General features: G+C 30.3%; 95 protein-coding genes, 1 tRNA gene, 1 other RNA gene, 2 pseudogenes and 1 other annotated feature. Of the genes and pseudogenes, 25 read left to right on the top strand and 74 right to left on the bottom strand.

Going from position 1 to position 103674, the window contains the following annotated elements; translation table 11 throughout:
• Positions 1–222 precede the first annotated feature (222 nt).
• The 6 genes from nadR to sppA all read right to left on the bottom strand — a co-directional run bounded on the left by nadR (position 223) and on the right by sppA (position 8907).
• Complete coding sequence (nadR, locus tag K324_RS0103540; RefSeq protein WP_026747945.1) at positions 223–1281, bottom strand: multifunctional transcriptional regulator/nicotinamide-nucleotide adenylyltransferase/ribosylnicotinamide kinase NadR; 1059 nt, start codon at positions 1279–1281, stop codon at positions 223–225.
• A 158-nt stretch (positions 1282–1439) separates the two neighbouring features.
• The gene (locus K324_RS0103545) at positions 1440–2882 is read right to left on the bottom strand and encodes a DNA recombination protein RmuC (protein WP_026747946.1); all 1443 of its coding nucleotides are present in this window, start codon (positions 2880–2882) and stop codon (positions 1440–1442) included.
• Between the two features lie 19 nt (positions 2883–2901).
• Positions 2902–4470 carry a YihY/virulence factor BrkB family protein gene (locus tag K324_RS0103550; RefSeq protein WP_026747947.1) on the bottom strand — a complete coding sequence of 523 codons (1569 nt, stop codon included), beginning with the start codon at positions 4468–4470 and terminating at the stop codon, positions 2902–2904.
• 37 nt (positions 4471–4507) lie between these two features.
• Positions 4508–5698 (bottom strand): tRNA uracil 4-sulfurtransferase ThiI, encoded by a 1191-nt coding sequence (thiI, locus tag K324_RS0103555; RefSeq protein ID WP_026747948.1) that lies wholly within the window; start codon positions 5696–5698, stop codon positions 4508–4510.
• 32 nt (positions 5699–5730) lie between these two features.
• On the bottom strand, positions 5731–6879 hold the full coding sequence (locus tag K324_RS0103560) for a cysteine desulfurase family protein (protein ID WP_026747949.1): 1149 nt from the start codon (positions 6877–6879) through the stop codon (positions 5731–5733).
• Between the two features lie 243 nt (positions 6880–7122).
• Positions 7123–8907: a signal peptide peptidase SppA gene (gene sppA / locus K324_RS0103565; protein ID WP_026747950.1), complete on the bottom strand. Its 1785-nt coding sequence runs from the start codon at positions 8905–8907 to the stop codon at positions 7123–7125.
• A 193-nt stretch (positions 8908–9100) separates the two neighbouring features.
• Here sppA and K324_RS0103570 point away from each other — a divergent pair, with 193 nt between their 5' ends.
• The 7 genes from K324_RS0103570 to K324_RS0103600 all read left to right on the top strand — a co-directional run bounded on the left by K324_RS0103570 (position 9101) and on the right by K324_RS0103600 (position 15612).
• Positions 9101–9376: an ACT domain-containing protein gene (locus tag K324_RS0103570; protein ID WP_026747951.1), complete on the top strand. Its 276-nt coding sequence runs from the start codon at positions 9101–9103 to the stop codon at positions 9374–9376.
• Positions 9377–9427: 51 nt separating this feature from the next.
• Positions 9428–10792, top strand: a complete 1365-nt coding sequence (locus K324_RS0103575; protein ID WP_026747952.1) for a PFL family protein — start codon at positions 9428–9430, stop codon at positions 10790–10792.
• A gap of 83 nt (positions 10793–10875) precedes the next feature.
• Positions 10876–11445, top strand: coding sequence for a precorrin-6Y C5,15-methyltransferase (decarboxylating) subunit CbiT (gene cbiT / locus K324_RS0103580; RefSeq protein ID WP_026747953.1), 570 nt, complete (start codon positions 10876–10878; stop codon positions 11443–11445).
• A gap of 138 nt (positions 11446–11583) precedes the next feature.
• The gene (locus K324_RS0103585; protein ID WP_026747954.1) at positions 11584–12684 is read left to right on the top strand and encodes a hypothetical protein; all 1101 of its coding nucleotides are present in this window, start codon (positions 11584–11586) and stop codon (positions 12682–12684) included.
• Positions 12685–12777: 93 nt separating this feature from the next.
• A complete protein-coding gene (locus K324_RS0103590) occupies positions 12778–13725 on the top strand; it encodes a helix-turn-helix transcriptional regulator (RefSeq protein WP_026747955.1) in 948 nt (315 codons plus the stop codon).
• A 24-nt stretch (positions 13726–13749) separates the two neighbouring features.
• The gene (locus tag K324_RS0103595) at positions 13750–14457 is read left to right on the top strand and encodes an FtsZ/tubulin family protein (RefSeq protein ID WP_026747956.1); all 708 of its coding nucleotides are present in this window, start codon (positions 13750–13752) and stop codon (positions 14455–14457) included.
• A gap of 33 nt (positions 14458–14490) precedes the next feature.
• Positions 14491–15612, top strand: coding sequence for a hypothetical protein (locus tag K324_RS0103600; RefSeq protein ID WP_026747957.1), 1122 nt, complete (start codon positions 14491–14493; stop codon positions 15610–15612).
• Between the two features lie 100 nt (positions 15613–15712).
• On the opposite strand, the gene K324_RS0103605 is transcribed toward K324_RS0103600, so the two are convergent.
• The 34 genes from K324_RS0103605 to K324_RS0103770 form a co-directional block, all read right to left on the bottom strand.
• Positions 15713–16987, bottom strand: coding sequence for an NRAMP family divalent metal transporter (locus K324_RS0103605; RefSeq protein ID WP_026747958.1), 1275 nt, complete (start codon positions 16985–16987; stop codon positions 15713–15715).
• A 169-nt stretch (positions 16988–17156) separates the two neighbouring features.
• Positions 17157–17969 carry a Nif3-like dinuclear metal center hexameric protein gene (locus K324_RS0103610; RefSeq protein WP_026747959.1) on the bottom strand — a complete coding sequence of 271 codons (813 nt, stop codon included), beginning with the start codon at positions 17967–17969 and terminating at the stop codon, positions 17157–17159.
• Positions 17970–17991: 22 nt separating this feature from the next.
• Positions 17992–18942, bottom strand: coding sequence for a sigma-70 family RNA polymerase sigma factor (locus K324_RS0103615; RefSeq protein WP_026747960.1), 951 nt, complete (start codon positions 18940–18942; stop codon positions 17992–17994).
• Positions 18943–18994: 52 nt separating this feature from the next.
• Positions 18995–20173, bottom strand: a complete 1179-nt coding sequence (gene rpoD / locus K324_RS0103620; RefSeq protein WP_026747961.1) for an RNA polymerase sigma factor RpoD — start codon at positions 20171–20173, stop codon at positions 18995–18997.
• Complete coding sequence (gene dnaG / locus K324_RS0103625; protein ID WP_026747962.1) at positions 20166–21989, bottom strand: DNA primase; 1824 nt, start codon at positions 21987–21989, stop codon at positions 20166–20168. Before dnaG ends, rpoD begins: the two co-directional genes overlap by 8 nt.
• A gap of 101 nt (positions 21990–22090) precedes the next feature.
• Positions 22091–22297 carry a DNA-directed RNA polymerase subunit omega gene (gene rpoZ, locus K324_RS0103630; RefSeq protein WP_026747963.1) on the bottom strand — a complete coding sequence of 69 codons (207 nt, stop codon included), beginning with the start codon at positions 22295–22297 and terminating at the stop codon, positions 22091–22093.
• A gap of 115 nt (positions 22298–22412) precedes the next feature.
• Entirely contained in the window at positions 22413–22958 is a 546-nt protein-coding gene (gmk, locus tag K324_RS0103635) for a guanylate kinase (protein WP_026747964.1), read from the bottom strand.
• Between the two features lie 149 nt (positions 22959–23107).
• Positions 23108–27178: a DNA-directed RNA polymerase subunit beta' gene (rpoC, locus tag K324_RS0103640; protein ID WP_026747965.1), complete on the bottom strand. Its 4071-nt coding sequence runs from the start codon at positions 27176–27178 to the stop codon at positions 23108–23110.
• A gap of 124 nt (positions 27179–27302) precedes the next feature.
• Positions 27303–30749, bottom strand: coding sequence for a DNA-directed RNA polymerase subunit beta (rpoB, locus tag K324_RS0103645; RefSeq protein WP_026747966.1), 3447 nt, complete (start codon positions 30747–30749; stop codon positions 27303–27305).
• A gap of 583 nt (positions 30750–31332) precedes the next feature.
• Positions 31333–31704, bottom strand: coding sequence for a 50S ribosomal protein L7/L12 (gene rplL, locus K324_RS0103650; RefSeq protein WP_026747967.1), 372 nt, complete (start codon positions 31702–31704; stop codon positions 31333–31335).
• Between the two features lie 84 nt (positions 31705–31788).
• A complete protein-coding gene (rplJ, locus tag K324_RS0103655; RefSeq protein WP_026747968.1) occupies positions 31789–32304 on the bottom strand; it encodes a 50S ribosomal protein L10 in 516 nt (171 codons plus the stop codon).
• An 11-nt stretch (positions 32305–32315) separates the two neighbouring features.
• Positions 32316–32482 (bottom strand) — a sequence feature (ribosomal protein L10 leader region).
• A 314-nt stretch (positions 32483–32796) separates the two neighbouring features.
• Positions 32797–33504: a 50S ribosomal protein L1 gene (rplA, locus tag K324_RS0103660; RefSeq protein WP_026747969.1), complete on the bottom strand. Its 708-nt coding sequence runs from the start codon at positions 33502–33504 to the stop codon at positions 32797–32799.
• A 109-nt stretch (positions 33505–33613) separates the two neighbouring features.
• A complete protein-coding gene (gene rplK, locus K324_RS0103665; RefSeq protein ID WP_026747970.1) occupies positions 33614–34039 on the bottom strand; it encodes a 50S ribosomal protein L11 in 426 nt (141 codons plus the stop codon).
• 121 nt (positions 34040–34160) lie between these two features.
• Complete coding sequence (gene nusG, locus K324_RS0103670) at positions 34161–34787, bottom strand: transcription termination/antitermination protein NusG (protein WP_026747971.1); 627 nt, start codon at positions 34785–34787, stop codon at positions 34161–34163.
• Between the two features lie 2 nt (positions 34788–34789).
• Entirely contained in the window at positions 34790–35005 is a 216-nt protein-coding gene (secE, locus tag K324_RS0103675) for a preprotein translocase subunit SecE (protein WP_026747972.1), read from the bottom strand.
• Between the two features lie 177 nt (positions 35006–35182).
• Positions 35183–35258: transfer RNA gene (locus K324_RS0103680), tRNA-Trp, on the bottom strand.
• Positions 35259–35274: 16 nt separating this feature from the next.
• Positions 35275–35424, bottom strand: a complete 150-nt coding sequence (gene rpmG, locus K324_RS0103685) for a 50S ribosomal protein L33 (RefSeq protein ID WP_006807173.1) — start codon at positions 35422–35424, stop codon at positions 35275–35277.
• Positions 35393–35584 carry a hypothetical protein gene (locus K324_RS15960; RefSeq protein ID WP_155283077.1) on the bottom strand — a complete coding sequence of 64 codons (192 nt, stop codon included), beginning with the start codon at positions 35582–35584 and terminating at the stop codon, positions 35393–35395. The genes rpmG and K324_RS15960 overlap by 32 nt, the downstream gene beginning before the upstream one ends.
• Before the next feature lie 540 nt (positions 35585–36124).
• Positions 36125–38389 (bottom strand): glycogen/starch/alpha-glucan family phosphorylase, encoded by a 2265-nt coding sequence (gene glgP, locus K324_RS0103695; protein ID WP_026747974.1) that lies wholly within the window; start codon positions 38387–38389, stop codon positions 36125–36127.
• A 352-nt stretch (positions 38390–38741) separates the two neighbouring features.
• Positions 38742–39029: a hypothetical protein gene (locus K324_RS0103700; protein ID WP_026747975.1), complete on the bottom strand. Its 288-nt coding sequence runs from the start codon at positions 39027–39029 to the stop codon at positions 38742–38744.
• Between the two features lie 61 nt (positions 39030–39090).
• Positions 39091–40206: a hypothetical protein gene (locus K324_RS0103705; protein ID WP_026747976.1), complete on the bottom strand. Its 1116-nt coding sequence runs from the start codon at positions 40204–40206 to the stop codon at positions 39091–39093.
• An 84-nt stretch (positions 40207–40290) separates the two neighbouring features.
• Positions 40291–40716, bottom strand: a complete 426-nt coding sequence (locus tag K324_RS0103710) for a hypothetical protein (protein ID WP_026747977.1) — start codon at positions 40714–40716, stop codon at positions 40291–40293.
• 59 nt (positions 40717–40775) lie between these two features.
• On the bottom strand, positions 40776–41555 hold the full coding sequence (locus tag K324_RS0103715; protein ID WP_026747978.1) for a hypothetical protein: 780 nt from the start codon (positions 41553–41555) through the stop codon (positions 40776–40778).
• Positions 41556–41692: 137 nt separating this feature from the next.
• Positions 41693–42460 carry a hypothetical protein gene (locus K324_RS0103720; RefSeq protein WP_026747979.1) on the bottom strand — a complete coding sequence of 256 codons (768 nt, stop codon included), beginning with the start codon at positions 42458–42460 and terminating at the stop codon, positions 41693–41695.
• Between the two features lie 16 nt (positions 42461–42476).
• Complete coding sequence (locus K324_RS0103725) at positions 42477–43139, bottom strand: DUF6683 family protein (protein WP_026747980.1); 663 nt, start codon at positions 43137–43139, stop codon at positions 42477–42479.
• A 33-nt stretch (positions 43140–43172) separates the two neighbouring features.
• Positions 43173–43907, bottom strand: coding sequence for a tetratricopeptide repeat protein (locus K324_RS0103730; RefSeq protein WP_248615339.1), 735 nt, complete (start codon positions 43905–43907; stop codon positions 43173–43175).
• A gap of 85 nt (positions 43908–43992) precedes the next feature.
• Entirely contained in the window at positions 43993–44805 is an 813-nt protein-coding gene (locus tag K324_RS0103735; RefSeq protein WP_026747982.1) for a TraX family protein, read from the bottom strand.
• Positions 44806–44896: 91 nt separating this feature from the next.
• Positions 44897–45673: a DUF6683 family protein gene (locus K324_RS0103740; protein WP_026747983.1), complete on the bottom strand. Its 777-nt coding sequence runs from the start codon at positions 45671–45673 to the stop codon at positions 44897–44899.
• Positions 45674–45781: 108 nt separating this feature from the next.
• Entirely contained in the window at positions 45782–46558 is a 777-nt protein-coding gene (locus K324_RS0103745; RefSeq protein ID WP_026747984.1) for a DUF6683 family protein, read from the bottom strand.
• A 96-nt stretch (positions 46559–46654) separates the two neighbouring features.
• The gene (locus tag K324_RS0103750) at positions 46655–47485 is read right to left on the bottom strand and encodes a hypothetical protein (protein ID WP_026747985.1); all 831 of its coding nucleotides are present in this window, start codon (positions 47483–47485) and stop codon (positions 46655–46657) included.
• A complete protein-coding gene (locus K324_RS0103755; RefSeq protein WP_026747986.1) occupies positions 47472–47885 on the bottom strand; it encodes a hypothetical protein in 414 nt (137 codons plus the stop codon). The genes K324_RS0103750 and K324_RS0103755 overlap by 14 nt, the downstream gene beginning before the upstream one ends.
• An 83-nt stretch (positions 47886–47968) precedes the next feature.
• The gene (locus tag K324_RS0103760; protein WP_026747987.1) at positions 47969–48247 is read right to left on the bottom strand and encodes a hypothetical protein; all 279 of its coding nucleotides are present in this window, start codon (positions 48245–48247) and stop codon (positions 47969–47971) included.
• A gap of 27 nt (positions 48248–48274) precedes the next feature.
• Entirely contained in the window at positions 48275–48808 is a 534-nt protein-coding gene (locus tag K324_RS0103765; protein ID WP_026747988.1) for a hypothetical protein, read from the bottom strand.
• A 244-nt stretch (positions 48809–49052) separates the two neighbouring features.
• Complete coding sequence (locus K324_RS0103770) at positions 49053–49571, bottom strand: hypothetical protein (RefSeq protein ID WP_026747989.1); 519 nt, start codon at positions 49569–49571, stop codon at positions 49053–49055.
• A gap of 233 nt (positions 49572–49804) precedes the next feature.
• On the opposite strand from K324_RS0103770, the gene K324_RS0103775 reads away from it, so the two are divergent.
• Positions 49805–50401, top strand: a complete 597-nt coding sequence (locus tag K324_RS0103775; protein WP_026747990.1) for a CPBP family intramembrane glutamic endopeptidase — start codon at positions 49805–49807, stop codon at positions 50399–50401.
• Between the two features lie 58 nt (positions 50402–50459).
• Here the strand turns inward: K324_RS0103775 and K324_RS0103780 are convergent, their stop codons facing one another.
• The 7 genes and pseudogenes from K324_RS0103780 to K324_RS14225 all read right to left on the bottom strand — a co-directional run.
• On the bottom strand, positions 50460–51071 hold the full coding sequence (locus tag K324_RS0103780; protein ID WP_026747991.1) for a PepSY domain-containing protein: 612 nt from the start codon (positions 51069–51071) through the stop codon (positions 50460–50462).
• Positions 51068–52432: a sensor histidine kinase gene (locus K324_RS0103785; RefSeq protein ID WP_026747992.1), complete on the bottom strand. Its 1365-nt coding sequence runs from the start codon at positions 52430–52432 to the stop codon at positions 51068–51070. Before K324_RS0103785 ends, K324_RS0103780 begins: the two co-directional genes overlap by 4 nt.
• On the bottom strand, positions 52419–53102 hold the full coding sequence (locus K324_RS0103790; RefSeq protein ID WP_026747993.1) for a response regulator transcription factor: 684 nt from the start codon (positions 53100–53102) through the stop codon (positions 52419–52421). The genes K324_RS0103785 and K324_RS0103790 overlap by 14 nt, the downstream gene beginning before the upstream one ends.
• Positions 53102–53326 (bottom strand): hypothetical protein, encoded by a 225-nt coding sequence (locus tag K324_RS0103795; RefSeq protein ID WP_021769237.1) that lies wholly within the window; start codon positions 53324–53326, stop codon positions 53102–53104. Before K324_RS0103795 ends, K324_RS0103790 begins: the two co-directional genes overlap by 1 nt.
• Positions 53317–54012 (bottom strand): GTPase, encoded by a 696-nt coding sequence (locus tag K324_RS0103800; protein WP_026747994.1) that lies wholly within the window; start codon positions 54010–54012, stop codon positions 53317–53319. Before K324_RS0103800 ends, K324_RS0103795 begins: the two co-directional genes overlap by 10 nt.
• A 163-nt stretch (positions 54013–54175) precedes the next feature.
• Positions 54176–54524: RNase P RNA component class A (gene rnpB / locus K324_RS15150), an RNA gene on the bottom strand.
• Positions 54525–54565: 41 nt separating this feature from the next.
• Positions 54566–54880 (bottom strand): annotated as a pseudogene (locus tag K324_RS14225) (transketolase C-terminal domain-containing protein); the annotation flags it as partial.
• A gap of 183 nt (positions 54881–55063) precedes the next feature.
• Here K324_RS14225 and K324_RS0103810 point away from each other — a divergent pair.
• Entirely contained in the window at positions 55064–55777 is a 714-nt protein-coding gene (locus K324_RS0103810) for an ABC transporter ATP-binding protein (protein ID WP_021769782.1), read from the top strand.
• 414 nt (positions 55778–56191) lie between these two features.
• Here K324_RS0103810 and K324_RS15145 read toward each other — a convergent pair whose 3' ends face one another.
• Genes K324_RS15145 through K324_RS0103825 form a run of 3 tightly spaced genes read right to left on the bottom strand, consistent with a single transcriptional unit; the run spans position 56192 to position 57257 of the window.
• Positions 56192–56629, bottom strand: a complete 438-nt coding sequence (locus K324_RS15145; RefSeq protein ID WP_026747996.1) for a YARHG domain-containing protein — start codon at positions 56627–56629, stop codon at positions 56192–56194.
• Positions 56630–56670: 41 nt separating this feature from the next.
• Positions 56671–56925 carry a hypothetical protein gene (locus K324_RS15965; RefSeq protein ID WP_026747997.1) on the bottom strand — a complete coding sequence of 85 codons (255 nt, stop codon included), beginning with the start codon at positions 56923–56925 and terminating at the stop codon, positions 56671–56673.
• Between the two features lie 2 nt (positions 56926–56927).
• Positions 56928–57257: a hypothetical protein gene (locus tag K324_RS0103825; RefSeq protein WP_026747998.1), complete on the bottom strand. Its 330-nt coding sequence runs from the start codon at positions 57255–57257 to the stop codon at positions 56928–56930.
• 146 nt (positions 57258–57403) lie between these two features.
• Between K324_RS0103825 and K324_RS14235 the strand changes: the two genes are divergently transcribed.
• Together K324_RS14235 and K324_RS0103840 are read left to right on the top strand one after the other, a co-directional pair.
• Positions 57404–58063: a threonine aldolase family protein gene (locus tag K324_RS14235; protein WP_232051214.1), complete on the top strand. Its 660-nt coding sequence runs from the start codon at positions 57404–57406 to the stop codon at positions 58061–58063.
• A gap of 343 nt (positions 58064–58406) precedes the next feature.
• The gene (locus tag K324_RS0103840) at positions 58407–58937 is read left to right on the top strand and encodes an OmpA family protein (protein ID WP_026747999.1); all 531 of its coding nucleotides are present in this window, start codon (positions 58407–58409) and stop codon (positions 58935–58937) included.
• A 49-nt stretch (positions 58938–58986) separates the two neighbouring features.
• On the opposite strand, the gene K324_RS0103845 is transcribed toward K324_RS0103840, so the two are convergent.
• The 15 genes from K324_RS0103845 to K324_RS0103915 form a co-directional block, all read right to left on the bottom strand.
• Complete coding sequence (locus K324_RS0103845; protein WP_026748000.1) at positions 58987–59745, bottom strand: copper homeostasis protein CutC; 759 nt, start codon at positions 59743–59745, stop codon at positions 58987–58989.
• Between the two features lie 108 nt (positions 59746–59853).
• Positions 59854–63540, bottom strand: a complete 3687-nt coding sequence (locus K324_RS0103850) for an LPS-assembly protein LptD (protein ID WP_026748001.1) — start codon at positions 63538–63540, stop codon at positions 59854–59856.
• Positions 63541–63642: 102 nt separating this feature from the next.
• On the bottom strand, positions 63643–64305 hold the full coding sequence (locus K324_RS0103855) for a potassium channel family protein (RefSeq protein ID WP_006805673.1): 663 nt from the start codon (positions 64303–64305) through the stop codon (positions 63643–63645).
• 14 nt (positions 64306–64319) lie between these two features.
• Positions 64320–65657 carry a TrkH family potassium uptake protein gene (locus tag K324_RS0103860; RefSeq protein WP_026748002.1) on the bottom strand — a complete coding sequence of 446 codons (1338 nt, stop codon included), beginning with the start codon at positions 65655–65657 and terminating at the stop codon, positions 64320–64322.
• Between the two features lie 44 nt (positions 65658–65701).
• Positions 65702–66184 carry a MarR family winged helix-turn-helix transcriptional regulator gene (locus K324_RS0103865; RefSeq protein WP_026748003.1) on the bottom strand — a complete coding sequence of 161 codons (483 nt, stop codon included), beginning with the start codon at positions 66182–66184 and terminating at the stop codon, positions 65702–65704.
• A 29-nt stretch (positions 66185–66213) separates the two neighbouring features.
• Positions 66214–67416, bottom strand: a complete 1203-nt coding sequence (locus tag K324_RS0103870; protein WP_026748004.1) for an AI-2E family transporter — start codon at positions 67414–67416, stop codon at positions 66214–66216.
• A 39-nt stretch (positions 67417–67455) separates the two neighbouring features.
• Positions 67456–68781, bottom strand: a complete 1326-nt coding sequence (gene der / locus K324_RS0103875; RefSeq protein WP_026748005.1) for a ribosome biogenesis GTPase Der — start codon at positions 68779–68781, stop codon at positions 67456–67458.
• 355 nt (positions 68782–69136) lie between these two features.
• Positions 69137–69514 carry a DUF1304 domain-containing protein gene (locus K324_RS0103880; RefSeq protein WP_026748006.1) on the bottom strand — a complete coding sequence of 126 codons (378 nt, stop codon included), beginning with the start codon at positions 69512–69514 and terminating at the stop codon, positions 69137–69139.
• A gap of 39 nt (positions 69515–69553) precedes the next feature.
• Positions 69554–70327: a type I methionyl aminopeptidase gene (gene map / locus K324_RS0103885; protein ID WP_026748007.1), complete on the bottom strand. Its 774-nt coding sequence runs from the start codon at positions 70325–70327 to the stop codon at positions 69554–69556.
• Between the two features lie 213 nt (positions 70328–70540).
• The gene (locus K324_RS0103890) at positions 70541–71170 is read right to left on the bottom strand and encodes an adenylate kinase (protein ID WP_026748008.1); all 630 of its coding nucleotides are present in this window, start codon (positions 71168–71170) and stop codon (positions 70541–70543) included.
• Between the two features lie 342 nt (positions 71171–71512).
• Positions 71513–72442 carry a transketolase family protein gene (locus K324_RS0103895; RefSeq protein WP_026748009.1) on the bottom strand — a complete coding sequence of 310 codons (930 nt, stop codon included), beginning with the start codon at positions 72440–72442 and terminating at the stop codon, positions 71513–71515.
• A gap of 178 nt (positions 72443–72620) precedes the next feature.
• Positions 72621–73439: a transketolase gene (locus K324_RS0103900; RefSeq protein WP_026748010.1), complete on the bottom strand. Its 819-nt coding sequence runs from the start codon at positions 73437–73439 to the stop codon at positions 72621–72623.
• A 46-nt stretch (positions 73440–73485) separates the two neighbouring features.
• On the bottom strand, positions 73486–74814 hold the full coding sequence (locus K324_RS0103905; RefSeq protein ID WP_026748011.1) for an MFS transporter: 1329 nt from the start codon (positions 74812–74814) through the stop codon (positions 73486–73488).
• A 98-nt stretch (positions 74815–74912) separates the two neighbouring features.
• Positions 74913–75866, bottom strand: a complete 954-nt coding sequence (locus K324_RS0103910; protein WP_026748012.1) for an alpha/beta hydrolase — start codon at positions 75864–75866, stop codon at positions 74913–74915.
• 187 nt (positions 75867–76053) lie between these two features.
• On the bottom strand, positions 76054–77535 hold the full coding sequence (locus K324_RS0103915; RefSeq protein WP_026748013.1) for a nucleotidyltransferase family protein: 1482 nt from the start codon (positions 77533–77535) through the stop codon (positions 76054–76056).
• Positions 77536–77702: 167 nt separating this feature from the next.
• On the opposite strand from K324_RS0103915, the gene K324_RS0103920 reads away from it, so the two are divergent.
• The 6 genes from K324_RS0103920 (at position 77703) to K324_RS0103945 (ending at position 83497) form a co-directional block, all read left to right on the top strand.
• Positions 77703–79157 (top strand): sucrose-specific PTS transporter subunit IIBC, encoded by a 1455-nt coding sequence (locus K324_RS0103920; RefSeq protein ID WP_026748014.1) that lies wholly within the window; start codon positions 77703–77705, stop codon positions 79155–79157.
• Positions 79144–80613 carry a glycoside hydrolase family 32 protein gene (locus K324_RS0103925; protein WP_026748015.1) on the top strand — a complete coding sequence of 490 codons (1470 nt, stop codon included), beginning with the start codon at positions 79144–79146 and terminating at the stop codon, positions 80611–80613. The genes K324_RS0103920 and K324_RS0103925 overlap by 14 nt, the downstream gene beginning before the upstream one ends.
• An 18-nt stretch (positions 80614–80631) precedes the next feature.
• Positions 80632–81624: a LacI family DNA-binding transcriptional regulator gene (locus K324_RS0103930; RefSeq protein ID WP_026748016.1), complete on the top strand. Its 993-nt coding sequence runs from the start codon at positions 80632–80634 to the stop codon at positions 81622–81624.
• Positions 81625–81680: 56 nt separating this feature from the next.
• A complete protein-coding gene (locus K324_RS0103935) occupies positions 81681–82388 on the top strand; it encodes a type 1 glutamine amidotransferase (protein ID WP_026748017.1) in 708 nt (235 codons plus the stop codon).
• Between the two features lie 121 nt (positions 82389–82509).
• Complete coding sequence (locus K324_RS0103940) at positions 82510–83163, top strand: 2'-5' RNA ligase family protein (protein ID WP_026748018.1); 654 nt, start codon at positions 82510–82512, stop codon at positions 83161–83163.
• Positions 83164–83179: 16 nt separating this feature from the next.
• Positions 83180–83497, top strand: coding sequence for a thioredoxin family protein (locus K324_RS0103945; RefSeq protein WP_026748019.1), 318 nt, complete (start codon positions 83180–83182; stop codon positions 83495–83497).
• A gap of 50 nt (positions 83498–83547) precedes the next feature.
• Here K324_RS0103945 and pflA read toward each other — a convergent pair whose 3' ends face one another.
• Complete coding sequence (pflA, locus tag K324_RS0103950; protein WP_026748020.1) at positions 83548–84276, bottom strand: pyruvate formate-lyase-activating protein; 729 nt, start codon at positions 84274–84276, stop codon at positions 83548–83550.
• Positions 84277–84406: 130 nt separating this feature from the next.
• On the opposite strand from pflA, the pseudogene K324_RS16610 reads away from it, so the two are divergent.
• A pseudogene (locus tag K324_RS16610) lies at positions 84407–84591 on the top strand (hypothetical protein).
• 264 nt (positions 84592–84855) lie between these two features.
• On the opposite strand, the gene pflB reads toward K324_RS16610, so the two are convergent.
• The 5 genes from pflB to K324_RS0103970 form a co-directional block, all read right to left on the bottom strand.
• Complete coding sequence (gene pflB, locus K324_RS0103955; RefSeq protein ID WP_026748021.1) at positions 84856–87087, bottom strand: formate C-acetyltransferase; 2232 nt, start codon at positions 87085–87087, stop codon at positions 84856–84858.
• A gap of 254 nt (positions 87088–87341) precedes the next feature.
• A complete protein-coding gene (locus K324_RS16310) occupies positions 87342–88010 on the bottom strand; it encodes a hypothetical protein (protein ID WP_248615343.1) in 669 nt (222 codons plus the stop codon).
• Positions 88010–88771, bottom strand: coding sequence for a BglG family transcription antiterminator (locus K324_RS16315; RefSeq protein ID WP_248615344.1), 762 nt, complete (start codon positions 88769–88771; stop codon positions 88010–88012). Before K324_RS16315 ends, K324_RS16310 begins: the two co-directional genes overlap by 1 nt.
• 474 nt (positions 88772–89245) lie before the next feature.
• Complete coding sequence (locus K324_RS0103965; RefSeq protein ID WP_026748022.1) at positions 89246–90769, bottom strand: coproporphyrinogen III oxidase; 1524 nt, start codon at positions 90767–90769, stop codon at positions 89246–89248.
• The gene (locus tag K324_RS0103970; RefSeq protein WP_026748023.1) at positions 90770–91594 is read right to left on the bottom strand and encodes an undecaprenyl-diphosphate phosphatase; all 825 of its coding nucleotides are present in this window, start codon (positions 91592–91594) and stop codon (positions 90770–90772) included. It abuts the gene before it with no gap.
• A 161-nt stretch (positions 91595–91755) separates the two neighbouring features.
• Between K324_RS0103970 and sfsA the strand changes: the two genes are divergently transcribed.
• Entirely contained in the window at positions 91756–92493 is a 738-nt protein-coding gene (gene sfsA, locus K324_RS0103975) for a DNA/RNA nuclease SfsA (protein WP_026748024.1), read from the top strand.
• A 101-nt stretch (positions 92494–92594) separates the two neighbouring features.
• Here sfsA and K324_RS14245 read toward each other — a convergent pair whose 3' ends face one another.
• The 3 genes from K324_RS14245 to K324_RS0103990 all read right to left on the bottom strand — a co-directional run bounded on the left by K324_RS14245 (position 92595) and on the right by K324_RS0103990 (position 95979).
• Positions 92595–93212 (bottom strand): hypothetical protein, encoded by a 618-nt coding sequence (locus K324_RS14245; protein ID WP_036095110.1) that lies wholly within the window; start codon positions 93210–93212, stop codon positions 92595–92597.
• A gap of 323 nt (positions 93213–93535) precedes the next feature.
• Entirely contained in the window at positions 93536–94060 is a 525-nt protein-coding gene (locus tag K324_RS0103985; RefSeq protein WP_026748026.1) for an NAD(P)H-dependent oxidoreductase, read from the bottom strand.
• Between the two features lie 89 nt (positions 94061–94149).
• Positions 94150–95979 carry a DUF4153 domain-containing protein gene (locus K324_RS0103990; protein ID WP_026748027.1) on the bottom strand — a complete coding sequence of 610 codons (1830 nt, stop codon included), beginning with the start codon at positions 95977–95979 and terminating at the stop codon, positions 94150–94152.
• A gap of 344 nt (positions 95980–96323) precedes the next feature.
• Here K324_RS0103990 and K324_RS0103995 point away from each other — a divergent pair, with 344 nt between their 5' ends.
• From K324_RS0103995 to K324_RS0104020, 6 genes are all read left to right on the top strand, one after another.
• Positions 96324–96905: a helix-hairpin-helix domain-containing protein gene (locus K324_RS0103995; protein WP_026748028.1), complete on the top strand. Its 582-nt coding sequence runs from the start codon at positions 96324–96326 to the stop codon at positions 96903–96905.
• A gap of 95 nt (positions 96906–97000) precedes the next feature.
• On the top strand, positions 97001–98344 hold the full coding sequence (gene accC, locus K324_RS0104000; RefSeq protein ID WP_026748029.1) for an acetyl-CoA carboxylase biotin carboxylase subunit: 1344 nt from the start codon (positions 97001–97003) through the stop codon (positions 98342–98344).
• 26 nt (positions 98345–98370) lie between these two features.
• Complete coding sequence (locus tag K324_RS0104005) at positions 98371–99144, top strand: LamB/YcsF family protein (RefSeq protein WP_026748030.1); 774 nt, start codon at positions 98371–98373, stop codon at positions 99142–99144.
• 146 nt (positions 99145–99290) lie between these two features.
• Positions 99291–100166, top strand: coding sequence for an alpha/beta hydrolase fold domain-containing protein (locus tag K324_RS0104010; protein ID WP_026748031.1), 876 nt, complete (start codon positions 99291–99293; stop codon positions 100164–100166).
• A 182-nt stretch (positions 100167–100348) separates the two neighbouring features.
• Positions 100349–100996 (top strand): N-glycosylase/DNA lyase, encoded by a 648-nt coding sequence (locus K324_RS0104015; protein WP_026748032.1) that lies wholly within the window; start codon positions 100349–100351, stop codon positions 100994–100996.
• A gap of 156 nt (positions 100997–101152) precedes the next feature.
• The coding region (locus K324_RS0104020) for an autotransporter serine protease (RefSeq protein ID WP_036095106.1) at positions 101153–103674 on the top strand (2522 nt) is incomplete at its 3' end.

Below are 103674 nucleotides of genomic sequence, written 5' to 3' on the forward strand. Positions count from 1 at the left end.
ATTTATCTTTTACACATTGTTGCTTCTTCTATTCTTATCTCAATTGTCCTGCGACACATTTCGTATCGACAGGATATATATTATCATAATTAGATTTCTTTGTCAACTACTTTTTTTCATTTTATTTGGATTTTTTCATATTTTCATTCGCAGTCTGTTTTTTATTTCTTAGAAAGTGCTTATTATTTCTTGATTTTTAAACTATTGTTTCAATAAATTATTTTAGTTTATTTCAAGATATTTATTTAATATTTCGATGCTTTTCATGTAATTTTCTGTAAGACTTTTGTTATTTTTATAAAATAGTTTTATAAATTTTTGATTATTTTTTTCAAGTAAACATTGTAATATGTTATCAAATTCAGATTTTTCATTTTTTGAATTCGATTTTTTTTCAATGTATATTAGAATATCAAAGTTACTATGTTTAATGAAATCTTCTATTACTAGATTTTTTTGATGATTTTGAGTTATTGAAAAAGTTTGCAAGGAGGAAAATTCGGTATCTATAAAAGTTAGTTTATCGGCATTTTTGATAGATTCCAATATTCTTCTATTGTGTTCATAAGCGATATCGCTGTAATCAGAGTATTGGATATTTTCTATGTGATTCTGCAATTCTTCCTTTATATACTCTTTTCTATATTCTTTTACATAAGTTGTGTTGTAGTAATTGGATAATTTATGAGTTAAATTAGTTTTTCCCGAGTGTTCTGAACCGATTATTGCTACTTTTAAGACAAAAAATTCCCTTACATATTTTGGGATAAAAAACCAGTTTTTGTATGGGTTTTTTCTTATTTCAGTTGCACTGATATGAAAATTGTTTCTATTTATGTCTATTAATTGAATTTCTAAATTTTTATTGAAAGTTTTTTCAAAATTTGACAATGTTAAAAAATTATTTTTATAGTTTTCCACATCTTGAGTTTCATTTGTAAAAATTACATCCACTTTAATTTTATTTTTTAAAAGAGTTTCCTGTACCCTCTCACTCCATAATTTCCAGCCATTTGGATAAAATGGGATTCCATCTTCTGCAAGATGTATTATTTTTATGTTTTTCTGATGTTTAAAAGTTTTTTCTACAAATCTGATTCTATCTTTTATGGTTGGCATTTTCTTCATCTTTGATTCTTTAAATAATTTTTTGTCCCTGTCGTCATCGGTACATACAACAACATACAAATTTTCTACATAACCGCTGGCTCTTTGGATAAAATCAACATGTCCAATGTGCAGTGGATAAAATTTTCCAAATATTATTCCATTTTTTTGCATTTTTTATTTTTTCTCCTTTTTGAACTAATACTATTTCCCATTTAATATAGTAGAAATTGGCTAAAACTGTTTTTTTTACAAAATTTAGTGCAAATATATAAAATTTAATTTTAAATGGGATTTAGTATAACTTTTTTGTTAAATTTTATCAGATTCATTTATTCTTCAATTTCTAAAATCTTTAAATTTTCTGCATTATTATTTCCTATTTTTTCTTCAAATTTTGCATTTGAAATCTCTGTAAATCTTTTGCTTATTTTATTTGAAGTTGTGTTAATCTCTTTTACATCTTTGGAAACTTTTTCAATGTCTTTTTGGAGATTGTCCCAACGAGTACGGTATCTTGTAAATTCAGTATTCAATTTTTCCAATTCCTGCTGGATTATATTTGCGTATTTGTCACGTTCCAAGTTTGTCATCATAACTTGAATTACTGTCAATACTGAAATTAATGTTGTTGGTGAGGCTATTCGTACATTTTTTTTGTAGGCATATTCTATTATATCTGTATGGTAAGCATTTATTTCGGCAAAAATTGCTTCAGCAGGGAGAAATAATATTGCCTGTTCACTCGTTTCATTTTTTATTATATATTTTGAGGAAATTGCATCTATATGTTTTTTTAAATCACTTACAAAATCTTTTCTGGCATTTTCCCTTTCAATTTGAGATAATTCATTATTATACATTTTTCTATAATTTTCCAATGGAAATTTTGAATCAACTGTGATATTTCCAAGTGGTTCTGGAGTGAAAATAATGGAATCAACAATTGTTCCATTTGAAAGTTTGTATTGTTTCTGATAAAGTTTGTCGTTTTTTTCTCCAAAAACTGAAGATAATATTTGATAAAGCTGGATTTCCCCAAAAATTCCACGGCTTTTTTTATCAGTTAAAATATCTTGAAGCGAAACAACATTACTTGATAACGCTTCTATTTTTTTCTGTGCCTCGTCAATCTTACTCAAACGCTCTAACACACTTCCAAAGGTTTTTGTCGTTTCCTCAAATCCTTTTGATAAACGTTCTTCCACTTTCATATTCATTACATCAAGCCTGTTTTCAATTTTCTGGCTTAATTTTTCAAAATTTTCATTTATATTTTGAGTAAGTCCATCCTTGAACTCGTTTATATTTTTTGTCAAATTATGATTATTTTCATTCATTACACCTGTTAATGCTGTATTGTTTTCATTTAATCGAACTGACAGTTTTTGAATGTTATTATTCATGCTGGAAGTTAGAAGTTGACTGTTTTCAGTATGATTTTTGGATAATAACTGGTTATTGTCGTTCATTGTGCCACTTAAATTTTGTCCTAATTCGTTAAATCTTAAAAGTAATTTTTCATTGTTTGCAGATAATATGTTTCCTAAATTACTTACTCCTTCTAGCAAATTATTTTTTGTATTAAGACTTATTGTTTTTTCAATTTCATCAAATTTTTTCTTATTTTCCTCAAAATTTTGGCGATTATTTTCATTAATTTGGTTTAACAGCATTTTTTCTTCATTTTCAATATTTTTTTTATTAAGAAAAATAATTGTTCCAACGACTGTAAGGATATTTATTATTGCGATAATTACTATTATTGCTATCATTTTTATTCCTCTTTTCTAATTAAAAGAATTTCCAAGTTCCGTCTTCATATCTCACTTTTTTTTGTGTATTTTCAGAATTTTTATCTTCTGTTTTAGAAGTTTGAGCTTCAGGTTCACGATTGATTTTTTCTTTTCGTATTATTTTTGGAGAATCTTTTACTTGTGAATTTTCATTTTTTTGTTTTGAAATTTGAAAATCTATTGTTAATTCTTTAGATTTTCTTGATTTTATCGGATTTTGAAAATGTTCAGACTGTCCTGATTCTGAATAAGATGCTTCCTCTTTTTCAGGTGTATTGTCACTTTCAAACTCTGGTTCAGGACTTTCTATTTTTTTCATTGCCAACTTTTCTCTTATTTTTTCAAGAAGTTTTTGATCTTCCCCATTCAGATTGTCAAAAATATTTTCATAATATTCGATATTCTTTGTATCAAATTTTCTCATAAATTCTCTAATTGTTATGGACTCTGGGCTATATGCAACTTGATACTGGCTGTCTGAATTTTTATCATAAAAGACTTCATTGATAAATCCCATTTTTTCCAAGTCCGACAGAACTTCTTTTACAAAGAACACTTCCATTCCCAATCTATCCGTTAATTTTTGATATGTAAAAGATTCCTTTTTTTCAACAAAATTTTTAATAATCAAGGATAAAATTAAAATTCCAGCTTCTCTTTTTACTTTTATCGGCATTTCAATTTTTTCGCTGTATAAAAATTCATCAGATGTCTGAATTGAAAAGGCTATTTGTGCACCAAGCAGAATTGTTACCCAGACATACTGTACCCAGATTAAGAAAATAGGGATTAATGCTAAACTTCCATAAATTATATTGTATCTTGTAATTGACGACTGTAATAATAAAAACAGCAATTTCCATCCAAAAGTAAGTAATGTTGTTACAACTCCTGCATAAACAGCTGGCTTTACTTTCACATTTGTATTTGGAATGATGTAAAATAAATAGCTGAACAGGATAATGTACGTCGCAGGCCCGAATAATCCGATGAATAAGTTCATAATTACTACATTTTCAGAAAAATGTTTTGCGATTTCTTCGACTGCTACTGAATTTAAAGCTGATAACAGCACAAAAAATATTGGCCCTAAAAATATAATTGCAATATAGTCAACAACTCTTCTCGTAATTGATCTTTTTTTATTTATTTTCCATATTTTATTAAATGAATTTTCCAATGTTATTAAAACTTTTACTGCCGAATAAATTAAAATAACAATCCCAACCCCAGTTAATATGCTACTTTCCGTAGACAAAAGAAGCCTTTGGGCAACATCCACAATTGCTCTTAAAAAGCTGTTATTTCCTGGCCATAACTCAAAAAACTTCTGTATAAATATTTTATCCAGTCCAAATCCCTTTGTAATTCCTAATACAAGGGCAACTACCGGGAAAATTGCAAGAAGCGAATAATAAGTCAAGGAAATTGCAAGTATCTGCGTTTCTCCATCACGGTAATTTCTGTAAATCAAATAAATCATTCTTTTTATTTCATCTAATTTTTTCTTAAACCTACCTTCTTTTACCTCTTTTTTCTGTTTTTGAAAATCTTTCTTTTCTTTCATAAATTTTTCTCCATTATACTTTTATTTTTGTTTAAATTTATCCAAAATTAAAATATTCCTTTTCTTCAAAAATTTCATCCATAATTTCATCATAATTTTCAATTTTTGCCTCTTCTGCCAGCACATCTTTCAGCTTAGGATTTGTAACTGGATGTTTTGGAGCAAAAATTACACACGAATCCTCATACGGTTCAATGGATTTCTCATAAGTCTCTATTTCCTTTGCAATTTCAATTATTTCCGTCTTGTCCATTCCAATAAGAGGCCTAAATACTGGCAATTTTTCTACAGAAGCATTTGTACACGTAAGTCCTCCCATTGTCTGTGAAGCAACTTGCCCAAGACTTTCTCCTGTAATTAAAGCCTGATACTGCATAGTATTCGACAATCTTTCAGCTAGACGCATCATAGCCCGTCTTGTTAAAATTGTAGCCAAATCTTTTTTTGTCTGAGTATTTATCGCTTCCTGAATTTTTAGTATATTTAACGAGTAAAGTCTCGTTTTTCCAACATAAAGTGATAAAATGTCAGTCAGTTCCTTTACTTTTTCAAGAGCCTGTCGGCTTGTGAACGGAAAGCTGTGAAATGTGATGAAGTTTAATCTCATCCCTCTTTTTGCCATCATGAATGAAGCAACTGGACTATCTATTCCACCCGATAACAGAACAAGCCCCTTTCCTGTTGATCCAAGAGGAAGTCCTCCATAAGTTTTTATTCTATCTGTGTAAATATAAACATTTTTTCTAATGTCTATATTTATCATAACATCTGGATCTTTCATTTTAACTTTTTCAAACGGACTGTTTACAAGTACATGTCCTCCAAGTTCACGTGCATAGTCCATAGATTTTTTCTCAAATCCCTTGTTACTTCGGTTAACCGTTATTTTAAAGGTTCTGGCTCCATTTTCATAAGCATAGTTTGCAAATTCTAATACTTTTTCCTTTATAAATTCATCATTTCTTTCAACTTTTGCCGACTGATTAAGTCCGACTATTCCAAAAACTTTTTTTAACTTATCTGTCACTTCATCTAAATTTTCAGGATTTATTAAGACATATAGTTTTGACAAATCATCAAATAATTGATAATCAAATCCCTTTAGCACCTTATTAATTTTATTTCTTAATTTCTTTTCAAATTGCCCTCTATTTTTCCCCTTTAGCGATAACTCCCCGTATGAAAGCCCTACCGCATTCAATAAATTTTTATCAGTATAATTGTTCATCTCTTTCCTTTCTATTTTCAAATAAAAAAATATTATCTCATTTTCCTTATTCTTTCCACACTTTCCTTCAGTCTTTTCACAACTTCATCAATTTCTTCTTCCGTATTGTCCCGTGAAAAACTGAATCTTATCGCTCCATCCAGCTCTGATTGAGTAAGTCCCATAACTTCAAGTATTCTGCTGTTCCCTTTTTTTGATGAACAGGCCGAGCCTGTGGAAACATAAATCTGGTACATTCCTAAAAAATGTGTCAACACCTCGCCTTTTGTACCGTTAAACGATACATTCAATACTTTTGGACTTGATTTTTGGGGACTAAGCAAGGAATTAAATTTTATATTTGTAATTTTTTCAGAAATTTTATCTGCAAGCATTTCCTTTAATTTTTGCGAATACTCCATTTCCTTTTTTTCTTCCTTTGTCAAAATTTCCACAGCCTTTGCAAACGCCAGAATCAGTTCCGTAGGCATTGTTCTTTTCACAATACCATTTTCAGCATTTGAGCCAAAAATTACATCTGTTATTTTTACACGTTTATTTATATAAACTGCTCCAATTCCTTTTGGCGCATAAATTTTATGCCCGCTTACCGTTATTGCATCCACAGGAATTTTGTCAAATTTTATGTTTGTACATCCTAATCCCTGCACAAAATCAGTATGAAAATATGTATCCTTACTTTTTCTATGAATAATCCCAGAAATTTTCTTCAAGTCCTGAATCGCTCCAGTTTCACTATTTACTGCCCCAATCGAAACTATTGCTGTATCTTCCCTAATCGCATTTTCAAGTTCCTCAAGATTTACGAATCCATCCTTATCCACATTCAGATAATCCACTTCAAAGCCTATATTTTCATAATGTCTAAACACCTCATAAACTGACGGGTGTTCAATTTTTGTTGTAACTAGATGTTTTTTTGTACGTGAATTTGCATTAATAATTCCCTGCAATACAAGGTTGTTACCATCTCCGCCGCCTGCTGTAAAGTAAATTCTGTCAGCTTCCACTTTTAAATAATCAGCTACCGTCTTTTTGGCATTTTTTATCTTTAATAGAATTTTATGGGAAAAATCGTGAATTGCATCAGGATTTGCATAATTTTCCTCCAACGTCTGAACTAACACATCTATAACTTCCTTACGTGGCTTTGTGCTGGCTGAATTATCCAAATAAATCATTTTTCCTCCTTGTTTCAAATTATACTCAAACTTTTAAAATCAGATTACTTCAAATTAGGCAAAACTCTGATTTTAAAGTAATTTTACTGTTCCATATTTTGTGAAAATTAAATTATTATAAATTCTTGTTTTTATTATACTATATTTTATGAAATTTATCAAAAATAAATAAGTGAAAAACGGAGCTTTTTAATAAAAATTGTCCCGTCATACAAACAATTTTCACTTTTACTCCGTTTATTTTTAATACAAATTTAATTTATATGTTAAATAATATAGTGGTTTATTTTGATTTTGTACCGCAAAGTCGTATTCGTTAAATGCTTTTTTGGCTTGTGGAATATTTTTTTGCAGCTGTGTAGACAGACTGAATTTTTCTGTAACCATTTTTGTAAGTGATTTTAATTTTTGAGAAAAATCCTCCTCCAGATAAATATTTTCCACAGCATAATTATTACGTAAATTCAAGTCTTTTGCCATTATTTTTATAACTTCATCAAGACTTGCGATTCCATCAACCAGATTTATGTTTTTGGCTTCATCCCCTAGCCAGATTTTTCCTTGTGCATAGCCTTCAAGAGTATTTTCATCCATTTTACGATTTTTGGAAACACGGGATTTGAATTCCTTATATGTTTCCTGCATTGATTGAATGATTTTGGCACGGGATTCTTCAGATAGTGGCGTAAAACTGTCATAAATGTCAGAATATTTACCTTTTGATACTGAATTTGAATGAACTCCAAATTTATCCTGTGCATTATAAAGTTTTGGAACCATTGAAACTACACCAATTGAACCTGTAATTGTGGCATTGTTGGCAAAAACCTTGTTTCCTGCCATTGAGATGTAATAACCTCCAGAGGCGGTTGTATCAGACATTGATACATAGATTGGAATATTCAGTTTTGTCAGTTCCTGATAAATTATTTCAGAGGCAAGTGCTGAACCTCCACCTGAATTTACACGCAACACAATTCCTCTTAAATTTTTAGTCTGCATAGCTTTTTGTACTTTTTGAAGTATGTTATCCGGGGTTATTACGCCTTCTGTAACATCAGTTGGATCATATAAAATTGAACCTTCGGCATAAATTACAGCTATTGTTCCATTTCTTGAATTTCCTACTTTTTCATCTCTTACTCTTTTTTCATAATAGTCATAAATATCCGCAACATTGTCTTCCCTTATATTCAGACGTTTTGTAAAATCAGAAAAATGCTCAAGTTTATCAACAAAATTTTTATCACGTGCAGCAAATGGTGTCAAGTTCACATCATTTCCATTTACAATATCATTATTTAAAACATTTTTATCAATTTTACGATTCTTGGAAATATCAGTCACAAATTTCCCATATCTATTTTCCAAGATTCTAGTCAATTCGGAACGCAATTCAGGCGTCATTTCATTTCCAGTATAATTTTCCCCATAAGACTTGTAATTTCCAATACGGACAACTTCCATATTTACCCCAAGTTTATCAAATAGTCCCTTATAATAAATATCTGAATAATGGTATCCCGTCAAATCAAGGTTCGCCGATGTGGAAGGCACCATAACCACTTCATTTGCAATAGAAGCTAATTTATAATTGGCATTCGTAATATAAGCTCCAAAAGCATATATTTTTTTATTATTTGCCTTTAATTCTTCAAATTTTTTAGATAATTCCTCTACTTTTGCAGATGATAGATTTATTGTGTCCAAGGCAATAATAACTCCCTTTACCTGTTTATTATTCTTTATATCATCCAGGCTATTTAAAATATCCATATATGACAATTTTTCATCTGACAGAAAGTTTGAACCGACAATTTTATCTTCTGTAACATCAGAAACATTAAAAAGTATGTATTCATAGCTTTTTTTCATTCTTTCGTTCTTATCTTTGGAACTAAAAATTGCAATTGCAGAAATTCCAATAATAAAAATTATAAATATAAATAACGAAAGTTTTAGAAAAAATGAATATATTTCTTTTAATGTAAAAATTAAAGCTCTTTTTAAAAAGTTCCAAAAATTCATTTTTTATTTTCCTCCTCGCATGATTTTATGTAAATCCAAGTTTTTCAAATTATATCACTTTAAACAATAAATATCAACAAATAAGTTTTTTTATAATTTTAAAGGCAAAGTAAAATTTCCTGCTTGCTAAATGCCTAAATTTATGCGATAATTTAACATATTAAGAGTAATAAATCTGCTAGGAGGTATCGGAATGAACGATAGAATTGTTATTACGGTTATTGGAGCCGACAAAACAGGAATTGTCGCAAATGTATCGACAAAATTAAGTGAACTTAGCTTGAATATTATCGACATAACACAAAAGGTATTTGAAAATAATATTTTTGCGATGATTATGCTTGTGGAAGCTCCTAAAAATACAGATATGAAAGCATTACAGGAAAAATTTAAGGATGTTGAGGAAAAAATTGGAGTAAGAGTTTACTTACAGCATGAAAATATTTTCAAGGCAATGCACAGAATATAATTTTTTCAGAATTTTTCAAAAGCAATTATTTAAGAATTTTAGGAGGGAAAAATGAATTTATTACCTGATGAGATACTGGAAACAATAGATATGGTAGAAATGCAACATCTTGATGTGAGAACTGTCACAATGGGAATAAGCCTGCTTGACTGCATTGATACAGATGCCATAAAAACAGCGGAAAATATTTATAACAAAATTACAGAAAATGGAAAAGATCTGGTAAGAATTGCCGATGAGGTGGCAAGCAAATATAATATGCCAATTATTAACAAAAGAGTTTCAGTCACTCCAATTTCAATAATCGGGAATGCGACAAATGCCGAAGATTACACAATTTTCGCAAAGGCATTGGATAAAGCAGCAAAAACAATAGGAATTGACTTTATTGGAGGATTTTCGGCTCTCGTGGACAAAGGGTTTACAAAAAGTGATGTTAAGCTGATAAACAGCATTCCAAAGGCACTCTCTGAAACAGACAGGGTTTGCTCTTCTGTAAATGTAGGCTCTACAAAGTCAGGAATTAACTTGGATGCTGTAAAAATGATGGGAAAAACTGTAAAAGAGTTAGCTGAACTTTCCAAAGAGGCAGACGGACTGGCAGCCGCAAAATTTGTCGTATTTACAAATGCTGTTCCAGATAATCCATTTATGGCGGGTGCATTTCATGGTGTAGAAAATCCAGATGTTGTGCTAAATGTGGGAATCAGCGGGCCAGGAGTTGTAAGACACACGCTTGCTAACATTTCAAAAACTGCAAAAATTGATGAAATAACAGAAGCAATTAAAAAAGTAAGTTTCAAAATCACAAGAATGGGTGAATTAATCGGAAAAGAAGTTGCCGAAAGACTTGGCGTTGAATTTGGAATAATTGACTTATCACTTGCACCAACTCCAGCGGTAGGCGACAGTGTCGGAAATGTACTTGAAGAATTTGGACTAGAAGCAGTTGGAGCTTACGGAACAACACTTGCACTTGCAATTTTAAATGATGCTGTGAAAAAAGGCGGAGCAATGGCTGCAACTCGTGTTGGAGGCTTAACAGGAGCATTTATCCCAGTAAGCGAAGATCAGGGAATGATAGAAGCGACAAGCAAAGGATATTTAACACTTGAAAAACTGGAGGCAATGACTTGCGTATGTTCTGTTGGACTTGATATGATAGCTATTCCAGGTGATACCTCAGAAGCCGTAATTTCTGGAATAATAGCCGATGAAATGGCAATTGGAATGGTAAACAGCAAAACTACCGCAGTCAGAATAATCCCCGTTCCTGGAAAGAAAGCGGGAGATAGAGTAGTATTTGGAGGCCTTCTCGGAGAAGCAGATATTATAAACATAAATAATTTAGATTGTTCTGTGTTAATTAATCGTGGTGGAAAAGTGGCTCCTCCAATTCAGGCATTAAAAAATTAATTCAAAAATAAAATAATAAAAATAGAAAGTTAGGATTTATTCTTGGCTTTCTTTTTAAACTATACTTAAAAAAAGGAGTAAAAATGTATCATATAAAAGATGAGGAATTTTTAAGGGGAAAAGTTCCGATGACAAAAGAGGAAATCCGTTTTGTAAGCATTGGAAAAATGGAGCTGGAGGAGGATGACGTGTGCCTTGACATCGGTGGCGGAACTGGTTCTGTGAGCATAGAAATGGCAAGATTTGCACGAAACGGAAAAGTTTTTGTAATTGAGAGAAATGATGAGGCAGTTGAGCTAATTCATAAGAATATAGAAAAATTTGATTTGAAAAATGTTACTGTAATTAAAGGAATGGCTCCAGATGGACTAAAAGAATTAAATACAAAGTTTAATAAAATTTTTATTGGAGGTTCAGCAGGAAATCTGGTTGAAATTATAAAATATTCTTATGACAATCTTGTGGAAAATGGAATTCTGGTACTAAATTTTATTGTGCTGGAAAATATATCTACGGCTGTTGAGGAACTCAAAAAATATGATTTTAAAGATGTGGATATTTGTCAGTTAATCGTGAGTAAAAATAGAAAGGTTAAGGATTTTAACATGATGATGGCAGAAAATCCGATTTATGTAATTACTGCGAAGAAATAATAAATAAAAATAATAATTTAAATTTGTGTAAAACTCTAAAATTTAGAGAATTACACAATTTTTTTTTAGACAGACAAAATATGTCCTTTATAAAAAGTATAATGTAAAAATATTATGAAGGTAAAGGAGATAATTATTATGAGTAATTTAAAATTAACTGAAAATGATGCTTTTTACAATATGAAATTTGATAATGATATTTTTTTGTATTGGATGTTAAAATGGTTAAAAGTCGATACTACAAATAATAGTAATAAAAAAGCTTTAAAAAATATGGCAAAAAAATTCGTTGAGGAAATTTTAGGACAGAAACTGAATACGAAAGATATTGAAATATGTTATTCTAATTTTTATATTGGGAAGGACTATGAGGATTTTATTAATAGAATTCTAAATGAATATACACTTTTATTTATTGTGAATAAAAAGAAAAAGAGCAATAGAAAATATATTTTTTTCAAATGTTTTGACTACGACGAATTTTCACCATATTTTTTTGAATATAATCAAGAACTAGTTCAATTACTTAAAATATATGAAAATTTAGGAAATAATGAGACAGATAAAATAAAAATCGTATACATTACTCCTGATAAAATTTCTAGATATGAAAAAGAAGAAATAGGAGAAAAAATTATTATGTATGACGAAGAAAAACTTTTAGAATTTTTTAAAACTTTTAAAAAAGACATTGATGACAGTATTTTTGATAGTTATTATAACCAGCTCATGCGAGAAGTAAGTGAAGAAGATTATGACTCTTTTAATGTTTCAGCACTATACAGTATTTTGGAGTGGTATTTTGATAAAAAAAGAAAAAATTATGATGTATATAGAAATGATTACTATATAAAGTGGATAAAAGATGAATTTTTTATAGAATGTATATATAAAAAAAATAAAAATAGAGAATTTGATATACTGTTTGTGTTAAATTGGTTTCATCTTGATGAATTACAAGAAGATATGTTTGAATCAGTTCAATGTGAATTAAAAAATATATTTCCAGATTTTCAAAAAATTTATTTGGAAGAAGTTGACTTAAAAGAGAAAGAAGTTCCATTATTTTATTTAAAAGTAGATAAAGATGCTTCGTTGAGCAAAATAAAGAAAATATTGGATGAAATAACAGAAAAAATAGAAAAATTTAATGAAGCGAGAGGTAGTTCAAATATAAAAGATGAATACAATAAATATATTAAAGATGAAAGGAAAAAAGGTGGTATTTGGTTTTGGTAAAAGATTAGAAAAGAAAATTTTGATTATTTGACAAAATAAGAAATAAAGTTATAATTAAAGCATAGAATAAAAAAATGTACGAAAGGCTTGATTATGGCGGGAAAAAATCAAAATTCTGAAGAAAAGTCAATTAGAATACTAAAAATAATAAAAAGGTTGTATCAGAAGGAAATACTAAATGGAACTGATTTAGCTAACGAATTTAACGTTGATATAAAAACAGTTCAAAGAGATATAGAAACTTTGAGAACCTATTTTTTGGAAGAAAATGGAGCAGAAATAAAGTATTCCAAATCTAAAAAAGGGTATTATCTTGAAGAAAATAGTGAAAATTCTTTTACCAATGAAGAGCTTTTAGCAATAAGTAAAATTATACTTGAAAGCAGGGCATTTAACAAAAATGAAACTCAAACATTAATAAATAAGTTAATTAATCACTCATCAGGAAATGACAGAGAAACAATAAAAGGTCTTATCAATAGCGAAAAATCCAACTATATCCCTTTGCAGCACGGACAAAATCTGCTCACAGTTATCTGGAATTTAGCACAGCATATAAAAAAACAGGAATTAATACATGTAAATTACACTACAAAAGATAAACAAGGTAAAAATTACAATATAAAGCCTTTGTCCATAATGTTTTCAGAATATTATTTTTATTTAATTGCATACATCGAGAACAAAGAAGAGTACCCTGCAATTTTAAGGATTGATCGAATTACTAAAATTGAAAATACTGGCAAGAAATTTAAGATTTTGAATTATTCTAAAAAATTTAAAGATGGTGAATTTAGAAAATATATACATTTTATGCACTCAGGGCCTTTTACAAGAATAGAATTTAAATACAGAGGCTATATCGAGTATGTGCTTGATAAATTTCCAACTGCAGAAATATTGGATGAAAAAATAGTTAAAGAAAATAATCGGGAAACTACAGTTTATACTCTAAAAATCGAAGTTTATGGAAGTTTTGGAGCGGAAATGTGGCTACGAAGTCAGGGAGATTATGTTATTGAATACAAAATTTTAAAATAAATTTCTATAAAAAGGAGAAAATTTATGGAAAAAATATCAAAAATAAAAATTATAAGTTTAGGAGAAACAGCTCTAAGCACTATTGAGAAAGAAATAATTACACATGAAAATATAAGCATTATTACAATTAAAAATGACTACAAAGATTTAAAAATAAATTTTCAAGATACAGATGTAATTTTGATAATTTTAAATACATATTTCGAAAATGATAAAAATTTTGCCTTAGAAATAATCAGAAACACTGAAAAAAACGACATTTTTACTGGCATTTATGATATTGGAAATGGCTATACTGACCTATTTGATTCAAAAACAAACTTTATCATAAAATGCAAATCTACCGAAGATTTAAAAAATGGAATCAACGGAATAACAAAAACTTTAACAGTAAAAGGAATGGTTACTCTTGATTTAGCTGACTTAAAAACTGTATTTCAAAAAACCTCAAAATCTTTCGTAATTTTTGAAAAAGGAAATTTAGAAACTTTTGATGATTTCCTACAAAATCTAAAACTAAAGCTGGAAACTTTTGATAAAAATAAAACCTATAAAATATTTTTGAATATAACAGCAGGAAAAAATATCGAATTGACTCAGATAAAAGATATTGCTAAAATAATGACTAATATTCTTAATGAGCGGGCATTTCTTTGGGCACTGCAAATATATCCAGAAAATGAAAATTTCATAAATATCATTGCTTACATTGTGGAAGATTCAGTTAAATAAATTAATTAATATTATAGAAAGAAGGGATTTAGAATGGAAAGAAACAATATTTTTAATTTTGCAACATCAGAGCTGTCACAGGATGCTTTTATATGTTGGTTATGCAACTGGGTAAATTTTGATGATAATAATTTATCAGAAGATGAGAAAAAATTAAAAGAGCTTGCAACTGACTTTATTGAAAAAATGTCAGATGAAAAACTTGGAGATAGAAAAGTAAATATAAAAAGACAATATCAGAAAATAGATGTATTATTGGAAATTCAGAACAAAACAGAATTTATAACTAAGGAAAATGAGAAAAATCCTGTAGTAGATATATATGTAATAATAGAAGATAAAGTGGGAACAAGTTTACATAGTAATCAGATTGAAAAATATACAAAATTAATATCTAAAAAAAATGAAAAAGAAAATGAAAGTAAAGCTCAAATAAAAACAGTATATTATAAAATATACGATGAAGATAACATGGAAAGATTAGGGAAAAATGGTGTAAATGTAATATTTAAAAGAGAAAAAATTTTAGAATTATTAGGAAAATACACAGATAGCATTAATAATCCTATATTTGAAAATTATTGTAATTATTTGAGTAACATAGAAACAGATGTAAATTCATATAAAAAAAAGAATTTAGAAGATTGGAATTCAAATTGTTATATTGGATTTTTTAAAGAATTAAAAAGAGAAAAAGATTATCTAAAACATGCTTCTGGAAGAGAAAATGACTGTAGTTGGAGTTATGTGAATAACTCGTCAGGAGGATTTATGGGAATGTGGTGGTTTCCATTAAGTGAAAATGAAATTAATAAGTTGACGGAAACTTCTGGTGAAGACATTTATTTACAGATAGAACAATATAATCAGAAAAATATAATTGCGATAAAATATTCAGTTCCTAAAAGAAATATAAATAATAAAGAACTTTCAAAAGAAGACTTTGAAAAGAAAGTAAAAAATGCTTCTGAAAAACGTAAGGAAATTTTCACTAAATTAGAAAACATGGTATCAGATTTTCAAAAAAAATATTTTAGAGCAGGACAATATATGACAGTAGGATATTTAGAATTCGAGAGCACTGAAGATTGTAAAAAGAAAATAAAACTTCTTCAAAAGACTTTACAAACTTACGTTGATAATTTAAACAAATAGTTTATAATCAAATTTCAAAATACAAAAAAGAGGAAACTCCCTCTAATAATATAATTAATAAATCATATTATAGAATGGTTTCCTCTATAAACTAACAATATTATTTCAAAATTCCAGACAAATAAACAAGGAAAAATATCGTAAATCCTGTTAAATATACAATTCCTGCCACTGATAAGAACCACAGCCAGACAGGTAATCTGTTGTTATCCTTAACAAGTGAGAAGTTAAGATATGAGTATACAGGAGCTGAAACAAATGAGAATATCATTGCAAAATTCATCATTTTTGCTACGTTTCCAGTAAAAAAGAATACTATAATCATCGCCACAGCCACTGTTAATGTCATCCATATATTAAAATGTGATGTTTTAACTTCCTCCTGTTTCATAATTAATCTGAGGCATTCTGCATTGGCACGTGAATAACCGTCTACAACTGTGATTGTCGTACCAAAGATACACATAAATGCTATAAATGCAATAAGAAGTCCTGACCAGCTTCCGATAACGCTTGAGTACATTTGAATGAACTGGGCGATGTAAGCTGCACTTGCTCCTTTAATTGCTGTACCTGTCCCATATTGAATCAATGCCCCGAGCGCCAAGAATACAAAGGCTAATATTGTCGTAACAAAATAACCTACGTTAAAGTCAAGCATTGCAATTTTACGTGGTACTTTCATTTCCTGACGCTTTTTAACTGTCCACATCGAATTAATTGCGGAAATTTCAATTGGTGCAGGCATCCATCCCATTAGTGATACTATAAACGGCAGCGCTGTCAGTTTCCAAGGAGATTGGACAACAAAATCAGATGCCATAGGATGTTGTTTAAATAATGCAATAACAACTGCGACAATTGTTGCAACTGTCAATGAAATAACGATAAATTTTGAAGAACTGTCCAACAGTTTATAACCTCCAAATACCAGCATCGCAAGTGAACCTACAAGAACAATTGTAGTAAGCAGATTAATCATTGAGGCCATTGCCGCTGGAGTAAGACTGCTTAAAAATGTCAATTTTAAGATATTTGCCAAAATTGCCGCTGTCAGAATACCAATTGCCGCTACGTTAATAACTGCAGAAAATATATTCATAATAAAGAATACCCAAAGATAGATTTTCCCTTTTTCTTCATATCCTTCAATTAATGAATGTTTACGTTCCAATGTATATTGTGTCCCGAAACGGAAAAATGGATATTTAAAAATATTAACTAAAATAACAATAATTGCCAATTGCCACCCATATAATGCACCCGCTTGCGTAGATGCCACAATATGGGAACCTCCAATAGCTGCCGACGCCATAAGAATACCAGGTCCAAAGGCTTTAAACTTGTGATACCAGTTTGAGTAAGTAGTTGCCATAAAAATACCTTCCTTTTCTCTTAATCTTTCCAAAAATTATAATAAATCATTTGATTATCAAATTTTTGAAATTATAAAGGTATTATAACACTTTGTACTGGATATTCAAAATTTTTTTAGTGTTTTTATTTATATTTTTAATTTTTATTCTATTATTTTTAAAATAATTTTATCCTAATTTAAATACTTCATCTTCAAAATGCCGAATCATTTCCCCATCAAAAAATTTTGACATTTCCTGTTCCATCATATCAACAAACAAATATTCGCTTTCAAAGTGTCCCACATCAACGAGAATCCGTCCATCTTCCAAAGCGTCCAAAGCCTCATGGTATCTCAAATCCCCTGTCAAAAACACGTCAATTTTATCAGCAATATCATACATAAACGAACTTCCACCACCTGTAATAAGTCCAATTTTTCGTACATATGCATCTTTATTCCCAACATACCTTACATAGCTTATTCCGAGCGATTCCTTTATTCTTTCAAGCAAATCTTCGAGTTTCATTTCTTCATTCAATATTTTTATTCTGGCAAATCCGCTATGCACACATTCCATTTTATTTTTTATTGGGTTATAATCATCAAATTCACGTTCATTAAAAATTATTTTTTCTCCATCCAGATTCAATTTATCCATTATAAAGTCATTTAATCCATTAATTGCAAAATCCGAATTTGTATGAATCGAATAAACTGCTATTTTGTTTTCGATTAATTTTAAAATTTTTCTTCCATGGACAGTTTCATTTGTAATTTGTTTCAACCCTGAAAAAATTAACGGATGATGTGAAATTATTAAGTCAACATTTTTATCTATTGCCTTTTGCACAACTTTTTGCGTAACATCCAGACAAAACAATACCTTATTCACTTCCTTCATGTTATCTCCTATCAAAAGCCCCACATTATCCCAGTTTTCTGCAATTTTTGGACTAAAAATCGTCTGTAATTCTCCCATTATTTCCCAAAGTTTCATAATTTTTCCTTTCATAAATTAATTAATTTATTGTATAGTCTACACCTTCACTATTTTCCACAAAATCATTTCTCATCAAGTCAATTGACAGTTTATTAAGTGCCTTTTCCTTTAAGATATTTACGTTGTGGCTTGCAATATTTAAAGATTTTGCTATTTCCTTTTCCGTATAAACTTTGTCATCCAGTCCATAAGTCATAACCAAAATCTGCTCATCCAGATAATTCAATTTTTTTGGAATATTTTCTAAAATGTACATTTGCGTAATCTTATCAGCCTTTTCCAATATCTGCGAATTTCCAATCAGCTCTTCAGGCTCCACCTCGTCAAACAGTTTTTCAAGCTGTTCAATATATTCCATTGAAACATTCATCTGTTTACTTATTTCGTCCATTGAAAATCCCATACTCTTATCAACTTTTACTTTCAAATATAAAATATACGATAATTCAGATGATTTAATATCTTTTAGCAGTTCCTTCTGAAATTCTAAAATATACTTTACAGCAAAATTTTTTACAAAAAATTCAGGCTCCTTTGTAATTTTCATAATTTCATTGTAATATTTCAAGCCCGACATAATTCCAAGTGTAGCTTCCTGAACTGTATCCAAAAACGAAAATCCATATTTTGAATAAAGCAGGCTTTCTTTTACTGCAATTTTTAAGTATTTATCAATTAATTCTTCCTTTTCTTTCTCATTTTCACTTTTTTTCTCAAGTTCCTCATATTTTTCCTTTATATTTTCCAAATATAATTTTATTGTATCTTTTTCTTCAATAAATATATTTTCATCCTCCAGAACTATAAAATCACTTCCGTCAGTTGAAGTCCTAACTTCTGGAATATTTTCCAAATGAACAAATTTTAAAAACTCAAAAAATTCATCATCATTCATCGTATGATTTTCTATAATTTTTTCAAAACTGAAACTTCCTTTTTTTCTAATATCTTCAAAAATATTTTTTAACATTTTTCTTTCTCTCCCCTTAGTCTTAATATCTAAAAGGAGCTAAATAATACCTTTAGCTCCTGTAATCTTCCAATTTTTTTCTTCTGCTCGGATGTCTTAATTTTCTTAACGCTTTTACCTCAATCTGTCTGATACGCTCCCTTGTAACATTGAATATTTTTCCAACTTCCTCCAATGTTTTTTGGGAACCGTCATCTAGCCCATATCTATATCTGAGTACCATTTCTTCACGCTCATTCAATGTTTTTAGAACTTCATCAAGCTGTTCCTTTAACAGAACTCTCGTTGTCGCATCATAAGGATTTGCAAATTTGTCATCTTCCACAAAATCTCCCAATTCACTGTCTTCTTCACTTCCAACTGGCGTTTCAAGCGAAATTGGATCCTGATTCATTTCCAGAATACTTTTTACCTTTTCCACTGGCAATTCCAGCTTTTCGGCTAATTCTTCCGCTGTCGGCTCTTTTCCAGTTTCCTGTAAAATAATTCGACTTTCTTTTTTGATTTTGTTAATTGTTTCAATCATATGAACAGGTATCCTTATCGTTCTTCCCTGATCTGCAATTGCACGTGTTATCGCCTGTCTAATCCACCAAGTTGCATAAGTTGAAAACTTGAAACCTTTTTCATATTCAAATTTTTCCACAGCCTTCATAAGCCCCATATTACCTTCCTGAATTAAATCCAGCATTTTCAAGCCACGATTTGTATGTTTTTTTGCGATACTTACAACGAGCCTTAAATTCGATTCAATTAATTTTTGTTTTGCTTCTTCTTCACCGTTTAAAACCCTTTGAGCATAGTCAATTTCCTCTTCATAGCTAAGTAATGGAATTTGTCCAATTTCACGCAGGTACATTTTTATTGGTTCATCCACATCCATACTTTCCGCCATTTTCAATAGATCTGTCTGTAATAATTTATCCACTTCCGAATCGTCGATTTCATTCTCCACAAATTCGTCATGAGAATCTTCAAAATCTGATATTTCCATTTTTTCAATGTCCGCTAGAGAATCAGGAACTTTCAACAAGCTCTCTTTTTCTTTTTTCGTATTTACAATTTGAACACCGTCATCAGTCAATTTTTTTATTAACTGATCAATTTTCTCAGTTGAAAATCCAATAGATAAAACAGAATTTATTTCTTCGTAACTTACAACTTTTTGCTCACGTGCCTGTTTTATAAAATTTGCGAGACTATTTTTTAAATTTTGTTTTTTATCAGACATAATCGGATCTCCTTATCAATATAAATTCATTATATATTTTTTTTATTTCGTCAATTTTATTAATATTCTTTAGTTTTGATAACAATTTTTTTAACTCAATTTTCTTAATTTTATCATTCTTTTCTTCTGTTTTTTCACGTTCCTCATCTATTTCCCGTTTAAACCATCCAAAATAAATCGCCCTGAAATAAATTTCCTCATCCTTTATATTGTTATCCCCTCGTAACTTCAGCTTTGTAATAATTTCCCTGCTTTCTTCAGAAACATCTATTTTATCAAGTTGCATTATATCAAAATTTACCACTGTTAATTTTTCTATCAGTTCATTAAACGTTGGATAACTAAACTTCTTATTTAATAACTCCTCACACTTTTCTCTTTCAGAATTGTAAAATTCCAGGATATAAGTGAGTGTCTGTTCTTCCAGCTCAATATTTAAGTCTTTTTTCTCCTTTTTATATTGAACTTTCCGATTTTCATAATTTACTCTTTTTTTTTGTCTTGGAGCTTTTTTTGATAAATCCTTCAGCTCTTCTTTTACAATAAATTCGTTAATATTAAAATTGGTTGCCAATTTTTGTAAATAGAGATTCTTAGTAAGATTGTTTGTAACATTGGAAAAAAATGGCTTTAACCTTTCGATAAATTTTCTCTCACCACTTATATCTTCCAGATCCAAATCCTTTGAAGCCTCTCCAGTTAAAAAATCAAACACTTCTTCTGATTTTTTCACAACTTCCACAAACGCCTTTTTTCCATTTTTTCTCAAAAACTCGTCTGGATCCTTTTCAGAACCGTTCATAACAAGGCATTTTACATCAAAATCATATTTTTTCAAAATATAACTTGCCTTTATTATCGCATTTTTACCAGCTTCATCGTTATCATATGAAATCAGGATTTTATCCGTATATTTTTTCAAAAGCTGTGCCTGCTCCTCAGTAAATGCCGTTCCAAGACTTGCCACCGCATTTTCAAAGCCATTCTTCTGTGCCGTCAATACGTCCAGATAACCTTCCATTAACATTGCAAAGCCTTTTTTTCTAATATTTTCCCCTTGATACTTTATTCCAAAAAGTTCATTTCCCTTTCTAAAAATAGGCGAGTCTGGTGAATTTAAATATTTGGGTAAATTGCTATTTTTTTCAATTATACGCCCACCAAATCCTACAATTTGAGAATCAGTATTATAAATAGGAAAAATTACCCTGTTTCTAAAATTATCATAAATTTCACCATTTTCATTTCTTTTGGCAAGTCCAAGCTCTATTATCTTTGTTTCAGAAAATTCCTTTTTTAGTAAATATTGAAATAAATCATCACGATTACTTGAAGCAAATCCAATTCCAAACTTTTTCATATCTTCAACGGAAAAATCCCGCTCTTTCATATATTCCATTGCTTCATCGTATTTTTCAATATTTTCCTTAAAAAACACCAATGCTTCATTCATTATATCGAAATATTCTTTATTTACAGCTTTTCTTCTGTTAATTTCCTGATTAATTGTCCGATATTCCCTTTTTTTTTTGAGTGGAATATTATATTTTTGGGATAATTCTTCCACCGCCTGTACAAAGCTGATGTCATTGATTCTCATATAAAATGAAATTACATTTCCACCAATCTGTGTACTAAAGTCCTTAAAAATATTTTTTACTGGGCTAACTGTGAATGATGGAGTCTTTTCATCCTTAAAAGGAGATAACCCTTTATAATTTGAACCTGCCTTTTTTAAATTTACATATTCTCCAATCACTTGGACAATATCCAAATTATCAATTAATTTTTGTATCTCTTTCTCATCATATATCATTATTTTTTATTCCTCCATCAAAAAACAGCTCCATAAAAAATATTTACACTATTAGTATAATTTGTTTTTCTAAATAGTCAATACTTTTTAAATAAATTTTTTTAAATTTCTTCATTTTCTTCGTTAATTTCACGAAGAACTTCTACTTCATCGTCCATTATATCCTTAAAAACTTCATCCATTATTTCTGATTTCTGTTTTCCTTTAGCAAATTCCTTTTTTGCAATTTTTCCTGAAACAATCGCAAGTTCATATTTATTAGGTATTTTAGTCAATAGTTCATCTATTGTTATTTTTTCTTTTTTCATTTTTATAATTCTCCTCTTATATAGTAAAATCGCTTTAAAACCAATCTTAAGAGTTATAACTATTCTAACTAAGCTCTAAGTTTTTTTGATTTTGTCAATTAGATTTTAAAGGGATTTAGGAATTAATAATATTTATTAACTCTTTACAAGACTGCTCAATATCGTTATTTATTATGGTGTAATCATATTCTGGTTCATATTCCAGCTCTTTTGCCGCATTTTTTAAACGTAGCTGAATAACTTCCTCACTGTCAGTTTTTCTATTACGAAGCCTATTTTCCAATGTTTCCATATCTTTTGTACGGAAAAACACTAAAATAGCGTCCTTTTTCTTTTTCTTTGCAATTAATGCTCCTTGAACATCAATTTCCAGAATTACATTTAACCCTTTATTCAAGTTGCTTTCTACTACTTCTTTCAATGTCCCATAATAATTCCCATGAACATTTGCATATTCATAAAATTCATCGTTTTTTATTTTTTGTTCAAATATTTCCCTAGTTAAAAAAAAGTAGTCTTTTCCGTCGATTTCTCCGACTCTTGGTTGTCGAGTTGTAGCTGATATTGATAATGGGATATTTAGTCTATCTTTTACTAAGTTTGTGACTGTTGATTTTCCTGAGCCTGATGGCCCTGAAACAATGATTAGTTTTCCTTTCATTGAGAAACCACCTTTTATTTTTTTATATGAATAAGGGAAATTCATATTCATAAATCTCCCTATTCACAATATTTATACCAATAATTAATTCTAACTCAGACATTTATCTAATCTGAGTATATTTTTTAGTCAAGTTTAAGTCAACTTGATTACTGTTCCACTGTTTCTTCAACATTTTCTATAACTTCATTTGGGTTCTCCTTCAATGTTTCCAAAGTTTCTGTAACTTCGACTTTTTCTCCGTCCTCTCCAACTTCAGTTTCCATTGCTTCCTCTTCCACAACATCATTTTTTAAAACTGCATCCAGATATTTATAGTCTTTAAATCCAGTTCCTCCTGGTATTTTCTTACCGATAATTACATTTTCCTTCAGTCCTTCAAGTCTGTCTGTTTTCCCTTCAACAGCAGCATTTGCAAGAACTTTTGTTGTTTCCTGGAATGATGATGCTGAAATGAAACTTTCTGTATTTACAGCAGCTTTTGTGATACCTTGAATTACTGGTTCATATGTTGCTGGACGTTTTCCCTTTGAAATTAATATTTCATTTTCACGTTCTACAATTTTCTTATCAATTAATTCATCTTCAAGGAATAGTGAATCTCCAGCTTCCTTAATCTTGATCTTTTGGAACATTTGTTTTACGATTATTTCAATATGTTTGTCATTAACCGCAACTCCTTGTTCCCTATATACTTGTTGCACTGACTCAAGAATAAATTGCTGTGCTTCCACAAGTCCTTTTATTTTTAGAATATCATGTGGCGAAACAGGCCCGTCAGTAATTTTAGCACCTTTTTCAATTAACATTTCGTTAGTTACAACTAGATGTTCTCCCACCGGAACTGTATATTCCTGAATTAATTCCCCGTTTTCAGGATCTTCAATCAGGATTAATCTCATACCTTTTTTCTTTTTGTCTGAGAAAACTACACGCCCTGCAACTTCTGATAAAATAGCTTTTCCTTTAGGATTTCTTGCTTCAAACAATTCTTGCACACGAGGAAGCCCTCCTGTAATATCTTTATTTCCTTCCCCAGTTTTAAGGATTTTTGTAATAATTTGCCCCTTCTTGACTATATCCCCTTCATTTACCATTAAATACGCACCATATGGAACTGCATATTCAACTCTTCTGTTGTCTTTTGTATAAATGATAATTCTAGGATTCACATCGTTACTTTCAACAGGTTTTATCGCAACTTTTTCAGTAACTCCATATTTTACATCAATATTTTCCCTTACGTAAATATCCCTAAATTCCACTTTTCCTTCTTCAGACGTAATAATCGGTATTTGATATGGATCAAATTCTACAAGAACTTGCCCTTTCTTAACTGAATCTCCATCTTTTACGTGCAAAATGGAACCTGATGGAACTTCATATCTATGTTTTCCAATTATTACACGTCCATTTTGTGAAACAACAATTTCTTTTCCTTCAGCATTTACAAGTGTGGAAATATTTCTAAGCTTAATTTTTCCAGAAACATCAGCCTTGTAATCTGACTGAACAGATGCTGCAGTCGCTACCCCTCCAGTATGGAAAGTACGCATTGTAAGCTGTGTACCTGGCTCTCCAATTGATTGTGCCGCAATAACTCCAACTGCTTCTCCTTTAAGAATTTCCTTGTGGTTAGAAAGATCTAATCCATAACATTTTTTACAAACCCCTTTTTCCAATTTACAAGTCAAAGGTGTTCTTATTTCAACTTCACGGATATCCAGTTCTTCAATTTTCTTAATCAAGTCATCAGTTATTAAAGTATTTCTCTCAGCAATAACTTTTCCTTCATGAATCAAGTCTGTTGCCAAGTTTCTTCCATAAATTCTTTCACTCAATTTTTCAATTACTTCCCCGGCATCCATCAAATCTGATACCACAATTCCGTGTTCACATCCACAGTCATCATGATTTACAATAACTTCGTGCGAAATATCAACAAGTCTTCTTGTCAAATATCCTGAATCCGCCGTTCTTAACGCTGTATCGGCAAGTCCTTTTCTTGCTCCATGTGATGACATAAAGAATTCAAGAATGTTAAGCCCTTCCCTGAAGTTAGCTTTAATTGGCATTTCGATAATACGTCCCTGTGTATCTGCCATAAGTCCACGCATTCCACCAAGTTGACGCATTTGTGCAATTGATCCTCTGGCTCCGGAATTTGCCATCATATAAACTGGATTAAATTCATCCAAATTATCCATCATATCCTTAGTTACCTTTGAAACAGCCTCATCCCATATGGCAACTGTTCTTCTATATCTTTCCGCATCGATGATTTCACCAGATTTATACTGCTCTTCAATTTCAGCCACTTCATTTTCAGCTTTTTCCAGAATAGTTTTTTTACTTTCAGGAATTTCCAGATCCTCAATTCCAACTGTAATTCCAGCAAGTGTTCCATAATGGAATCCAAATTCCTTAATTTTATCCAATAATTCCGATGTTTTTTCAAATCCAAATCTTTTGTACAGTTCAGCGATTAATTTTCCTAATTCACCTTTACCAAATGTTTTAGAATAATCTCTCACTTCTTTTGGAAGCATTGTGTTAAACATAAGACGTCCTGGTGTAGTTTTTATTGCTTCCCCGTCAATTCTTACCTTTACAAGTGCATGAACTGCAACCTGTCCATTTTGATAAGCTGTAATTAACTGATTCTTGTTGGAGAACGATTTCATTTCCCCCTTTACACCTTTTCTTTCCTTTGTCATGTAATAACATCCCATTACCATATCCTGTGATGGAACCGCTATCGGCCTACCACTTGATGGTGCAATAATGTTATTTGTTGCAAGCATTAATAATTTTGCTTCCATTTGTGCTTCCTGTGACAATACCAAGTGTACCGCCATTTGATCCCCGTCAAAATCCGCATTAAATGCAGAACATACAAGCGGGTGAAGTCTTATTGCCTTTCCTTCTATCAATATTGGCTCAAATGCCTGAATTGAAAGTCTATGCAATGTTGGGGCACGGTTTAGAAGAACAGGGTGATTTTTAATAATTTCCTCAATCAATTCCCATACGTTTTCATCTTCCTCTTCAACCATTTTCTTAGCAACTTTAATATTTGAAGCTAATTCCCTTTTTACAAGCTCTCTCATCAAAAATGGCTTATACAGCTCAAGTGCCATTTTTTTAGGAAGCCCACATTGATTCATTTTCAGACTTGGCCCAACAACGATAACCGATCTTCCCGAATAGTCCACACGTTTTCCTAGTAGATTTTGTCTAAAACGTCCCTGTTTCCCTTTTAACATATCAGAAAGTGATTTTAATTCCCTGTTATTTTGAGTAACAACAGGTTTTCCACGTCTACCATTGTCAATTAATGCGTCAACTGCTTCCTGCAACATTCTTTTTTCATTTTTTATTACAATTTCAGGAGCTTTTATTGACATTAATTTTTTAAGTCTGATATTTCTGTTGATTACTCTTCTGTACAAATCATTCAAGTCAGAAGTGGCAAATCTTCCACCATCTAACTGAACCATCGGACGTAAATCCGCAGGAATTACAGGCAACACAGTCATTATCATCCATTCTGGCCTATTCCCCGCTTCTATCAAATCTCTTACTACTTTTAATCTTTTTATAACTTTTCTTCTTTTTTGTGTAGAATGTTCTGTATCCATTTCACCTTGCAGTTTTTTCTCCAAATCAAACAAGTCAATTTCCTCAAGCAAGGCTAAAACTCCCTCAGCACCCATTTTTGCTGTAAATTCGTTTTTAAACTGATTTTCATATAGTTTATATTCACGTTCAGTTAAAATTTCACCTTTTTGAAGTCCAGTTTCTCCTGGATCAGTTACAATATATCTTGAAAAATATAGAACTGACTCCAATTCCTTCGTACTGATTCCCAATAAGAGACTCATTTTGTTAGGTGTACCTTTAGAATACCAGATGTGTGCAATTGGTGTCGCAAGTTTAATATGTCCCATTCTTTCACGTCTAACTTTTGAAGTTGTTACTTCAACACCACATTTTTCACACACCATACCTTTGTAACGCATTCTCTTGTACTTCCCGCAGGCACACTCATAATCCTTAGATGGCCCAAATATTCTCTCACAGAATAATCCGTCCATTTCAGGTTTTAAAGTTCTATAATTTATTGTTTCGGCTTTTGTTATTTCACCATACGACCATTCTAATATTTTTTCTGGTGATGCCAATTTTATTTGAATACTGTCAAAATCTCTTATACTCATTCGTTAAGAGCCTCCTCTATTCTTTAATTCCACTTTTTTAAAGAAAGTGGGAAAACTTTTTCATATTTTATTTCTTCAAAGAATTAAATTTATAGAAAATTTCAATTCTCAAAAATAATTTCTACTAAGCATCTACATTCTTATCTAATTCAATTGGTTCCCCATCTTTATCATAAAGAGCCACATCTAGTCCAAGTGACTGGAATTCCTTAATTAATACTCTAAATGATTCTGGAGCGTCTGCTTCTGGCATTGCCTGTCCTTTTACGATAGCTTCATAAGTTTTTGTTCTTCCACTGATGTCATCTGATTTAACTGTAAGCATTTCTTGAAGGATATTTGACGCACCGTAAGCTTCCAATGCCCAAACTTCCATTTCCCCAAGTCTTTGTCCACCAAATTGTGCTTTTCCTCCAAGTGGCTGCTGAGTAACAAGTGAATATGGCCCAATCGCTCTGGCATGCATTTTGTCTTCTACCAAGTGGTGAAGTTTTAACATATACATACGTCCAACTGTTACCGGGTTGTCAAATGGCTGTCCAGTTCTACCGTCAATCAGTTTTACTTTACCAGTTCTGCTATATCCAGCTTCTTCCAAGTAATTTTTAACATCTTCTTCACTTGCTCCATCAAATACTGGTGTTGCAATATATTTGTCAATATCTCCAATTGCAAGTCCCAAATGCACTTCTAATACCTGTCCGATATTCATACGTGATGGCACTCCAAGTGGATTAAGGCAGACATCAATTGGTGTTCCATTTTCTAAATGCGGCATATCTTCGACTGGCAATACTCTTGAAATTACCCCTTTGTTTCCATGACGTCCAGACATTTTATCCCCAACCATTATTTTTCTCTTTTCAGCAATGTAAATTCTGATTAGTTTGTTTACTCCAGCCTTCAAGTCATCTCCATTTTCCTTAGATAACTCAAGCACATCCACAACAGTACCTTTTACTCCATGCGGAAGTCTAAGCGATGTATCTCTTACATCTTTTGCCTTTTCCCCAAAGATTGCACGTAATAATTTTTCTTCTGCTGGTGGTTCAGTTTCTCCTTTAGGAGTTACTTTTCCAACAAGAATATCATCAGGAGTCACATGAGCCCCTATTCTTATAATTCCATTTTCATCAAGGTTTCTCAAGGCTTCCTCAGAAACATTAGGAATTTCCCTTGTAATTTCCTCATCACCTAGTTTTGTAGTTCTCGCCTCAATATCAAATTCCTCAATATGAATTGACGTGAACACATCGTCTTTTCTAAGTCTTTCAGAAATAAGGATTCCATCCTCAAAGTTATACCCTTCCCATGGCATAAACGCCAATAGGATATTTTTACCTAATGCCAGATCTCCACCTGCAGTAGATGGCCCATCTGCAATAATATCACCTTTTTTAACTTTATCTCCCAGATCAGTGATTGGTTTTTGATGTAAGCACATTGACTGGTTAGATTTTTCAAAATTTAACAATCTGTGAGAATATTCTTTTCCTTCATCATCTGTTACAATAATTTTTCTCGCATCTACAAAAGTTACAGTTCCAGTCGCCTTTGAAGTAATAACTGCCCCCGAATCCACGGCAACTTTTCTTTCAAGTCCAGTCCCAACATAAGGCGCTTCTGTTTTTAACAGAGGTACAGCTTGACGCTGCATGTTCGATCCCATTAACGCACGATTGGCATCATCGTGTTCCAGGAATGGAATTAATCCTGCTGAAACAGACACTAGCTGTTTAGGCGATACGTCCAAAATATCAACTTTTGATTTATCAATATGCACAATTTCATCTCCATAACGACAAACTACTTCATCTGTCAAGAAATTTCCATCTTTATCAATAGGAGTATCAGCCTGTGCAATAAACAGCCCTTCCTCCTCATCAGCCGCTAAATATCTAATATCTTTAAAATCAGCTTTTCCATCATTTATTTTTACAAACGGAGTTTCAATAAATCCATATTTATTAACTTTTCCATAAGTTGAAAGTGAGGCAATAAGTCCGATATTTGGCCCTTCTGGAGTTTCTATTGGACAAATTCTTCCATAATGCGAATTATGAACGTCCCGAACCTCAAATCCTGCTCTATCTCTTGAAAGTCCTCCCGGCCCTAACGCTGAAATTCTTCTCTTATGAGTCAATTCTGACAATGGATTAGACTGATCCATAAATTGTGATAACTGTCCACTTCCAAAGAACTCAAGAATTAAAGCATTTAAAGGTTTTGTATTCAATAAACTTTGTGGAGTCAATGTTGTAATGTCTTGAATTGTCATTTTTTCTCTAACCATTTTAGACATTTTAAGCATTCCACCTTTTATTTGGATGGAAAGCAGCTCTCCAACTCCTCTTACACGTCTATTTGACAAGTTGTCAATATCATCTGTAAATCCTTCTCCACTTACAAGATTTTTCACATATTCAATAGTCTGTAGAACATCTTCTTTTGTCAATACGATTACATCTGCTGGCACATCCAGTTTCAATCTTTTGTTAACCTTGTATCTTCCAACATCTGCCAAATCATATCTTTGTGGATTAAAGAACATCTGCTTAACAAGCGATCTGGCACTATCCACAGTTACCAAGTCCCCTGGACGCAATTTTCTAAACACTTCAATAACAGCCTCATCATTATTTTTTGTGCTGTCATGTACTAAGGCATTTGCGATAATTCTATCTTCGGGCTTCACTTCCCAGATATTTAATTTTTCAACTTTAGCATCTATTATCTTCTGAATAACAGGCATATCAATAATTTCCTCAGCCTCTGCCACAAATTCCCCAGTTTCCTCATTCAGAATATCTTCCCTTACAAAACTTCCCTCTAGTCTTGAACGTAAAACTTCTTCAAGCTCAGTATCTCTATATTTTGAATAAAGTTCTGACAACTCCACTTCCTTCTCTTCAAAGAAGTGATTCATAATTTCCGTATTATTTTGGAAAAAATCCACCGCTTTTAAAAATACAGGTAATAAAACTTTCTTTCTTCTATCAATTTTTACATTTAAGATGTCATTTTTATCAGTTTCAAATTCGAGCCATGTTCCTTTATAAGGGATTATCTTCCCAATAAACACATCTTTCCCTGTCTGAATATTCAATTCTTTGTTAAAAGTAATTCCTGGCGATCTGTGTAATTGAGAAATAACGACTCTTTCAGCACCATTTATAATAAATGTGGCTTTATCAGTCATCAGTGGTATATCTCCGAAATGAACTAATGTTTCTTGAATTTCTCCTGTTCTCTTGTTAGTTAATTTTAGTCTAACTTTTAATTGGCCAGAATATGTTTTACCTCTTTTTTTACATTCCAATTCATCGTTTAAAGGTTCGTCATTATCGTGAATTTCATACCATAAATATTCTAATTTCAACAATCCATTACTGGATTCGATTGGAAAAATTTCATTAAAGATTGCTTCAAAACCTTTATTTTCACGTTTTTGAGGTGGCACTTTTGTCTGCAAAAAATCTTCATATGAATTTAATTGAAATTCCAAGAAATGCGGCATTTCCCCTCTATCTACTATTTTTCCGAAACTATATCTTTCAATAAGTTTGTTCATTTAAAAAATTCCTCCCTACAAAGAACATATTCTTTCTTTAATTTAAAAATTAAACTTTCATCAAAAAATGTTCTCATAATTTCGATTTGTTATTACATAATTACTCAAACAATAATCCAATTACCAAAAATTTAATTATCCAATAAGCAATCTAAAAAATACACGATTATTCATATTCAAATTATACTAAAAATTCATTTAAAATTTTTCTGACATAGACATTTTAGTAAAATAGTTGTCAATTTTTTAAACGGCAATGCTGTATAAAAGACTAAAAAATAGACTAAAAATACTGTTCATTTGAAAATTTAAACTTTCATATTTAGTCTTAAAATGAATTATTATACGCTCGAACTTCCTTAAAATAGGCTATAAAATCAAAATTTTTAAAGTATACAAACGTGTAGAAATGTTTTAATTCTATCTCTAATTTAAAGTGTTTTACTATAATTATGAATAATCTTTAATTGACTTTTTATAAAAATTAATACAAAAAAGAAAAAATTCTTTTCTTCCAAGTTTTATAGTGGAAAAAGACACTCTCTATGTTTTAAGAGTGCCTTCACTATTGATTCGTTTTTTACTATTTTAATTCTACAGTTGCCCCTGCACCTTCTAATTGAGCTTTTAATGCTTCAGCTTCGTCTTTGGAAACTCCTTCTTTAACTGCTTTTCCACCAGCTTCAACTAATTCTTTAGCTTCTTTAAGTCCTAATCCAGTAATTCCTCTTACTTCTTTAATTACTGCCAATTTAGCTGCTCCTGCAGATACCAGGATTACATCAAATTCAGATTTTTCTTCTGCTGCTGCACCTCCTGCTGCTGCACCTCCTGCAACTGCTACTGGTTGAGCTGATACTCCAAATGTTTCTTCAATAGCTTCAACTACTTCTTTTAATTCTAATACAGACATAGCTTTTAAGTCTTCTATAAATTGTTCTTTATTAAATGCCATTATTTTATTTCCTCCTATTTTTTTCTTGTTTTTATTTATATTATTATTTTTATAATTTACAAATTATTTCACATTTAAAAATAATTACTCTGCTGCTTCTGCTGGCGCTCCAGTTTCTTTTTGTTCTGCAACATTTGTCAATGCAACAGCCAACATTCTAACTGGCGACAACAATCCGTAAGCAATTTGTCCAAGTAATTCATCTCTCGATGGTAATTTAGCTAGTGCTTCTACAGTTGACACATCAACTCTTTCAGATTCTAGCAATCCACCTTTAATTAATAATTTATCTTTTATTTTTTTTCCAAAATCAAAGATTAATTTAGATGGTGCAACTCCATCTTCATATCCTAATGCAAACGATGTAGTTCCTTCTAATAAATCATCAACATTTGTATCAAATCCTGCTTCTTTTAACGCTATCTTAAACAATCTGTTTTTAGCAACAAAGTACTCTACTCCAGATTCTCTAGCTGTTTTACGAAGTTCAGTATCTTCATTAACGCTAATTCCTTTATAATCAACAAACACTACTGCTTTAGCATCCTTTAATTTTTCAACTAAACCTTTTACTGCTTCTAATTTTGCTTGTGCTGGCAATTCGTTTCACCTCCTCATAATAAAAACCTCTGAAACAAAAACAATAAGCCCAGAGGTATCATATTATATAAAATATCTATTATTTAATTTTAATATCTATTTGTTATAATATTTACCTCGGTAGGGTTTAAAGAATTTTCATTCTACCTACTGTCTTTGGTTATATTCCATATGATTTATATATTCAATAAACCAATATATAGTATTATACTATAATTTTTTCAAAATTGCAAGTATCTTTCAAAATTTTTTTATTGTTCTTAACTTATAAATACGCCTTTATTTATTATTAAAAATCTCCTTAAAACAAAATTTAAAGTTATGGCTTTCTACTCAAATTTTTATTTTATTAGCTTATCGGCTTTATTTTAAGAAATGTCAGATATATTTAATTTTTAGTAATTCGATTTCAAAAAAATATCCAAATTATAGTATAAATTACCGAATAGAAAAAATCTACCCGGTAATAAAAATTACTATTAAGATTGTTTACTATTTAGCTACAAATACTCCAGCCAATAATGGATCAATTTTAATTCCAGGCCCCATAGTTAATGAGATTGCAACTGTTCTTAAATATTGCCCTTTTGAAGCAGCTGGTTTTAATTTGATAATTTGATCTAATGCAACTTTAAAGTTTTCTACGATAGCTTCTTTTGTGAAGTCAACTTTACCAATTGGTAGATGAATTGATCCTAATTTATCAACTTTAAATGCAACTTTTCCTTTTTTAAATTCTTGAACTGTTTGTTCAACATTTGTTGTAACTGTTCCTGATTTAGGGTTAGGCATTAATCCTTTAGTTCCTAAGATTCTTCCTAATCTTCCTAATTTAGGCATCATATCAGGTGTAGCAATTACTAAATCAAAATCTAACCATCCACCTTGAATTTTATTAATGTATTCGTCATCTCCAGCAAAATCTGCTCCTGCAGCTAATGCTTTATCAATGTTTTCTCCACTTGTAATAACTAAAATTCTTACAGTTTTACCCGTACCATTTGGTAATGAAACTGTACCTCTTACCTGTTGATCAGCATGTCTAGGATCTACTCCCAATCTTACTGCTAATTCTACTGTCTCCACAAATTTAGCACTTTTAGTGTCAAAGACTAATTCCAATGCTTCTTCTGGTGTATAAATTTTCATTTTATCTACTTTTTGAGAAATGTCGTTATATCTTTTTCCTCTTTTTGCCATTTATTATTTCCTCCTCTGTGGTAATTGAATTTACTAAATCTCCCACTTATTCTAATAATCATTTAAATTTTATTTTTTAATTTATTTTTTAAAATCCGAACAACTTTAATTATTCAGAAATTTTAATTCCCATACTTCTTGCAGTTCCTGCAATAATATTCATAGCTGCTTCAACTGATCCTGCATTTAAATCTGGCATTTTAGTTTCTGCAATTTCTTGTAATTGGGCTTTAGTTATAGTTCCAGCAACTTCTTTTATAGAATTTCCAGCACCTTTTTGAACTTTAGCCGCTTTTTTCAATAAGTCTGATGCAGGTGGTGTTTTTAAAATGAATGTAAAACTTCTATCTGCATAAACAGTAATTTCCACTGGAATTACAAATCCCATTTTATCTTGTGTTTGTGCGTTAAATGATTTACAGAATTCTGCAATATTTACCCCATGTTGTCCTAACGCAGGCCCTACTGGTGGTGCAGGATTCGCTTTCCCTGCTTCTAATTGTAATTTAATCTTCCCGATTACTTCTTTAGCCATTTTTCCTCCTCTGTGGTAATTGAATTTGTTAAATCTCCCACTTTTCCTTCAAATTAAAATTTCGCTAATTATTATTCTTTAATAATACTTCTTGTTTGTTTTTTTGTTACTTTTTAGACTATTAATAGTCTATTTTTGCTATTTCGGTATATTCAACTTCCACTGGAGTCAAACGTCCCAAAACTTCAAGCATTACTTTTACTTTACCATGTTCATAGTCAATTTCTGCAATTTCACCTTGCTGTCCATCAAAGGATCCGCCTTTTACTTCAACAACTTCACCAATTCTAAAATCTATATCAAGTCTAGGAGCACTTCCTTCCCCATCAACATCAATTCCAACTTTAGCCAGTAAATTTGAAGCCTCTTCATCAGATAAAGGTATTGGATCACTTCCAATTCCGACAAATCCAGTTACTCCGTTTGTATTTCTAATTACATACCAGGCATCACTATCAACACGGTATCCTAATCCCAGTTCATTTTCTTCCTTAATGGAAAGCATTTCTATCATTACATAACTTGGAAAAAGTTTTCTTGAAACTTTTACTTGTTTTCCACGTTTTTCTTCCAGAACTTCTTCTTCTGGAACTAAAATTCTAAAAACTCTGTCTTTTAAGTCCAATGACTCGATTCTTTTCTCAAGATCCGCCGCCACTTTTTTTTCATAACCGGAATAAGTGTGAATTATATACCATTTTTTTTCGTATACAACTTCCTCTTCAACTTTTTCATTTGCTTCAGTCACTTTTACGCGCCTCCTATAAGATTTCTCAATACTTCACTTATTTTTGCCAACACAAAGTTAAATGCTGTATCAAAAAGAAGTGTATATATAGCAATAAACGCTGTCATCAAAATCACAATTACAGTAACATGATAAACTTCGATTTTATCAGGCCAATATATTTTTTTATATTCTTCACGCAAATTTCCAAAAGCCTCTTTTAAATTAAATTTACTCATGATTTTCTCCTAGAATCCTTTAAGATTTTTTCTCAATTTATTATTTATCTTACCTAATTTTCTTCAAAATCTCAAACTTCTATTTATTTTTTAACTGCATAATCACAAAAAATTTATTTGTCTACTTTAAATTCAACAAAATTAAATTTTTTAAAAAAAAATTCCCATAAAATAAAATGGCAGGCCAGGCAGGAATCGAACCCGCAACTTTCGGTTTTGGAGACCGACGCTCTACCAATTGAACTACTGACCTATCTATTTTTATGAGATTATTTAACTTCTCTATAAAGAGAATGTCTTTTAAGCACTGGATTATATTTTCTCATCTCTAATCTTTCGGGATGAGTTTTTTTGTTTTTAGTTGTAACATAATGTCTCAACTTAGTTTCAGTGCATTCTAAAATAACTTGTACTCTCATCGTTTTCTATCCCTCCCAATAAAATATTGGTATTACCAGAATAAACTAGCTTATTTATAATATCATATTCCTCTTTTTTTGTCAATACTATTTTCTTTACTTTTTTTAAAGTTTTTTTTGTATATTGTATAATCAAGTGCAACACCCAAAGAACCATCATTTTTTCTTCTAGATTCTATTATTTTGACAAATCAAACTTTTTTTTGGCATTAATGATATTGATAAATTATTGTAAAAAAATGTAAATATACTTTCCTTATGGATAAAAAAAGAAAAGGAGATGATTTAATACTAAACCCCATTTAAATAACGAATTTATTACAAACTTTTTCAACAAAAGATAAAAATCTAGTATTTCAAAATAATTAAAATATAATTTTTTTATTTTAATAAACCGACGGAGCTTTTATTTGTTCAACTACGACTGTTTGACGACTATAAGGAGGAGTTTCGGAGTTGGGCAAATAAAAGTCGTAGTCTAGCCATAGGTATTGCGTAGCAATCTTGCTACAATTTTAATTATCAGGATAAACCTTTACTGCAAGATAAGGATTTGCGGCAATGAGCAATCCTGCAAAAAAAGAAAAGCTAATAAAAATAGTAAAAATCGATATTAAATAAAATAATCTAATACTAAATCCCATTTAACTTATCTTTTAAAATATAAAAACGAGGATATTAAATCCCCGTATTATAAAATTTATTTAGTTTTCCAGATTTCATCTTCGTATTGTGCGATTGTTCTGTCTGATGAGAAGAATCCTGCTTTTGCTATGTTATTTATTACTTGTTTGTACCACAAGTCTTTGTTTTCATAGTCTTTAAACATTCTTTCTTTTGTGTTGTAGTAGTCTTCAAAGTCAATTAATGTCATGAACCAATCTTTGTTTATTAGTTCATTTTGAAGTCTTTCCAATCTTTCCTTGTTTCCTACTTTGATTAATTTGTCTGAAGTTATGAAGTCAACGACTTCTTTTATTCCAACTTGATTGTAATAATCTTTTGAAACGTAACCTGATGTTTCGTATAATTTAATTATATCATCACTGTTTTTTCCAAAAATGTAGATATTGTCATCGCCTACAAGCTCACTAATTTCCACATTTGCTCCATCCATTGTTCCAAGAGTTAATGCTCCGTTTAGCATGAATTTCATATTTCCAGTTCCGCTGGCTTCTTTTGAGGCAAGCGAGATTTGCTCAGAAATATCTGTTGCTGGAATAATTTTTTCAGCTAATCCTACATTGTAGTTTTCAACTAGGTAAACATTTAAGTATTTATTTACTTCTGGATCATTGTTTATTATTTCTGATAGACAAAGTATTAAGTGGATTATGTCTTGAGCAATGATGTAGGCTGGAGCAGCTTTTCCACCGAATAATACTGTTATCTTTCTTTCTGGTAATTTTCCATTTTTAATATCTAAGTATTTTTTGATTACATACAAGGCATTCATTTGTTGACGTTTATATTCGTGGAATCTCTTAATTTGAGTATCAATGATACTGTTTTCATCAATAACGATTCCTTGTGTATGTTGTAAATATTTTTTCAATTTAATTTTGTTTTCGTGTTTAATTTGTGATAATTTTTCATAAACATTTTTATCATCAACATATTTCAAAAGTTCTTTTAAATTTTCGGCATCTGTCAAGTAACCTGTACCAATTAATTCTTTCAAGTAATCTGCCAAGTCTTCGTTACAGCTTTCAAGCCATCTTCTGAATGTAATACCATTTGTTTTGTTGTTAAATTTATTCGGATAAATTTCATAAAATTCTTTAAGTTCACTATTTTTCAAGATTTCAGTATGCAGATAAGCAACTCCATTTACACTTGAAGAAAAGTGAATATCCATATTTGCCATATGAACTCTGTTTTGTCCGTCGATAATTTGAACTTTTTCATCTGAATATTTAGCTTTTATAACTTTATCCAGTTTTTTTATAATTTCAACAATATTTGGCACAACTTCTTCTAAGTAGTCTAAAGGCCATTTTTCCAACGCTTCTGCCAAAATTGTATGATTTGTGTATCCTGTCATTTTTGTTACAATTTCTGTTGCTTCTTCAAAAGAAATACCGTGTTCTTCTGTCATAATACGGATTAATTCAGGAATTACCATACTTGGGTGTGTATCGTTGATTTGAACGAAGGCATAATCTGCTAAATCGTGAATGTTGCTTCCTTTTTCAGTTGCTTCAGCAATAATCAATCTTGCCGCATTTGATACCATGAAATATTGTTGGTAGATACGTAACAATTCCCCTTTTTTTGTACTGTCGTCAGGATATAGGAATAATGTTAGATTTTTTTCAACATTTTCTTCATCAAATGATATTCCATTTTCTATTAAATTGTAGTCAACACTTTCAATATCGAATAAATTTAAGTAATTTTTTGTATCTTTTTCATACCCTAAAATATCAATTCTTTTTAATTTTGAATGTAAGCTGAAATTTTTAAATTTAACTTCGTATCCAATATTTGTATCTCTTAGCCAGCTTTGATCTTCTATCCAATAGTTTGCCTCAGCTTTTTGCTCATTGTTCTTGAAAACCTGCTTAAACAGTCCGCAGTGATAGTTAAGTCCGACTCCTTCTCCATTGATTCCTAAAGTTGACATTGAATCAATAAAGCACGAAGCAAGTCTTCCAAGTCCACCGTTTCCTAATGAAGGTTCTGTTTCCACTTCTTCAACGTGGCTCAAGTTTTTCCCTGCTGCCTTCAATTCTTCCCTTATTTCTTTATAAATTCCTAAGTTGATCAAATTATTTGATAATAATTTTCCAATTAAGAATTCTGCAGAAATATAATATATTTTCTTTTTAGATTTGTTTGGCGTTTTTTCATCTGCTCTCTCTTTGATGTATTCAAGTAATTTGTAATAAATTTCCTGATTTGTCATTTCACTTATTTGTTTTTCGTTTCTTTTTTGTAAAAAATCTGTAAAATTATAACTCACTGTTTTGATTATTTCCTTTCAAATTTTGTTTTTATTTTATGATATTTTTTATGTAATTAAACTACTTCAAAATTGGAAAACTAAAATCATTGGACTTATAGCTTGAGTATATAATCATAATTTTTGTATCCAATTTTAAAGTCGTTTTACTATGTGGGCATATTATATAACTATTTTTTTAATTTGTCAAGACATTTACGTAAATGTCGGAAGTCTGAGATGCAAAAAAACTTAAAGAAATAAATAATTAAACAAAAAATATACCTTCAATTCCATATTTGAGATTGAAGGCATAATGATATTTTTTAATTTATCAATTTAAAATGTAAAAAAACTTATGTTTATAAATCAATTACTGAATGTAGTCAAAAGTTTCCAAAGTCAAATTTCTATTCCCACTTCCATAAAAATATACTTTAAATATTGTTCCTTTTGAAAATTTATAATAAGTCTGTTCAACAAGTCCTGTAAAATTAAATGTTTTTCCTGATTGAAGGCTAACGCAATTTGCGAATCTTTTACCATCTTTTGTCATACCTCTTGAAGTCACACGACATTTTTCTACTGTCCGTAAAGTTTTTTGTGCTGCAAAATTGTAAGCACTTCCTAATATTAAGAATGCAAAAATAATTTTTTTCATAATAAATCAACTCCTATTATTGTTGTTGTAATTTTTAGTTATTTGTGAAAATTTATAAATTCTACCATTTTACTCCCAGCCTTTTTGCAAGTTGTACATAATTTGCAGGAGGCATCCAGTATTTAATAATTTTTTTGTTTTTATTGAATACATCCAGTGCTTTTTCTTTTTCGCCTTTTTTCAGATAAACATCTATCATAATTGTGAACAGTTCATTCATTGGATGATTTCTGCTATTTTCATAAACAAATTCCGGATATTTTTTTGTATCGACATTTTTATATGCTTCAATTCCTTTTTGTGCATAATTCAATATCTCTGAATATTTATCAGGATAATTATGATAAATAAAATCTGTCATAATGAGATATCCTTCTGGATAATCAGGGAAATTTTCTATTAATTTTTGCGATATTCTTTTAAAATTGATGTTATCAGGATTTTTTACCGGTGAGTAAAGTATTAGAAGCAGTTTATAATCATCAATTTTTGCTGTTTTATTTTTTATTTTTTCCTCTTTTTCACTAATTAAAAGTTTTCTATCCTTATCATCTGATGGTGTTCTTGTAATTTCTCCTATTGTTTTATCCATCCCCTTTATTTTATAATTGTCAAGCGAAAGAATATTTATAAATTCCTTGTTGCCGTCTTCAGGAATTAGCCATCTTCTGTTTCCATAGAAATATTGAAATTTTACAATCATTTCTTTTTCGATATATTTTGTGTCATTTTTCTTTAATTCATTTTTCAAAAAAGAAGAGATTTCCTGTTCTATTATTTCTAGCTGTGTAGATCTGCTTTTTCCTCTTACCAACGAATTAAAGTCTTTGTTTTTATAAAATTTAGACATTGTATAGTTTAAATCGGGATATTTTAGTGACACATTTACATAAGCCAGTTTTATGTCCCTTCCGTTTCCATTTTTCTGCTTCGTTAGTTCAATTTTATTTATTTTATATGTAAGATATTTATAGCTTTCCTGTGAAGTACGCCAGACATTCCTCCATATTAAATGATATTCATTAACTTTTTTTGTATCTTCATTTTTTGCTGCGTTGATATAATCTTCAAAAGCCGATGCTACTGCCTTTTTATCATCATTTTCAGAACCTTCACTAATTCCGCAACTTGTTATAAACATAATTGCCAGCAAAACAAATGATATAAATCTTTTCATGATTCCTCCTGATTTTTCTAATAATAAATTTTCCTGGTTACACTAAAAATGCTATATTTTTTAACTTTTTAATCAAAAAGTAAACTATTTTTTCATATTTTCTGGAGTAGATGTCACATTTTTGGAAAATGTCATTGAAATTCCTGTATCCTGATTATACTGCACTTTTCCATTTTTTACAATAATTTCATCTGATTCCTTGCCATTTCCTACAAGAATGTATCTCCCATTGCCCTTACTTTGCATGTCATAAGTTCCTGCCTTTGTTATACAGTTCCCGTTAACTACATTGTTAAGGCTTATATAGGCAATATTTCCTTTGATTTCAAAATATGAATTTTCAAAACATTCCTGACCTGCCACCTTTACAGTCTGCCCTTTTGTAGTCAGCGTTTCCACATTATATTTTCCTGAAATACTGCTTTGGGAAGCTTTCCCCTTTGCTTCACATCCCATACTCATTAAAATCATTCCTGCCATCATAGCTAGATTTATTTTTTTATTTTTCATTTTTTCACCTCTGTCTGTATTTAACTATTCAAAATTCCATCAGCTATTTTCTTATCCTATTAAAATAAATGTATATGTGCTTTACTTCCATATAGTAAAACGAATGTCATAATTGGCATAAAAGGTATAAAAAGAAGCATACTCTGCATTATCTTCATTTTAAAAAGCCTAAATTTTACTTTTGGAATCTGCTTTTTCTGAATTATGTCTATCATGTTGTCCACAATTTCTGAGATTCTGCTATTTTCTATCATTATATCTGTTTGCGAAGATCCTCCTTTTAAGTTTTTCTCAGGCACAAAACAGATTTCCTTTTTTCCATCAAGAAGATAGATGTGAGATTTAGATCTGATTATTCGAGTGCCAAATAGAGGAAATAACTCAGTACCCCAGTTATAGCCTTTAATATTCAGTAATTTTCCATTTAAATAAAAATCTTCATTTATTATTTCAAGTGTATTTTCTGTTTTTTCTTTTGGATAATAGTATTTGTTCCCGTATGTTATACTTATTACAGCACAGCTAAGTAAAAGCAGTATTCCAATTTTTATCCCGAAAAATATTAATATTTCTGTTATGGTAAAGCAGATAATATTCAAAACAACTGCTTTTTTCAGATTTTTAGGAACTTCATAAAATACCGTTCCTGTTTCTGTTCTTTCACGGTAAACTGTATCAGCTGCTAAAATTCCAAGTTTTATTTTCTCTTTAGCTTCATCTTCATGCCTTTGAATAATCTTACGTAAATTTTTTTTGATTTTTCTATTTTTCATATCAAAAATAATTATTATACTCAAAACTGCAAAATATATTAATGCAAAAACTAAACTATATAGCATTTTAAACTCCCTGAATTAATAAGATATTCCTTGCAATGTTATATGAATTCTGTCAGCATCCACTTTTAAAATTGTTTTCAGTACCTGTTTTTATAAAGATAATATTGTTATACACCATATATGCTACCATTATTTTACTAAAATAAATACATATATGCTTTGCTTTTATACAAAGAAACAAGTATCACAATTGATATAAAAAGTAAAAAAAGAAGTATGCTCTGCATTTTTTTCATTTTAAAAAGTCTGAATTTTACTTTTGGAATCTGTCTTTTCTGGATTACATCAATAATATCATCTATAATTTTAGAAATTCTGTCATCTTCTATTATTATATCTACTTGAGATCTTTTTAACTGTCTTTCAGGTACAAAACAGATTTCCTTTTTGCCATCAAGAAGATAAATATGAGATTTAGAGTATATTATTTGAGTTCCAAATATGGGAAACAATTCAGTTCCCCAGTTATAGCCCTTAATATCCAATAATTTTCCATTTAAGTAAAAGTCTTCATTTATTATTTCAAATGTATTTTTTGTTTTTTCTTTTGAATAATAATATTTATATCCATATATCATACTTATTACAGCACAGACTATTAAAAGCAATATTCCAAGTTTTATTCCCAGAAATATTAATATTAGCATTATGGCAAAGCAAATAAGATTTAAAACAACTGCTTTTTTCAAATCCTCCGGCACTTCATAAAATACTCTTCCTGTTTCTGTTCTTTCACGGTAAACTGTATCAGCTGATAAAATTCCAAGTTTTATTTTCTCTTTAACCTCATCTTCCTGTTTTTGATTAATTTTACGAAGATTTTTTCTGTTTTTTATTTGTTTCACACCAAAAACGATTAATATAACAGCAACTGAAAGATATACTAATGCAATAATTGAATTCATTTCAGTCCCCTCCGTATTAATAAGATATTCCTTGAGCTGTTATACGGACTCTATCAGCATCCACTTTTAAAATGGCTTCAAGTATTTGTTTTCCTGCCTCCCTTAATTGAGCTGTAGTCTGTGAATTAGGATTGCTCTGATTTAAGGACTGTCCCACAGCCAAAGTCATTCCAACCATAACCATCTGGTCGTACATACTTTTTTTCTCCCTGTTGCTCATTCCGTCAAAAAATCCGCTGTTTTCAAGATGAGCCTTGAACTGATCTGCCATAGGTTTCACATAGTCATCATTAAGACTTATATTGTTATATGCCATGTATGCTCCTGCTATTACAGCCGCTACTGCTGAAGACAAATCATTTGTCGGTATTCCTACAGAATGGGCTACCTGTGGGAAAGAATCATACAGCTGTTTTAATGATGCCCTTATTTCCTTTTGCTGGCTTTTTGGATAAGTTGCAACCAATGTTTCCAGTCCATCGGTACTTCCGTCCTGTGTGAAAGTAAGTGATGATTTTCCGTAAGATTTACCTTGTGAAGATGAAGTTGTATTTAAAAGTTCCTGCATTATTTCATTTTTAAACATATCGCCATAATCAGCATGAGCTTGTCCTGAAATTCCAAGTCCCAGTGCTAAAATACTTAAAAGAAATATTTTTTTCATAAATTTTGCTTTCATAACTGTTCCTCCTGTAATTTTTTTATTTTACTGTTAATTTAAATTAGATAATTTTTTCTTGTTTTCCTCATATTTTTTACTATTAGTAGATTTTAACATTTCATTATCCTTTTTGACATTTTCTAAAGCTATGTTATACAAAAGGGGATTATAGTTTTCTTTTAGAAATTTTTGATTAATTATAAAAGTTTCTACTGCTTTTTCATTATTTCCTGACAATCTGTAAGCCTGTATCAAATTTTTTTCAATTATTTCTGAAAGTACATTATTTAATACTTTAATATCCTTATATTCAGCATAACTCTGTTTGCCATGTTTTAAAATACCTATTGCTTTTTCATAATATTCAGCACTTTCCTTATATTTTTTTTCATAAAAGAGAATATCTGCCATCACTCTGTAACCATAGGAATAATCAGGAGCATTTTTTAAAAATATTTCTGTAATTTCCTTTGTTCTTTTAAATTCACGGTTTTGATAAAATGCCACAGTTACATAATTACGGTATTTCTCAAGATTTTTGCTGTCCTTTAAAAATTCCTCTTCCGCTTTTTTTATAACTTCTTCTGATGAAACTTCTTTCTGCTTTTCTATTTCAGAGCTGTCTTTTTCTGAATTTTTTTTATTTTCTTCAGTTTTGTTTTTATCGCTCTGGCTTGTATCAATATTATTACCTTTTTTTGTTTTATTTTGTTCCTGTTTCTTATTGCAGCTAAAAACAGCAAAAACTATCATAGCTATTATTAAAATTTTTTTCAATTTTATCACTTCCCCAATGAATACAGAATTTTTTATGTTTTTTATTTTCTTAACAGTCCTTCTTAAACTTTTGCTTTGTAAATATTGGCTTCACTTAATTTCCATAATTCTTACCTATCAAAGAAATCAGATATATCATAAAAGAAACATAAATCGCCACTATCGTTAAAAGATGCAATGGATAAAAGAAATAAAACATATATTTTGTAAATTTGTTATGAATACCCTGCTTTCCGTTGTAAAGCCATATTATCGGCAGTGAAAATATCGCAAATATCTGTGTTTTTATAAATATTTCATTTCCAAAAAAGTTAAACGGAAATTCAAGTCCAGGCATAACAAATACGTTTAGAAACACCATTAATACAGCTTGAAATATTATGTTTTTGTAATTTTTCCCCCTGAAAAAATAGAATATCAGAATAATTGCAATCCCATATCCTAAATAATCACTTCTTGCAAAATGTGCAATTATGATGGTTAAAATACTTATGGCAGCTTTTACAAAAAATTTTATTATTTTATTCATATTTTCTGATTTTTCCGTCTTTTCCAGTAAATTCATTCCACATAAGGCAATTCCGAAAGTCCATAATACATTGTTATATGGATAAAATACCATTATTTCTCCTCTTAATGCCAGACTTGCAAAAAGATTGAACGGAATTTCCGAAATAGCTGCAAAAATAAAAATACGTATTAAATATTTTTTTCTGTTTTTAGTCCTGTAAAATCCTTCCGTAAGCATAAAGGCAAAAATTGGAAAGGCAAGTCTTCCAAGCACATTTAACCATATCTGATTAGGAAAAAATATATTCCATAAATGATCTGCCACCATAAATGCCATTGCCAGAATATGTAGTGTAAAAGAATTTATCCCTCTAGAAAATATAACTTTTTTATTCATTTTTTGCTCCTAATTTTTCTTTTCTGTTAATAAGGGGTAAATGAGCTGAACCCCTTATTGTATTTTGCGAATATAAAACTATTCTTTTTATTTAATAAACAAGCCCTGATGATGTTATTTTCACTTTGCTTGCATTTACTTTAAGAACACCTTCAAGTACTTCTTTTCCCGCTCTTCTTAATTGAGCGGTAACTTTTGCATTTGGATTTTGCTGATTTTGGGACTGATTTACAGCCAAAGTCATTCCTATTATTACCATTTGGTCATAAATATACTTTTTATCACTGTCACTCATTTTATCAAACTCAGTTACACTTTCTAGAGCTTCCTTAAACTGTTTTGCCATAGGTTTCATATAACTGTCATTTAAACTGACATTGTTATAAGCCATATATGCTCCAGCCAATATAGCAACCATTCCTGAAGACAGGTCATTTGTAGGTATTCCTACAGAACGTGCTACTTGAGGGAATGAATCATACATTTTTTTTAGATAAATTTTTGCTTCCGCTCTCTGTTTTGACGGATAGTTATTCACAAGATAATCAAGCCCTCTTGTACTTCCATCCGATTTAAAAGTTATTTTGGCTTTTTTTGCCGGTTTTGGTTTAGACGATGTTTGCGATGATGATGATGATGATTTACTTTTACTGCTTCCTGTACTCTTAGAGCTTGAACTCTTTTCAAGAATATCGTTGGTACCAGTAACTTGATTGTAATAATCAAATGTTCTTTTTAATGTATCATTTTGTATATGAAAAAGGTTATAGTCAAAATCATATCCTGCAAATGCGTGTGCAGGTCGCGATACAAATAATCCTGCTCCAATAACTGTTGTAACAAATAGTTTTTTTAAATTTATTTTCATAATTTTTCCTCCTAAATTGAATTATATATTTTCATTTTTTTGTTTTTTGTTTTTTTTCATTATTACTACATACTGTTATAAAACTTCTTATTTTTATAATTATTTATTTTAAAAAGAAAGTCCTGATGCCGTTATTCTTACTTTACTTGCACTTACTCCAAGAAGTCCTTCAAGCACCTGTTTACCTGCATTTCTTAACTGAGCGGTAACTTTTGCATTTGGTTTTTGCTGATTTTGGTACTGATTTATGGTTAAAGTCATTCCTATTATTACCATTTGGTCATATATATATTTTTTATCACTGTCACTCATTTTATCAAAGTCATCTACACCTTGAAGCACTGTTTTTAACTGATTTTGCATAGGTTTCATATAATCATCATTCAGACTTACATTGTTATATGCCATATATGCTCCTGCTATTGCAGCTGCCAGTCCTGAAGACAGGTCATTTGTAGGTATTCCTACTGAACGTGCTACCTGCGGGAAAGAATCCTGCATCTGTTTCAGGTATGTTCTTGCTTCTCCTCTCTGTTTTGACGGATAGTTATTAACAAAATAATCAAGTCCTCTTGTATTTCCGTCCGATTTAAAAGTAATATTTGCTTTTGTTGTTTTTGGGGCTGTAGTTGAAGTTGCTGAACTTCCCGTTGTTTTTGTAGTTGTTTTTTTAGAATTTGATTTTTTCTTTGAAGAATAATCTCCTTTTTTAATGTGGCTTATTACTTCACTACCAAGTAAATAATTTCTTGTACTATTTATCACATTGTTTGTATAGTTAAAACTGTCTGACATATCATAATAAAATGCCTGTGCAGGCTGCGATACAAATACTCCCATTCCAATAACTGCTGTAACAAATAGCTTTTTTAAATTTATTTCCATAATTATTCCTCCTAAAAATTTTATTTTTTATGATTTCTATTATTTGATTATACTGTATATTTTTTAGATTAAAAGAACATTAGAGCTTTTTCCTTTCTATTTATTTTTTGATGTTTTTTTAAATATGAGATTACTCTCAGGAACTCCGATATAGAGAGTCTGCTCGTTATCCATAAGCGTTATTACATCGGCATTGCTTAAATCATATAAAAAATCTTTATCACTGTCGCTCAGTTCACTTTCTTTTTTCAGCAGAATGTTCAAATTATCTATTTCAAAAGAAATCCTGTGATTTTTCAGGGAATATTTTCCCAAATATTTTTTCCCATTTTTTCCTGTTATAAAAACATTTCCTTTATCAAGTTTTATTGAAATTTTACTGTTTTTAAGTTCAAGCCCTGCAATATTTACAAGAGCCCATTCATTAGCCATTATTTTTTTCTCAAAATCTTCAATATTACTAAAAAATGAAAATCTTTCTTTATATTTTTCTTTAGAATATTTTTCCATATTATTTAACATAAAGCTATCCCCTTTTTCAAAGCTGTTTTTCAAAAAATCGGGAGTATCCTTTCTGTATATGAGATATACAGTTTCATAATTTTTGTTATCCACATAGACAGGATAATAGCCGTAATCAGAATTTCCTAACGACAGCATAGGTGAAAGGATTGCTTTAACTGTTCCATTTTTGAGATTCTGCACCATGATATCACTGTCCTTATATTCAGTCGCTTTGAAAATAGTATAAGCGGGAGAATGCTCCATTTTTCCGGCAAATTCCCTGTCAATCTCATTGGATACACCTACTTCTAATATATATCCCTTGTCTATTATGTCTTTTTTTGAAGGTTTTCCACAGGAAATAAATATTATTCCAAAAAGTAGAAAAATCATAAATCCTGTCAATTTTTTAATTTTTATCATGCTGTTTTCTCCTTCCTATCAATAAATTTACACCAAGCCCCACAAGAAATATTACATCCAATAAACCTATGGCAAAATAAGCATAATAAGTTGGTAAAAATTCTTCATCTCCTGCTGATGAAACTAAATATTTATACGATATTAAAAATATTAGTATTTTTAATATTACACCAATTATTGTTAAAATTATCAAAGCCTTTTTTCCTATTCCTGCTTTTGCATAAAAATATGATAAAAATATATTAAGCAAAATTAATATAAGATTTTCCGAGTATATACCTCTAATCATTTTCAAATTACTTAAAACTGATACTTCTAATACAGCCAGAAAAAATAGTACCAGAATATTAAAACAGAGCAGATGAATAAAATACAGGCTTCCAAAAAATATTTTTTTCATTTTTCCTCCTTATTCAAACACTAATTAATCAGTCATTTTTCAATTTTATGATATGTAATATAGATTAAAATAAAATGAGAATTCTACTTTTCTTTTTTCTTTCCATAGATATAAAACCAGGCTGCAAGAAATATAATTGATGGCAGTAATGATATATTGATGTTTGTTTTATTACTATTATTAAAAACTTTGTTGTGGTTATCAAAAGTTTGCTGTAAAAGATTTTCCCTTAACATATCGCTTGGCAAATTTGTAGGATCCATATAATAATCATACCCCATAAATGCGTGTAACTGTTGTGATATAAAAATCCCTGCTCCAATAATTGTTATAACAAATAATTTTTTAAAATTTAATTTCATAGTTCTTTCCTCCTAAAATTTGGTTTTCTACATTTTCTGTCTTTTAATAAAACTTATTACAAAAAAAACTATTCCTACAGCTAAAAGAGGAGTATTTTTTATTAAAATTCCAATAGCCAGAGCGTATGTTCCTCCCCATGCAAATTTTTTAACAAAACCATGTTCCTCTATCTTTTTATTAATTTTCGCTTCCATTTCTTTTAGCGTCAAAACCATATTATCAACCTTTTCTGCCATTTCCTTTTTATTTTCCCAAAGTCTCTCGTCATCTTTTGTCGTAAATCTCCAGCCACTTTTCAAAAGCATATTAATATAAATTTTATTATATAAAAAACTAAATACCGCCAATATCAGAAACATTAGTAAAGGCGACATCATATGAGATATAGCCATTATTGCCAAAAGTATCCAGCCGGTCTTCCAATCTTTCCTATAAAATGGAACAAGAAAACCGAAAAAAAAAGTTACCCAGGAAAATCCAATTTTCACTATCTTTATCTCTTCTTCTTTACCCAATGTTATTTCTTTTTTGAAGTAGCCATTTCCACTATTCATTTCCATATCCAAAATCCTCCCATCATTTATTTAAAAATTTTATTTCACTTTAACAATATGCTTTTTAGATTAAAAGAATATTAGAGGAAAAAATCATTTTTATTTTTTTGGATAATTAAACTTGTAATTTGCTGAATATGAAATGTAGCAAAAAAATATTTAACAAGATTATACAAAAGAAATGAGAAAATTAAATACAGGGATTTACGAAAATGAATAATCCCTGCAAAAATGAAAAAATTGAGAAAATTTAGTAAACTACTTTCAATCCTTCCTCTTCCAGTTCCTGCTGTCTTATTTCCAGAAACTGAACATTTATCATATAGAGAATTTGAAAAAGTTCATCATTTGTGCTAATTGAGTTATCTATAAAATCTCCAATAAATAACATATCCTGAAAAGCGAGTGCCTTATTTGTCGGAAGTTCCAGTAAATAATAGTCTCCTTCTTCTTTATTTATTGTCTGTTTTGTAAGATATTCAACTGCATAGTCTGAAGCTGTTATATAACGGTACATATCACCATCATATTTACACCTCATTTGAAATACGACAAGCCTTCTTTCCTTTAATGCTTTAACAATTTTAGGATTTGCCACTTCAGGCGGTATTTCCTCATTTTTATATTTTTCTGTATCTTCATAAATTAATCTCGCTTTACTGTTTGTTTTTAGTTCTTTAGGAATATAGCACATAATTTTTTCAATCTGTTCCGCAGAGAGACTTGAACTAGAAAATATAAGTGCTAGTACAATAATTATTTTTTTCATTTTATTTCCTTTCATATGTGCAACATAAAGTAAAAATTAGATTTTAAAGTTGTTTAAATACATTATATAACAGAAAAAGGTTTTTCTCAAATAAAATCTTTAAAAATAGCTGAAAGTTACTTTACTACAAAATAAAATAAATAGAAATAGAATAAAATATCTCTCATTTTATTTTAATATTCTAATGGTAGATTATTTTACAAGAACAATTCATGAAAGGAAGAACAATCAAAATGGAAAAAAATATTAATAAATCTAAAATGGAAGAATTGGGACTACTGATATTAAATACAGCCTGCTACTCAGCATTAATTATAACATCTGTAATAATTTTACTTACCGTTTTAAGTTCTTTGTTATCAAAAAAGATAATTCTTGCCGATTATTCAAAACAGTCTTTTGAAGTTAATGAACTGCTTAAATTTCTAGTATTTTACCCTATTGGGGAAGAGCTCTTATTGAGAGGACTAATACTTCAATTTTTAAAGAAAAAGACAAAATATGCCAATTTAATTCAGGCTATAATTTTTGGAATACTTCACCTGAATCCAATTAAATTTATATACACAACAATATCAGGTATCTTTTTCGGAAATGTACGGCTAAGACCCAATCCCATCTGGTGGATAATTTTATTACATTCGACATTCAATCTTGTTTCGATATTTCTATATAAGCCTTTTATGATTATAGTTGAAAGAATATTTCATCTTCAAAATATTCCAATAATAACATTAATTATCGTATTTATTCCACCTTTATTCATATTTGATTATACTCTTAAACAACTTAAAAATAAATTTAATTATGAAAAACTTTACAAAGCATAATTTTTTAACAAAAAATACCCTCTTCAGTATATCAAACTTTAGAGGATATTTTACTTTACTAATTTTCATTTACTTCCCATTTTATTACTTCACCTGTTATAGCATCAATGTCGAACTTGTATTCTGTATTTTTATATACTATTCTTCCTTCATAAATCATTTTTCCTTTTTCATTATCCAGTTGAATATTTGTAACATTAATTTTTTTCGCACCAGTAATCCGTGCGACTGCTATTTCTTTTGCTTTTTCAATTCCAATATATTTTGGTGTTTTTCTTATTTCTGTATCACTGCCATTTGTATTAATGATTTTACCATCATCTCTTATTGTTGTTGAAGCCGATACTCGGTCTTTTTGGCTGTAACTCAGAACTTTTCCTGTATTCGCATCAATGTTATATTTATATTTTTTCCGTTCTGTATAAAATTCTATTTCATATATAAATTTCTTATTTTCCTTATCCAGACGAATTTTAGTCATTTTTGCAGTATTTTTTGCCACTTTTGAATGGTCTAACGCAAGCTGCTTTGCCTGTGCAATCGAAATTTTTACATCAACATTCAGAACTCTTACTGTTTTAGTCTCTTTAGCTGAATTTCCATTTGCAGGAACTCCCATTACTGTAATAAAAAATACTATAAGTAATTTTTTCAAAAAATTATTTTTCATTTTCCCTCCTTTTTCAACTTAAATACAAACGAACTTCCTTTTCCAATTTCACTTTCCACATAAATCTCTCCGTTATGTGCCTCTATAATCCATTTTACCATTGATAATCCAAGCCCTATATTTTCTGTTGTTCTAGAACTTTCCACCTGATAAAATCGCCCCCATATTTTAGGTATATCTTCTTTTTCTATACCGATTCCATCATCAATAATTTTACATATTGCAAAATTTTTATCCTGTGACAGTTTTATCCATATGTTTCCATTTTCATAACCATAGTTAACTGCATTTGAAATTAAATTTACAAAAATTCTCATAATCATGGTCTCATCGCCAACAATAAAAATATCTTCCTCTATTTCAGAATGAATTTTTATATTTTTACTGTCTGCATTATGTTGCTGACTGTCAGCAATAAGATGTGCCATTTCACTTATATTTATTTTATCAAAATTAAGTTTCTGATTTCCTCTGTCCATTCTCGATAAAGTCAGAAGCTGTGAAATTAATTTTGACATCTTTTTAGTTTCATCAAGCACAGAAGAAATTGTATTTCTGGCATTTTCTATTGAAGTGAGATTTTCAAGACCGTATTCACATTCGGAAATTATAATTGATACAGGTGTCCGCAGCTCGTGTGAAACATCTGATGTAAACTGTGCTTCTCTTTCAAAGGAACTTTGCAGTCTGTCAAACATTGTATCAAATGTATTTGCCAAAGTATAAATTTCATCATTTCCTTCTCCAATATTAATTCTTTGTGTCAAATCATTTCCCTCATTTATTTTCTCCACAGCTCCCCTTATTTTTTCTATTGGTTTAAATGCTTTTTTTGTTATAAAGTATCCACTTATTGCTGAAAATAACAAGAAAAATGGTAATACAATCAGAGAAATTAAAACAATTGTTTCAATAATATTTTCCACTTCTGTTGCAGGAGCAATTCCACGAATATGAATAATGCCATAGCCTGAAAAATTCTTTTTGCTGTCAAAAATATACCATTTTTTATTTTTATGTTTTATAATTCTTACATCATTTTTATCGGAAAAAGTTTCATCATATTCAAAATCCAATGGAATATCCCCATAAATAAATCCTGTTTCATCATCATAAACCGACAAATGAACATTATTATTAAAAATAATAAAATCATTGTCAATAGTAAGTTCACCATCATAAACTTCAATTTCGTCGAATGCCGAAACTACAGAACTTTTCAAATTTTTATAAGCGTTTGCCCGTACAAGATTTTCACTAATATAAATTATTGTTATAAGAAATATGACTATAAGACTTATCATAAGACCGATATACCAGAAAGTTATTTTGGACTTTATAGAAAGTTTATTCATTTTCATTATCGACCCTCAGGACATAACCCAATCCACGAATGGTATGAATAAGTTTCGGAGTATAGTTGTCATCAATCTTTTTCCTCAAATATCTGATGTAAACATCTATAACATTGGTTCCACCTTCATAGTCATAATTCCATATGTGATCTTCTATTCTTTCTCTTGATAAAATTTTTCCTTTATTTCGTATTAAGTATTCCAAAACAGAATATTCCCTAGCTGAGAGTTTTATAAGTATGTCATCCCTGAAAACTGTTTTAGCATCAAGGTCAACCTTAAGATTAGCTATTGTAACTACATTATCGGCATTTCCGGAATTACGTCTTAAAAGCACACGGATACGGGCCATAAGTTCTTCAAAGATAAAAGGTTTTACAAGATAGTCGTCTGCTCCATAATCTAGCCCTTTCACTTTATCATCTATATTGTCTCTTGCAGTTAAAAGCAGTATTGGAACTTTATTTTTCTTTGCCCTTATTCTTTTAATCACTTCAAATCCATCAAGTTTTGGAAGCATAATATCTAGAATTATTGCATCATATTCAGTTCCTTCCACGTATCTGATTGCTTCCTCTCCGTCAAAACAGCTGTCAACTCCATAATATTCCTTTTTAAGCTTTTTTGTAATAAGTTCGTTCAACTTCTTTTCATCTTCTACAACTAGTAATCTCATTATCTTTCACTCTCTTCCATCTCCAGCAGGACACACCGATTCTCTTCACAAAATAATTTTAATTGCTCCATTTTTTCTTTTTTTTCACATTTTTTCTCACTTTCTGTGAACGGTTCATTTTTATTATACCTCATAAATGCTGTTAAAAACAGAGAAAGAATAAAAAGTTTTTTTATTGTGTTTCTATAATTTCCAGATTTAATTAAATATTTTCTTATTTCCATTTTATTTTATCCTTATTTTTTACAGCTAAAAATGCTCCTCCACCTGTCAGTCCAGCTCCTAAAAGAATTAAAACAATATTTGCCGTAAAAACACCTAGAACAAGCGAAACAAGTCCACCACCGATTAATCTTGCCACAAATTTCTGAATTGTACGGTTTTTATAATTCGTTTCAGGATTACTTGGATTATTATAAGAATTGCTAGTATTTACATTGTCAATACTATTGTTATTCATATCACGAAAATTACTATTATTCTTAGTTTCCTTAAATTCGATAGCTTCAGTTTTTCCTGATTGTTGTGTTTCACAATTTTCAGCTTCTTTCATCACTCTTCCTCCATTACTTCTAAAAGAATTATTTGTATCATTAAATAAAATTCCATTCATTTTCAAAACCTGTGCATCTTCTTCTGAAAATGGATACCATCCTTGTTTAATAAGTTTTTTGACATACATTTCATTATATTTAAGTCCAAATATAGCTGATAAAATAAATATCAATGGGAAAAATATCAGCCCAGCCGTACCAATTACGACAAAAGCAATTACGGCAGTCATATAATCCCCTTTAATTAAAGGATATATAAATCCCAAAAAAAATGCTGCCTTTGAAAATCCAAACTTTACTTCTTTTCTTAAAATCCCATTTTCCAAAATTGCTCTTTTTCCATTTATCTGTTTCATAAGTAATCATCTCCTTTTATTTATCGTTATATATTTATATTTTCAAAAATATGATATTATCAAAACATTAAAGTAAAATGAGAGCTTTTATATTTTTTAAATTTGTAGCAATATATTATACAATCTATAATAAAAAAAGAAAAACCCAGAAAATTTTCTGAGTTTGATAGGCTTTGGTATAAGCCGGATTCTGTATTTGTTAATCATTTATCTAAATCAATAATTACTTACGGATTTTAGCGAGCTACCAATCAAGCCAAGACGGGCCGCCTCTTAGATAGCTTTCTGCTTGCCCTTGCTTTGAGAGGGGTTTACCTAGCTAATTTAATTCCTTAAATTACTGGTAGTCTCTTACACTACCTTTTCACCCTTACCTGAAAGAACAGGCGGTTTATTTTCTGTGGCACTTTCCTTAAGATTTCTCCCAGCAGCCGTTAGCTGCCTCCCTTGCCCTGCAAAGTCCAGACTTTCCTCTTAAAAATAAATTTTCAAGCGATTAACTCCAAAACCTGAATTTATAGTATCATTTTTCCTCTCTTTTTGTCAATTTAATTTATCTATTTTTCAAAACAATCTCCACAATATCCTTCGCTCTAAGCCCATAATTTGTAAGCATAGTTTCCCCATCCGCACTTTGCCCAAAAATATCCTGTATTCCATGTTTTATCACTTTTGTCGGATGAACTTCTGATAAGTATTCTGAAACTGCACTTCCAAGTCCACCAATCACAGAATGTTCCTCACTTGTTACAATAAATTTACACTCTTTTGCAGCTTTTAGAACTGTTTCCATATCTAGCGGTTTTATTGTGGAAACATTGACTACTCTCGCTTTTATACCTTTTTCTTCTAGTAATTTAGAAGCCTCATCTGAAAAAAGGCGGTATCTAACTAATTAACAATTTAACAAAGAGACTGTGGCTAGAGCCTTTTTAAAACCATCAAGTGGTAGGAGGAGATTAACTAGTCCACAGTATCTTAATAATAGTATATTACAAAATCCTTGAAGAGGGATGTAAAAAACTACAAATATATTATACGAGGAGGAAAAGTGAATATTTTAAATGTAAATGATTTAAATGTATATTATGGCGGAATTCATGCTATAAAAAACATTTCATTTCAGATAAAAAAAGGTGAAATCGTTTCTCTAATTGGTGCAAATGGTGCTGGAAAAACCTCCACACTTCACGCTATTTCAGGGCTTGTACCAATAAAATCAGGAGAAATTTCGCTAAGCGGAGAAAATGTAACTAATATTGATGCATACAAACTTGTCAGCCGTGGAATGGCACACGTGCCAGAAGGACGTAGAATCTTTACAGAACTGACTGTACTGGAAAACTTGGAAATGGGAGCATTCACGAGAAACGACACAGATCAAATAAAAAAAGATATGGAACATATGTTTTCATTATTCCCAAGACTTGCTGAACGTAAAAAACAATTGGCAGGAACAATGAGTGGAGGAGAACAGCAAATGTTGGCAATGGCAAGAGCCTTAATGTCAAATCCTTCACTACTATTGTTAGATGAGCCGTCAATGGGGCTAGCACCATTATTAGTGCAGGAAATTTTCAACATAATTGTAAGAATTAATAAAGAAGAAAACGTAACTGTGCTGTTAGTAGAACAAAATGCCAATATGGCACTATCAATTGCAGACAGAGGCTACGTTCTGGAAACTGGGAAAATAATTCTGGAAGGAACAGGGAAGGAACTGCTTACAAATCCTGAAATTAAGAAGGCTTATCTGGGAGGATAGGAAAAATTGGAATATTTGTTTTTGAAAAACTGTCTTGAAAAGTTTTTTAGCTTTTGGGGATGGTTTTTCGATTTGTAGGGAATTTTAAAAAAGAAAAAACTGAAATAGAAAATAATTTTTAAAGAAAAAAACTGGGGAAAATCCCAGTTTATATTTTCCATTTTTATAGTAGATTTATTACACTATTTATTGTTATTAAAAAATAAAATTTTTTTATAGAGTTTAATATTCCAGAATATCATAAGAATGTCCATAATCTCTTATTGCAATTTGAACAGCTTCTTTTCTGCTGTCAGCAACAATTTGAAAAACTATTTGCTTTATTGGTTGTTCGATTTATAGCTCTAATTGCATATTTTATTGCCATTGTTATTTATCTCCTCTCTTTTAATTTGTACAAATTTACTAAAATTATTACTTTATATTTTCATATTTTTGAATTTTTTCTATTAATTCTTTTTCTTTAACCGTTAGTTTTATATCATTTTCATTTTCAATAGAGGGGTTATACCAACTTTTATTTGAAAAATATTCTTTATATTTACCTCTTTTATAAATATATCCTTTTCTTGCAAATATTATATTTCGTAAAAGCCCTAATTCATCTTTTGAAAAGGCATCTAAAAATTCATATTTATTATTTTGGATTACTATATCTTCAATAAGTTTTAAAACTTGTAAATCATTTAAATAATATCTATCATTTTTATTATCGTACATCATGTTTTGTTTAATCCATTTTTCTCCTATACGTGATTTTACTAATTCATCTGTATTTATTCTTATTTCTGAAATATCTTTTTCTATAAAAGCAGTCCCCTTTTCAGAATTTGAAGTACTAATATTTTGCATAAACCATACTCCAAAAATAAATAATATCAAAATAAAACCAATTAAAATTTTATATCTATAAATATAAATTTTTCGTAACCATTTATATCTGGTATATCCTTTTTTGTCGTTTTAGCTATTTTGTTTATTAAAATTATACTTTGGATAATTTCATCAGCTATTGGAATATTATCTGGCAGTATAAAATTTATTCTCATTAGCAGTATAAAATTTATTCTCATTAATAGTAATTGAAACCAAAGTGGAGAAAAAAATTGTATAATAAAAACTATTAAATATATTAAAACTATTAACATCTTCAATTCTTCTCCTGTTTATTTGTTATATATTCTTCTAGAAATTCCTCTAAATCTTTCCCTAAAATATACGTTGAATTTTTCTGAAATTCATATAAATTTATATATTCTTCTACTTTACTGTAATATTCTTGATCTGTATAAAAGTATTTAATATATTTTAGATATAATTCATTTGCTTTAGCAAATATAGATTCTGGTGTTTCATCATAATAGTTATCATAATTATATTTAAAATCATCATAAAATACATTTCTATTTTTTGTATCATCATAATTTTTTCCTATAAAATTTGAAAGTTTTCTATTAAAGTCTTTTAATTGATACATCATTTTTTTATCTTCATTTGTAAAATTTGATTCCCATTTTCGAAATAATGGATGATATAAGTCTTTTCCGTTAATGTTATAATTTTGTCCATAATTTCCCCAATATATATCATCCTCATTAAAATTTTCAAAGGACTAATTTTGAAAATTTGACAGGATATGGAGCTGATAAATACTGTGAAAGTGCGAAAGTAAAAATCAGGAAAGCTTGTGAATCGGAAAATGCAGATGTTTATTTTTTAGTTGGTGGAACACAGACTAACGCACTTGTGATAAATTCGATGCTGCAGTCTTATGAAGGTGTAATTGCGGCTGAAACGGGGCATATTAGTGTGCATGAAGCTGGAGCAATTGAACTTACAGGGCATAAAGTTTTGACTTTGTCACATCATAATGGAAAAATCGATGTTAATGAAGTGAAGGGATATTTACAGACATTTTATGCGGATAAAAATCACGAACATATGGTTTTTCCTGGAATGGTTTATATTTCACACCCAACAGAATATGGCACTTTGTATACAAAAAATGAATTAACAGAAATTTCAGAAATTTGTAAAAAATATAAGATTCCGTTATTTTTGGATGGAGCAAGGCTGGCATACGGGCTTATGGCAAAGGATACGGATGTTATACTTCCAGATATTGCACGGCTTTGTGATGTTTTTTATTTTGGAGGAACAAAAGTTGGAGCATTGCTTGGAGAAGCAGTTGTTTTTACCAAAAATAACACACCAAAGAATTTTGTAACAAGAATAAACAGCATAGGTATTGTTTGCAAAGGGAAGACTGCTTGGACTGCAGTTTGACACACATATAATCCGTACAAGAAATTGGGAAATATGAATAGAACTGGCTAAAAAATTAAAAAAGGTACTGCACAAAAAAAATTACAGATTTTATATTGAATCTTTGCTAAAAAATAATCAAAATAATTATAAATAAAAAATTAGGAAAAATTCTGATAAAACAGTTTATTTCACATTTTTCTTTATTAATTTTATTATTTTACTTCAAGAACGTTTAAAATTTATTTATAAAATTTTAAAAAACACTATGAAAATTAAAAAAAATATGTTACAATTAATAAAGGAAAGTATAATTCAAATATAATGGTAAAAAAAATAAATAAAAAAGGAAAGAGGTTAAAATATGGAGAAAAAATCGAAAATTACAGCAATGTTATCTGTATTATTAGTTTCTGCTCCGACTACAGCTAAAAAAATTACAACATCAAATTTACGTGATAACGCAATGAGAACGACTGCAGTCGAAGTTGATGGAACAGAGATAGAACAATTAGACATCGCTAAGGAAGAGAAAAATACTAATAATACTGATATTATAGTATTGGATGCAAATAAATTAAAATTTGACTTTAACAGTGCTACAATAAAGGAAGAGTACACTCCGATATTAGAAAAATTAAAAAACTATATAGAAGCTAAAAATGAAAAAATCTCAATTATTGGGTATACTGATTCTAAAGGTACTAAAGAATACAATAAGGAATTATCTTTACGAAGAGCAGAAAGTCTGGAAGAAAAACTGATAGAATTAGGACTTTCGCCTGAAAAAATTATTGAAACAAAAGGAAATGGAGATAATAGCCCAATCGCTTCAAATGACACAGAAGAAGGAAGAGCAATAAATAGACGTATTGAGGTTCAATTTATTCGGTAATAAAATAAAATTAGAAAGCCAGATATATTAAATTTGGCTTTTTTGTTATCTATAAATTTCGTAAATAATCAGTCATTTCCTTCACTAACTTTTCATCTGTTTCCAGAATTTCAAACTCATTAAACTCTTTTAGTCCCATATTTACATCTTGTTTTTTGTATTCCATTTTACTTTGCTTTATTGTTTTGGCAGAAAAGTGAAAATTGGTTGCCCCTGTAGAATTTGCTATTTCACCAATATTTTCCATATTTAATCCTGCCCCGACAAGTATTTCAGTTTTACTTTTGTTATTTTTATTTGAAAGTCCAACTAATTCCTTCAATAATTTTTTACCTTTTAAACAATTTTGTGCTTGCCCAGATGTTAATATATTCTGAATTCCCAGTTCATGTAACTGATAAAATGCCTCTATCGGATTTTTACACACATCAAAGGCCCTATGAAATGTTATTGGCGTTCCGTGAGCTTCATCTATAAATTTTTTCATATTATATAAATCAATTTCTCCATTTTTAGTCAAAATTCCTACAACTATGCCATCTGCTCCCAATTCTTTAAACATTTTTATTTCATTTCTTATAATATTTACCTCATAATCTGAATACAAAAAATCTCCAAATCGGGGACGTATTAATATGTTTATTGGTATATTCACATTTTTCCTTACTTCTTCAAATAGACTTTTTGTAGGTGTAGTTCCTCCAATTATTAAGTTACTGCAAAGCTCCAGCCTTGTAGCTCCACCTCTTTGGGCATTTATTGCTGATTCCACGCTATCTACACATATTTCAAGAGTATATTTTCTCATTTTTCTCATCTCCTATGATAATTTGATTTTAGAATATTTGAATACGAAAAAACATTAGAAAATATCAGTTTCCTAATATCCCTAATGCTAATTTCATTATTATATATTTTATAATCCTGCTCCAAATTCAAATCCTTTTCCAGAATATTTAAACTGTGCATTTTTTTCCGGGAATGGTGTTACTCCGAATTTTAATGAAACTACTGGATAATAACCTAACTTTTTTTTGTTTGGCTTATCCCATTTCATTCCTGCTCCAATTTCCCATTCCACATTTTCAAATCTATGAGTCAAAGTTGCCATTCCTAAAGTTAGTTTATTAACTTTTCTTGCATACCATGAACTTTCATAAATTTCTGGATCAGAGGATTTTGGTGCTCCATTTTGTACATACTGGATTTTACCTCCAATCCACCATGGCTTATCAGGATCATTTGAAAACATGTATTTTCCTTCAAATTCGTGTTTCCTAAAGTCATACGTACTGTTACGTGTGGCATTTTTTCTATAGATTCTATCAGGGCGTTCCATTATAAAAGCATATCTGACAAACATCTTTTCCAAATATCCGGCTTCAACCTTGAAGGTTAAATCATTAATTCTGGCAAATCCTTTCATTCCACTTGGATTAGCTGCATCAGAGCCATCTAGTTGCATATCCATTCCAATTTGGAAGTATTTTTTATGACTTCTTAAATTTTGAAGTTTTGCATTAAAGTCATTTAGACTGAATTTATTTTGACGATAATTTTCTTCTTCCACATAACTCTTATATGCCTCTTCTTCCTCACTGCTCAAAAATAATCTATCGTCACTATTTACCAGAATTTTATCAATTGAAGATTTATTGGCATTATTGATAGAAAATTCCTGAGTGTTTGAATTTCTTACCATGCTTGTATTTTTTATTTGATTTTCAGTTATATCAATTTCAGTTTCTCGAGCCTTCTCTTTTTCTTTTTTATCTAAATCAGCTGCGTATCTAGGTTTGGAATTATTTTCATATTTATATAAAAATCCTATTGTTGTATAGTCGTTTCCACGGATATATCTGTCATCTGAAGTAACAATCGGAGTGTTATTCAGATCCCTGTATATCTTTTTACCAAATCCAAAATTTATTCTGAAATAGTGATCTGATTCAAATTTTTTATTTTTCATTTTTGATGTATCGTAAACAAATCCTAGTTTATGATAGTTAGTTTTTAACTTTAAGGCAGGTAATCCGAAAGTTGCCACATTTCCATAAATATCATTTGTCTTATTTATTGAATTAGTGTATTCAAATCCCCACTCATTAAAGTTCACTCCGAAAGTTCTTTCCTTTAAAGATTCCTTATAAATTTTCTGATTCCATCCAAGACTTGTATTATATGGGAATAACTGCTTATTCTTTTCATTGAATCTGTATAAGAAGTTATCTCCGGCGTCAGACAGGTAACCATATTGAATTTCCCTATTAAAATCCCTTTCAGATTTGAAATTTTCAAATTCATATTGCTCATTATTAGAAAAATCAAAACTTACAAATCTTTTATTGGCAATGTCAGCCTTGAAATAGTTTCTAATGTATCTGTTTTTTAACCAGTCATCTTGAAAATGTCTGTCATCTCTCATAGTTAAATTGTAGTTGAACGTTATATTTCCAATTTGATACCTGAAGTCATCCCTAAGCCCCAGTGCATTTGTTGGAATTTCTACAATGTCAAAGCCGTTATACATTGCACTTCCCGCTGTTGTCTTCTGGAAAGTGACAGTTGCATCATTTGTAACTTTTACATCATATTTATTATTTTTTTTCGATGTGTTGTCGAAAAATGTCGTGAATAATCTTGTATCAAGGGTGAAAATTCTCATTGATGGACTTTGCCGTATTATTTCTCCGCTTGCGTCCCTTGCCACCTTGTAGCCTGTTTCTGAAGACAAGTCTTCCACTTTTCTTCCATTTCTAAATTCAGGCACTCCTAAACTACTGTAATCACGATTTTCAAAAGCCAGGTTATACCCAATAAATGAATTTTTTATAGGGATATCAATTCTGTCATTTCCTATGTTAAATCTTTGTGATCTATATTTTTCATAAATAATCTTTTTAGGACGACGAATTATTTCATTATCTTGAAATACTTTATAAATTCGACTTTCATCAGCAGTTGCTGAATTTAAAAATAATGAATTGTAATTTTCATTATCTCTTGTGTAATCATATTCGTATTCTTTTTTTTGTACATCAACTTGCTTTACCTGTGCACCGAAATAAAGAGTATTTGTTAAATTTTGATATGCAGTTTTAGGCTTATATCCAAAGAAATCACTTTCTCTGAACGGATAATAATTTCCAAAAGTCAGTCCCAATTCTTTTCTCTTATCATATGCTACGTTCTGTACCCAGTGAATTGTCTTGTCATCGCCACGATCACGCATTCCAAACAGTTCTCCATATTCATCCTTGTCAGAATTCAAATAATCAAACTTTATTTTCGGGCCTCTAAAATCAATTCCATAACTTCTTTTTTTCCTGTAGGAATTCAAGTCTCCGACATATCCTGGATTAATATCACGAAAATCTTCGTTATCAACTGTTATTGCAACATTTGTATTTCCATTTGTATATTTTATACTTTTGTATAAGTCAACATCGGTTCTACGTGGATCTAAATCATCATCTTCTACAATTTTATCATTTATTTCAGTCAAGGCTTTAAGAGCATGCTTATCTTGCGTCCAGTAATATTTTGCATTAAATTCGCCATTTTGCCCAAGTTCCTGATTAATATTAAAATCCCAGAATCCAATATGGCTATATTTGTCCACAAAATCTGTATAGTCATCCTTTAATTCGTTTCCATTGATGGCATACATTAGATTTGTTGTAATGTTTTGATAATTCAGGTTCCAGATTCCATAGCCGGCATCATAAAACTTTCTATCTTCTTTAGCTTTTTTAGGAGTATTTGTAACTTTGTGATTCCATTTGAAATCCCATTCTTTCCTATGGTTTCCAATTGGAACGACAACTCTGTTTACAAATATATTTCCTGAATTATTTCCCCAGAAGGAATAATCATTTGAAAATTTTAATGCCAGTTTTTTCTTTGTGCTCAGCTCAAAATCCACGAATCCCTGTGCAAGAGGCCCTAAATCATAGTCAAACCCCGTAATTCCAAAGAGTCCCCTGTCGCTGTCCATCCCAATGTATGGAAAGAGCGTTGCCCTCTGTGATGCAGGTTTTAGTGAAGTTACGTAATATGGTAATTTAAACCAGGTTTTCCCACCTGCAAAAAGTCCTATGTTTCTTGCAATGGCTTTTCTGTTTGGATAAATTTCCAGCTCGTCTGCATTTATTTTATAGCTTGGATTTTCATAGGGACTGGTTGTAAACCATCCATTTTTTATAAAAATTAATTTATTTCCTTCAGCCAGTGTTTCCTCTCCACCATAACGCAGTTTCACATTAGCATCATAACTTTCTGAATTAAATATCTTTGCTAATTTTGTATCCATGTCAAAAATAAGGTTATCAGCTTTTATAATTTGAGAACCTTGAATAAATTCAACATTTCCAGAGCCTGAAAGGATGTTTTTGTTGGCAATTTTTCTTAATTTGTCTGCATTTATTGTAAAATCGCCATATTTTACAGTAACATTACCTTCAGTATTTATTTCTTCTGTTTCCAGATTGATTGTAGATTTTTCTGTTTCCAGTTCTATAACTTGTCCAGCAGCATTCATCTTGCCAAAAAGTATAATATAAAACAGTAAAATAAACAATACTTTGTATCTAATTCTTTTCATTTTTTCAACCTTTTATTTTATTAGAGTTTTGCTAAATTATACCATACTTTTATACTTATAACAATTTATTTTATATTTGAAAGGCTTTAATTAAGTTTTTTACTACAAAACGTATTTTTTCCCAAATAACATCATTTTTTCTATATTTGCGATAACTAATAGTACATTATTTTCTCTTATTATAGTATTTGGAAGTGGCATAATATTTAGTTCTTTTTCATCTTTTATCCCGATAATATTCATTTCATATTTATTTCTCAAATTTAATTCTATAAGATTTTTTCCATCAAAATCCTTTGGTGCTTTTATTTCAAACACTCTATATTTTTCTGAAAATTTAAAATGTTCCGTTATATTGGGCCTTATTACCCCAAGTGCTGTTTCCTTGGCCATCGTTTCTTCTGGATAAACAACGGAAGTTGCACCAATCTTTTTTAAAATTTTCCCCTGTAATTCATTTTTTGCCTTACAAATGATAGTTTTTATTCCCATTTCCTTTAAAATTACCGTAACAAATACACTGGACTGAGTATTGTCTCCAATGCAGACAAAAGCAGTGTCAAAGTCATCATTTATTACTTTCCTGATTGAATTTTCGTCTGTCACATCCAATGTAATTGCATCACTTGCGATTTCATCATCAATTACCTTTTGTACACGATCCTCCCTTTGATCTATTGCCAGTACCATTTTACCATTTTCATATAATGTCTGAGTTACACTTCTACCAAATGTTCCAAGCCCAATTACTAAATATCCTGCCATTTTTCACCTCTTCCTTATCCTATCAAAATGTCTTCCTTTGGATAAACATATCTTCCTTTTGGATTTTTCATTCTGGACAAGGCCAATGTTATTGTTAGTGGCCCAACTCGTCCAACAAACATCGTAATCATAATTAACAGTTTAGAAATGCTCGATAATTGCGGCGTTAAATCCCGTGATAATCCCACCGTTCCAAAAGCAGATACCAGTTCAAATCCTAATTCTATAACTCTTATATCCTCCAGCCAAATTAATAAAAATAATACTACAGCAACATACATAATTGATATAAAAACAATAACCATAGCTTTATTATATATTTTCCAGCTGATTCTTCTCTTGTTGTATTCCAGATGTTCCTTATTTTTTATAGTTGTAACTATCCCAAAAAGTATCAATCCGGCTGTAGTAGTTTTTATTCCACCACCTGTTGAGCCAGGTGAGGCTCCGATAAACATTAATACTACAAACAGAAAAACTGTAGGTTCCCGCAGTTCAGCTATGGAAATTGTATTAAATCCAGCCGTTCTTGTTGTTACACTTTGAAAAAAGGCGGCTCCTATCTTTTCAAAAAATGGCAATGTTCCTAATGTTTTATTGTTTGAATATTCTAGGATAAATGTTATAATTGTCCCAAATATTATTAGAAAAATTGACATTTTTATAGCTATTCTTGTAGTAGTAGTAAGCCTTTTATCTTTTTTTAGAAAATATTGATAAATATTAAGAATTGCTGCAAAACCTATTCCGCCTAAAAAAATTAAGACAGGAATTACAGTGTTTATTATTATACTGTTTTTAAAATCACTTAAATTATTTGAAAATAATGCAAACCCGGCATTACAAAATGCGGAAATAGAATGAAATATAGCATAATAAGCCGCTGTCTTATAATCAAATATTTTTATAAATTTTAAAAATAATATTGCAGCCCCGATAATTTCTATTATAAAAACCGTAGTCAAAACTTTTTTTACAAATTTTTGTATTTCAAATGTTGTATTTGTGTTTATATCTTCCTGTATCAATTTTTTAGTAAAATATCCAACTTTTTTTGAAATCATTGTTACAACTATTGTTGAGAATGTGATAATTCCAATTCCACCAAGCTGAATTAATACCATAATAACTGTTTTTCCAAATAAATTATAGACTTTGCTCACATCATTTACTGTAAGTCCCGTTACACAAACAGCCGACGTTGCCGTAAACATACCCTCAAGTAAATTTGTCCTTTGTCCATTTTCTATTGCAATTGGCAAAGAAAGCAAAAAGCCGCCTATTAATATAATTATTACGAATGATACTAAAATTACGGTGTAAGGGGAAATTTCTTTTTGTTTTCCTAACATCAGAATCTCCTAACTTTCTGTTTATATAAAATTATTTTTAATTTTTAAATGATCCAAAAGTCAAAATCTTCACAAATCTGATCATATTGCTTATCTTTCCCTATTATGTCTGCAAACTCTTTAAAATCTTTACTTGTTTTTCTCAAATATTCATCATTTCCCACAACTTCTTCAATTTTTTCTGAAATTCCGTGCCATGCCTTGTAAATATCAGGTATAATTTTCAACCCTTCCTCAGTTATTTTTGTAAAGGAATTTTTTCCAGCTTTTTCCCTTTTTACATATCCTTTTGAAATTAATTTATCAACAAATCTTGTAACAGTTGAAGGAGCTATTGCCAGTGTTTCTGATATTTGGTTTACTGTAAGCCCCTTTTCCTCTTCCTTCAATATAATCATAAGAAAACCGTGTGTTGGATAAATATCCATTTTTTCAAATGATTCTTCTGCTATTTTATTAACCATTCTAAACATTTTTGAAATTGTAAAGTACATACATTTTTGAATTTCCATTTTTCCTTTATTCATATTTTTCACTTCCTTACTTTTTTCATTTGTTATTTATTTTTTATCATATATTTTTCCCAGCAAAATAGCCACGTAAGTTTAATAATAATGTACGCAGGAATAGCGACAAAGGCACCTCCAATCCCAAATAACGCCCCTCCAACGAGAACTGCCAGAAGAGTCGTAATCGGGTGCATTTCTACAGATTTTCCTGTAAGCCATGGTTTTACAATATTTGCTTCTATTGTCTGTACAATGGTAATTAGAACTACTATTAAAATCACGAGCTTAAACGACTTTGTAAAGGCATACAGTATCGCTGGAATCAGTCCAATAAAGGGCCCTATAAACGGAATCACATTTCCAAATCCTACAATCACTGAAAAAAGCAGACTGTAATCCATTTTCAAAAAATAAAAAATTACAAACGATACAACTCCAACTATCATACTGTCCAGAGCTGTTACAAGAATATATTTTCCAATAGTTTCATCCATATGCTTTATAAGGACAATCAAGTCCTCCCTGTCCATATTCCGCAAAATCCGTTTAACTCCATTTTCAATGTTGTCATAACTGAAAATCAGCATTATTGTAAAAATAGGTGTCATAAACAATAAACTGAATGTACTGCTTATTAATGAAAAACTTGAACCTAGCACTTTTATTACATTTTTTACAATTATGTCTTTAGAGCTGATTATGGAACTTCTTAAATCAATGTTGTTGCTTTCAAGGAAACCAAAAAAGTTATTTTGCAGCTTTTCCTGATTTTTTAGTAAAAAGTCAATAAGGCTCGACACTTGCTTTGTAAAAATAGGCACAATTGTCAAGACTATATAAAGAAAAATCACAAAAAATACCGATAGTACAAGCAAAATTGCAAATGTACGATTTAACTGAAATCTTTTTTTCTTATTTTTATGTAAAATTTCATTAAATAACTCTAGTTTTTTTCTTCGTTCTGAATTACTTATGTTCATTTTTTCCACTTTTTCCAGTTCATCAAGTTTACTGCTTTTTATAAAGCTGCTATTTCTGTCCTTCTCACTTATCATATCTATAAAAGGCATAAGACAATACACAATTATAAATGACAGAATAAACGGGAAAATAGTGCTTGTAACAAGCCTTATAGGTTTTGCAAAGTTGTCATAAACCCTAAAAAACAACAAAATTGTCAAAAGCATCAGTACTGCTACAATTAAAATATTTCTTAATTTTAACAGTTTTTCCTCATCATAAAATTTCATTTGATAAATCTCCCTTTTTATATCTATCCCTTTTCTGCTCTATCCAAAGAACTTGTCACTTTTCTTATTAAACACAATGTCAATTGGACATCCTTCAAATCCAAAATATTCCCTTAATTTATTCTCGATATATCTCTGGTAAGAAAAATGTATTAATTCTGGATTGTTGGCAAAAAATACGAATTTTGGCGGTGCCTGACTTACCTGTGTTGCATAATTTATTTTTACTGCCCGCCCTTTTCTTGTAGGCACTGGATTCTGTGCTATCATTTCTGCCAAAATCTGATTCAATAGTCCAGTTGCTATCTTTTTATGATATTCCTCATTGATAAATTTAGCCTGTTCCAGTATATTTAGCGTTCTTTTCCCAGTTAATGCCGAAATTGTAACAATTGGAGCATAGTCCAGAAATGCCAAGTCCGCCTTTACTAAAGCTGTAAATTCCTTTACGCTGTTGTTATTCTTTTCAATTAAATCCCATTTGTTCACCGCAATAATAATCGGCTTTCTTTCCTCATAAATCATTCCTGCAATTCTCTTATCCTGATCTGTCAAAAGTTCTGTCGCATCTAGCATCAGTACACATACATCTGCTCTTTTTATCGCCTTTATTGCCCGCAGTACACTGTAATACTCGACATCGTCATCCACTTTTGATTTTCTACGGATTCCCGCTGTATCAATTAATGTATAAGTTTCCCCGTTATATTTCAGGCTAGAATCAATTGTATCTCTCGTTGTCCCCGCAATATCACTTACGATTGAACGCTCTTCATTCAGAAGTTTATTTACAAGCGAAGATTTCCCTGCATTTGGCCTTCCAAGAATTGCAATGTTAAGTCCATTTTCAATTTGTTTTATTTTCTTGTCCTCGAATTTATTAATTACCGCATCCAGCAAATCCCCCAGATTTGTCTTATGTTCCCCGGAGATTCCAATAACTTCTTCAAATCCCAGTCCATAAAACTCAAAAATATTTTCCTGATCACGTACATAATTGTCAATCTTGTTTACAGCCACAACAACCTTCTTATCCTGTCTTCTAAGAACTGTTGCCACATCCTCGTCAAGTCCGGTAATTCCAGCTTTTCCATCCACCAGAAATATAATTACATCCGCCTCGTCAATTGCAACCTGTGCCTGCTGCTTAATTTTCCCCATCATAAAGTCCTCGGTTCGTGGCTCAAGCCCACCAGTATCCACCAGGATGAACTCTTTTCCGCTCCACTCCATCTCACGATAAAGTCTGTCTCTTGTAACTCCTGGCTCATCCTTCACGATAGACAGCCTGTCCCCCACCAGCTTATTAAATAACGTTGATTTTCCTACATTAGGCCTACCAACAATCGCTACTGTATGTTTCATATCTTCCTCCATTTTTCTATTTATTTTTTCCCTTTAAATTATCAATCCAATTTTTTTACAATTTACAAAAAATCCCTGAAACCAAATTTTCACTTAATTTTTCTAACTTTCATCATTTCTATTTTGAAAAATTTCAAATAATTTCAAAAGAATTTGAATATACAATATATTTTATCATATTTTTTGTATTTTTATTAGTCTTTTTTAATGATATTACAGAAAAAGTGCAAATAAAATAAAGACTAGAGCATTATCTCCAGTCTTTTTAAATAAATATTTTTTAAATTTTATATACATAAAAACACCCAAACTCAAATTTTCCAGTTCAGGTGTCTCTTTAAAAATCTAATCAAAATTATGAAACTATTAATGGCAACAATACTGTAATAATAGCCATTAAAGCAGGTATTCCCTGCAATAAAAATATTTTTTTAGAAACTGTGACAGAACCGTAAATAGCTGCACAGATAATACAAATCAGGAAGAAAACTGCAATTTGAAATTGAAATTCTCCGCTTTCGATTAAACTCCACACTAATCCTGTGGCAAGGAAGCTATTGTATAATCCTTGATTTGCCATCATTTTTTTTACACGTTCATCCTTTAAGAATTTTGAATCCAGTCCAAAATTTCTTTGTACAGTTTCACTTTCATTGAAATACATTTCAAGAATTAATATATAATAATGCTCGATTGCCACGAATAATATTAATATGAATGCCAGTATACTCAATATAATTCTCTCCCTTCTTTATATTTTTTTATTTCAAGATTAATCTCTTACACTTAGGATAACAGGCTTTCCATCAATAATGGCAAGGCTATGTTCATATTGTGCTGAACGTTTTCCATCTTTAGTAACCGCAGTCCACATATCAGATAAGATTTTAACTTTATAAGTTCCGACATTTACCATCGGCTCAACCGTGATTACCATTCCATCTTCGATTTTAGCCCCTGTTCCAGCTTTTCCATAATTTGGAATAATTGGATCTTCGTGCATTTCCTTTCCTACTCCGTGTCCTGCAAAATCTCTTACAAGCGAGAATCCAAAACTTTCCACATATTCTTGGATAGCGTGTCCAATATCTCCAATTCTGTTTCCGGCATGTGCCGCCTCAATTCCAATATCTCTTGCCTTTTTAGTAACTTCCATCAATTTTTTAGAAGTTTCATCAATTTCCCCCACAGCATAAGTGATTGCAGCATCACCAAAATAGCCGTCAAGCACTGTAACTGTATCGACTGTCAAAATATCCCCTTCTTTTAGTATTTGCTTTTTACTTGGAATGCCGTGTACTACGACTTCATTTACAGAAATACAGGTTGCAGCTGGGTAAGGAGGATACGGACGTCCTACATCGTAACCTTTTGTACCAGGGATGGCACCTTGGCTTCTAATGTAATCTTCTGCGATTTGATCCAATTCGTGTGTACTTACTCCCACTTTTACATATTTTGGCAATACATCTTCAAAAAGTCTTGCGATTATTTCATTAGCTTTTTTAATTTTTTTTATTTCATCCAACGTTTTATAAATTATCATTTTTTATACTTCTTCTTTCTAAATTTCTTATTTTTTATTTTTTAATAGATATATTTGATAGCTCAATACTTTTTTACAAAAGAGCTTGTACCTTTGCAAATAAAAGTTATTTAATTATAGAATAAGTTTAGCAATATTACTTTAAGATTGAATTCAAATTCTAAATTTGTTTTATTTTACCAACTCAATTTTAGGTAATTTTGAAAATATTTACTATTTTTCTAAAATATCAATTATATCTTTTGTAATTTCTTCCAGTTTTTTTGCCCCATCTACGCTGTAAACCTTATTTTGCTTTTTGTAAAAATCCAATACTGGTGCTGTCTGCTCGTTATAAACTGCCAGTCTTTTTTTCACTGTTTCTTCATTATCGTCTGCCCTTTGTTCCAAATCTTCTGGATTTTCATCTACTGGCGGATTGTATTTTATGTGATAAATTTTACCAGTTTTTTTAGACACTCTTCTTCCTGTGATTCTTTCAATAATTTCTTCATCACTTACTTCAAGTGCAACAACTTTTTCAATTTTTCTGTTTGATTTTGCCAAAATTTTGTCAAGTTCTTCGGCTTGAGCCACAGTTCTTGGAAATCCATCCAGAATAAATCCTTTTTTACAGTCATCTTCCTGCAATCTTGCTTCCACTAATCCATTTACGATGTCATCTGAAACCAATTTTCCTTCATCCATCAATTTTTTTGCTTCCAGTCCTAACGGAGTCTTATTTGCAATTGCAGCTCTCAAAATATCCCCTGTTGAAATTTGAGGAATTTCATATTTTTGAATTAATTCCTTTGCCTGAGTTCCTTTCCCTGCTCCCGGTGCTCCAAATAACACTATATTCATAATTATTTATCCGATATTTAAAATTAAATATCGCTCCTTTCCAAATTTATTTTTTCATATCTAATTTTAACATTTTAATAACTATTTTTCAAACTTCTTTTTCAAATTTTTTATAAACAAAAAAACTGAATTTAATCCAGTTTTTTTTGCTAAAGAATCTTAGCTAATTTTAGTTAGAGTGGGTAATAAACCCATATATATTTTACCACATTTATAAATTTTATCAATACCTTTTTGAAATTTTTTATTTTTTTCGTAAAAATCGTGGTGTATGAAAAAGCCATATTTATTCTCGTTATTCTGAAAATTAGTATGGCTTTTCTATCATTGCCTGCTTATTTATTATTTTAAATTATTTAAAACAATCTCCACAATATCCTTCGCTCTAAGCCCATAATTTGTAAGCATAGTTTCCCCATCCGCACTTTGCCCAAAAATATCCTGTATTCCATGTTTTATCACTTTTGTCGGATGAACTTCTGATAAGTATTCTGAAACTGCACTTCCAAGTCCACCAATCACAGAATGTTCCTCACTTGTTACAATAAATTTACACTCTTTTGCAGCTTTTAGAACTGTTTCCATATCTAACGGTTTTATTGTGGAAACATTGACTACTCTCGCTTTTATACCTTTTTCTTCTAGTAATTTAGAAGCCTCAAGTGCTTCTGAAACCATAAGTCCTGTCGCTAAAATTGCTACATCATTCCCTTCTGTCAAAGTTGCAGCTTTTCCTATTTCAAATTTATAATTTTCATCAAATAATACTGGAATATTAAGTCTTCCAAGTCTTACGTAAACAGGCCCCTTATAATCTGCCACAGCAAAAATCATTTTTTCTGTTTCAACCGCATCTGCTGGTGATAAAACCACCATTCCTGGAATTGCACGCATTAAAGCCATATCTTCGACAGATTGGTGTGAACCTCCATCCTCTCCTAACGAAACTCCTGCGTGAGTCGGACAAATCTTAACATTCAATTGTGGATATGCCACCGAATTTCTAATCTGATCAAAGGCACGCCCTGCCGCAAAATGTGCAAATGTTGAAGCAAACGGTATTTTGCCAGTCGTTGCGATCCCTGCTGCAGTTGCAATCATATCAGCTTCCGCAATTCCCACATTTATATGTCTTTCTGGAAATTCTTTTTTAAAATATGCAGTCATTGTCGATTTTGACAAGTCCGCTTCCAGAACTACCACATCTTTATTTACTTTTCCCAATTTGACTAACGCTTCTCCATAAGCCACTCTAGTTGATTTTTTTTCCATTCTCATATTCTCCTATTTTTTATTTCATTATTTTTAAAAACTTTCTAATACTATTCCACAAGCCAGGGTTAGTGCGTAGCACTTTCGCCATTCTCTTTAATATTCCATTAGTTAAATATGTTAAAATAACTATTATTGCGAAATGAAGGGAAATGGCGATTGATTTCCCTTGCTATTATTAACTCAATTCTTCCATTGCCTTCTTGTATTCTTCATCATTTGGAGCAGCCCCGTGGAATCCAGCGTTATTTTCCATAAACGAAACTCCTTTTCCTTTTACAGTGTTTGCAACTATTACTGTCGGCTGTCCTTTCACAGTTTTTGCTGTGTCAAGAGCATTTATGATTTCTTCATAATTATGTCCGTCAATCTCTATTACATTCCATTTGAATGCCTTGAATTTTTCCCCAACTGGAGCGACATCCATTACATCCGAAACTTTTCCATCAATCTGCAAGTTATTATAATCAACTATTGCAACTAAATTATCAAGTTTGTAATGTGCAGCCGTCATAACCGCTTCCCAGACTTGTCCTTCCTGCAATTCTCCATCTCCTAAGATTGTATAGACTCTGAAATCATTATTGTAAATTTTTGCACTCAAAGCCATTCCATTTGCTGCTGAAAGTCCTTGCCCAAGTGAACCTGTTGACATTTCAACTCCAGCCAGCTTTTTCATATCAGGATGCCCCTGAAGCGGAGAATGCCATTTTCTAAGTGTTGGAATAAGATTCTTCCCTTCATCTCCTAAAAATCCTTTTTCTATCAAAGCCGCATACAGTGCAGGAGCAGCATGCCCTTTACTAAGCACTAATCTATCTCTATTTTCCATTTTTGGATTTTTTGGATCAACATTCATTTCCTTCCAGTAAAGCACAGCCAGAATATCAGCAATTGAAAGCGAACCCCCTGGATGTCCTGATTTTGCCCTGTAAATCATTTCAATAATGTCTTTTCTCAATGTTTTTGCTTTTTTTTGCAAATCTTTTATTTCCATAAAAACCTCCATTTTTTTATTTATAAATATTAATAATTAACTAAAATTAATCCTCTTTTTTCAAATTATAGAAAAACAGCGAAACGCCAAACAGCACTAACGCCACGACAAGTGTCACTTTCACTCCGATTTCAGTTGCACCTTTCACGCCATTCTGAACATTCTGATTCCCCACAACAAGTAAAGTTGACTGAACAACTTGCTGCACTAGAAATGCCAATTTTAAAAACATTCCCTGTATTCCAAACATAAAGCCTTCCAAACTTACTTTTTTTGTTTCTGACAGTTTCGCAGAAATTTCACTAAGCATTGCTTGCGGGAAAATAAATGCTGCACCACTTAATCCTGTTCCACAAATTACAAAAAGTAAATATGCAAAAATTGAATTATTTTTATTAATGAACAGCAGTCCAAAGGTACCAATTATTAAAAGCAGCATATCCACAATCAATATTTTCTTATACGAATATTTTTTCCCAAACTTGTTTGTAATTGGAAAGAATAGTCCCGCCATTCCAAACAGCACAACTGATATTACAGTCAGATATTTAATATCCTTCTGCATTACAGCGCTCAAATAATATGTCAAATCTCCACGAAGTATGTTAAATCCGCAAAAGAAAAAGAAATATCCTAAAAAATATAAAATAATTTCCTTATCCTTCAAATGTGAAATTGATTTCATAAATCCTAACGATTCTGTTTTCGGACGATTCTGTGTAAGCTGCTTCTCCTTTAGAAAAAATATACACGCATAAATTCCCAGAACTGATAATATTGTAATCAAAATTACTGTTTTACGTATTCCAACTTCTGTATTCAGCACTCCATTTACCATTCCCAATTTTGAAATCAAAACACCTGGCAGAACCATCGCAACCCCAGTAAATATAAGCCTAAAAGTTGACTGCATTGTAGACAGGTTAAGCCTTTCTTCCTTATTTGAAGCCAAATCTGGAATTAGAGCGTTATACGGTGCTGCAACTAAAGTATATGCCGTAAAATACAGTCCTCCAACGATTGATAAATAAATGAGCGTTGCCATCTGCGAACTTTTAATCGGATAAAAATACATAATCGTAAGAAGCCCAAGTGGCAATCCTCCAACTAGCATAAATATTGATCTTTTTCCAAAACGTGATTTCGAATTGTCAGATAAAAATCCTACAACAGGATCTGATACTGCGTCAATAATCCTCGCAAAAATAAATGCTAGAACTAAATACTGCGGCTTTAACAGCGGAACTAAATTTTTCTCCGTTTCAGGTGGCAAATAATAATATGACAACCATTGATTATAAATCTGGTCAATCATAAAATATGAAACCCCAAGCCCGTAAATTATGTAACTTTTTTTCGTTAATCTTGAACTCATTAAATTTTCTACCTTTCTGTTTTTTATATTGCTTAAAACCAAACTCAAAAGTTATAACTCATCTCTTCAAACTTTATATTTATTCAGTTTTTATCACTTTAATTTGTTAAAAACTCTTTTACTGCCTCAGCATATTCATCTTTACATTCAGGATCAGCATAAATTCTTGTGTGTGAACCTTTTTCAAAAACTTTTAGCTTGATATTTTCATTCTGTGCAAGTTCGTTATACTCTTCCATAAGCATTCCGTAAGTTGTAGCCTTATCATTTTTAGACTGAATTATCAATGTAGGTATTCTTTTTAGCAAATACGATAATCTCAGTTTATCAAGATGGCTTCCAACTCTTAAATTAAAAATTCTTACAATAACACTTACAATAAATTTTGGAACACGGCGTTTTCTTGCATCTTCCTTAATTCTCTTTCTTATATTTGAAATTGAGCTGTCCAGTATAAGCTTATCAATGATTATCCCTTTTTTTCGGAGCGTTTTTACATACATTTTAGACGCAATGGCAGATCCTATTCCTCCTTGCGAAAACCCGTACAGCGTAAAATTATTCTTCCCAAACTTTTCATTCAGCATTTCCATCGTATGAAAAATATCTTGCCCAAAACAGTATCCCATCTTAGTTCTGGCTATGTCAGACTTCCCAGAATTTCTCAAATCTGGAATAAAAAAACTATACTCCTTGTCAATCCCAATATCCTTAAACATTCCTAGATATTGTAACGACGACAATCTATTCACACCACGTCCATGTGAGATAATCATAGTTTTGGTAGCTTCCTTGTTCTCGATAAGCCATCCATAAAGCTGGATTTTTCCTGACTTATATTCAACTTCCTTAAAATTATACCCGTAATCATAAGGATTTGCCTTGTTATCCTCAATATTATATTTTTGTCTTAATTTTTTGCTGTTGTATACTTCCTCAAATGTAATTCTCGGATATTTCTCAATCTGATTAATAAAATACCGTATCGACATATACGCTATCACAAAGAAAAATATCATAAACAGCACATTAATTATTATTAACAATCCCATTTCTATAATCCCTTCCTATTCTTTTTATTTTTTATTTATAAAATTCATTAATATAATATTTTTAAACTTTCATTTTTGTCTTATTTCTGACAAGCTGTATTTACTCTTCGCTGTATAAAAACTGTTGTTATTCACTTTTATAACTTTTCACTTTTCCAATTTCTTATATTTTATTTATTAAAATAATTCAATCCAAACAAACTATGGGATTTAATTTCTCTTTTTTCCCTAAAATTAATTCCTTTACCAAAAATCCATTTTTCTCAACTTTTATTTTTTCCAAAAGATTTTCTTGAATTTCTGAATTTTCATTATTTTTATCAGAATTTCCAAATTTTTCAATATCCTTCCAATTTACAAAAATATTCTTTTTATGAAAATTATTTTCCACATTAAAACTCTCAATTTTATTATTTTCACGAATTTCTTTCAAATACTCCTGCCCCTTTTTATTAAAGCCCAAAACTCTGACATAATTTATTTCAAAGTCCATCATTTCAGCCTTTATATTCAGCAAAATATTCAAAATAATCCGCTCAACCCGTTTATTTGATAAATTTCTGGATTTTGTATTTTTCAAGAATTCCAAATAATTTTGTGAAATCGACATTGTCCTAAATATTCTAGCATAAATTTCTTCAGTTATATCATATATTTCCATTATTTTTTCTTTTTTTTCTGTCAAAATCTTATATTTCACAATTTTAAAGATTTCTTCCTTTATTTTATTCCCACTAATTCCGTTATTTCCCTTCCATTCCAAATTTTTAAAAATAATCTCAAATGATTTTTCTGGTACAAATTTCTGAATTTCTTCTAGTTTCCAAAAGATTTTTTCTTCTGCTTTTACATTTTTCAAACTTTCTAAACTTATTTTTTCTCCAATGCTTTGCTTTTTCTCAAAATTATAATTTTTTTTAGCAATTTCTTTTGAATTTTCTACTCCTCTATTTTTTAAAAAACTACATTTTTTTTCAGCAATAGAATTTTTTATTTTTTCAAAATCAAATTTTTCCTTAGAAAATTTATTCAAAATCTTCTCCAATTCATTTCTCAAAAACGAAGCACTAGCAAACTCTTCCCTATCCTCAGAAACTTTCTCTTCATTATATTCTGAAATTTCTCTTTTTATAATATACGGTTTTATTTTAAGATTGCTATTTTCTATCTCACGCATATATTCTAGAGCCAAAATATTATTTGACTTCACAATTTCATCTAGATTATATTCCTTTAATGCCAGTCTTTGAGAAGTGCTGTAACTGTTGCCTTTTTTCATATATTCCATAAGCTTGTCCTTATAATCCTGCCTTTTCTGCAGTTCAAGCACCTTTTGCAAAACCTCAATATTTTCCTCTTCCGCTCCAAAAACCTGAATATCTATACCCAAATAATCCAAAATTTTTGTTGCCATCCTTGAAAAAATTTCCGCATTCTGAATTGAATAATAAAGTGGCAACTCCACAACTAAGTCAACTCCGCATCCTAAGCTAACATGTGTTTTCTCCCACTTATCCAAAAACGAAATTTCTCCCCGCTGAACAAAATCTCCGCTTATCACTACCACAATCAAGACATCTTCACCAAATATCTCTTTAATTTCCCTGATTTGATACAAATGTCCATTGTGAAATGGATTATATTCAGCTACAATTCCTATTTTCAACAATTTTCTCTCCTAAAAACTTTTCTTACGTTATATATATTATACCATATAATAATCTGATTTTTGTAAAAATGTATTGACTTTTTAAAAAAATATGCTATACTATAAAAAATGAAACGTTTCATTTTTTGTGAAATGAAAGTTAAAATAAATTTTTAGGAGGATTTGCTATGGCGGATAAGAATTATGAAAAAACTGCAAAAGAAATATTAGATGCGATTGGTGGAAAAGAAAATGTTGTAAGCGGTGCACATTGTGCGACAAGACTTAGACTTGTATTGAAAGATGATTCAAAAATAAGTAAGGATAAACTTGATAATATTGAACTGGTAAAAGGTTCTTTTAATAATGCGGGACAATTTCAGATAATACTTGGAACTGGAATTGTAAACGAAGTATTTAAATTTTTTAGTCAAGCTGCTGAATTATCTGAAGTTGGAAAAGAAGAACTTAAAGAAATTGCGGCTAAAAAAGGGAATGTATTTCAACGTATGTTAAAATCCCTTGCTGATGTATTTGTTCCGATTTTGCCAGCTCTAGTTGCTTCAGGGCTATTAATGGGAATCAATAACGTATTGACTTCTAAAGGACTTTTTGTTGCTGGAAAAACATTGATAGAAGTATTTCCTCAATTTACAGATTTAGCAAATATGATTAATTTGTTTTCAAATGCAGCTTTTGTTTTCTTACCTGTATTAATAGGATTTCATGCAGCTAAAAATTTTGGTGGTACACCTGTATTAGGTGCTATAATAGGAGCTATAATGATTCACCCTGATTTGTTAAATGGTTATGGCTATGGTGAAGCTCTTGCAAAACATACAATTCCTTATTGGAATATTTTTGGATTAAATATTGCACAAGTTGGATATCAGGGAACAGTTTTACCGATAATAGCTTCTTCGTTTATTTTAGCAAAAATTGAAACTTTCACAAGAAAATATGTTCCAGCAATACTTGATATGATAATAACTCCTTTAGTGTCAGTTCTTTTAACTTCATTTATCACTTTTACTGTAATTGGACCAATTATGAGAGTAATCGGGGATGGAATGACTAATGGAGTATTATGGCTGTTTTTTGACTTAGGTCCTCTTGGAGGTGCAATTTACGGAGTAGTCTATCCATTGCTTGTAATAACAGGAATGCATCACAGTATGGCTGCTGCTGAAATGCAGATACTTGCTAATATTTCAAAACTTGGAGGTTCACCTACATTTGCAGTTGTATCAGCTTCCAATGTTGCACAAGGTGCTGCCGCTCTAGCCTGTTTCTTCTTTATGAAAAAAGATAAAAAAATCCAAAGTGTTGCTTCAGCTGCTGGAATATCTGCACTTCTCGGTATTACAGAGCCTGCTGTATTTGGGGTAAATTTAAATCTTAAATTTCCATTTTTATCAGCATTAATCGGTTCAGCTGTAGGCTCAGGATATGCAGTATGGATGAAAGTTCTTTCAGTTTCTCAAGGTCCTGCCGGAATTCCCGGAGTAATCGTTATGCGTCCTCAGTCAATGATACAATTTTTAGTATCAATTACAATTTCATTTGTTGTAACATTTATTGTAACCTATTTATTCGTAAAAATTTTTAATGGAAAAGGAGGAAAAAACAATGGAGTGGCCTAGAGAAAAAAGATACCAACGGTTAGAAAATTTCCCAAAAGAAAAATATGATAAATTAAAAGAAAAAGTAAAAAATTCACCATACAGACAAAAATTTCATATCCAGCCCAATACTGGATTATTAAATGATCCAAATGGATTTAGTTATTTCAATGGAAAATATCATATATTTTATCAATGGTTTCCATTAGGTCCAGTACATGGTGTCAAATACTGGTATCATCTTTCGTCAACAGATTTAGTGACATTTACAGATGAAGGAATTGCAATGAAACCAGATACTATTTATGATAGCCATGGTGTTTTTTCTGGTACAGGGCTTCCATTGAAATATAAACTGTTTTTATTCTACACAGGAAATACAAGAGATGAGAACTGGATCAGAAATCCTTATCAATGTATTGCAACAATGGATAAGGAAGGAAAAATCACAAAAAATGATAAACCATTTATAAATAAAGTTCCAGATGGATATACAGACAACTTCAGGGATCCAAAAGTTTTTATAAAAAATGGAAAATATTATTGCTTAGTAGGAGCTGAAACAGATGACAATAAGGGAGCTATAGTTTATTACAGTTCAAATGATTTGAAGGAATGGGAGTTTCGTGGAAATTTAAAGACTGATTTCAGTGAAAATAGTGGATTTATGTGGGAATGTCCTGATTATTTTGAATTTGAAGATAAAGCTGTTTTAATGTTTTCTCCACAAGGAATGGAAGCTGAAGGAGAAAAATATAATAATATTTTTCAGTCAGGATATTTAATTGGAGAAAAAATTGATTTTGAAAAAGGTGAATTTAAACATCAGAAATTTAAAGAATTTGACAGAGGATTTGAATTTTATGCTCCTCAAACGATGGAAGATAATAAAGGCAGAAGAATATTAATTGGCTGGTTTGGTCTTCCGGGAACTGACAGTGTAACTGATAAATATGACTGGGCTCACTGTCTGACAATTCCTAGAGTACTTGAACTGAAAAATAATATTTTATATCAGAAACCTTTGCCAGAACTTGTTAAACTTAGAAAATCAGAAGAAAAATTCTCTTTTAAACTGAATAATAATTCTGTCAATTTAAAAAATGAAAAAAGAACTTATGAGCTGGATGTAAATTTTGAAAATATAAAAGCTGAGAAAGTTGGAATAAAATTTAGAGTTGGAAATAACGAAGAAACTATCTTTTTCTATGATTTAAAAAATAATGAACTTGTATTTGATAGAACTCATTCCGATGAATTAACAGAAAATTTTGAAGGCGGAGACATCAGAAAATGTAAATTTAAAGAAAAAAAACTAAAATTACATTTATTCTTAGATGAATCCTCTACTGAAATTTTTGTAAACGATGGGCTTGAAGTTTTTAGTTCAAGATTATATAATAGAATAGAAAATAATGAAATTTCATTTTTTACAGACGGAGAAACCGAAATCAAAGGTAAATTATGGGAAATTTAGTGATTTAGAGGTGAAAAAATGCCTACTATGAAAGATGTAGCAAAATTAGCAAAAGTTTCTGTTGGAAGTGTATCAAAATATTTCAATGGTATTGCTTTAAAGGAGAAAACTAAACTTGCAATTGAAAAAGCAGTAAAGGAATTAAATTATGAACCAAACATATATGCAAAAGGACTGAAAATTAACAGAACTAATACTGTTGTTATTATAATTCCAAGTATCTGGAATCCCTTTTTTAGTGAACTGACTTTTCATATTGAAAAAGAACTACGAAAACATGAAATAAAACTGATTTTATATAATTCTGAAAATAACATTGAAAAAGAAATCCAGTTCATAACAATGTCAAGGCAGAACAAAGTAGATGGAATAATAGCAGTGACATATAGTAATATAGACGAATATATATCGGAAAGTCTTCCATTTGTAAGTATAGACAGATTTTTTTCACATAAAACTAATTTCGTAAGCAGTGATAATTATTCAGGTGGAAGATTAGCTACAGAAATGTTAATAAAACATGGGAGTAAAAATTTAGCCTATATTGGTCATGGCTCAAAATATTCAAATGACACTATTTCAAGATTAAACGGTTTCAAGGACTATTGCAGTGAACATAATATTTTCAATCAAATATGCTACAATACTGGAACAAGAGAAGAATTTGAAATGGAAGTAGATAATTTTATAAAAAAATTTATTATAACCCAAAAAATTGATGGTATTTTTTCTTCAACAGATGCACATGCTTTCTACATTTTAGAAAAACTGGAAGATTTAAATATTTCTGTACCTGAAGATGTCCAAATAATAGGCTTTGATGGGGCAAAGTCTTCAAAAAGAGAAAAAAATTATTTATCTACAATTAGACAGGACATTGAAGAAATTGCTGTACAATCTGTTAAAATACTAATTGATACAATAGAAAATAAAGGAAATATTGAAAATAAAACAAATGTAAAAATTCCTGTAACATTTTTATCTGGGAAAACAACTAAACCTATATTATAATTTCTACGTTTAATTTTAAATTTTACTATAAATCCAAAAACTAAAGGAGAACACCAATGAAAATACACTTTATATTACACGAAGCATTTGAAGCACCAGGAGCTTATCTTGCTTGGGCAGCACTTTCTGGATACGATATTTCCACAACAAAAATATATCAATATGAAAAGTTACCTGAAAACGCAGATTCATTTGATTTTTTAATTGTGATGGGCGGACCGCAGAGTCCTATTGGAGATAACAGCAAATTTCCCTATTTTGATGCAAAAGCTGAAATTGAATTAATTAGAAAGGCTGTAAAGGCAAATAAATTTGTAGTTGGAGTATGTCTTGGAGCTCAATTGCTGGGAGAAGCATTTGGTGGAAAAACAGAAAAAAGCCCTTTCCGTGAAATAGGAAATTTTCCAATTGAACTGACAAAAGATGGGCTGGAAGATGACAACATAAAACATTTGGGAAAACAAGCTACTGTAGGGCATTGGCATAGTGATATGCCAGGATTAACAGATACTGCAAAAGTTTTGGCAACAAGTAAAGGGTGTCCACGCCAGATTATAAAATACAGCGAAAAACATTATGGCTTTCAATGCCATCTCGAATTTACCAAAGCACTAACTGAGTTATTAATATATTCAGATAAAACTCTTGAGCAGGATAGCCAAACTTTACCTTTTGTTCAATCTCCTCAAACAATACGTAGCAACAGCTATGATGAAATGAATAATCTTCTTTATGAATTTTTAGACAAACTTACAAAAAAATAAAATAAATGTATTGAAATCAGTCAAATTTAGACTAAAATATTTTTTAAATCTTGTTTTTAAAATATTTTAAGGTATAATTGTAGTAAAAGTAATCTAAAATAAAAAATTTAGGAGGTTTATTATGAAAAAATTATTTTTTTCAATTTTTTTAATGTTTTGTCTAAACATTTTTTCCAATGTAAATTACAATGTTTTTGTAATTATGGATAATAACGCAACTAGAAATGTGGAAAATATTTCAAAAGGGCTTAAAGAGGCAGGAATCGAAAGCCTTTATTCCAAAGGATATGCAGTTCATCTAACTCTTTACCTTACAGAATATAAGCCTGAAGCACTAAAAACAATAAAAGATACTGTCAATAAGATTGCAAATCAGACAAAATCCTTTGATATAGAATTTTACAGATTAAGAAAAACTGGCGGAAACTGGTTTATGCTTGATGCTCAAAACAATGAAACTATACAACAGCTTGCAGACGAAATAACAGTCAGCTTAAACAAATCTCGTGCAAAGGACGCACAAGTTCCTGACTGGGCAAAATCTATTCCTGAAAAAGTAAAATCCTTTAATTTGTACGGCTCTCCAAATGTATTTACAAATTTTGATCCGCACATAACTTTACTTACTCCAGAAGATTCAGCAAAAATAGATATATTTACTTCAAAGTATGATTTTAAACCTTTCAAATCTAAAGTTATTGGTATCGGAATCGCTCAAGTTGACGATTTAGGGCAAGCAAAAAATATAATTTATTCGGTAAAATTTAAAAAATAAAAAAGGAAAAAATTATATGAAAAAACTTGAAAATTATGAACAAATACTTAATAAAATAAAAGAAGAAAAATATTTTTTATTATACGTTTCAATGAATAATTGCAGCGTCTGTCACTCTGATATGCCAAAAGTTGAGAAAATTGTTAATGAGAAAAATTTTACCGCTTATCATATCGAAGCATCTGAAATTCCTGAAGCTGTTGGGCAATTAAGTCTATTTTCAGTCCCAGTAGTTATTCTATTTTATGAAGGCAGAGAGATACACAGACAAGCTAAAATTATTGATTTTGACGAATTAAATTATAGAATTGAACAAATAAGTGAAAATAAATAAATACCAAAAGGGAACCAATTCTAATAAAACTAGAACTAATTCCCTTAATTTTATTTATCTAATATTTTTAAACCATAAGATCTAAAAATTCCTTCTGCCTTATCAATCAATTCTCGTGTCGGAGTTGGTGTATCCTTTAATTTGTATTCTTTCCCAACTTTTTCCCATTTATACTGCCCCATCTGATGAAATGGTAAAACATCCACTCTTTCCACGTTCTTTAACTGCGAAGTAAATTTTGCCCACTCATGTAAATCATTTTCATCATCAGAATATCCTGGAACTAACACATATCTTAGCCAAGTCGGCTTATTAATTTCATTCAAGTATTTTGCGAATTTTAACGTATTGTCAAGCTCCACTGAAGTTAATATTTTATATTTTTCAGGATTTATGTGCTTAATATCAAGCAGAACCATATCAACAAGCTCAAGCACCTGTTTTGCCTTATCAGAAAAAATATAGCCAGATGTATCAAGTGCTGTCTGAATCCCATTTTCACGACAAAGTTTAAACAGCTCCATCAAAAATTCAGGCTGCATCAAAGGCTCTCCCCCAGAAACCGTAACTCCTCCAGTTTTTATAAACCCCTTTACCTTCAAAATTTCCTTCATAACTTCCTGTGCAGTCATCACCATTTTTTTGTCTTTAATCTCCCACGTGTCAACATTATGGCAATACAGACATCTGAGCGGACATCCCTGTAAAAACAGTACAAATCTAATTCCTGGCCCATCCTTAGTTCCAAATGATTCAAATGAATGTATATATCCTTTCACTTCCATATTAATTTTCTCTCTTTCTTTTTTATTCATAAATTATTTGATAACTTAAATTTTATTTAATACTATATTATTTTCATTTTTTAAACATAGTCTAGTATAAACTAATCTGTCGGAGCATTTTTCTGTGCTGGCAAAACTGTTTGAGCATAGCGAGTTTTTTGTCAGTACAGAGAAATGTCGTAGACTAGCCATAGGTTATTGCGTAGCAATCTTGCCACAATTTTAATTATTAGGACAAACCTTTACTGCAAGATAAGGATTTGCGGCAATGAGCAATCCTACGAAAATAAAAATGAAAAAACACAGTAATATGAAAAAATATTTATTAATCAAAATATCTAAAAAATAATAAAAAATAATTTAGTTGAATGCTTATGAATTAACTATCAAACAACCCTATTATAAAAATTTATTTCCATTTTTAAACAGGGTTTAGTATAAATTATCATACAATAGAAAAGAATGCCGCATAACTCATATTTTTATGAAACTATGCGACATTTTTCATATTTCTAGCAAATTCTTAAAAATTTACTCCAGATTTTATAATTAAATTTCTAAATTTTTCAAATATTACATTTTATTTGAAATTGTTCTGTTAATTACATCTAACTGTTGTTCTTTAGTCAATTTAACGAAGTTCACTGCATATCCAGAAACTCTGATTGTTAATTGAGGATAATTTTCAGGATGTTCCATCGCATCTTCCAATAATTCTCTTCCGAATACGTTTACATTTAAGTGATGCCCTGTTTGATTGAAATATCCATCCATTAATCCAACTAGGTTAGTTTGTTTTTCGTTTGCATTTTTACCTAATGTTTCCGGTGTAATTGCGAATGTATAAGAAATTCCATCGTTTGCATCTTCAAACGGGATTTTAGCTACTGAGGCAAGTGAAGCAACAGCTCCTCTTGTATCTCTTCCGTGCATAGGGTTCGCTCCTGGCCCAAATGGTGCTCCGGCTCTTCTTCCATCAGGAGTATTTCCTGTTTTCTTACCATACACAACGTTTGAAGTAATTGTCAATACAGATTGTGTAGGAGTTGCATCTCTGTACATTTTGTGAGTTCTTAATTTGTTCATAAATCTTCTTGTAATGTCTACTGCAAACTGATCTGTCGCATCGTCATTATTTCCGAATGGAACATAGTCTTTTTCGTTGATATAGTCAACTGCATCTCCGTCTTCATCTCTTACAACTTTTACTTTACCATATTTGATAGCTGCCAATGAATCTGCAATAATTGACAATCCTGCGATTCCAAATGCCTCTGTTCTTCTGATATTAACATCGTGTAATGCCATTTCCAATGCTTCATAAGAATATTTGTCGTGCATATAGTGAATGATATTCAATGCCTTAACATAAGTTGAAGCCAACCAATCTAACACTTTGTCTAATTTTTCCCATACTTCGTCAAATTCCAAGTATTCACCTTTAATTGGTTCAAATTGCCCTTCCGGAGTAACTTGAATTTTTGATTTTTCGTCCTTTCCACCGTTAATTGCATATAGTAATGCTTTTGGTAAGTTTACTCTTGCTCCGAAGAATTGCATTTGATGCCCAATTGTCATTGGAGATACGCAACAAGCGATTCCATAGTCATTACCAAACTGTGGACGCATAATGTCATCATTTTCATATTGTACTGATGATGTATCAATTGATACTTTTGCACAGAATTTTTTCCAAGTTTCAGGTAATTGTTCACTCCATAAAACTGTCAAGTTTGGTTCAGGTGAAGTTCCCATGTTGTACAATGTATGTAAAATTCTGAATGAGTTTTTAGTAACTAATGATCTTCCATCTTCTCCAATCCCACCGATTGATTCAGTTACCCAAACTGGGTCTCCTGAGAATAATGCATCATATTCAGGTGTTCTTAGGAATCTGATTATTCTTAATTTCATAACAAAGTGATCCATTATTTCTTGAGCTTCTTTTTCAGTCAAAGTTCCTTCCTGCAAATCTCTTTCCAAGAAAATATCTAGGAATGTAGAAGTTCTTCCTATACTCATTGCAGCTCCATTTTGATCTTTTGTAGCGGCCAAGTATGCAAAGTATAACCATTGCACAGCTTCCCTACCATTAGTTGCAGGTTGTGAAATGTCAAATCCATAAGCTTCAGCCATTCTTTTCAATGCTTTTAATGCTTTGATTTGTTCAAAAATTTCTTCTCTAAGTCTAATAACATCTTCTGTCATTTCAGTCGGATCTAAATTTTTGAATTGTGCTTCCCTATCAGCTATTAATCTGTCTACTCCATAAAGTACAACTCTTCTATAATCCCCAATAATTCTTCCACGTCCATAAGCATCTGGAAGTCCTGTTATAATTCCAGTATGTCTTGCTTTTTTAATTTGTTCAGTGTATGCTGAAAAAACTCCATCATTATGAGTTTTTCTATATTTAGAAAAAATTTCTTCAGTCTGAGGATCCAATTTGTACCCAAATGCTTCCAAACTGTTTTTTACCATTCTCAATCCACCATTTGGGAAAATTGCTCTTTTTAAAGGGGCATCAGTTTGTAATCCTACAATTTTTTCTAAGTCCTTATTAATATATCCCGCTCCATAAGCATCAATTTGTGAAGGTATTTTAGTTTCTGCATCATAAATACCCTTTTCTCTTTCTACTTTAAATTTTTCTGAAAGACTTTTCCACAATTCAGTAGTAGCTTCTGTCGGCCCTTCCAAAAAGCTGTCATCTCCTAAGTATTCAGTGTAATTCAATCTGATAAATTCTGTAACATCAATGTTGTTTGTCCAATTTCCTTCTTTAAATCCTCTCCATGCATTCATTATTTAACAACACATCCTTTCAAATTATTTTTATTTACTTTATTTGTAATCATTATAATATTGTTTTTACTCTATCTTCATTATACCCCAAAAATTTCACAAAAGCAAACATATTTTAGAAAAAAATTTATTTTTTTTTGACAGTAAAAATCTACACAACTGCCGATAAATAGTGAAAAAATTAACTTGTTGTATTTAAAGGGTTTTGGTGGTGCTGTTTTTATTTTTTATACTTAATTTTGTTATCAAAATTTTTATTTTCTAAAAAATCTTCTTCTATTTGTTTTAAATTCCAAATACTGTAACATCATTGTCCTTAAATATATCATCTGTTTTAGGAAATTAACCCGATTTTTTAAAGCTCCCTTTTCTTTTTCAATTTCAAAACGATAAATTGGTGTATATGAAAAATTTTTTATCACATTTGAAAATTTTGAACTTGAAATCAATAATACTTGTTCAAAATCATTATTATTTTTAGAAATTATCTTCTTAAATTCTGTCAAATGCTCTACTTTTATTATGTTTATAAAATTAAAAATTTTCTTTATTTTATTATAATTTTTCAAAATTTCTTTTCCTTCCAAGTCTATCAGGACTAATGTTGGAATCTTAGGAACTTTATCTTGCTGAACATACTGCTTTACTATTTGTTTATTTAACAAATTTTCATTTTCAAAATTTACAGATGATTCAGCGATACTATAAACTTGTATCTTATTCTGACTGTTTATTTTCTGAACATTTTTCATTTCTAAATCCACAGCTTTTACATTTTTAGAATCATTTAATATTAGTCCATTATTAATTTCATTTATTATTTTTTTGTAACTTTCCCGCTTTTTATGCAACTTTTTATAAAACATTGTTATAAATTTTAAATTTATTTCCAATCTTTCTTTTTTAAAAATTTTCTCCATCATTAAAAAATATTCTTCATTTTCAGTATTTTTTTAACATTGAACCTACTTTTTATATCGCTATTTTTTATATTTGAAATTAAATATGTCAGCATAGCGTATTTTTCATCTAACGAAATTATATTAGTAAACTCTTCAATATATGAAAAAAGTATCTTTTTTATGTACTTAATATTTTTCATCTCCAGAATTTTATGTAGCAATTTAAAATAAAAATTTTCCTGATATGTTGTTCTTCCAATATAAATCTTTTCCAATCTTTTGGACAGCACTTCCTTCAGATACTCTTCGCCTATTTCCTTTAAATTATAATTTCTTTCTCTAAACAGTTTTTCAATACTTCCACACTTCATATATTCTGAATATCTTATATTAAAATTTTTTAATATCTGCTTTACATCATTTTGAATATTTCTTGTATTTTCCTGAGTTCTATTTATTTGTTTATTAAATTGGTAAATGTTTAATTTTTCTTTTTTAAATAGTAAAATAAGTGAAATAAGCTCTCTTCTAAACGACATTTTCATATTTATGCTTCTATCTTCTGTTTTGAATACCTTTTCGTTATACCTTCCAAAATAATATAAATAATTTTTACTTTTATGTATTATTTCGTTATTATTTTCCCGTAAAAAGTTATTTACATTTTCAATTGTATAATCCAATTTTTTAAATCCATATTTCTCTTCCAGATATTTTCTGCTAATAATTTTAAAATTTAAAACTTCTTTTAACAAATCCCTTTCATTAAAATCAATTTCCACTGCCTACTTCACCCCATAATTATTATCTATGTAGCAATATACTTGCAAACATTTTCATAATAACAATTATGAGTTTATTTTTTTAGACGATATTTTTTACTTTCTCATTTTCTCAATTTTCTCCATAAACACTGACTTTTTTCAACTTCACATTAATTAATTTAAAATTAAATCAAACAATATTATATTCCACAATATCATTCAATTCATTTGATTTTATATATGAGATAAACACTAATGTTTTTCAAATTTTTTGATTATTTTATGCAAAAAATATTTTAAAATTGATTTTATGAATTTATTTATGTCGATATGAACTGATAAAGTTAAATAATTTCAAGATTTGAATGGAATAGTTATGTGATTTTATAATATTTCCCATTTAAATAGTGAATGTTTAATAAATTTTGAATTATATACTATTTAGTAAGGAATTTAAGGAGAAAACTATTACAGCCCTCTCCTTAATAAAATCTATTTTTCAAATAATTTCCAAATTTCAGATTTTTTCTGCTCCAACCGATCTTCCAGCTCATTCATCCACACCAGCGGATCTTTCGGATTTACAAGCCTTTTTATATTATCCCGATTTTTTTCTTTGTCAAACCAGATAAGTTTCGTAATCGCTCCAGCTCCAATTCCAATGATTGTCTTATTTTCCTCAATCATTTCGATATTGTAAATCGATTCACTTCCGTTTAAGGAATATCCAAGATTTTCTCCCCATTGAAAGCTGTTTTTCTGACGATACATATAATATGGAAAAAGCTCTTTATTTTTAGTCACATTTTCGATTTTTTCATAAATTTTTTCATAATCCAATATGTCTTCGTGAGCATAATTTTCTTTGTTAAGACGGCTTGCATTTTTTATTGCCAAATTGTGAATTGTCAGATTTTCCATATCATATTTGGAAATCTCGTCCATTGTGTACAAAATATCGTCCGTAGTTTCACGTGGTAATCCTAAAATTAAGTCCATATTTATTTCCAATCCCAGATTTTTAGCAAGCCTATAAACATTGTCAAACTGCTTCCTGTCGTGATAACGATTTACAAGTTTTAGAGTCTTTTCATTAAAAGATTGCGGATTTATGCTGATTTTATTTATTCCATAGCTTTTAATAATAGCCAATTTTTCCTCATCTAACGTATCAATTCTTCCTGCCTCAAATGTAAATTCCTTTAGATAATCTAAATTATAATTTTCTTTTACTGTTTTTAGCAATTTATCAATTTCTTCTGCCGTTAAGATTGAAGGTGTTCCTCCACCTATATAAATTGTGTTGATTTTTAAATCTAATTCCTGTGTTAGTTGTCCGATTTCACGGACTTCGTGGTAAATTGACTCTATGTATTCGTTATATCGCTCTGCATATTTTCCACGTAGCAGATAGGCTGGAAATGAGCAGTACGAACATTTTGTGGGACAAAAGGCGATTCCGATATAAATTCCGATTGTTTCCTTGTCTAGATATGGCTCCTGACGTTTTACAATATCTAGCAGAAGTTTTCTCTTTTCATCGCTTACAAAATATATTTTTTCCAATATTTCATCAATTTCATCGTAAGTTAGTCCCATTTTTAAAAATCGCCCTACAATCTTTGTAGGACGCACACCTATTAAAATCCCCCATTTATACTCATTTTTTTTATTAAACAGCTCCATTAGCGAACTTTTTGCCATAACTTCTGCCTGATCAAAATATTCTTCATTTACTTTCTTATGTGAAAATGTTACTTCTTTCAAGATTTTTTCATTTTTACTATCAATTAACACTGTATTCACAATGATTGTTTCTATATTTTTACTTTCTAAATCTTTCAGTTTTCCACATTTTTTGTCAAAGTTTTCCACACTCTGATTTTTTTCAGAATTCACACTAATTTCCACATCATTTTCACTATTTTCAGAAATAATATCATAATTTTCTGGTAGCAGCACACGTACAAATTCCTCAAGTTTATTCTGATTAATATCAATATTCGCTCTTATCATCTATTTTATAACTCCCACAAAGTATAGCACCAGTACAATTATTCCAAGGACAATCCGATAATATCCAAACACCTTGAAATCATGCTTTTTAATGTAATCCATAAAGACTTTTATCACAGCATACGCAAACACAAACGACAAAACGAACCCTAAAGCAATCAAAAACCATTCATATCCGCTTAAAGCCGTACCAAGTTTTACCAACTTCAAAAGTGTCGCCCCAAGCATTGTCGGAATCGCAAGAAAAAATGAAAATTCCGTTGCTAAAACTCTGTTTAACCCAAGTAAAACTCCACCAATAATCGTAGCAGCTGATCTCGAAGTTCCCGGAATCATCGCAAGACATTGAAACAGCCCTACTCCAATCGCAGTTTTTACTGACATTTGGGTAATTGAATTAATTCTGCCTTTCTTTTTCTCCCTAGACTCAAGCCAGATAAGTATAACTCCATAAATAACCAGCATTATTGCTACAACTATCGAATTAAACAGCACTTTATCAATAATATCGTCAAACAGAAGTCCCAGCACAACCGCAGGAAGCACCGCAATCACTATTTTTACCCACATCTGAATAATATCAGCTCTCTGACTCTTGCTAAGCCCTTTTGCAAATGGAAAAATTCTTTTCCAATAATACACAACTACTGATAAAATCGCTCCTAACTGTATAATTATCTTGAACGCATTGGCAAACTCCTCATCTTGTGAAAGCTGCAAAAACTGATCCACAATAATCATATGCCCTGTACTGCTGACAGGTATAAACTCTGTAAGCCCTTCCACAAGGCTTAAAATAAACACTTTAATAATATCCGCAAACATAATATTTTCCTTTCTTTTTTATTTTTTCATTAATCTTATTCTTTAAATTATCATTTATTATATCACATATTTCCGACTTTATTAATAGCTATAAAATTTTCTTGTTTATTCATTTTAAATATGATATCCTAAAATCAGAAATATTTAAAGAGGAAAACTAAATGAAAAAAAATAAAATTCTTTATACAATAAATTATGATAAAATCGTAGATTTCAAGGAAAGAGTTACTCGATTTACAGTCAGATTTAAATTTAAGCGTTCAGAAAATGAAAAATATTTTGGAGAAGATTTTGCTCATTTACATGATACAGGGAGATTGACGGAATTATTGATTGATGGAGCAGAATTGTTGATAAAAAGTGCTGATAATGAAAAAAGAAAAACTAAATGGGATGTTATCGCAGTAAAGGTTCATAGGGAAATTATACTTATTAATACAGCTTTTCATCGCTACATTACAGAATCTATATTTAACAATGCACAAATTTCACCATTTGGAAAGCCTTTGTATGTAAAGCCTGAAATTAAGCATAATAATAGTAAACTAGATTTTTATCTGGAAACTGAAAAAGATAAAATTTATGTTGAGGTAAAAGGCTGTACTTTGGTAAATAGAAAAACTGCCCAATTCCCCGGCTCTCCTTCCGTGCGTGCTTTAAAACATCTGAAGGAATTGATGGAACTCAAAAAGGAAGGATTTAGAACGGCTGTCTTTATTCTCATATTTAGAAAATCAGAAATTTTTGCACCTGAACATATTATTGACAGGAAATTTTCAGAAACTTTTTATGAAGCAATGGAAAATGGAGTGGAAATTTATCCGATGCTTTTGGAGTATAGGGAAGATGGGAATGTATGTTTTGTGAAAAATATAGAAGTGGCAGAAAAACTGTTTTAATATTCAAATAAAAAAAATCATAAAATAGTTAAAAAATTTAAATCAATAAAAAATCGGAATATATTTAAGATATTGATTAATTCCGATTTATTTTTTTATAATTACATTTTATTCAATTTTTCTTTTGCCTCTTCTACAATGTATAACTTATTCCCGTTTTCAATAACTTCTTCGTATAATTTTCTTGCTTCTTCTGTCTCTCCTGCTTTTACTTTATAATTTGCTAATAAATTTTTAATTACTAGAATCTGACGTTTATTACTTAATTTTTTTAATAATTCCGATAAAATTTCAATCATTTTTGTATTGTCATTTTCATAAAATAAAATACCATTTAAAAATTCAATAAGAGGATTTATTCCTTCTAATTCCTTATTAGTTTTAAACTTCTCTTTAAGTTGTAAAATTTTTTCTTTGTAAATAACTATCGCTTCTTCTTTTCTATCAAGTTCCTGCAATAACAACGCTTCGTTATAGTAATACAGGATTTTATCCTGTTCCCTGAATAATGATTTTTTAGATAAATCTATATCTTTTAAATTTTGATACGCTTCTTCTACTTTTCCTAGTGAAGAATATCCAGCACAAAGATTCAGTTTCATATAATTTCTATAACGCTTATTCTTATTTCTGTTATCTTCATTTTGTGTAATTTCTATAAATTTTTCAGGATCAAGTTCTTTATCTAAAATATTTATATATTTTTTATAATAATACATGAGCAATTTTTTATCTAATCTCAATACTTGAATCAATATTAATATGGTAATTAAAATATAACTATAAACAGTGTATTGGAAATATAATAAAAAAACAAATATAATTAATAATACAAATGTTATAAAAGAAATGTTTATTAACATAAGTTTTCTTCTTATTGTCATTTTTCTCCTTTTCCAAAAAATTGGAATAAATCCACAAGCAATAACAAACTTGGTTTAAAGCTAAATGCCAAATTTCTGACTGCAATTTTTAAAATTTTGGAAAGTCAAAATATAGCTGGAAAAATCCCGATTTTTTATTGTTCTTCTATTAAATTTAACTACTTTATATTGAAAATATATTTTATATAATTTTCAACATTTTCTGACAACTTTTCATCGCTCAAATTTTCAGTGTCAAAAATAAAATAATGGGGAATTAAATTTGCCTTAATGTATTTGACAGTGGCTTCAAAAGGAACTAAAATTTCATTCATTGAAAATCTAACGGAACCCTCTTTTGAATACTCCTGCTCTGGCCCTCCGACAGATACGGCAAAACCTATGTTTTTACCTTTAAGCCTGTATTCATTTCCGTAAGCCCAGTTATATGAAAGAACTTCATCAAACCATTTTTTTAATATTGGCGGACTGCTGTACCAGTAAAGCGGGAATTCAAAAATTATATTATTGTGTTTTGCAAGCAATTCCTGTTCCTTTTCAATGTTTATGTTCCAGTCTGGATATTCCTTGTAAAGTTCGTGGATTGTGATTTTATCAGGATATTTCCCCAATTCTTCTTTCCACCTTTTGTTAATTCTCGAATTTTCCATATCGGGATGTGCCAAGATAACTAAAGTTTTCATAATTTAATTTTTCCTTTCATTTTTATTCATAGTAACATTTTTTAAAATCAAACTCAAGAGTTTTGGCTGTTTTAAAATTATTTCAAAAACTATTTCTTTTCAGAAAACATAAAATCAAACTCATCATAATACAAATCCTTTGGTTTTCCATCTACTGTCTCTTCGTTAATGCTTCTTAAAGAAATTTTATAATTAATTTTTCCTATTGTTCCAATATATTCTAAATCTTTTTGTGAAACCTCATACACTGCATCATTTGCATCCTGTAATTTTAAAGTTTTTAATTTGGACACTATTTGCTTTACTGCATCTTCGTAATTTATTTTGGCAAGTTCTGTTCCATCTTTGCTGTTTATTGTGATTATTTTATTTTTTAAAATAATTTTATATTTTTCAGATTCATTTTCCTGATTTATCAAATCTTCATTATAAACATTTTTATAAGATATAAAGTTATCGTAACCTGCTATATCAGATATAACTTCAGCATTTTCAATATTTTTTACTTTATATGTGACAACTTTCCGTTCTTCATAATTTTCTCCATCATAACTTCTGTAAGAATAATCTTTCCAAGATTCTTTCACATCCAGTCCTTTTTCCAAATCTCCAAGAGTTGCATAAACTTCACCTTTTTCATTTTTGAAATTTAATTTCGCAATAGTGCTGTTATCAGATATGTATTGAATCGTTGTATGAATCTGGCTACCTTCTTCATCAGTCAGTTTTTGTGTAATTTTGGAAATTTTTCCATCTTTTAAAGCTCCATATTTTACAAGCATTCTTTTCAATCTTTGACTTTGGCTAAAATTACTAACATTTTTGGCACTAAGCGGAGTGTAAACTGAAATTATAAAACAGACAATTAAACTTATGAAAACTCCTGTAACATTCATTTTTCTTATGTATAAAATCATGCAGAAAAACAGCCAAAATATTGAAATTAGTACATAATAACGATTTTCAGTAATTCCATATTGATACGTTCTTTGAAAAACTGCAAATAGTGAAGCAAAAATTAAAGGTATCGAAAAATATGGAAAATATTTTTTAAAGTTCTCAAAAAATTTATCTTTCTGTGTAAATGGTGTTATTAAAATCATAACAGCGACACTAAGTGCTGTGTACCAAAGAACAAGGTGAGAAATTAATCCTTTTGGCAAATGCATGGATATAAGAACCTTCGCCATATAAATATATAAAACACCTGTGTAAATAATAATTAACGGAATAATTACAAATTTAATCAATAAATTAAAAATAAATGGAAATTCATAGTTTTCAAGATTATCATCAGTTTTTTTCAATAAAGATAAAAACAATGATTCTCCAAATACTTCAGCTATAAACCAGAAAAAGTACATAGATAATCTTAAAAACAAACTATCTTTATCATAAAAATTAAAAAATAAATAATTAACTGTTATCAGTATTATTTCAATTCCACCCCAGAGAACCGCAGCAAAAATTCCTGTTATAATAAAACTTGAAAATACTGACTGCAAATATTTTTCCTTATTTTCCTTTTTTAAAATAGGGATTAATAAAAATAAAATTATAGAAATCGGAATTAATGTAAAATAATAAATATTGTAATAATCATTAGTTCGTAAATATTCTACATAAAAAATAATTGATATAACAAGTGTTATAAGCGAATAAATTCCTCTTACTAGCCATCTATTTTTTTTATAAAAATATTTTTCTCGAACCATTTCAAACATCGCTGTAATAAAAACACTTCCAAACAAAAGCAAATTAATTTCAATAAAATAATCAGACTCAAAACTTCTAATTTCAGCTATATACACCCCTGTAATAAAATGCAAAAAAGTTAAAATAATCGTTATCGGAAATCTCTCAAATCCACTTTTAAAATGCAAAAGCAATTTTTTCACATTTTCTCTAATTTTTTTCATAAAAATCACCTCTTATCATATTTCAATCTCTTCTCAAAAATTAAATAATTAGAGCAAATTATTTATTTCATAATAATAATAGCACCTTTTTATTAAAGTAAAATGAGAAAATTATTTTATTTTCTTGTTTTCTACCTCAAAAAATTCAACAAAGAAAATAACTTAATTAAATAGATAAAAATTTTATTTAAGTGGTGTAGTAATGATAAAATTTAAATTTTAATTTTTTTATCTATCAAATAACAAATCAATGTGGTATAATTTGTCATAAAATATAAGTTATTTTATTTAAGTGGCAGATTTTCAAAAATTGTTAAATAAAATGATCAAAAGGGGGATTATTTATGAAAATAAAATATGTCATTATTTTTATAATGCTGTTAATTGGGGGAAATTTTTTAAGACTTCTAATTGAGGATAAAAATATTCCTGAAATTGAGATTAGTAAGGAAAAAAATTATAAAAAGGATAAGGCTAAAAAAGATGCTGATTTGACAAAAAGTAATGTAAAATTCGACATCAATAATGTTGAGTACAAGGATTTGCTAAAATTGGGGATTAATAAGAATAAGGCTGAAAAATTTGTGAAATATCGGGATGAAGTTGGGATTATTAAAGATATTAACGAAGTGAAAAATATTTCAGGGTTTGGGAAAACTGGATTAGAAACTGCACAAAAATTTTTGTTTGTGGATAATGAAAAAATTCAGAATCCAAATGAGAATTATGGACGTGAAATTACAAAATACAGCATTAACAAGTTAAATAGAAAAGAATTAAAAAAAATAGGATTTACAAATAAGGAAATAAAAAAATTACTTCCTGAAATTAAAAAAAGTAACATAAGATCAAATGTGGATTTGGAAAAGATTATTGGAAAAGAACGTTATGCAGAAATTGAAGATAAGATAAAATTTATGGAATAAAAATAATGTATTAAATTTTTTAAAATCTGCTGCTTAAATAATTTAATTTATTTAAAAAATCACTTTAAAAGAAAAAAGAGAAAGAGGATTAATTTATGATAAAAAAAGTATTGATTGCAAATCGTGGAGAAATTGCAGTTAGAATTATTAGAGCCTGTAGAAATATGGGGATTATGAGCGTTGCGATTTACTCAAAGGAGGATAAGGAGAGTCTTCATATAAAACTGGCGGATCAAAGTATCTGTATTGGGGAAGGGCCAGCAAGAAATAGTTATTTGAATAAGGAAAGTATTATTACAGCTGCCTTGAATGTGGGAGCGGATGCGATTCATCCTGGATATGGCTTTTTGTCAGAAAATTCAGAGTTTGTAAAAATGTGCGAGGAAAATGGGATAAACTTTATTGGGCCAACAGCCAAAGTTATTGACAGAATGGGGAATAAATCTCAGGCTAGAAAAACGATGATGGAGGCTGGTGTTCCAGTTGTGCCGGGAACAAAGGAGCCTGTTTATGACGTGGAGGCTGGAATGAAAGCTGCTGAAAACATCGGCTACCCTGTTATGGTAAAGGCTTCTTCTGGTGGTGGCGGAAAAGGGATGCGTGTTGTAAAAGATAGGGATGGATTTGAATTTTTATTTAATGTGGCTCAGCGGGAATCAATTAATGCGTTTGGCGACGACACTATGTACATTGAAAAATTTATAGAAGATCCGAGACACATTGAAATTCAGGTAATTGCTGATAATTTTGGCAATGTAGTGGCTCTTGGCGAAAGGGACTGCTCTGTTCAGAGAAATCATCAAAAATTAGTGGAAGAATCGCCATCTCCTGCAATTTCTGAAAAAACAAGGGAAGCTCTAAACAAATATGCGATTCTGGCGGCAAAAGCAGTAAATTACACAAACGCTGGAACGATAGAATTTATAATGGGTGCGGATGGCTCATATTATTTTATGGAAATGAATACCCGAATCCAAGTGGAGCATGGAGTTACTGAAATGGTAACAGGAACGGACTTGATAATTGAACAGATTAGAGTGGCAATGAATGAAAAATTAAGTTTCACACAAGAAGACATACAATTGCGAGGACATGCGATAGAATGCCGTATAAATGCAGAAATTCCTGAAAAAAACTTTATGCCAAGTCCTGGCAAGATAATAAATATGCACTTGCCAGATGGCAATGGAATAAGAGTTGACACTGCTATTTACACAGGCTACACAATACCAACAGAATACGACTCAATGATTGTCAAAATTATAGTTCACGCTCCAACTCGTGAAATGGCACTTCAAAAAATGCGTTCAGCACTAAACGAAACTGTTATTTTAGGTATAGAAACTAACCTAGATTTTCAATATCAAATTATGAGAAACGAGGTTTTCTGTCAAGGAAAGGCAACTACAAGTTTTATTGAAAATGTATTGCTTTATTAAAAATTTAAAATGAAAAGAGGTAAAATATGGCTTTTAAAGTGGATTTGAACTGTGATTTGGGAGAAAGTTTTGGTAATTATAAAATTGGAGGAGATGATAAAATTATTCCACTTATTTCCAGTGCTAATGTAGCTTGCGGATTTCATGCAGGAGATCCTGTCGTTATGAAAAAAACGATAGAAACTGCTAAAAAAAATAACATTGGAATAGGGGCTCATCCTGGATTTCTCGACTTAATGGGATTTGGACGACGTGAAATGAAGATTTCAATAGACGAAGCGAAAGCCTATGTGCTATATCAATTAGGAGCTTTAGGGGCTTTTTGCAAAAGTGAAGGTGTAAAGCTGCAACATGTAAAACCTCATGGAGCTTTGTATAATATGGCTGCAAAAGATTATAAATTATCAAGGGCTATTTGTAAAGCTGTCGCTGAATTTGACAATTCTCTTATCATTCTTGGACTTTCTGGAAGTGAAACTTTAAAAGCTGCAAAAGACTTAGGTTTAAAATATGCGAGCGAAGTTTTTGCAGATAGGGCTTATGAGGAAGACGGAAGCCTTGTGGCACGTTCAAAGGAAGGGGCGATGATTCACGATGAAAATGAAGCAATAGAACGTGTTGTAAAAATGATAAAGGAACAAAAAGTAACTTCAATAACAGGAAAAGAAATACCAATAAAGGCTGATTCTATTTGTGTTCACGGTGACGGAGAAAAGGCTTTACTTTTTGTAAAAAAAATACGGGAAAAATTAGAAAGTGAAAATATTTTAATTCAAAAATTATCAGAAATTGTACAATAAGAATTTAAAATTATAACAAAGTAAATTATTTTATTGTTGACTTCTTGTCCATAAATAAAAAAGAACAAATTACTAAATACATTTAATGCTAAATTTTAAGATGTGAAAGGAGTTTAATTATTTTTCTTGAAAAATAAAATGAAAAAATGAGTTTATTATCAGATATTGCAGTACCAATTGCAAAATTGGTGAACATGAAAAAATATAAGGAAAAGGATTTTTTAAATCCGAGGAGAGATACGGATTTTTTGAATAAAAAGAATTTTGACAAATCGCTTATTACTGATGAGCAGTTTATTGATGAATACCAAGTTTTGACAGTTTTTTCAGAAAAAAGTTACAATAAACATATTATTTTTCTACATGGTGGTGCTTATGTCATGCGTGCTGTCAAGGCTCACAAAAATATTATTGAAAAACTGATAAAAAAATATCATCTGAAAGTTACATTCATTGACTATCCACTTGCTCCAGAAAACACAGTTGATAAGGCTCACAAGGTTTTAATGGATGCTTATAAGCAGATAACTGACAAATACAAAGACGATGAATTTTATTTATTTGGAGATTCTTCTGGTGGAGGCTTGGCACTTGCATTTTTACAAATATTGAAAACCGAAAAAGGGTTGCCATTTCCAAAGAAAACTGTATTAATGTCACCTTGGGTGGATGTTTCGATGACAAATAAGGAAATAGAGGAATTTGCGGAAAAAGATCCTCTCTTGCCACTAAATGGGCTAATTGTGACAGGAAAGCAGTTTGCTGGGGAACTGGACGTGAAAAGTCCTATGATTTCGCCAATTTATGGAAATATGGATAATCTTGGGGAGATTTTTCTAATTTTTGGGACAAATGAAATTTTGTATCCAGATTGCCTAAAGTTAAGTGATATGCTGGAAGTTGCCGTTGGAACAAGTGTGGAAATAAAAATTGGGGAAAATCTGTGTCACGACTGGATTTTAGCACCGCTCAAGGAATCAGAGGAAACTATTGATGAAATTGGGCAATTTTTTCTGGAATAAATTTAGATTTATCCAAAAATAAACTAAAAAAGTTAATTAATCTTGAAATTTAGCAATAATCGTAACTTTTGAAAGAAATTTTAAAATAATTTTATAAATAAAAAATATTATTAAAACAAGGAAATTTGATTATGTCTGAAAAAAGTAAAAAAAATAATGAAAATTATGAAATTAGTAGGAGAATTGATAAGGAAAAGCATAAAGAGATTTTGAAAATCCATAAAGAAATAAAAAAGGGAATTGAAAAGGCGATAAAAGGTTACAAAAAGGCTTGGAAAGGTACAGAAAAAGAAGTATTTGCAGAAATAGCATTTTGCATTCTGACACCTCAGTCAAAAGCTAAGAACGCCTGGCAAGCCATTACAACTTTAGTGGAAAATGGGCTACTTTATGATGGGAAGCCTGAAGAAATAGTGGAATTTCTAAACATTGTCAGATTTAAGAATAATAAATCACGGTATTTGGTGGAACTACGGGAACTAATGACAAAGGATGAAAAATTACAGCCAAGGAAAATTTTATCAGAAATTGGAGATACTCTTGAAAAAAGAAAATGGATTTTGAAAAATATCAAGGGAATGGGATTAAAAGAGGCAAATCATGTGTTGAGAAATCTTGGGTTTGGAGAAAATATTGCAATTTTGGATAGACACATTCTAAGAAATCTCAAAGCACTTAATGTAATTGATGAAATTCCTAAAACAATAACAGAAAAAAAATACTATGAAATTGAGGAAAAAATGCGGGAATATTCAGAATTTTCAAAAATAAAAATGGACGAGCTGGACTTAGTTTTATGGTATAAGGAAGCAGGAGAAATTTTTAAATAAATTTGTAAATTTATAGTGAAATTCTTGAAAAAATGTGGTAGAATAATATTGGAAAATTATCACAGAAATTAATTACATTTAAATTTTTTTCAAAGAAAAGCAAAAAAACAATTTAAATAAAATAATTTTTAATATATCGAAGGGAGATAGGTAGTTATGACTGCTAATTTACAAAAATTTAATGAAGATATAAAAAAAGGTGCTAAAAAATATAACTTCACTAAAAAATCAATTCTTATTGCATTAGCCGCTTTATTAATCAGTTGCGGTGGCGGTGGAGGAGGTGGCGGTGGCTCTGCATCAGCAACTCCAACACCAACCCCTACGCCATCACCATCACCTGATACAGGTACGAAACCTACAGCACCGGTAACAACTAAACCAACTGTAACTACAACAAGCTCAGGATTAACATGGAATGATACTACTCTTTCGTACAACAAAGATAATCCGCATAATAATTCAAATTCAACACTTACAGGTTCTGGTGTCAAAGTAGGAGTTATTGATGTAGGATTCCAAAATTCAGCATTTGATGCAGATTTAGCAGCAAAATTTGGAAGCCGTTTAACAAAACTTACAGTTCCTGGATTTACAGCCGAATCTACTGCAAATGACGATCACGGAATAGTTGTGGCTGATCTTGCAGCAGGTTCTTCAAACGGAATCGCCAAAGGAGCAACTGTTTATGGTATTGACGCTGGTAAACATGGTGAGAAGGGAACATATCCTAAAGTAACACTGGCAATGTATCAGGCATTGAAAGATAAAGGAGTTTCTATTTATAACCAGTCATTTGGAATTGACGGAGTAGTAACAGATTTTAACAGCAACTCAACTTCAAGCCACTATTATGGACATCAAATAGGAAGTGATCTACTTAATTTCTATAAAACTGAAGTAAATAATGGTTCTTTATTCGTATGGGCAGCCGGAAATGATTCTTCTGACAAACAGCCTACACTTGAAGGGGGATTACCTCACTTTGAACGTGAACTTGAAAAAGGATGGATAAATGTAGTTGCACTAACTTCAAAAGTTGAATCAAAATTAGGAGATACAAGCTGGGATAACCTAACTCCTCTTTCACCTGCGGGAGTTGCTAAAAACTGGACTGTAACTGCAGTCGGGGATCAGACATTTTCAATAAAAGGACAAAATTATGTTGGTGGTGGTTCTTCGTTTGCAGCACCGCTTGTAACAGGAACAGCAGCATTGATTAAAGAAAAATATCCTTGGATGGACGCAAGTTTAATCCGTCAAACTATTTTATCAACAGCAACTGACATTGGTGCACCAGGTGTTGATGATGTTTATGGATGGGGACTTTTAAATGTTGATAAAGCTCTTAAAGGGCCTGCATTATTTAGTAAGCAGCTTGCACTTGGAGATAACGTAAATATCAACATTCCAAATGGAACTTATACTTTCTCAAATAATATTTCAGGAGATGCAGGTGTAGTTAAAGATGGAGCTGGAGATTTAATCTTATCTGGACATTCTACATTTACAGGGCCTACAACAGTAAAAGCAGGAAGATTGCAAGTAAATGGTGTTTATTCTTCATCAATCAGTGTAAGAAGACAAGCTACTCTTTCTACAAATAATGCTGTAATAAAAAATGATATTACAAATAATGGAACTCTGGAAAACTCTGGTTCAACACAAATTAGTGGAAATTATCAGGCTTTGGAAAATTCAAGGGTTGTATCAGATTTAAATTCTAATATTCATGTAAAAGGAAAAGTTAATTTAAATAATTCAAGACTTGAAATAAAGCCAGAAGAAAATGGAGAAAGAAAATACGTAACAGCTAACGGAACTACACAAAATGTAATTACATCAGACAGCAAAATCGAAGGAAACTTTGAAAATGTAAACACTGATGAAATGTTAAATGCTAAAATCAACCAAAACGAAAATGCTGTTTCTGCAAAAGTAAGCAGAAAAAATGTATTAGACTATGTAGAAAAAATTGCAGAATCTGACGAAATGCAAAAAAATACTGCCGAAAACTTGGAAACTGCATTCCAAAAGTTAGATCAAAATATTGAAAATGGAACTGCTGGAAATGTCGCTCAATTTGAAAGAAAAGCTGCTAAACTCCAGGCACTTACTTCTTCAAACAGGGCAGCAGTTTTGGACAGTCTATCTGGACAAATTTATGCTTCTGCACAGGCACTTACATTCCAACATTCACATACTGTAAACAAGGACTTGTCAAACAGATTAGTTATGTTAGGAACACTTGACAATGTTGGAGATAATTTCGGATTGTGGATTTCTGGATTTGGTGCCAATGGTAAGTTAAAACAGGATGGATATGGTAAGGGAGATACTAAAGTTGCTGGTGGACAAGTCGGAGTTGACAAGCAGTTTGGTGAAAACTTGATTTTAGGTACTGCATTATCATACTCAAAAGCTGATGTTAAATTTGACAGATATGGTGGAAAATCTGATGCCAATAACTTTGGCGTTTCACTATATGGAAGATTAGGCAACAAAAATGTTCCGTTCTACTTGCAAGGACGTTTCGGAATAGGATTTGTTGACAGTGATGTTGAAAGAGATATTATTTTAAGTAACAATGACTTTACAAGAGCAAAGATTAATCATAATGACAAAGTCTATTCTGGATATTTGGAAACAGGATATGATATTAAGAATGATAATGGCGA

Source organism: Leptotrichia trevisanii DSM 22070, assembly GCF_000482505.1.
GTDB lineage: Bacteria > Fusobacteriota > Fusobacteriia > Fusobacteriales > Leptotrichiaceae > Leptotrichia > Leptotrichia trevisanii.

Excerpts from the sequence above, each read along its gene's own strand:
- rpoD (WP_026747961.1), bottom strand. The coding sequence starts at position 20,173 with ATGTCTGATAAAAAACAAAATTTAAAAAATAGTCTCGCAAATTTTATA.
- K324_RS14245 (WP_036095110.1), bottom strand. The coding sequence starts at position 93,212 with ATGTATTATTATAAAAAATATATAAATATTTTAGATAAAGAACTTGAT.
- K324_RS0103965 (WP_026748022.1), bottom strand. The coding sequence starts at position 90,769 with ATGATAAGAGCGAATATTGATATTAATCAGAATAAACTTGAGGAATTT.
- gmk (WP_026747964.1), bottom strand. The coding sequence starts at position 22,958 with ATGAAAGGAAAACTAATCATTGTTTCAGGGCCATCAGGCTCAGGAAAA.
- K324_RS0103910 (WP_026748012.1), bottom strand. The coding sequence starts at position 75,866 with ATGGGATTGTTAATAATAATTAATGTGCTGTTTATGATATTTTTCTTT.
- K324_RS0103575 (WP_026747952.1), top strand. The coding sequence starts at position 9,428 with ATGAATTTATTACCTGATGAGATACTGGAAACAATAGATATGGTAGAA.
- rpmG (WP_006807173.1), bottom strand. The coding sequence starts at position 35,424 with ATGAGAGTACAAGTTATTTTAGAATGCACTGAAACTAAGTTGAGACAT.
- K324_RS16310 (WP_248615343.1), bottom strand. The coding sequence starts at position 88,010 with ATGATGGAGAAAATTTTTAAAAAAGAAAGATTGGAAATAAATTTAAAA.
- K324_RS0103545 (WP_026747946.1), bottom strand. The coding sequence starts at position 2,882 with ATGATAGCAATAATAGTAATTATCGCAATAATAAATATCCTTACAGTC.
- K324_RS0104005 (WP_026748030.1), top strand. The coding sequence starts at position 98,371 with ATGGCTTTTAAAGTGGATTTGAACTGTGATTTGGGAGAAAGTTTTGGT.
- K324_RS0103840 (WP_026747999.1), top strand. The coding sequence starts at position 58,407 with ATGGAGAAAAAATCGAAAATTACAGCAATGTTATCTGTATTATTAGTT.
- K324_RS0103945 (WP_026748019.1), top strand. The coding sequence starts at position 83,180 with ATGAAAAAACTTGAAAATTATGAACAAATACTTAATAAAATAAAAGAA.
- K324_RS0103935 (WP_026748017.1), top strand. The coding sequence starts at position 81,681 with ATGAAAATACACTTTATATTACACGAAGCATTTGAAGCACCAGGAGCT.
- thiI (WP_026747948.1), bottom strand. The coding sequence starts at position 5,698 with ATGAACAATTATACTGATAAAAATTTATTGAATGCGGTAGGGCTTTCA.
- K324_RS0103870 (WP_026748004.1), bottom strand. The coding sequence starts at position 67,416 with ATGAAATTTTATGATGAGGAAAAACTGTTAAAATTAAGAAATATTTTA.
- K324_RS0103725 (WP_026747980.1), bottom strand. The coding sequence starts at position 43,139 with ATGAAAGCAAAATTTATGAAAAAAATATTTCTTTTAAGTATTTTAGCA.
- K324_RS0103795 (WP_021769237.1), bottom strand. The coding sequence starts at position 53,326 with ATGGAAATAAGAAAATATTTAATTAAATCTGGAAATTATAGAAACACA.
- K324_RS0103800 (WP_026747994.1), bottom strand. The coding sequence starts at position 54,012 with ATGAAACAGATAAATGGAAAAAGAGCAATTTTGGAAAATGGGATTTTA.
- rplL (WP_026747967.1), bottom strand. The coding sequence starts at position 31,704 with ATGGCATTTAATAAAGAACAATTTATAGAAGACTTAAAAGCTATGTCT.
- K324_RS0103605 (WP_026747958.1), bottom strand. The coding sequence starts at position 16,987 with ATGGCAACTACTTACTCAAACTGGTATCACAAGTTTAAAGCCTTTGGA.
- K324_RS0103920 (WP_026748014.1), top strand. The coding sequence starts at position 77,703 with ATGGCGGATAAGAATTATGAAAAAACTGCAAAAGAAATATTAGATGCG.
- nadR (WP_026747945.1), bottom strand. The coding sequence starts at position 1,281 with ATGCAAAAAAATGGAATAATATTTGGAAAATTTTATCCACTGCACATT.
- K324_RS0103615 (WP_026747960.1), bottom strand. The coding sequence starts at position 18,942 with ATGTTAAAAAATATTTTTGAAGATATTAGAAAAAAAGGAAGTTTCAGT.
- K324_RS0103550 (WP_026747947.1), bottom strand. The coding sequence starts at position 4,470 with ATGAAAGAAAAGAAAGATTTTCAAAAACAGAAAAAAGAGGTAAAAGAA.
- K324_RS0103765 (WP_026747988.1), bottom strand. The coding sequence starts at position 48,808 with ATGGAAATGAATAGTGGAAATGGCTACTTCAAAAAAGAAATAACATTG.
- K324_RS0103780 (WP_026747991.1), bottom strand. The coding sequence starts at position 51,071 with ATGAAAAATAATTTTTTGAAAAAATTACTTATAGTATTTTTTATTACA.
- K324_RS0103755 (WP_026747986.1), bottom strand. The coding sequence starts at position 47,885 with ATGAAAAAAATATTTTTTGGAAGCCTGTATTTTATTCATCTGCTCTGT.
- K324_RS15960 (WP_155283077.1), bottom strand. The coding sequence starts at position 35,584 with ATGATGGTTCTTTGGGTGTTGCACTTGATTATACAATATACAAAAAAA.
- K324_RS0103845 (WP_026748000.1), bottom strand. The coding sequence starts at position 59,745 with ATGAGAAAATATACTCTTGAAATATGTGTAGATAGCGTGGAATCAGCA.
- K324_RS0103750 (WP_026747985.1), bottom strand. The coding sequence starts at position 47,485 with ATGATAAAAATTAAAAAATTGACAGGATTTATGATTTTTCTACTTTTT.
- K324_RS0103855 (WP_006805673.1), bottom strand. The coding sequence starts at position 64,305 with ATGGCAGGATATTTAGTAATTGGGCTTGGAACATTTGGTAGAAGTGTA.
- dnaG (WP_026747962.1), bottom strand. The coding sequence starts at position 21,989 with ATGATATATGATGAGAAAGAGATACAAAAATTAATTGATAATTTGGAT.
- K324_RS0103995 (WP_026748028.1), top strand. The coding sequence starts at position 96,324 with ATGAAAATAAAATATGTCATTATTTTTATAATGCTGTTAATTGGGGGA.
- pflB (WP_026748021.1), bottom strand. The coding sequence starts at position 87,087 with ATGAATGCATGGAGAGGATTTAAAGAAGGAAATTGGACAAACAACATT.
- K324_RS0103590 (WP_026747955.1), top strand. The coding sequence starts at position 12,778 with ATGGCGGGAAAAAATCAAAATTCTGAAGAAAAGTCAATTAGAATACTA.
- K324_RS0103710 (WP_026747977.1), bottom strand. The coding sequence starts at position 40,716 with ATGAAAAATAAAAAAATAAATCTAGCTATGATGGCAGGAATGATTTTA.
- K324_RS0103610 (WP_026747959.1), bottom strand. The coding sequence starts at position 17,969 with ATGAAACTTTGGGAAATAATGGGAGAATTACAGACGATTTTTAGTCCA.
- K324_RS0103715 (WP_026747978.1), bottom strand. The coding sequence starts at position 41,555 with ATGCTATATAGTTTAGTTTTTGCATTAATATATTTTGCAGTTTTGAGT.
- K324_RS0103585 (WP_026747954.1), top strand. The coding sequence starts at position 11,584 with ATGAGTAATTTAAAATTAACTGAAAATGATGCTTTTTACAATATGAAA.
- sppA (WP_026747950.1), bottom strand. The coding sequence starts at position 8,907 with ATGAATTTTTGGAACTTTTTAAAAAGAGCTTTAATTTTTACATTAAAA.
- K324_RS0103930 (WP_026748016.1), top strand. The coding sequence starts at position 80,632 with ATGCCTACTATGAAAGATGTAGCAAAATTAGCAAAAGTTTCTGTTGGA.
- K324_RS0103940 (WP_026748018.1), top strand. The coding sequence starts at position 82,510 with ATGAAAAAATTATTTTTTTCAATTTTTTTAATGTTTTGTCTAAACATT.
- sfsA (WP_026748024.1), top strand. The coding sequence starts at position 91,756 with ATGAAAAAAAATAAAATTCTTTATACAATAAATTATGATAAAATCGTA.
- K324_RS0103985 (WP_026748026.1), bottom strand. The coding sequence starts at position 94,060 with ATGAAAACTTTAGTTATCTTGGCACATCCCGATATGGAAAATTCGAGA.
- K324_RS0103865 (WP_026748003.1), bottom strand. The coding sequence starts at position 66,184 with ATGAATAAAGGAAAAATGGAAATTCAAAAATGTATGTACTTTACAATT.
- K324_RS0103745 (WP_026747984.1), bottom strand. The coding sequence starts at position 46,558 with ATGGAAATAAATTTAAAAAAGCTATTTGTTACAGCAGTTATTGGAATG.
- cbiT (WP_026747953.1), top strand. The coding sequence starts at position 10,876 with ATGTATCATATAAAAGATGAGGAATTTTTAAGGGGAAAAGTTCCGATG.
- K324_RS0103895 (WP_026748009.1), bottom strand. The coding sequence starts at position 72,442 with ATGGAAAAAAAATCAACTAGAGTGGCTTATGGAGAAGCGTTAGTCAAA.
- K324_RS0103990 (WP_026748027.1), bottom strand. The coding sequence starts at position 95,979 with ATGAAAAAAATTAGAGAAAATGTGAAAAAATTGCTTTTGCATTTTAAA.
- K324_RS0103905 (WP_026748011.1), bottom strand. The coding sequence starts at position 74,814 with ATGAGTTCAAGATTAACGAAAAAAAGTTACATAATTTACGGGCTTGGG.
- K324_RS0103740 (WP_026747983.1), bottom strand. The coding sequence starts at position 45,673 with ATGAAAATAAATTTAAAAAAACTATTTGTTACAACAGTTATTGGAGCA.
- K324_RS0103735 (WP_026747982.1), bottom strand. The coding sequence starts at position 44,805 with ATGAATAAAAAAGTTATATTTTCTAGAGGGATAAATTCTTTTACACTA.
- K324_RS0103600 (WP_026747957.1), top strand. The coding sequence starts at position 14,491 with ATGGAAAGAAACAATATTTTTAATTTTGCAACATCAGAGCTGTCACAG.
- K324_RS0103925 (WP_026748015.1), top strand. The coding sequence starts at position 79,144 with ATGGAGTGGCCTAGAGAAAAAAGATACCAACGGTTAGAAAATTTCCCA.
- rplK (WP_026747970.1), bottom strand. The coding sequence starts at position 34,039 with ATGGCTAAAGAAGTAATCGGGAAGATTAAATTACAATTAGAAGCAGGG.
- der (WP_026748005.1), bottom strand. The coding sequence starts at position 68,781 with ATGAAACATACAGTAGCGATTGTTGGTAGGCCTAATGTAGGAAAATCA.
- K324_RS0103560 (WP_026747949.1), bottom strand. The coding sequence starts at position 6,879 with ATGATTTATTTGGATAATTCAGCCAGCACAAAGCCACGTAAGGAAGTT.
- rpoZ (WP_026747963.1), bottom strand. The coding sequence starts at position 22,297 with ATGAAAAAAGAAAAAATAACAATAGATGAACTATTGACTAAAATACCT.
- K324_RS0103850 (WP_026748001.1), bottom strand. The coding sequence starts at position 63,540 with ATGAAAAGAATTAGATACAAAGTATTGTTTATTTTACTGTTTTATATT.
- K324_RS0103775 (WP_026747990.1), top strand. The coding sequence starts at position 49,805 with ATGGAAAAAAATATTAATAAATCTAAAATGGAAGAATTGGGACTACTG.
- K324_RS0103790 (WP_026747993.1), bottom strand. The coding sequence starts at position 53,102 with ATGAGATTACTAGTTGTAGAAGATGAAAAGAAGTTGAACGAACTTATT.
- K324_RS0103970 (WP_026748023.1), bottom strand. The coding sequence starts at position 91,594 with ATGTTTGCGGATATTATTAAAGTGTTTATTTTAAGCCTTGTGGAAGGG.
- K324_RS0103825 (WP_026747998.1), bottom strand. The coding sequence starts at position 57,257 with ATGATGTATCAATTAAAAGACTTTAATAGAAAACTTTCAAATTTTATA.
- accC (WP_026748029.1), top strand. The coding sequence starts at position 97,001 with ATGATAAAAAAAGTATTGATTGCAAATCGTGGAGAAATTGCAGTTAGA.
- K324_RS0103770 (WP_026747989.1), bottom strand. The coding sequence starts at position 49,571 with ATGAAAAAAATAATTATTGTACTAGCACTTATATTTTCTAGTTCAAGT.
- K324_RS0103700 (WP_026747975.1), bottom strand. The coding sequence starts at position 39,029 with ATGAAAAAAATTATTTTTGCATTCTTAATATTAGGAAGTGCTTACAAT.
- K324_RS0103705 (WP_026747976.1), bottom strand. The coding sequence starts at position 40,206 with ATGAAAAGATTTATATCATTTGTTTTGCTGGCAATTATGTTTATAACA.
- K324_RS0103760 (WP_026747987.1), bottom strand. The coding sequence starts at position 48,247 with ATGAAATTAAATTTTAAAAAATTATTTGTTATAACAATTATTGGAGCA.
- K324_RS15965 (WP_026747997.1), bottom strand. The coding sequence starts at position 56,925 with ATGTTAATAGTTTTAATATATTTAATAGTTTTTATTATACAATTTTTT.
- K324_RS0103890 (WP_026748008.1), bottom strand. The coding sequence starts at position 71,170 with ATGAATATAGTGTTATTTGGAGCACCGGGAGCAGGGAAAGGAACTCAG.
- K324_RS0103720 (WP_026747979.1), bottom strand. The coding sequence starts at position 42,460 with ATGAATTCAATTATTGCATTAGTATATCTTTCAGTTGCTGTTATATTA.
- K324_RS0103570 (WP_026747951.1), top strand. The coding sequence starts at position 9,101 with ATGAACGATAGAATTGTTATTACGGTTATTGGAGCCGACAAAACAGGA.
- rpoB (WP_026747966.1), bottom strand. The coding sequence starts at position 30,749 with ATGAACAAACTTATTGAAAGATATAGTTTCGGAAAAATAGTAGATAGA.
- K324_RS0103785 (WP_026747992.1), bottom strand. The coding sequence starts at position 52,432 with ATGAAAATGAATAAACTTTCTATAAAGTCCAAAATAACTTTCTGGTAT.
- secE (WP_026747972.1), bottom strand. The coding sequence starts at position 35,005 with ATGAGTAAATTTAATTTAAAAGAGGCTTTTGGAAATTTGCGTGAAGAA.
- rpoC (WP_026747965.1), bottom strand. The coding sequence starts at position 27,178 with ATGAGTATAAGAGATTTTGACAGTATTCAAATAAAATTGGCATCACCA.
- K324_RS15145 (WP_026747996.1), bottom strand. The coding sequence starts at position 56,629 with ATGCAAAATATTAGTACTTCAAATTCTGAAAAGGGGACTGCTTTTATA.
- K324_RS0103595 (WP_026747956.1), top strand. The coding sequence starts at position 13,750 with ATGGAAAAAATATCAAAAATAAAAATTATAAGTTTAGGAGAAACAGCT.
- K324_RS0104010 (WP_026748031.1), top strand. The coding sequence starts at position 99,291 with ATGAGTTTATTATCAGATATTGCAGTACCAATTGCAAAATTGGTGAAC.
- K324_RS0103860 (WP_026748002.1), bottom strand. The coding sequence starts at position 65,657 with ATGTTAGGAAAACAAAAAGAAATTTCCCCTTACACCGTAATTTTAGTA.
- map (WP_026748007.1), bottom strand. The coding sequence starts at position 70,327 with ATGATAATTTATAAAACGTTGGATGAAATAAAAAAAATTAAAAAAGCT.
- K324_RS0103900 (WP_026748010.1), bottom strand. The coding sequence starts at position 73,439 with ATGGAAATAAAAGATTTGCAAAAAAAAGCAAAAACATTGAGAAAAGAC.
- rplA (WP_026747969.1), bottom strand. The coding sequence starts at position 33,504 with ATGGCAAAAAGAGGAAAAAGATATAACGACATTTCTCAAAAAGTAGAT.